This window comes from Streptomyces sp. RKAG293, assembly GCF_023701745.1.
GTDB lineage: Bacteria > Actinomycetota > Actinomycetes > Streptomycetales > Streptomycetaceae > Actinacidiphila.
This window is the reverse complement of the sequence record NZ_JAJOZB010000001.1, coordinates 518,127-633,469: the sequence shown is the minus strand read 5'-3', so window position 1 is coordinate 633,469 and position 115,343 is coordinate 518,127. Positions and strand designations below refer to the sequence as shown.

The 115,343-nt window shown below is 72.2% G+C and carries 89 protein-coding genes and 3 pseudogenes (2 of these 92 cut by a window edge); 49 read left to right on the top strand and 43 right to left on the bottom strand.

Annotated elements, in window-relative coordinates; genetic code table 11:
* Both LNW72_RS02695 and LNW72_RS02690 read right to left on the bottom strand, forming a co-directional pair.
* Positions 1-102: the beginning of an ATP-binding protein gene (locus LNW72_RS02695; RefSeq protein WP_308401872.1), read on the bottom strand. Its footprint begins 1,584 nt before the window's first position; the window shows 102 of its 1,686 coding nt (coding positions 1-102); the start codon lies at positions 100-102; the stop codon falls past the left edge of the window.
* Positions 99-1,397 (bottom strand): PP2C family protein-serine/threonine phosphatase, encoded by a 1,299-nt coding sequence (locus LNW72_RS02690; RefSeq protein WP_374117394.1) that lies wholly within the window; start codon positions 1,395-1,397, stop codon positions 99-101. The genes LNW72_RS02695 and LNW72_RS02690 overlap by 4 nt, the downstream gene beginning before the upstream one ends.
* 343 nt (positions 1,398-1,740) lie before the next feature.
* Between LNW72_RS02690 and LNW72_RS02685 the strand changes: the two genes are divergently transcribed.
* The 5 genes from LNW72_RS02685 to LNW72_RS02665 all read left to right on the top strand — a co-directional run bounded on the left by LNW72_RS02685 (position 1,741) and on the right by LNW72_RS02665 (position 6,049).
* Complete coding sequence (locus LNW72_RS02685; protein WP_250973822.1) at positions 1,741-2,091, top strand: PRC-barrel domain containing protein; 351 nt, start codon at positions 1,741-1,743, stop codon at positions 2,089-2,091.
* A 294-nt stretch (positions 2,092-2,385) separates the two neighbouring features.
* A complete protein-coding gene (locus LNW72_RS02680) occupies positions 2,386-3,075 on the top strand; it encodes a HemK2/MTQ2 family protein methyltransferase (protein WP_250973821.1) in 690 nt (229 codons plus the stop codon).
* Positions 3,059-3,316 carry a CDGSH iron-sulfur domain-containing protein gene (locus tag LNW72_RS02675; RefSeq protein ID WP_250973820.1) on the top strand — a complete coding sequence of 86 codons (258 nt, stop codon included), beginning with the start codon at positions 3,059-3,061 and terminating at the stop codon, positions 3,314-3,316. Before LNW72_RS02680 ends, LNW72_RS02675 begins: the two co-directional genes overlap by 17 nt.
* A complete protein-coding gene (locus tag LNW72_RS02670) occupies positions 3,313-4,347 on the top strand; it encodes an iron-containing redox enzyme family protein (protein ID WP_250973819.1) in 1,035 nt (344 codons plus the stop codon). Before LNW72_RS02675 ends, LNW72_RS02670 begins: the two co-directional genes overlap by 4 nt.
* A 238-nt stretch (positions 4,348-4,585) precedes the next feature.
* Positions 4,586-6,049, top strand: coding sequence for a cytochrome b N-terminal domain-containing protein (locus LNW72_RS02665; protein ID WP_250973818.1), 1,464 nt, complete (start codon positions 4,586-4,588; stop codon positions 6,047-6,049).
* On the opposite strand, the gene LNW72_RS02660 is transcribed toward LNW72_RS02665, so the two are convergent.
* The 6 genes from LNW72_RS02660 to LNW72_RS02630 form a co-directional block, all read right to left on the bottom strand.
* Positions 6,025-6,459 (bottom strand): hypothetical protein, encoded by a 435-nt coding sequence (locus tag LNW72_RS02660; protein ID WP_250973817.1) that lies wholly within the window; start codon positions 6,457-6,459, stop codon positions 6,025-6,027. The two genes, LNW72_RS02665 and LNW72_RS02660, sit on opposite strands and share 25 nt — an antisense overlap.
* A gap of 371 nt (positions 6,460-6,830) precedes the next feature.
* Entirely contained in the window at positions 6,831-7,673 is an 843-nt protein-coding gene (locus LNW72_RS02650; RefSeq protein WP_250973816.1) for an inositol monophosphatase family protein, read from the bottom strand.
* 182 nt (positions 7,674-7,855) lie between these two features.
* Positions 7,856-8,224, bottom strand: coding sequence for a metalloregulator ArsR/SmtB family transcription factor (locus tag LNW72_RS02645; RefSeq protein WP_250973815.1), 369 nt, complete (start codon positions 8,222-8,224; stop codon positions 7,856-7,858).
* The gene (locus LNW72_RS02640; RefSeq protein ID WP_250973814.1) at positions 8,221-8,667 is read right to left on the bottom strand and encodes an SRPBCC domain-containing protein; all 447 of its coding nucleotides are present in this window, start codon (positions 8,665-8,667) and stop codon (positions 8,221-8,223) included. Before LNW72_RS02640 ends, LNW72_RS02645 begins: the two co-directional genes overlap by 4 nt.
* A 157-nt stretch (positions 8,668-8,824) precedes the next feature.
* A complete protein-coding gene (locus LNW72_RS02635; protein ID WP_250973813.1) occupies positions 8,825-9,859 on the bottom strand; it encodes a hypothetical protein in 1,035 nt (344 codons plus the stop codon).
* A gap of 15 nt (positions 9,860-9,874) precedes the next feature.
* Positions 9,875-10,999: a M4 family metallopeptidase gene (locus tag LNW72_RS02630; RefSeq protein ID WP_250973812.1), complete on the bottom strand. Its 1,125-nt coding sequence runs from the start codon at positions 10,997-10,999 to the stop codon at positions 9,875-9,877.
* A gap of 321 nt (positions 11,000-11,320) precedes the next feature.
* Between LNW72_RS02630 and LNW72_RS02625 the strand changes: the two genes are divergently transcribed.
* Genes LNW72_RS02625 through LNW72_RS02615 form a run of 3 tightly spaced genes read left to right on the top strand, consistent with a single transcriptional unit; the run spans position 11,321 to position 15,803 of the window.
* Entirely contained in the window at positions 11,321-11,782 is a 462-nt protein-coding gene (locus LNW72_RS02625) for a hypothetical protein (RefSeq protein ID WP_250973811.1), read from the top strand.
* A gap of 5 nt (positions 11,783-11,787) precedes the next feature.
* Positions 11,788-14,412, top strand: coding sequence for a VWA domain-containing protein (locus LNW72_RS02620; RefSeq protein ID WP_250973810.1), 2,625 nt, complete (start codon positions 11,788-11,790; stop codon positions 14,410-14,412).
* Entirely contained in the window at positions 14,409-15,803 is a 1,395-nt protein-coding gene (locus tag LNW72_RS02615) for an extracellular solute-binding protein (RefSeq protein ID WP_250973809.1), read from the top strand. Before LNW72_RS02620 ends, LNW72_RS02615 begins: the two co-directional genes overlap by 4 nt.
* A 31-nt stretch (positions 15,804-15,834) precedes the next feature.
* Here LNW72_RS02615 and LNW72_RS02610 read toward each other — a convergent pair whose 3' ends face one another.
* Complete coding sequence (locus LNW72_RS02610; protein ID WP_250973808.1) at positions 15,835-16,806, bottom strand: chlorophyllase; 972 nt, start codon at positions 16,804-16,806, stop codon at positions 15,835-15,837.
* A 165-nt stretch (positions 16,807-16,971) separates the two neighbouring features.
* Here LNW72_RS02610 and LNW72_RS02605 point away from each other — a divergent pair, with 165 nt between their 5' ends.
* The 3 genes from LNW72_RS02605 to LNW72_RS02595 all read left to right on the top strand — a co-directional run bounded on the left by LNW72_RS02605 (position 16,972) and on the right by LNW72_RS02595 (position 19,327).
* Positions 16,972-17,592: a TetR/AcrR family transcriptional regulator gene (locus tag LNW72_RS02605; protein WP_250973807.1), complete on the top strand. Its 621-nt coding sequence runs from the start codon at positions 16,972-16,974 to the stop codon at positions 17,590-17,592.
* A gap of 242 nt (positions 17,593-17,834) precedes the next feature.
* Entirely contained in the window at positions 17,835-18,575 is a 741-nt protein-coding gene (locus tag LNW72_RS02600; RefSeq protein WP_250973806.1) for a GAF and ANTAR domain-containing protein, read from the top strand.
* A gap of 5 nt (positions 18,576-18,580) precedes the next feature.
* The gene (locus tag LNW72_RS02595; RefSeq protein ID WP_250973805.1) at positions 18,581-19,327 is read left to right on the top strand and encodes a GAF and ANTAR domain-containing protein; all 747 of its coding nucleotides are present in this window, start codon (positions 18,581-18,583) and stop codon (positions 19,325-19,327) included.
* Between the two features lie 45 nt (positions 19,328-19,372).
* Here the strand turns inward: LNW72_RS02595 and LNW72_RS02590 are convergent, their stop codons facing one another.
* The 3 genes from LNW72_RS02590 to LNW72_RS02580 all read right to left on the bottom strand — a co-directional run bounded on the left by LNW72_RS02590 (position 19,373) and on the right by LNW72_RS02580 (position 21,524).
* Positions 19,373-20,413, bottom strand: coding sequence for an acyl-CoA desaturase (locus LNW72_RS02590; protein WP_250973804.1), 1,041 nt, complete (start codon positions 20,411-20,413; stop codon positions 19,373-19,375).
* Between the two features lie 206 nt (positions 20,414-20,619).
* Positions 20,620-21,027 (bottom strand): hypothetical protein, encoded by a 408-nt coding sequence (locus tag LNW72_RS02585; protein ID WP_250973803.1) that lies wholly within the window; start codon positions 21,025-21,027, stop codon positions 20,620-20,622.
* A 203-nt stretch (positions 21,028-21,230) separates the two neighbouring features.
* The gene (locus LNW72_RS02580; protein WP_250973802.1) at positions 21,231-21,524 is read right to left on the bottom strand and encodes a chaplin; all 294 of its coding nucleotides are present in this window, start codon (positions 21,522-21,524) and stop codon (positions 21,231-21,233) included.
* 494 nt (positions 21,525-22,018) lie between these two features.
* Between LNW72_RS02580 and LNW72_RS02575 the strand changes: the two genes are divergently transcribed.
* On the top strand, positions 22,019-23,032 hold the full coding sequence (locus LNW72_RS02575) for a hypothetical protein (RefSeq protein ID WP_250973801.1): 1,014 nt from the start codon (positions 22,019-22,021) through the stop codon (positions 23,030-23,032).
* Positions 23,033-23,135: 103 nt separating this feature from the next.
* Here LNW72_RS02575 and LNW72_RS02570 read toward each other — a convergent pair whose 3' ends face one another.
* A complete protein-coding gene (locus tag LNW72_RS02570) occupies positions 23,136-23,546 on the bottom strand; it encodes a rodlin (RefSeq protein WP_250973800.1) in 411 nt (136 codons plus the stop codon).
* Positions 23,547-23,684: 138 nt separating this feature from the next.
* Entirely contained in the window at positions 23,685-24,632 is a 948-nt protein-coding gene (locus tag LNW72_RS02565) for a DMT family transporter (RefSeq protein ID WP_250973799.1), read from the bottom strand.
* A gap of 39 nt (positions 24,633-24,671) precedes the next feature.
* Between LNW72_RS02565 and LNW72_RS02560 the strand changes: the two genes are divergently transcribed.
* The 3 genes from LNW72_RS02560 (at position 24,672) to LNW72_RS02550 (ending at position 26,584) form a co-directional block, all read left to right on the top strand.
* The gene (locus LNW72_RS02560) at positions 24,672-25,181 is read left to right on the top strand and encodes a MarR family transcriptional regulator (RefSeq protein WP_250973798.1); all 510 of its coding nucleotides are present in this window, start codon (positions 24,672-24,674) and stop codon (positions 25,179-25,181) included.
* 228 nt (positions 25,182-25,409) lie between these two features.
* Positions 25,410-26,078, top strand: coding sequence for a metalloregulator ArsR/SmtB family transcription factor (locus tag LNW72_RS02555; RefSeq protein ID WP_250973797.1), 669 nt, complete (start codon positions 25,410-25,412; stop codon positions 26,076-26,078).
* A gap of 32 nt (positions 26,079-26,110) precedes the next feature.
* Positions 26,111-26,584 carry a DUF3291 domain-containing protein gene (locus tag LNW72_RS02550; RefSeq protein WP_250973796.1) on the top strand — a complete coding sequence of 158 codons (474 nt, stop codon included), beginning with the start codon at positions 26,111-26,113 and terminating at the stop codon, positions 26,582-26,584.
* Between the two features lie 280 nt (positions 26,585-26,864).
* On the opposite strand, the gene LNW72_RS02545 is transcribed toward LNW72_RS02550, so the two are convergent.
* Positions 26,865-27,431 carry a TetR/AcrR family transcriptional regulator gene (locus LNW72_RS02545; protein WP_250973795.1) on the bottom strand — a complete coding sequence of 189 codons (567 nt, stop codon included), beginning with the start codon at positions 27,429-27,431 and terminating at the stop codon, positions 26,865-26,867.
* A 140-nt stretch (positions 27,432-27,571) separates the two neighbouring features.
* On the opposite strand from LNW72_RS02545, the gene LNW72_RS02540 reads away from it, so the two are divergent.
* Complete coding sequence (locus LNW72_RS02540) at positions 27,572-28,507, top strand: SDR family oxidoreductase (RefSeq protein ID WP_250973794.1); 936 nt, start codon at positions 27,572-27,574, stop codon at positions 28,505-28,507.
* Positions 28,508-28,555: 48 nt separating this feature from the next.
* On the opposite strand, the gene LNW72_RS02535 is transcribed toward LNW72_RS02540, so the two are convergent.
* The gene (locus LNW72_RS02535) at positions 28,556-29,860 is read right to left on the bottom strand and encodes a lysine N(6)-hydroxylase/L-ornithine N(5)-oxygenase family protein (RefSeq protein WP_374117393.1); all 1,305 of its coding nucleotides are present in this window, start codon (positions 29,858-29,860) and stop codon (positions 28,556-28,558) included.
* Between the two features lie 101 nt (positions 29,861-29,961).
* Here LNW72_RS02535 and LNW72_RS02530 point away from each other — a divergent pair, with 101 nt between their 5' ends.
* A complete protein-coding gene (locus LNW72_RS02530; protein WP_250973793.1) occupies positions 29,962-30,909 on the top strand; it encodes a methionyl-tRNA formyltransferase in 948 nt (315 codons plus the stop codon).
* A 79-nt stretch (positions 30,910-30,988) separates the two neighbouring features.
* On the opposite strand, the pseudogene LNW72_RS02525 reads toward LNW72_RS02530, so the two are convergent.
* The 3 genes and pseudogenes from LNW72_RS02525 to LNW72_RS02515 form a co-directional block, all read right to left on the bottom strand.
* Positions 30,989-31,875, bottom strand: a pseudogene (locus LNW72_RS02525) (ABC transporter ATP-binding protein).
* Positions 31,876-31,879: 4 nt separating this feature from the next.
* Positions 31,880-32,950, bottom strand: coding sequence for an iron chelate uptake ABC transporter family permease subunit (locus LNW72_RS02520; protein ID WP_250973792.1), 1,071 nt, complete (start codon positions 32,948-32,950; stop codon positions 31,880-31,882).
* A gap of 3 nt (positions 32,951-32,953) precedes the next feature.
* Complete coding sequence (locus LNW72_RS02515) at positions 32,954-33,949, bottom strand: iron ABC transporter permease (RefSeq protein ID WP_250979994.1); 996 nt, start codon at positions 33,947-33,949, stop codon at positions 32,954-32,956.
* Positions 33,950-34,258: 309 nt separating this feature from the next.
* Between LNW72_RS02515 and LNW72_RS02510 the strand changes: the two genes are divergently transcribed.
* Entirely contained in the window at positions 34,259-56,188 is a 21,930-nt protein-coding gene (locus LNW72_RS02510; RefSeq protein WP_308401871.1) for a non-ribosomal peptide synthase/polyketide synthase, read from the top strand.
* 65 nt (positions 56,189-56,253) lie between these two features.
* Positions 56,254-56,451, top strand: a complete 198-nt coding sequence (locus LNW72_RS02505; protein WP_250973791.1) for an MbtH family protein — start codon at positions 56,254-56,256, stop codon at positions 56,449-56,451.
* A 66-nt stretch (positions 56,452-56,517) separates the two neighbouring features.
* Here LNW72_RS02505 and LNW72_RS02500 read toward each other — a convergent pair whose 3' ends face one another.
* The 4 genes from LNW72_RS02500 to LNW72_RS02485 all read right to left on the bottom strand — a co-directional run bounded on the left by LNW72_RS02500 (position 56,518) and on the right by LNW72_RS02485 (position 61,414).
* Positions 56,518-57,585 (bottom strand): iron-siderophore ABC transporter substrate-binding protein, encoded by a 1,068-nt coding sequence (locus LNW72_RS02500; RefSeq protein ID WP_250973790.1) that lies wholly within the window; start codon positions 57,583-57,585, stop codon positions 56,518-56,520.
* A gap of 88 nt (positions 57,586-57,673) precedes the next feature.
* Entirely contained in the window at positions 57,674-59,461 is a 1,788-nt protein-coding gene (locus LNW72_RS02495) for an ABC transporter ATP-binding protein (RefSeq protein WP_250973789.1), read from the bottom strand.
* Complete coding sequence (locus tag LNW72_RS02490; protein WP_250973788.1) at positions 59,458-61,140, bottom strand: ABC transporter ATP-binding protein; 1,683 nt, start codon at positions 61,138-61,140, stop codon at positions 59,458-59,460. Before LNW72_RS02490 ends, LNW72_RS02495 begins: the two co-directional genes overlap by 4 nt.
* A gap of 49 nt (positions 61,141-61,189) precedes the next feature.
* Positions 61,190-61,414: a hypothetical protein gene (locus LNW72_RS02485; protein ID WP_250973787.1), complete on the bottom strand. Its 225-nt coding sequence runs from the start codon at positions 61,412-61,414 to the stop codon at positions 61,190-61,192.
* Positions 61,415-62,027: 613 nt separating this feature from the next.
* On the opposite strand from LNW72_RS02485, the gene LNW72_RS02480 reads away from it, so the two are divergent.
* From LNW72_RS02480 to LNW72_RS02440, 9 genes are read left to right on the top strand one after another with little or no spacing between them, the layout of a single operon-like run.
* Entirely contained in the window at positions 62,028-63,509 is a 1,482-nt protein-coding gene (locus LNW72_RS02480) for a hypothetical protein (RefSeq protein WP_250973786.1), read from the top strand.
* A gap of 29 nt (positions 63,510-63,538) precedes the next feature.
* Positions 63,539-64,756 carry a hypothetical protein gene (locus tag LNW72_RS02475; protein ID WP_250973785.1) on the top strand — a complete coding sequence of 406 codons (1,218 nt, stop codon included), beginning with the start codon at positions 63,539-63,541 and terminating at the stop codon, positions 64,754-64,756.
* Complete coding sequence (locus LNW72_RS02470; RefSeq protein WP_250973784.1) at positions 64,753-67,386, top strand: hypothetical protein; 2,634 nt, start codon at positions 64,753-64,755, stop codon at positions 67,384-67,386. Before LNW72_RS02475 ends, LNW72_RS02470 begins: the two co-directional genes overlap by 4 nt.
* Positions 67,383-68,711, top strand: coding sequence for a hypothetical protein (locus LNW72_RS02465; protein ID WP_250973783.1), 1,329 nt, complete (start codon positions 67,383-67,385; stop codon positions 68,709-68,711). Before LNW72_RS02470 ends, LNW72_RS02465 begins: the two co-directional genes overlap by 4 nt.
* Positions 68,708-70,288, top strand: coding sequence for a vWA domain-containing protein (locus LNW72_RS02460; protein WP_250973782.1), 1,581 nt, complete (start codon positions 68,708-68,710; stop codon positions 70,286-70,288). The genes LNW72_RS02465 and LNW72_RS02460 overlap by 4 nt, the downstream gene beginning before the upstream one ends.
* Entirely contained in the window at positions 70,285-70,947 is a 663-nt protein-coding gene (locus LNW72_RS02455) for a 4Fe-4S single cluster domain-containing protein (RefSeq protein ID WP_250973781.1), read from the top strand. The genes LNW72_RS02460 and LNW72_RS02455 overlap by 4 nt, the downstream gene beginning before the upstream one ends.
* Complete coding sequence (locus LNW72_RS02450; RefSeq protein ID WP_250973780.1) at positions 70,937-72,361, top strand: hypothetical protein; 1,425 nt, start codon at positions 70,937-70,939, stop codon at positions 72,359-72,361. Before LNW72_RS02455 ends, LNW72_RS02450 begins: the two co-directional genes overlap by 11 nt.
* On the top strand, positions 72,358-72,852 hold the full coding sequence (locus LNW72_RS02445; RefSeq protein ID WP_250973779.1) for a hypothetical protein: 495 nt from the start codon (positions 72,358-72,360) through the stop codon (positions 72,850-72,852). The genes LNW72_RS02450 and LNW72_RS02445 overlap by 4 nt, the downstream gene beginning before the upstream one ends.
* Entirely contained in the window at positions 72,813-75,047 is a 2,235-nt protein-coding gene (locus LNW72_RS02440) for an AAA family ATPase (RefSeq protein ID WP_374117116.1), read from the top strand. The genes LNW72_RS02445 and LNW72_RS02440 overlap by 40 nt, the downstream gene beginning before the upstream one ends.
* Before the next feature lie 55 nt (positions 75,048-75,102).
* Here LNW72_RS02440 and LNW72_RS02435 read toward each other — a convergent pair whose 3' ends face one another.
* Positions 75,103-76,068: a hypothetical protein gene (locus LNW72_RS02435; RefSeq protein ID WP_250973778.1), complete on the bottom strand. Its 966-nt coding sequence runs from the start codon at positions 76,066-76,068 to the stop codon at positions 75,103-75,105.
* 167 nt (positions 76,069-76,235) lie between these two features.
* Between LNW72_RS02435 and LNW72_RS02430 the strand changes: the two genes are divergently transcribed.
* Positions 76,236-76,565 carry a CU044_2847 family protein gene (locus LNW72_RS02430; protein ID WP_250973777.1) on the top strand — a complete coding sequence of 110 codons (330 nt, stop codon included), beginning with the start codon at positions 76,236-76,238 and terminating at the stop codon, positions 76,563-76,565.
* 5 nt (positions 76,566-76,570) lie between these two features.
* The gene (locus LNW72_RS02425) at positions 76,571-81,049 is read left to right on the top strand and encodes a serine protease (RefSeq protein ID WP_250973776.1); all 4,479 of its coding nucleotides are present in this window, start codon (positions 76,571-76,573) and stop codon (positions 81,047-81,049) included.
* Between the two features lie 22 nt (positions 81,050-81,071).
* On the opposite strand, the gene LNW72_RS02420 is transcribed toward LNW72_RS02425, so the two are convergent.
* Positions 81,072-81,896 (bottom strand): ABC transporter permease, encoded by an 825-nt coding sequence (locus tag LNW72_RS02420; RefSeq protein ID WP_250973775.1) that lies wholly within the window; start codon positions 81,894-81,896, stop codon positions 81,072-81,074.
* Between the two features lie 170 nt (positions 81,897-82,066).
* On the bottom strand, positions 82,067-82,984 hold the full coding sequence (locus LNW72_RS02415; protein WP_250973774.1) for a LysR family transcriptional regulator: 918 nt from the start codon (positions 82,982-82,984) through the stop codon (positions 82,067-82,069).
* Between the two features lie 70 nt (positions 82,985-83,054).
* On the opposite strand from LNW72_RS02415, the gene LNW72_RS02410 reads away from it, so the two are divergent.
* Entirely contained in the window at positions 83,055-83,969 is a 915-nt protein-coding gene (locus LNW72_RS02410) for a cyclase family protein (RefSeq protein WP_250973773.1), read from the top strand.
* A 4-nt stretch (positions 83,970-83,973) separates the two neighbouring features.
* Positions 83,974-84,222, top strand: a complete 249-nt coding sequence (locus LNW72_RS02405) for a hypothetical protein (RefSeq protein ID WP_374117115.1) — start codon at positions 83,974-83,976, stop codon at positions 84,220-84,222.
* Here the strand turns inward: LNW72_RS02405 and LNW72_RS02400 are convergent.
* Complete coding sequence (locus tag LNW72_RS02400) at positions 84,191-85,342, bottom strand: helix-turn-helix domain-containing protein (protein ID WP_308402138.1); 1,152 nt, start codon at positions 85,340-85,342, stop codon at positions 84,191-84,193. The genes LNW72_RS02405 and LNW72_RS02400 overlap by 32 nt on opposite strands.
* Before the next feature lie 278 nt (positions 85,343-85,620).
* Between LNW72_RS02400 and LNW72_RS02395 the strand changes: the two genes are divergently transcribed.
* Both LNW72_RS02395 and LNW72_RS02390 read left to right on the top strand, forming a co-directional pair.
* Positions 85,621-85,983 carry a hypothetical protein gene (locus LNW72_RS02395; RefSeq protein ID WP_250973771.1) on the top strand — a complete coding sequence of 121 codons (363 nt, stop codon included), beginning with the start codon at positions 85,621-85,623 and terminating at the stop codon, positions 85,981-85,983.
* A gap of 310 nt (positions 85,984-86,293) precedes the next feature.
* A complete protein-coding gene (locus LNW72_RS02390; RefSeq protein WP_250973770.1) occupies positions 86,294-86,905 on the top strand; it encodes a hypothetical protein in 612 nt (203 codons plus the stop codon).
* 34 nt (positions 86,906-86,939) lie between these two features.
* Here LNW72_RS02390 and LNW72_RS02385 read toward each other — a convergent pair whose 3' ends face one another.
* The 4 genes from LNW72_RS02385 to LNW72_RS02370 all read right to left on the bottom strand — a co-directional run bounded on the left by LNW72_RS02385 (position 86,940) and on the right by LNW72_RS02370 (position 91,487).
* Positions 86,940-87,812, bottom strand: a complete 873-nt coding sequence (locus tag LNW72_RS02385) for an RNA polymerase sigma-70 factor (protein ID WP_250973769.1) — start codon at positions 87,810-87,812, stop codon at positions 86,940-86,942.
* Entirely contained in the window at positions 87,809-88,384 is a 576-nt protein-coding gene (locus tag LNW72_RS02380; RefSeq protein WP_250973768.1) for a carboxymuconolactone decarboxylase family protein, read from the bottom strand. The genes LNW72_RS02385 and LNW72_RS02380 overlap by 4 nt, the downstream gene beginning before the upstream one ends.
* Before the next feature lie 254 nt (positions 88,385-88,638).
* The gene (locus tag LNW72_RS02375; protein ID WP_250973767.1) at positions 88,639-90,627 is read right to left on the bottom strand and encodes a translation factor GTPase family protein; all 1,989 of its coding nucleotides are present in this window, start codon (positions 90,625-90,627) and stop codon (positions 88,639-88,641) included.
* Between the two features lie 266 nt (positions 90,628-90,893).
* Positions 90,894-91,487: an XRE family transcriptional regulator gene (locus tag LNW72_RS02370; protein ID WP_250973766.1), complete on the bottom strand. Its 594-nt coding sequence runs from the start codon at positions 91,485-91,487 to the stop codon at positions 90,894-90,896.
* Here LNW72_RS02370 and LNW72_RS02365 point away from each other — a divergent pair.
* Together LNW72_RS02365 and LNW72_RS02360 are read left to right on the top strand one after the other, a co-directional pair.
* On the top strand, positions 91,486-92,004 hold the full coding sequence (locus LNW72_RS02365) for a GNAT family N-acetyltransferase (protein ID WP_250973765.1): 519 nt from the start codon (positions 91,486-91,488) through the stop codon (positions 92,002-92,004). The genes LNW72_RS02370 and LNW72_RS02365 overlap by 2 nt on opposite strands.
* Before the next feature lie 273 nt (positions 92,005-92,277).
* Positions 92,278-92,844, top strand: coding sequence for an EF-hand domain-containing protein (locus LNW72_RS02360; RefSeq protein WP_250973764.1), 567 nt, complete (start codon positions 92,278-92,280; stop codon positions 92,842-92,844).
* Between the two features lie 31 nt (positions 92,845-92,875).
* Here the strand turns inward: LNW72_RS02360 and LNW72_RS02355 are convergent, their stop codons facing one another.
* Positions 92,876-93,703 (bottom strand): alpha/beta fold hydrolase, encoded by an 828-nt coding sequence (locus LNW72_RS02355; RefSeq protein WP_250973763.1) that lies wholly within the window; start codon positions 93,701-93,703, stop codon positions 92,876-92,878.
* Positions 93,704-93,757: 54 nt separating this feature from the next.
* Between LNW72_RS02355 and LNW72_RS02350 the strand changes: the two genes are divergently transcribed.
* Positions 93,758-94,393, top strand: a complete 636-nt coding sequence (locus tag LNW72_RS02350; RefSeq protein WP_250973762.1) for a sigma-70 family RNA polymerase sigma factor — start codon at positions 93,758-93,760, stop codon at positions 94,391-94,393.
* Between the two features lie 120 nt (positions 94,394-94,513).
* Here the strand turns inward: LNW72_RS02350 and LNW72_RS02345 are convergent, their stop codons facing one another.
* Both LNW72_RS02345 and LNW72_RS02340 read right to left on the bottom strand, forming a co-directional pair.
* Positions 94,514-95,155 (bottom strand): class I SAM-dependent methyltransferase, encoded by a 642-nt coding sequence (locus tag LNW72_RS02345; RefSeq protein ID WP_250973761.1) that lies wholly within the window; start codon positions 95,153-95,155, stop codon positions 94,514-94,516.
* A 110-nt stretch (positions 95,156-95,265) separates the two neighbouring features.
* Entirely contained in the window at positions 95,266-95,514 is a 249-nt protein-coding gene (locus LNW72_RS02340) for a hypothetical protein (RefSeq protein ID WP_250973760.1), read from the bottom strand.
* Positions 95,515-95,746: 232 nt separating this feature from the next.
* On the opposite strand from LNW72_RS02340, the gene LNW72_RS02335 reads away from it, so the two are divergent.
* Positions 95,747-96,727 (top strand): zinc-binding dehydrogenase, encoded by a 981-nt coding sequence (locus tag LNW72_RS02335; RefSeq protein ID WP_250979990.1) that lies wholly within the window; start codon positions 95,747-95,749, stop codon positions 96,725-96,727.
* 77 nt (positions 96,728-96,804) lie between these two features.
* Here LNW72_RS02335 and LNW72_RS02330 read toward each other — a convergent pair.
* Positions 96,805-96,975 (bottom strand): annotated as a pseudogene (locus LNW72_RS02330) (GNAT family N-acetyltransferase); the annotation flags it as partial.
* Positions 96,976-97,048: 73 nt separating this feature from the next.
* On the opposite strand from LNW72_RS02330, the gene LNW72_RS02325 reads away from it, so the two are divergent.
* Complete coding sequence (locus LNW72_RS02325) at positions 97,049-98,224, top strand: epoxide hydrolase family protein (RefSeq protein ID WP_250973759.1); 1,176 nt, start codon at positions 97,049-97,051, stop codon at positions 98,222-98,224.
* A 99-nt stretch (positions 98,225-98,323) separates the two neighbouring features.
* Here LNW72_RS02325 and LNW72_RS02320 read toward each other — a convergent pair whose 3' ends face one another.
* Positions 98,324-98,659 carry an SCO0607 family lipoprotein gene (locus LNW72_RS02320; protein WP_374117114.1) on the bottom strand — a complete coding sequence of 112 codons (336 nt, stop codon included), beginning with the start codon at positions 98,657-98,659 and terminating at the stop codon, positions 98,324-98,326.
* Between the two features lie 192 nt (positions 98,660-98,851).
* On the opposite strand from LNW72_RS02320, the gene LNW72_RS02315 reads away from it, so the two are divergent.
* Positions 98,852-99,043, top strand: a complete 192-nt coding sequence (locus LNW72_RS02315) for a hypothetical protein (protein ID WP_250973758.1) — start codon at positions 98,852-98,854, stop codon at positions 99,041-99,043.
* Positions 99,044-99,118: 75 nt separating this feature from the next.
* On the opposite strand, the gene LNW72_RS02310 is transcribed toward LNW72_RS02315, so the two are convergent.
* The 3 genes and pseudogenes from LNW72_RS02310 to LNW72_RS02300 all read right to left on the bottom strand — a co-directional run bounded on the left by LNW72_RS02310 (position 99,119) and on the right by LNW72_RS02300 (position 100,549).
* Complete coding sequence (locus tag LNW72_RS02310; protein WP_250973757.1) at positions 99,119-99,349, bottom strand: hypothetical protein; 231 nt, start codon at positions 99,347-99,349, stop codon at positions 99,119-99,121.
* A gap of 46 nt (positions 99,350-99,395) precedes the next feature.
* Positions 99,396-99,976 (bottom strand): annotated as a pseudogene (locus tag LNW72_RS02305) (anion permease); the annotation flags it as partial.
* Positions 99,977-100,171: 195 nt separating this feature from the next.
* Positions 100,172-100,549 (bottom strand): MerR family transcriptional regulator, encoded by a 378-nt coding sequence (locus LNW72_RS02300; protein WP_250973756.1) that lies wholly within the window; start codon positions 100,547-100,549, stop codon positions 100,172-100,174.
* Positions 100,550-100,640: 91 nt separating this feature from the next.
* On the opposite strand from LNW72_RS02300, the gene LNW72_RS02295 reads away from it, so the two are divergent.
* A complete protein-coding gene (locus LNW72_RS02295) occupies positions 100,641-101,120 on the top strand; it encodes a hypothetical protein (protein ID WP_250973755.1) in 480 nt (159 codons plus the stop codon).
* A 128-nt stretch (positions 101,121-101,248) separates the two neighbouring features.
* On the opposite strand, the gene LNW72_RS02290 is transcribed toward LNW72_RS02295, so the two are convergent.
* Positions 101,249-102,766, bottom strand: coding sequence for an MFS transporter (locus LNW72_RS02290; RefSeq protein WP_250973754.1), 1,518 nt, complete (start codon positions 102,764-102,766; stop codon positions 101,249-101,251).
* A gap of 90 nt (positions 102,767-102,856) precedes the next feature.
* On the opposite strand from LNW72_RS02290, the gene LNW72_RS02285 reads away from it, so the two are divergent.
* Positions 102,857-103,417 (top strand): TetR/AcrR family transcriptional regulator, encoded by a 561-nt coding sequence (locus LNW72_RS02285; RefSeq protein WP_250973753.1) that lies wholly within the window; start codon positions 102,857-102,859, stop codon positions 103,415-103,417.
* Between the two features lie 158 nt (positions 103,418-103,575).
* The gene (locus LNW72_RS02280; RefSeq protein ID WP_250973752.1) at positions 103,576-103,794 is read left to right on the top strand and encodes a hypothetical protein; all 219 of its coding nucleotides are present in this window, start codon (positions 103,576-103,578) and stop codon (positions 103,792-103,794) included.
* 227 nt (positions 103,795-104,021) lie between these two features.
* On the opposite strand, the gene LNW72_RS02275 is transcribed toward LNW72_RS02280, so the two are convergent.
* Positions 104,022-105,302: an MFS transporter gene (locus LNW72_RS02275; protein ID WP_250973751.1), complete on the bottom strand. Its 1,281-nt coding sequence runs from the start codon at positions 105,300-105,302 to the stop codon at positions 104,022-104,024.
* Positions 105,303-105,401: 99 nt separating this feature from the next.
* Here LNW72_RS02275 and LNW72_RS02270 point away from each other — a divergent pair, with 99 nt between their 5' ends.
* The 6 genes from LNW72_RS02270 to LNW72_RS02245 all read left to right on the top strand — a co-directional run bounded on the left by LNW72_RS02270 (position 105,402) and on the right by LNW72_RS02245 (position 112,766).
* Entirely contained in the window at positions 105,402-106,487 is a 1,086-nt protein-coding gene (locus tag LNW72_RS02270) for a helix-turn-helix domain-containing protein (RefSeq protein ID WP_250973750.1), read from the top strand.
* 248 nt (positions 106,488-106,735) lie between these two features.
* Positions 106,736-108,427: a putative adhesin gene (locus tag LNW72_RS02265; protein ID WP_250973749.1), complete on the top strand. Its 1,692-nt coding sequence runs from the start codon at positions 106,736-106,738 to the stop codon at positions 108,425-108,427.
* Between the two features lie 323 nt (positions 108,428-108,750).
* Positions 108,751-109,479, top strand: coding sequence for a YcnI family protein (locus LNW72_RS02260; protein WP_250973748.1), 729 nt, complete (start codon positions 108,751-108,753; stop codon positions 109,477-109,479).
* A 170-nt stretch (positions 109,480-109,649) separates the two neighbouring features.
* The gene (locus LNW72_RS02255) at positions 109,650-110,330 is read left to right on the top strand and encodes a class I SAM-dependent methyltransferase (protein WP_250973747.1); all 681 of its coding nucleotides are present in this window, start codon (positions 109,650-109,652) and stop codon (positions 110,328-110,330) included.
* Between the two features lie 189 nt (positions 110,331-110,519).
* A complete protein-coding gene (locus LNW72_RS02250; RefSeq protein WP_250973746.1) occupies positions 110,520-111,863 on the top strand; it encodes a phosphatase PAP2 family protein in 1,344 nt (447 codons plus the stop codon).
* A gap of 174 nt (positions 111,864-112,037) precedes the next feature.
* On the top strand, positions 112,038-112,766 hold the full coding sequence (locus tag LNW72_RS02245) for a VOC family protein (RefSeq protein WP_250973745.1): 729 nt from the start codon (positions 112,038-112,040) through the stop codon (positions 112,764-112,766).
* 45 nt (positions 112,767-112,811) lie between these two features.
* On the opposite strand, the gene LNW72_RS02240 is transcribed toward LNW72_RS02245, so the two are convergent.
* Together LNW72_RS02240 and LNW72_RS02235 are read right to left on the bottom strand one after the other, a co-directional pair.
* On the bottom strand, positions 112,812-114,803 hold the full coding sequence (locus LNW72_RS02240; RefSeq protein ID WP_250973744.1) for a HEAT repeat domain-containing protein: 1,992 nt from the start codon (positions 114,801-114,803) through the stop codon (positions 112,812-112,814).
* Between the two features lie 96 nt (positions 114,804-114,899).
* Positions 114,900-115,343, bottom strand: partial view of a TetR/AcrR family transcriptional regulator gene (locus LNW72_RS02235; RefSeq protein WP_250973743.1) — the 3' portion only. The gene runs 180 nt beyond the window's last position; only the last 444 of its 624 coding nucleotides appear in the window; its start codon lies beyond the right edge, outside the window; the stop codon is at positions 114,900-114,902.

Genomic DNA, 115,343 nt, shown 5'->3' with positions numbered 1-115,343 from the left:
GGGCCGGTGCGGGCGTCCAGGCCGCTCGGGCAGCAGGGGCGGTCCGGACGCCGAAGAAGCCCGCTCTGCCGTCGCGTTGAGGGAGGCCCGTTGCGATGTCACGTGATGCCGCTCCATTTCAGGTGGAGGACGGCGACGTCGTCGGCCAGTCCTCCGCTGTCGGCAGCCAGTTCCTCGGCTGCGGATATCAGGGTGTCGAGGAACGCGGGGGCCGGGAGGTGCAGGTGCTTGCGGGCCAGCGCGAGCAGACCGGCCTCGCCCAGCCGCTGTGACCCCCGCCCGATGCGCCCTTCGATCAGACCGTCGGTGAACGCCACCACCGCACCGTCACGAGGGGCCGCCAGGTTCGTCACCGGCCAGCTGCCGCCGGACACGATGCCCAGCGCCGGACCACCGTCGACCTCCTCCAGCCGGATGTCCGCGAGCGAATGCACCAGCACGCCAGGATGACCGGCCCGCACGATCCTCAGCGAGCCGTCCTCGGGCGAGCGCCTCAGCGAGGTGACGGTGGCGAAGATCTCCGGGCCCGACCGCTCGGCGACCAGGATCTGCTCCAGCATTCCCAGCAGGGCGCCGTCCTGCAGCCCCGCCAGCACAAAAGCCCGCCACGCCACGCGCAGACACACACCCAGGGCGGCCTCATCGGGCCCATGACCCGACACATCCCCCACCACAGCGTGAACGGTGCCGTCCGGAGTCTGCACCACGTCATAGAAGTCACCACCCAGCAAGGACTGGGCCCGGCCCGGACGGTAGCGCGCACTGACCTGCACCCGATCGTCGCGCAACAGGGGAATCGGCAGCAGGCCGCGCTCCAGGCGGGCGTTCTCCTGGGCGCGCAGCTCACTGGCCTGCACCTCGGTCGCGGCAAGCTCGGTGTGCTTGCGCTGAATCGCGTAGCGGATCGCGCGGGTCAGCAGGTCACCGTCCACCTGGCCCTTGACCAGGTAGTCCTGTGCTCCCGCCGCAACCGCCGCCAGACCGGTGCGCTCCTGTGCCAAGCCCGTCAGCACCACCACCGCCGCCCAGGGAGCCACCTGCAGAATCTGGCGCACGGCGTCCAGGCCGTCGGCGTCCGGGAGGTGCAGGTCCAGCAGGACGCACTGCGCCTGCGGGTTCGCGAGCTCCGCCCGACCCTGGGCGAGGGTGCGCACCCATGTCACCTGCGGGGTGATGTCACTGTCGGAAATCAGGTCCTGGACCAGAAAGGCGTCCCCGGGGTCGTCCTCGATCAACAGGATCCTCGGCTGCTCCTCGGCTCCCAGCGGCCGCGACGAGGGCGCGCCGACACGGGGGGATGTCTTCTCCCACACGGTGGTGACCTCGGGTTGCGGTGATCTCGCCACCGTGCCGAACGGCCCGTATGGAGGCAGGGAACGCGTACTCCCCACAGTTATCGTCTCCTTCGCACCACGAGCAACCAGCTCGCGGGCCGCGTGGTGCGTCCCGGCCGGACAGTAGAACAAACAGTTGCTTTACGGCAACATTTGCGACGTCCTCCTGCGGACCTTCCTGGCGGACGCCGGCGCCTCATCCGACGCTCCTGTGATCAACCGCCGCCCAGGCGCCTGCCCTTCCTCGGCGACCCCATGCCTGCGGATGCCGACGACCGGCCAAGTCCGCGGGCGCCGGTGTGAGTGGGGTTCGGGCGGGTAGCCGTCTGTTCAGGAAGCGCTGGACGCTTTCTGACGATTGGCCCACCTTTGGGTTTTCGTGACGGCGAAGGGAAGGACGCGCACGATGAGCGACAACATCTGGGGTTACGGGGCGACTTCCGGCTACCAGGCGGAAGCCGACGTGACGGGGTACAAGGTCGAGGCGACCGATGGGCACATCGGCAAGGTCGACAAGCACTCCGACGAGGTCGGCGCCGCGTACCTGGTGGTCGACACCGGTGTGTGGATCTTCGGAAAGTCCGTACTGCTCCCGGCCGGCACCGTCTCGCGCGTCGACCACGAGAACAGGACCGTGTTCGTCGCGCGCAGCAAGGGCGAGATCAAGGACGCACCGGAGTTCGACAAGGACAAGCATCCCGGCGACGCCGGTTACCACCAGCAGGTCGGCGGTTACTACGGCTCGCCCCTCGACTGACCCACCGCGCACGCCCGTCGGCGGCCCACCGGATCTCCCCTTTCCGGTGGGCCGCCGCCGCGCGTGCCGATGCCCCCTCGCATCATGGGCGGAACAGCGTTCTGCCATGTCAGGCGTGTGCATTGTGGCGCGTGGGGCAGCCGAGAAGCACGGTGGTCAAGAGCCCCGGCGTAGCACGATCGCCCTGCGTCGTCACGGAGCGTCATGGCTCCCGTGGCGGTTCTGGATCAGTGCGCGGAGAGTTGACCACGAGTTGGTTTTCGCTCTCGTGGTCGCCCTGAGCGGAGGATGTTCATGACCGTCGAAACGCCACTGCTGGCGCCGGGTCCCCCCGCGCGGATGGTGACACTGCCGGGCGTGTACGTCCCCCAGTACGACACGCAGTTCCTGATGGCGGCGCTGGACCAGGAGGAGATGCGTCCCGGCAGCGACGTCCTGGACCTGGGGACCGGCAGTGGGGCGCTCGCGGTGCGGGCCGCACAGTTGGGTGGCCGGGTCACGGCTGTCGACATCGCCTGGCGTGCGGTGCTGACCGCACGGCTGAACGCCTTTCTCTGCCGGCAGCGCGTCATGGTCCGGCGGGAGGACCTCACGGCGTCCGTGTCCCGTCGCTCCTACGACATCGTGCTCAGCAACCCCCCGTACGTGCCCGCTCCCGGCGGGCTCCCGCCCCGGCACGGACAGGCGCGCGCCTGGGACGCGGGGGGCGACGGCCGGGCCCTCGTGGACCGCATCTGTGACGCGGCACCCGCTGTCGTGCGGCCCCAGGGCGTGCTGCTCCTGGTCCATTCGGATCTGTGCGGCACCGAGGCCACCTTGCGGCGCTTGTCGCGGGTGGGCATGCGCGCGACGGTGAGCGAGCGCGCGCTCGTGCCTTTCGGGCCGGTGGTGCGTTCCCGGTTGCCGTGGCTGCGTGAACGGGGACTGATAGGCGACGGCCAGGACAGGGAAGAGCTGGTGATCATCCGTGCCGAACACGCCTGAACGGCCCCGCCGCATCACGGTCGACCCGGAAGGGCCGCTCCTGGTCGAGGGGCCGGTGGAGGTCGTCGCGGACGACGGCAGCGTCTCCACGTCACATCGTTTCGTCGCGGCGATCTGTACCTGCCGACGGAGCAGGACCTACCCCTGGTGCGACACCAGCCACCGGCGCCGCGCCAAGCCGGACGAGAAGGCCGACCGAGCGAGTGCGGCCGACCCCGCCGCCGACGGGGCCGAGCGATGACCGGCTATCAGGAGTCGCGGAGTGTGCGACCGGCTCTGCCGGCGGGACGAGGTGACCTGTCCGATGCGGTGATCGCGGCGTTGGGCGGGGGGCGACCCCTGCCGGTCGGTCCGGGGACCGTGTCGGCGGATCCGTATGGCGACGATCTCCAACTCGCCCTCTACGTTCTGTACGAACTCCACTACCAGGGGTTCGAGGGCGTGGACGATGAGCGGGAATGGGACCCGCGACTCCTGGAGTTCCGGCGCTCGCTCGAAGAGCGGTTCCTCGACTCCCTTCGCTCCCAGGTCCGTTCCGTGTCCAGTGCGGAGGAAGCGCTGGCCGCCCTCCTGGTCGAGCCGGTCGTCGCGGACGACGAGGATGCCGGGGTCAGCCACTATCTTCAGCGGGAGGGCTCGCTGGAGAACCTGCGGGAGTACGCGGCCCTGCGATCCCTGTACCACCTCAAGGAGGCCGACCCGCACGCCTGGGTGCTTCCCCGGTTGTACGGCCGTGCCAAGGCCGCGATGGCCGCCGTCGAGTTCGACGAGTTCGGCGCAGGCCGCGCGAGGAACCTCCATGCCCGGCTGTACGCCGATCTCATGGAGGATCTCGCACTGGACATCGGATACGGGCACTACCTCGACGCGGCCCCCGCCGAAGCCCTCGCGACGGTCAACCAGATGTCGCTGTTCGGCCTGCACCGAAGCCTGCGCGGAGCCCTGGTGGGGCACTTCGCCGCCGTCGAGGTGACCTCGTCACCGGGCTCCCGCCGCCTGGCACAGGCGCTGCGCCGAACGGGAGCGGGACCGGCCGCGGAACGGTTCTACGACGAGCACGTCGAAGCCGACGCCGTCCACGAACAGATCGTGCGCCGCGACGTGATCGGCGGTCTGCTGGCCGACGAACCCCGGCTCGAAGCCGACATCGCCTTCGGTGTCGAGAGCACGACCTTCCTGGAGGACCGCCTCGGCGCCCACCTCCTGCACGCCTGGCGCGGCAACCGCAGTGCCCTGCGAACGCCGTTGAACAGCGTCCTGCCCACGCCGTGACGTCCCGGGCCCAACAGACGGCACCAGGAACGGTGGCGGGCTTCTGCGGCGCCCTCGGCATCGGCCCGTGAGAACTCGAGGACTTCTCATGGGCCGTCGTGTCACATTTCTTCGTCCTCCGGTGTCTTAGGAGCGCAGGCATGAAACAGCCGACGCTGCCGACCAGGAGGCCGGCGCCCGGCTGACGGCCGAGGAGGGCGCTGGCATGGGCAAGCGGACACCTGCCGGGGGACGCACCGTGACGAGATGGCTCGCTGCGGTATCCCCGACCGGGGCGACGCGGCGGTGGTCGAGGCGGCGCACACCCGCGGACCCCTGGTCGGCACTGTTCGGCAAGATCGCCGCCTACACCTTCGTCGTGCTGATCGTCACCGGCATTCTGCTGGCCCTGTTCTACCGGCCGGACATGGCGCGCAGTCGCTATGAAGGTCCCTACCGCCCGCTGAACGGGGTGGTCGTGAGCCACGCCTACGCGTCGACCGTTCGCCTCAGTCTCGAAGTGCGCGGCGGCCTCCTGCTGCGGCAGGTGCACCACTGGGCCACGCTGATATTCGTCGCCGCGATCTGCCTCAAGCTGGTGCGGATGTTCTTCACCGGCGCTTTCCGCAGGCCACGCCTGCCGCTCTGGTCGATCTGGGTCATGCTGCTCGTGCTGGCCATGGCAACCGGGCTGACCGGCACGATCCTGCCGGACGACATGCTGTCCGGTGGCAGCCTCGGGCTCGTCCAGGGAATACTCCAGTCGATCCCGCTGATCGGGACCCGGCTGACCTTCTGGCTGTTCGGCGGTGAGTTCCCGGGCGAGGCGATCATCCCCCGCTTCTACTGGCTGCACGCGGTGGTGCTGCCGGTCGCGATCACCGGCCTGTTCGTGCTGCGGCACCGGCTCGTGCGGCGGCACGGCCACCCCCGGCTGCCGGCGGCGGCCACCCGCAGTCCCCGGTGGCTGGGGCCGCTCCCGGTGACCGCAGGACCGGCGCTGTTCTTCGGAACCTGCGGGGTGTTGGTGCTGATCGGCGCGTTCGCGCAGATCAACCCGATCTGGCTGCTCGGACCCTATCGTCCGGGAGAGATCACGGCAGGGGCGGTTCCGGACTGGTACATGGGCTTCCTGGACGGCGCGGTGCGGCTCATGCCGGGCTGGGAGTTCGAGGTGGCGGGCCGCACCCTGACCCTCGCGGTGCTGGTGCCCGCGCTGATCGTCCCCGGTGCGTTCTTCACCTTCCTGGCGGCGTACCCGCTGATCGAACGTCGCCTGACGGGTGACAGGGAGCTGCACGACGAGCTGGACCGCCCCCGCGACGCGGCGACCCGCACGGCGTTCGGAGCGGCGGCCCTCGCCTTCTACGGACTCCTGTGGGCTGCCGCTGCCAACGACCAGATCGCCGTCCACTTCCACCTGTCCCTCAACGACGTCACCCAGTTCTTCCGAGTGGCCGTTCTGATCGGACCGGTGCTCGCGTTCGTTCTCACCCGCTGGTTCTGCCTCGGACTGCTGGAGCGCGCGGGCGACGAGGCCGCACACGGCCGCGAGACCGGACGGATCGTCAGAACCCCGGAGGGCGGCTACATCGAGATCATGGAACCCGTCCAGGACCGGCGGAAGCCCGCATCCATCGACCCGCCCGGCTCAAGTGACCTACGGCCGGCGGGATCCCGTCCACGCGGCCGCACAGCTCAGTCGACGGTTTCGTTCGAGTAGACGAGCAGCGCCCACAGCACGAGGACGTCCAGTGCGATCGCGACCAGCGCCCATACCGGGTAGTACGGCAGGAAGATGAACTGCAGCGCCATGGTCGTGGCCGCGATGAGTACGCCGGCGCCCTTGGCCCACGACATCCCCATCAGCAGGCACAGCCCGACCACGACGAGAGCCGCGCCGAAGAGAAGGTGGATCCAGCCCCAGGCGGTGACATTGAACCCGTAGGCGTAGTTGACGACGGCTGTGTAGGGGTCGTTCTTCGCGATGGCGGCGGAGCCCTGCAGAATGCCGAGCACGCCGCTGATCGCCAGGACCACCCCGGCGAACGCCGCCCCTCGCGCTGCCGGCGCCCTGGCGCGGTCCGTTTGTCCGCTGGCGCGGGGTACTCCACCCGACGGCTGGGCTGTCATCAGAACCTCCGTTGTCCGACGTTCCGGGACTGCGAACCGGGGTCCTTCGCGTGCCGATCCAGTCGAATCGTCCAGCCGGCTCTTCTCCCATGGTCAACCGCTCGGTCCAACCGTGCCACCGGAGCTTCGTGCACCCTCCGGTTACGCCCCTGACCGCGTGGTTCTCGTGCCGGACTGCGCGAGGAGGCGATGGTGCCAGCGGGTGCGGGCGTTGCGAGCGTCCTGGCTGACGGCCGCTCGCGGTGCCAATCCGTCGAATCCGTGGTAGGCGCCGGGCCATACCTGCAGTTCGGTCTGGCCGCCGGCCTGCCCGATGAAAGGCGGAGCGGCGTTGGGGGCGCTGCCGGGCCCTGACGGCGTGCGGTGGACACTCATGACCCGGCCCCCGGCCGGACGGTGGGACGCTGCCCGGCATCCCCGGCTCGGCTTCGGATCATCGACATCAGCAGCCCGTGGGTCTCGGCGTCGGCGGCCACCACAAGTCCGCGGCCCGCACCGCCGATCGGGGCGCCGTCGATCCCGGTGACCACACAACCGGCGGCCCGGCACAGAGCGATGCCGGCGGCGAAGTGCACGCTCCCCGACAGGTCGCCGCCATCGGTGACGTACGCGGCACGCTTGCCGGCCGCGACCCAGGCCAGCGCCAGCGTCGTGGACACGACCCGCGGCCGGAACCGCTCGACGAACCCGGCGTGGGCCAGCAGGTCCACGGCCCGGAAGCCGGGCGCGCTCGGGAACGGCGGATCCAGGTTGACGTCCACCAATCGAGTGGCGGATGTGGGCGTCAGCCGCACATCGGCCCCGTCGTGCCGCACCCTGGCCGTCGCACCGCCGGTGAAGAAGACCTCGCCACTGAACGGATCGGCCACCGCCGCCGCACCGTCGCGCAGCGCCACGTTGACGGCCACCACCATGGTGCCGACGGCGTAGTTCAGCGTCCCGCACAAGGGATCCACCAACCACTGGCGCGCAGCGTCGGCGGCACCCTGCTGCCCGCCCTCCTCGCCCAGCACCGCGTCATCCGGTCGAGCGGACCGGATGACACCGAGAATCGTCTTCTCGGCCTCGATGTCGGCGGCGGTGGCGAAGTCCCCGCCGCCCTTGTCGACGCGGGAGAGCCGCCGGCCGTACAGGTCACGCACCACGTCCCCGCCGGCGCGCGCCGCGGCTATCGCGACTTCGGCGTCGTCAAGGCTCGCGTAGGAGTTGATCACGCCGTGCAGAATACCGGCGGCCCTGTCACCGGCGCGGTGGGAACGGGGCCTGGCCGCCGACCCAGGGCCGCGGAGTCTCGACGTCATCGGTCAGCCGGAACCACGACTCTCGGTCAGGTTCGTGAACAGGGCGTCGAGGGCGGCCGGGTAGGTGGGTGTTCGGACGGTGCGGCGAAGGGGATTCAGTCGGGTCGTGCCGGATCCGCATCCCGTTCCGCCGCCTCGGCGATGCGTTTGATGTTCGCCAGCCGGTGGTCCCAGTCGGCCGCGAGCGCGGACATCCACCGCGCCGTCGCGTTGAGCGCCGCGGGCCGCACCGCGTACCGCACCTCGCGTCCGACCCGGCCGCCGGAGACCAGCCCGGCGGCGTCCAGGACGGCGAGGTGCTTGACCACGGCCTGCCGCGAGACGGGAAGGCGCTCGGCGAGCGTCGTCGCGGTGGCCTCTCCCCGCGCGGCGAGCAGATCGAGCAGCTGCCGCCGTGTCGGGTCGGCCAGCGCGCCGAGGACGCTGTCGACGACCTCGGCGGCGCCGGGAGGTTCTTCCGTCATGCGGAGGGCTCTTCGGCGCGCTTCTTGAGCGCGTCGAGTTCCAGGGGCCAGCCCTGGCTGTGGTCCTTGTGGTTCGTGCTGCGCAGGTCCTCGGACCCGGCGAGCGTCGCGAACCCGCTCTCGACGACGCGCAGCCGCGTCCGGTCGCCTTCCGAGGTCAGGGTGAACTCCACCAGGGTGCTGTTCTCCTCGCGCAGTTCCTCGCCGGGGAACGCGCTGGTCCAGCGGTACGCCAGGTACGTCGGCGGCTGGACCTTCTCCACCCGTACCGGGAAGTCGCCGTGCTCGGAGTTCTTCGCCACCATCGACTCGCCTTCCTTGGCCACGGTGCCGGGCAGGCTCGCCTTGTCGGCCACCCAGAAACCGGGTTGCGCCACCAGCGACCAGACGCGCTCCAGTGGTGCCGAGATCAGGGTTTCGCGCTCGATCCGGTCCTCGCTCATGAGGTGACTCCGTTCATCGCTTCATCGCCGCCATTGACTTGCAACTCCAGGGTTGCACGACATCGCATGAGGTGCAACCCAGTGATTGCACGCCGGCTCGACGTCGTCGCGAACCGGGTGCACCCACGCACTCAACGGCCGGTCGGCGGGAGCCCGGTCATGAGCCGGGGCCACCGCCGCTCCGGTACGGGTCCAGGGCCGAGCGGCGTTCGTTGTACGGCAGCCGGGAGAGCTTGGTGACCAGCGCCCACATGGTGCGCTCCGCCTCCAGATCGGAGGGCAGCGCCAGCCCGAGCGACTCCGCGAGCGGTTTGCGGCCGACGTTGACCAGAGCGCGTACGGCCGCGGCCCATTCGTCGACGGCGACCACGGTGGAGCGGTACCACAGCGGGATCAGGCAGCCGAGCACGATGGCGGTGACCAGCAGCAGCGGAGTGTCGGCGCGGGCCGAACCGAGCGCCGCCGCCGCGGCGGCGGCGACCACGGCGTGGCCGGCCAGCAGCGCGATGAAGAAGTCGGCGTTGGTGCGGGCGAGGTCGGCCTGTCGGCGGACCTGTTCAGGGGCGGTGCCGGTGAGCTCGTTCCACAGCACCTGGGTGTCGAGCCGGAACCGGTCGTAGCCGTACTCCTCGAAACGGCGGATGGCGTTGCCGAGCCGGGTGGGGGCGATCTGTCCGTCGTCGATCGGATAGCGTGCCAGGCTCTCGCTCAGCAGCGCCCGCTGGACGCCACTGCGGCGGCGGTCCTTGCGCGCGGCTCGCGTGATGCGGGGGTTGGCGCGCAGCAGGGCGAGATCCGCGGTGGCGATGACGGGCAGCACACCGTCGTGCTGTTCCGCACGGCGTTCCAGCCGCATCAGCTTGAGCCGGTCCCGCAGATCCCATTTGTCCTGGCGGCGGCGGGCACAGCCGTAGTCGTAGGCGGCGCCCGGCCACAGCAGATAGCCCTCCAGAATGCGGTACAGCTGGTTCTGCAGAGCGCTGAGGACGAGTCCGAGCAGCACGGAGGTGGCGAGCAGCAGGAGCGTCGCGCCGGCCTGGGTGGTGGGCCACAGACGGGCGACGGGGCCGGCGCTGTGCAGGCTGGGCGCGACGGCGAAGAAGAAGACGCTCAGGTTGAGCGCGGTCGGCAGGATCCACCCCACCAGCAGCGTCCATGCCCCGCCGAGAACCCCTTTGGCGATGTCACCCACGGGCGATCGTTCGTCTCATTCGTCGTCTTCGTCCTCATCGTCGCCGACGGGTGGGCCGGGCGGCGTGTGCCCGACGGTTTCGGGGACGGTACCGCGATGATCGAGGGATCCGCCGGCCGGGACGAAGACGGCCCCGGCGAGGGCGGCCTCGATCACACCCACCTGGGCCCACGCCTTGATGACGGCGTCGCTCTCGCTGCCCCGGCCGTACCGGGCGAGAGCCGCTGACACCGTCAGGTCGGCGAACGCGGCGAAGTCCGCGTCGGACGAGAGCTCCCCACCGGTGAGCACGTCGTACCAGATCTGCCCGGCGCGCTCCCACGCGTACCCGCCGAGGGCCTCGGCGACCAGGTGGAAGGCGTGGTTGGGGATGCCGGAGTTGATGTGCACGCCGCCGTTGTCGCGGCCGGTCGTCACGAAGTCGTCCATGCTGCCCGGCTGCGGGTCCCTGCCGAGCCGCGGGTCGTCGTAAGCGGTGCCGGGCGCCTTCATCGAGCGCAGGGCGACACCTTGGACGGTGGGACCGAGCAGGCCGGCGCCGACCAGCCAGTCCGCCTGGTCCGCTGTCTGCCCCAGCGCGTACTGCTTGACGAGCGAGCCGAACACGTCGGACACCGACTCGTTGAGCGCACCCGGCTGGCCGAAGTAGGACAGATTCGCGCTGTACTGGGTCACGCCATGGGTCAGTTCATGGCCGATCACGTCCAGCGGCAGGGTGAAGTCCAGGAAGACGTCGCCGTCGCCGTCGCCGATCACCATCCGTTCGCCGTTCCAGAAGGCGTTGTTGTACCCCTGGCGGTAGTGGACGGTCGCATTCAGCGGCAGGCCCTGATCGTTGATCGAATGCCGCTGGTACGCCTGCAGATACAGCTCGAAGGTGGCGCCGAGACCGTCGTAAGCGCGGTTGGCGGTCATGTCCTTGCCGGGTTTCGCACCTTCGGCGCGGACCTCCCGCCCGGGCAGGTTCCCGCGGTGCCTGGCGTCGTACACCGTCCGCACCGGCCGGTCGGAGTCGGCCGCACCGGCGACGAACGGTGCGCCTCTGACCGTGGCTATGCGGCGGCGGGTGCGTTCGACCGCGTCCGCCTGCAGGGTGCGGCGGGCGAGGTCGCCGAGCGCGCGGTCCTCGGACCGGGCCATCGCATCGAGGATGTGCGGTGGGACGAACGAACAGAAGACTGGGGTGATGCGCGGTGTCCCGCCTGGCGGCGGCTCCTGCTCGCGGGCCAGGTCCGACGGGGCTTCCGCACTCGGTTCCGGTCCCTCGGACGACATCCCGCGACCCCCTCGCATCCCCGCTGCCACAGACGGTAGCGCTCCGTAGGGTGCGCGCACAGTCTCCCGCGGAATCCGGGGATCCCCGGCAATCCCCTCCGGGCGCCAACACCCGTGAAAGGATGGGAACTTCGGCAGGGAGCGGCACTGCGGTGATGGGCAACGGCGCCCGACGGAGGCACAGCAATGGCAGACGGTATCGCGGACGGTTCCCGTGACGCGGACGGTTCCGGCGGCGCGGAGCGGACGGAACTGCGCATCAGCGTCACCGGTACCCACAACCGGCACCTCGACCTCGAAGCGCTCCAGGAGTGGCTGGACACGTCGTCCTCCCTCAAGGAGGCCCGTGACCGGGGCGAGTTCACCGTCGTGCGAAGAGCCTCCCGTGATCAGCGCGACTCCATGGCGGGCGAGATCCTGCAGGACATCATCCTGGTCGTGGTCGGCGAGGCCGTGCGCCCGGTCACCGAGAGCGCCTGGCGCTCCGTGCTGACCTGGGTACGCAACCGCCGCCGGCTCGCGGACCGCCGGGAGGAGCCCCGCGTCACCCTGGACGGAGGCGACCTCGGCCCCGGCCGGGAGATCCGCCTGGACAGCGACCAGAATCCTGATACCTCCGGTGCGACCGACGAGGTGGAGGAGGCGTAGCCGCTGTGCCGCCGTACGATCCGCGCGGCCGGGGGAACGACGCTGGGGCCGGCGGAAAACGGCACCGCGCCGTACTGCTCGGCGTCGACACCTACGAGCACCTGCCTCCGCTGCTTCCCGTCGCGCGCAGTGTGCAGTTGATGCGGCAGGCGCTCACGGCCGGAGCCACCGGGGTACTGGCTCCGGATGATCTCATCGTGCCCGAGGGGCAGTTGGGCCACACCGCGTTCCGAGCCGCGCTCTCGGAGGCCAGGGATCAGGCCGAGGGGCTGCTGCTGGTCTACTTCGCGGGGCACGGCCTGGTCCGCAGCAACGGTACGGACCTGCACCTGATGGTCAGCGGCTCGCGCGTCACCCAGAACCGCGAGCACCCCTTCGTGGACGCCATCTCGTGGCAGCACGACGTCATGGGCTCCCTCATCCACGCCAAGGCCGACTGGGTCGTCGTCATCCTGGACTGCTGCTACGCGGGCAACGCCCTGCGGGACTTCACCCCGGACGGCGAACAGAACTTCGCGGTGCTCACCGCCGCCGAGGCCGGGGTGGAGATCCCCGAGGGCAGTCCGGCGGACGGCACACCCTTCACCCGTGAACTGCACCGGCTGCTGACCGACGGCATTCCCGGGCAGCCGAAGGTCACCTTCACCGGCCTGGTGGCCGCCGTCCGGGAGGCCATGGAACCGGTCCGCGCGGTGGACGAACACCGCTGGCTCCCGGACGAGCGCCGCCGCGGTGACGATGTGGTGCTCTCCCACGCCTCGCCCGCGAACGTCCCGGTGACGGTGCCCCCGGCCACGCCGCCGCCGATTCGGCAACCGCCGCCGGCCCCGGCGCCTGCCCGGTCCGGCGGTCGGTTACGGCACCGGCTGAAGAACCGTGCGTTCATCCGTACCGCGGCCGTCCTCCTCACCGCTCTCGCCCTGGCCGCCGCGGGTGGTGTCTACGCCCTCACCTCCGGTCAGGCCGCTGCCTGCGCGCCCCCGACGGAACTGCGACTGCTCGCCGACCCGGACGCGCTGCCCACCGTCCAGAAGGCCGTCGACGCGTACCTCCAGCGGCCCGGGGGCTGCCGGGCGGTCGGCATCACGGTGTACGCGGGGAAGGGCACGGACGCCGTCACGGCCTTCCGCAACTCCGCGGTCTGGCAGTCCCCGCCCGCCACGTGTCCGGCCACCGGCGATTGCCTGCGCCCGCAGCGTGACCTGGGGGCACAGCCCGACATCTGGATGCCGGGTGCGAGCAGCAGCTGGGAGCGGGCGAAGGAGACGGGCCAACAGGCTGCCACCCTCGACCGGCTCGGCCCGGTCGCCTACTCCCCGCTGGTGCTCGCCGTCCCCGGGACCGTCTCGCTGCCGGCCGCCGACCAGACCGGCACCCCGCTCAGCGTGATCATCGGACATCTGCGCGCGCCCCAGTCCCAGGCGGCGCTGCTGCGGCCCGACCCCGAGTACACCGACGCCGCACTGCTCGGCACGGTCGCGCTGTACACATCGCTCGGCGGCTCCGGACAGTCCCCGGCGGAGATCGAGCAGGGCATGGTGCAGGCGCTGAGCCCGTCCCCCTCAACCGCCCACGACCTGATGTGCGCCTTGGCGCGGGGGACGAACAACGCCCTGGAGGACCGGGCCGCCGTGCTGGTCCCCGAGCAGACCATGGCCCGGTTCAACCTCGGGCCGGCCGACCCCGGACACCCCACCTGCACCTCCGCCACGCTGTCGAAGCGGATCGCCACCTATCCCTCCGACCTGCCCATGGCCGATCTGCCGTTCATCCACGTCATGTGGAAGGGCGCCGACCGGCACGCCGACGAGCGGGCCCAGGCGGTACAGGACCTCTACACCTGGCTGACGGGTCCCGACGCCCAGAAACTCTTCACCGGCGACGGCTACCGCGGGGTGAGCGAGGGGCATCCCGCCACCCCCGGCCCCGGATCGCTGCTCACCGACCCCGCCAACTCCCGTGCCGTCCATACCGACCTCGTGCCGTCGACGGCGCCGGACGTCTCCAGCACCGCGCTCGACACGACCTTGCAGAGCTACCGCCAGGCGCTGGGCCCCGGCCGTGTCCTGTATCTGCTCGACAGCTCCTCGTCCATGGACGGTTTCTGGACCGGGCCGGGCCGTGCCAAGGATCTGCTCACACGATCGCTGCGCTCGCTGGGGACGAAGGACGAGTACGGGATCTGGTCCGTCGTGGAGGACGGCAGCGCGCACCATCGCGAACTGCTGGCGTTCGGCACCCACGACCGGAAGGCCGCCGAAGCGAAGGTGGCGGGAGCCACGACCGTCCGCCAGGACGCCAGACCGGACCTCGCGCTGCACGAGGCGCTGGCCGAACTGCGCGGCCGGGCGAAGAACGGCGACCGGCCCCAGCTGATCGTCTTCATCACGGACGACGAGGACTCGACGGGCATCCCGCCCGCCGCGTTGACCTCACTCGTCCAGGACGCGGCGGCCGGAGCGCGCAGCCGCGTCGTCACCGTCTCGCTGCACAGCGGCGGTTGCACCGCGGTCGCGCTCAACCAGCGGATCACGGCGGCCACCGGCGGCCGCTGCCTGGACCCTGCCGTCGAACTCGCGACGGAGCTGCCGGCCGAGGTCGCGAAGACCGGGACAGGAGACGCCGAATGAGCCGGACCGGGCGGCGCGTCCTCGCCGCGCTCCTTCCGCTGCTCGTCTGCGTGGCCGCCGCCTGTTCGTCCGGAGGACCGCCCGGACCGCCACCCGACGACGACGCGGTGGGATCGGGCGGTCCGATCGTCGTCGCCTCAGGTCTGGACGTGACCGGATCCGGCGGTGTGCGCCAGCACCTCATAGAGGAGTGGAACCGGCAGCACGCGGGATCCGCCGACCTCCAGGCCGAACTGGTCGAACTGCCGGGCGCCGCCGACCAGCAGCGCAGCCAGCTGCTCGGCGCGCTGCAGTCCGGCAGCGCCCACTACGACGTGGTGAACCTGGACATCACCTGGATACCGGAGTTCGCGGCGGCCGGTCTGATCCGCGCCGTCCCCGCGACCCAGGCCGAAGACCCGGACCTCATCGGGCAGGTCGCCAAGACCGCCGACTGGAAGGGCCGTACCTACGCCAAACCGTTCAACAGCGACGTCGGACTTCTCTTCTACCGGCCCGACTACCTGCGGCAGGCCGGGGTGGACCTGTCCCCGCCGGCCCTGTCGACGTGGCAGTGGTCCACCCTCGGCGCGATCATCGAGGAGCTCGACGGCGCTCCGCCCTCCGGTCCCCGCAAGAGCGGGTACCTCGGCGGCTGGACCACCCAGCTCGCCGCGTACGAGGGGCTGACCGTCAACGTCATCGAGGCGTTCGAGTCGGTGGGTGTCCACCTCACCGACGAGGAGGGTCACTACACGGCGGACCCGCGGCAGCTCAAGGCCGGTCTCGTCGAACTCGGCGCCCGCGCGGAGCATGTGCTTCCCGCGGCCAGGTCCTCGGACGAGAGCGCCAGCCTCACCCAGTTCGGCGCCGGCCAGACGGCCTTCCTGCGCTTCTGGCCGTACGGCTACGGCTCACTGGCCGCGCTGCTGCCGCCCACCGCGTACAGCGTGACGCGCCTGCCCGGCAGTGCGGTCCTGGGCGGCCAGAACCTTGCCGTCACAGCCGACTCGCCGCGCGCGGCACACGCCCGCGCGCTGATCGACTTCCTCACCTCCCCGGAAAGCGAACGCTGCCTGCTCGACGCCGGGTTCGCCGCCACCCGCGTCTCCGCCTACGACGGCAGCGCGCGCCCTTGCTGGCCGAAGGTCGCCGAGACGCTGCACCGCGCGGCGACGGCGGGCGAGGACCCGGCGCGCACCCCTTCGCCGCAGGACAGAGCCGCGTACCGGGTGACTCTGCTCCAGGCGCTGCAGGGCGCGGTCCAACGGCCCCGGACCCCGTACTACGGCGCGTTCACCCAGATCCTCCAGTCCTCCGTCCACGCCTGGCTCACCGCGGACCGCCCGGACGTCGATGCGACCGCCGCCCAGCTCGACGCCGCGCTGAGGGCCGCGCTGTCAGGCCACTGACGGCTTCGTGCCGTGGCGATTGCCCGCTGGCTTACTCGGCGGCCGACTTGGATTCGACGCGGCCGAGCGGGTCGGGGCCGGCCGTCAGTTCGTCGCAGGCCGCCTTCCAGGCGGAGTCCCCGGGGTAGAGCTCGGTGCGGAGGTAGGCCCAGGTGAGGAGTTGGACCACGGCCACCCGCTCGGGGTTCTCGTCCGTGGTCTCGGCGACGTCGTATCCGGAGATTCCGCCGAGCCCGTGTTCCGCGCCGAACAAGGTGAGCAGGGTCTTGGGGCCGGGGGAGAGGACGTACGGATCGGTGTGCCAGTCAGGGCCCCGGACCGTCAGGTGGGCAGAGGCGTCGTTGTCGCCGGCGACCACGAGCGTGGGTGTCGTCATCCCGGAGAAGTCCGTGGTCAGGAGGAAGGGGAGATTCTCGGCCATGGCCGCGACGAGGGCATCGCCGCCCCGGCCTGGCGCGGCAAGCAGTACACCGGCCTTGATCCGGGGGTCGGCCAGGTTCGCCTCCGTCCCGTCCTCCGGATCGGTGAGCCGGGCGCCCAGCAGCAGGCTCGCGGTGTGGCCGCCCATCGAGTGCCCGGCCACGGCGACCCTGCTGTGGTCCAGGCGCCCGCGGAGCTGCGGGACGGCGGCCTCGATCGCGTCGAGCCGGTCGAGGACGAGCCGCATGTCCTCGGCGCGCGATCGCCAGAACATCGGTGCGCCGGGGGTGGCGGGATCCAGGGTCAGCGCCCTGGAGCTCAGATGGGTGGGCTGGATCACGACGAAGCCGTGCGCCGCCCAGAAGTTGACGAGAGGGGCGTAGCCGTTCAGCGAGGAGAGGTGGTTCGAGTGGCCCTGACCGTGGGAGAGGAGGATGACCGGCAGGTCGCTCCCGGTCACGGGTGCGGAGACCCGCACTTCCAGGTCCACGGCACGGCCGGGAGCCGGCAGCACCACGGGGCTGACCGAGAGGACCGGAGTGGGTGAGCCGAGGGTGTCGGTGGGGTGAGCCGATGCATTCATGATGCGGAGGTCCCTTCGATGGCCTCTGCCGTCGATCGCTTCGGATGGCGGCGGGGGAGGCGGTCGGGAGCGTCCGGTTTCAGCTAGACTGAAAGCGGAGCGACGTTCCGATTAATATACGGAGCGCTGTTCCGCTTTGTCAACGGCGGCCGGAAGGAGAGCGTGATGCCCACGAAAAGCCCCTCCGAGGAGGTGCCCGCCGGCCCGTCCGGGGAGGTGCCGGCCCGAGGCAAGCGGGCCGACGCGCAGCGCAACCGGCAGACGCTGCTCACCGCCGCCGCCGCGGTGTTCGTCACCTCCGGCGTCGATGCGCCGATCCGTGAGATCGCCGCCAGGGCGGGCGTCGGGATGGGGACGATCTACCGCCACTTCCCGACCCGGGCGGATCTCGTCGTCGCCGTCTACCGCCACCAGGTCGAGGCATGCGCCGAGGCCGGCCCGAGCCTGCTGGCCGGTGCCGACTCCCCGCTCGTTGCACTCCGTCAGTGGGTCGACCTCTTCGTCGACTTCCTCGTCACCAAGCACGGACTCGCCAACGCCCTGCAGTCGGACAGCAGCGGCTTCGACGCGCTGCACAGCTACTTCCTCGACCGTCTGGTGCCCGTCTGCGCGCAGTTGCTCGACGCCGCGGCCGGCGCCGGCCAGATCAGGACCGGTACGCAGGCTTACGAGTTGATGCGCGGCATCGGCAACCTCTGCATCGGACGGGACAGCGACCCCCGCTACGACCCCCGCCGACTGGTGGAACTGCTCCTTGACGGACTGCAGCGACCGCAGTCGTCCTGAGGTGCCCCGCGCCAGGAGCGACCGGGCTGTTCGCACCGGCCGGCGGCAGCCGTCCGCCGGGTGGTCCGGCGGCAGCCGTCTGCCGTGTGGTCCGGCGGATCCGCCACGAGCGGGCTCCGCACCTCTAGAGTCGGTCCTGTGACCACATCGGCACCGTGGAACGCACACCGGCCCTCGGGCGGCCCGTCCCGCAGGCCCGCGGGCGACTCCGGCCTGGGTGGCACGACGCCAGGTGGCCCCGGGTGATCAGTGATCGCATGGGGAACGTGTTGCGCCGGCTGCGCGACGACGACGGGCCGGGCGGGATCGCGCATGCCATGACGGCGGGTGCGGTCGCGCTGGGTGTGGACGGCCTCGCGGTGTCCCTGCTGATGGAGGACTCCGGCATCGAACTGGTGGCCTGCTCGGACGAGAGCGCACAGGTCTTCGAGGATCTGCAGTTCACCCTCGGGGAAGGTCCCGGCCCCGATACCGTGCGCGGCGGCATCATGGTGTGGGTGCCGGATCTGGCCGGTGTGCGCCCCGACCGCTGGCCGGCCCTGGCCATGGAGACGGCAGGCCTGGCGGCACGGGCGGTGTTCTGCTTCCCCATCGGCCTGGGCGCCATCCGTGTCGGGGTGCTGACCGCGGTGCGCCGCACTCCGGGCCCCCTGAGCCCCGGGCAGGCCGACGACGCCCTGGTCCTGGCCCGCGCACTGACCGCCCGCTGTCTGGGCGGCGGCGAACCCCGCCGGCAGGACCCCGACGACCGGGCCTCCCAGGATTCCTCCCACGAACTGCAGCAGGCCGTCGTGCACCAGGCCACCGGCATGATCAGCGTCCAGCTCGGTCTGTCCCTGCCGCAAGCTCTGCTGCGACTGCGGGGTCATGCTTATGGCAGTGGCAGCACCATCACCGACATTTCCCGAGAGATCGTGGCCCGGCGGTTGCGCCTGGACCCCAACACCGACGGCACTGAGCCTGCCGTCGCAGACAAGGACTGATCGCCATGCCCCGCGAACAGCAACTTTCCCGGGTGTTCGTCGAGATCGCCGATTCCCTGATCGATGATTTCGACGTCATCGACTTCCTGCAGCAGCTGTCCGTGCGGTGCATGGAACTCCTCGACGTGGCCGCCGTCGGAATCCTTCTCGCGGACGAACACGGCATCCTGCGGGTCCTCGCCGCTTCCGACGAGCGCACCCGGCTGCTGGAGTTCTTCGCCACGCAGCACGACCAGGGCCCGTGCGTGGAGTGCTTCCAGAGCGGGCAGCCCCGCACCAACATCGACCTCACCGATTTCCGGAGCACCGACGACTGGCCGCAGTTCGCCACCCAGGCCCAGGAGATCGGCTTCGTCGCCACGAACGCGCTGCCGCTGAGGCTGCGCGGGCGCATCATCGGTGCCCTGAGCCTGTTCCAGACCGATCCGAGCCCTCTGGGCTACCAGGACGTCTCCCTTGCCCAGGCCATGGCGGACATCGCGACGATCGCGATCCTGCAGCAGCGCACCTTGGCCCAGAGCGAGACCGAACGCGGCCAACTCCAATACGCGCTGACCAGCCGTATCGTCCTGGAGCAGGTCAAGGGCATCCTTGCCGAGCGCTGGCAGCTGTCCGTCGACGACGCCTTCGCCGCGTTCCGCCACTACGCCCGCGACCACAATCTGAAGCTCGCCGCCCTGGCCCGCGACATCACCGACGGCACCTTCGACACCGACACCATCCCCCATGGCGCCGCCGGCACCACGGCGTGAAGCGCGATCACGCCGTGACGCCGGGGCCGGGGGCGAACGCGACCGTCACGTCGTGGTGACGGGGGCGCGCAGCGTCGCGTTCGCGACGGTCCGCAGGTGGCGCAGTGCCTGGCGGTACGAGTCCACGGCGCCGCACTGCAGGTAGTCGATGCCGTGCCGCACACAGAACTCCCGTACCAGCGGCTGCACCCGGGCGAGGTTGGGCCTGGGCATGCTGGGAAACAGGTGGTGCTCGATCTGGTAGTTCAGCCCGCCGAGGACCCAGTCGGTGACCCGTCCGCCGCGGATGTTGCGCGAGGTCAGGACCTGTCGGCGAAGGTAGTCCGAACTGCCCGACTCCGGCATCGGCATGCCTTTGTGGTTCGGAGCGAACGCGCACCCCAGATAGAGCCCGAACAGACCCTGCTGCACGACCACGAACACCAAGGCCTTGACGGGCGGCAGAACGAGCAGGACCACGGCCAGGAATCCCGCGGCGTGGAGGAGCAGCAACCCCAACTCGAGGTTGCTGTGCCTGGTCCGCCGCCGCAGCAGCGCTCCCACGCTCAGGGCGTGCAGATTGGCGCTCTCCAGCAGGAGCAGCGGGAAGAACAGCCACACCTGCCAGCGGGCCAGCAGCCTGGCCGGGCCCCGCAGTACGCGGGCCTCCTGCGGGGTGAACACGATGGCGCCCGCGGCGACGTCGGGGTCGCGGCCGGGCTCGTTCGGATGCGCGTGGTGGAGATTGTGCTTGCTCACCCACCAGCCGTAGCTGAATCCGATGAGCAGGTTGGCGTGCACGAGCCCGACGACCGCGTTCGCCGGTCGGCGGCGAAAGATCTGCTGGTGCCCGGCATCGTGGGCGACAAAGCCGAGCTGGGCGAAGACCGCGGCCAGGTACGCCGCGGTGCCCAGCTGCCACCACGAGTCGCCGATGAGCACGAACGCGGCGATCCCGGCGGCGAGCAGCGCCGCCGTCACAGCGATTTTGACGTAGTAGTACGCGGCCCGGCGCTCCAGCAGTCCGGCGCCTCGTACTTGCCTCATGAGTTCCGCGTAGTCGCTTCCCTGGGATCGGATCGCGGGCGCGACCCCGAGCTCGGTCATGACTCTCTCCTCGCCACGGACGACATCAGCGAGACGGATCGCAAGACCGGCAGGGTCTGGACTGACCGAGCATTCAGGCAGGCTGACTGACAGGTCCTCCCAGTATGCGCGCCCGCCCGGTCGGTGAACCGGGCGACTCTGTCACAACGCCGCGGATTTCCCGGCGGGAGGCTTCCCGCCTTCACGCCCGCCGCGGCACCGGAAAGTCACTCCTCATGCGGGCGGCCGCGCACCGCACCATTGACGATCATGAGGTGATGGGCGGACCACGGGCCGTGGCAGGTGTCGCACACGGCCTTGCGCCACCCTCGCGGTGCGTCTTCACGGGTCCGGACGCGGCCGGGAGCGCCGCAGAACTCACAGGTGCACATCGACTCGGCTTCCGCGGCAGCGATCAGAGCGCGCAGGGCGTCGCTGTCATCGCCCACCGACTCCACATGAACGTGCAGGCCGCCGAGCTTCTCCCCGAGGTCCACGAGACGGTATCCGGGGGCCAGCGCGCGGAGTTGCCGGTGCAGACGGCCCAGCGACTCCTGCCAGCCGGGCCCCACCGTGTCGGCCCGTTCAGGGATCTGTGCCGGCCGCGGAACGGGCGCCGTGCTGTGGTCGGGCATCGCACCATCGTCGCGCACTCGGCCCCCTCGCGGAACGGTGCGCGCAGTGCGCCGGCGTCGACAGGGACCGGCTCCGGGTGGCGGGTGGAAGGCGAAGCCCGGGCCGCCGGGAGGACGCGTCACGGGATCAGGGCGTTCGACGTGCCTGATCCCGTGCGGGCTGGCGTCCTGGTCGCGGCGGCCCGGGGGTCGTGGGGGAGCGGTCAGTTGTTGTCGCCGGACCCGTAGCCCTTGTTGTCATCGGTGTCGTGGTGGCCGCTGATGTTCGCGCAGGTGTTGCCGAACACCGGGTTGAGGACCCCGATGACGTCGACGGTGTTGCCGCACACGTTGACCGGCACGTGGACGGGCACCTGGAGGAGGTTGCCGGACAGGACGCCGGGCGAGCCGACCGCTGCGCCGTGGGCTCCGGCGTCGGCGGCGGCCATACCGGCACCGGCGGCCAGGACGGCGCCTGCGGCGGCGGTGATGGCGGCTGCCTGGGCAATACGGGACATCGAAGTCTCCTTGGAAGGGTTGAGTCCGCCGTAGGGATCACGGCGTTGACCCCACCAACGGGACTGCTCCGCGGCAGGTCACGGGTGTTCCACCAAACGGACGCGCCGACGGCCGACCGGCAGTCCGTACCGCGCGCCGGGGACGCCGGCCGGAGGGGCCGTCCGGGTGAATACGGTTCCGCGGTGGGGGTGCCGTCCGTGTCCCGGGGCCGTACGCCGTCGTTGCCCGGGTGCGACATCGAGGTCCGGCCGGGCCTGGCGGTTCGCCTTTCTTCTGCCAGGTCCGACCGCATCGACTCGCGGCACGGGCCGTGTCTTCACGCTCCGGCGGTGCCGGCCTTCGACCTGCGGCCATGATCCGGCCGGGTGCGGGGCTCCGAATGGCGGAATGTGCACCTATCGGCTGAGATGGGACCAACAGTGTGTCGTCTGTGACACACGGTGACCTTCGGGAAAGAGCCCGGCCTCGAAGGTTCGGCAAAGAAAGTCGCGTCATGACATCTGATCTCAGCTCCATTCAGCACGACCACAGCCACATAGGTCCGGGGGATGAGCCCAGGCTCACCCTTCTCCGGGCGGTCGCCACCGCCCGCCCCCTGGACGAGGTCGCCTCCCTGGTGGCCCTGCTCAACCAGACCGGTGAGTCGCCGCGCCCGGGGGACGAGGCCTTGCGCATGGCCGCCGTGTCCCGCCCCGTGGACGAGGTCCTCCAACTGGTCACCCTGCTGAAGAAACCTCCTCACACGATCGCCGACGCCGATACGGCGTTGCTCGCGGCGGCGATGGGCCGGCCCATCGAGGAAGTCGCCGAACTGGTGGCCGTCTTCGGACCGGACAAGGACAACAGACCCGGCGAGGAGAACGTCCCGGGGGAGGAGAACGTCCCGGGGGAGCACGGCGGCCCCGCCAGGGACGACGGCCCGGGTGAGGGCGAGCCGCCGCGGACGGGGACCGCCGTCGGCGCATCGGAGACCGCCAACCTGGGTGCCGCAAGTGCCGCAAGTGCCGAAAGCTCCGCCGTCCCGCGCGGCGTGCAGGCCGGCAGCCGGCGAGCCCCGGTGGCCACCGCCGGGTCCTCCGGCGACGTGTCGCCGGAGCGTTCGGTGTCGTCGTCCCTGCGATCCCCGCTGCGCTGGCCCGCCGCCGTGGCGCTGCTGATGATCGGCGCGGTCCACCTGCCGGCCGACATGGCGGGCCTCCGCTCGGGCGGACCGGCAGCGGTCGCGTCCACGGTCATCGCGGTCCTCTGCCTGGCGCTGGCGTACCTGCTGGCCGTGCGGGACACGGTGTGGATCTGGGCGGCCGGCGCGGCGGCCGCCGTCGGCACCGTGGCGGTGCACTCCGTCGCCGCGGGAAGCAACTCCGTGCATCTGCTCAGGGACAGCCTGGGCAACCTGTTCGGCGGCGCGGCCGCCCTCGCGGTGGCCTGTGGGGTCATCGCGGCCGTTCTCGCGGGAGCGGTGCTGATGCGCAGGCAGAAGCCGCGAACGGTCGCCGACGATTCCTGACGGTGGTCCGGCTCCAGCCGGCCGGCTCCGTGCCCCAGCAAGGCCCCAGGGCCCCGAAACCTGTGCGGTTTCGGGGCCCTGGGGGTACTGCCTGACGTGAGGGTCAGTCGTTGGCGACGCCGTTGCCGGACAGCACCGGGATCTGGTCCAGGACGTGCGACACCGGCTCGTCGCCCTTGATCTGCGAGGAGTTCTCGGCGCACTGCTGGTTCTGCGGGGAGGACAGGACGTTGATGTCCTGCACCGTGATCGGGACGGCGCCGACGAGGGAACCGACGTTCGCCTTGAGGGGCAGACCGACGCACGGCTTGTTCAGCGTTCCCTGGACGAGGCCGACCTGCGGGCTCAGGGTGCCACCGGTGTGGGTGTTGCCGTACGACTGCTCGGCACCGTTGCCGTTGGTGGTGGAGGCGCCGCCGTCGTTGCCGATGGCCATGGCCGGGGAGACGAACGCAGCGGAGACGCCGACGACGGAGACGGCCACCGCGGCCGTGCCGAGAAACTTCTTGAGCATTTGCGATCCTTTGGAGGTGGTGCGGGCGGCACAGGGAAGAACATGCTGCTCAACTACTGATCGCGGGTGTGGTTCCGTCGTTTCACCCGAACGGTGGCGCCGCCATGTGGTGGCCAGGTCGCCCAAGTCCTGACGAGATCACGCGGGGGGCACCTTGCAGGCGGATTCCGAGGCGCGTACGCCCGGCCGGCCGCCCTGGTCCCGGGCCGCGGATGTCGTGCCGTGCGAGCGCCCCCATCGTCTGAGCACCGGCCGGCCGAGGAGAATCCCGATGGTCACCAGAGCAAGTCCGCAGAGCTGCTTGACGGTGAGTGCCTCCCCGGCGATCACGGTGCCAAGCAGTACGCCCGTCACCGGGTTCAGGAGGCCCACCAGGCCCACCGTGGCGGCGGGCAGGTGGCGCAGGCCGGCGAACCAGGCGGCGAAGGCCAGTGCGGTCGCCACGACGGTGACGTAGCCGAAGCCGAGGACGGCCGCCCCGTCGAGGTGCGGCGGCGCTCCCTCGACGGCTGCGGCGAGCGGGAACAGCAGCAGGCCGCCGGCGATCAGCTGCCAGGACGTCGAGGCGAGCACCTCGACCTCGGCGCTCCAGCGCTTGGCGAGGATGTAGCCGCAGGAAGACATGAGCATGGCGGCAATGGAGGCGCCGACGCCGAGAAGATCGATCGAGGTGGCTCCGGTGAACAGCATGAGGTAGACGCCGCCGATTCCGACCCCCGCGCCGATCAGGTGTGCGGGACGTGGCCGCTCGGCGATCAGTCCCCAGGCGATGAGCATCATGACCATCGGCGAGGTCGCCATGACGGAGGAGGCGACGCTGGTGGGGAGTCGCTGCGCCGCGATGTAGATCAGGGCGAAGAACCCGCCCATGTTGAGGGTGCCGAGGACCAGGGACTTCCACCACCACGACCCGTGCGGTCGTGCCCGGCAGGCCGCCAGGAGGAGCAGTCCGGCCGGCAGCGCCCGGAAGGCCGCGCCGTACAGGGGCTCGCCGGCGGGCAGGAACGCGCGGGTGACGTAGTAGTTCGTACCCCACGCGACCGGCGCTATCGCCGTGATCAGGGTCCACCGCAGATTACCTTCCATGGAAGCGATGATATCTTCCTTGGAAGGTATAATCGAGTCATGTCACCACCGCTCGACCACGTCGCCCGCATCCAGGCCGAGTGGGCCCGCGAACGTCCCGACGTCGACGTGGCCCCCCAGGCGGTGATCGGGCGACTGCACCGACTCGCCGGGCTGCTCACCGAGGAGCTGTGCACCGTCTACCGGCGCTACGGGCTGAGCGAGGGGGAGTTCGACGTCCTCGCCGCATTGCGCCGCGCGGGAGGTCCGTGCGAACGGGCCCCTGGGGAACTGGCCGCGCACACCATGGTGACCACGGGCGCGATGACCAAGCGGATCGACCGCCTCGAACGTGAAGGGCTGGTCACCCGCCGCCGCGCCGCGAGTGACGGCCGTGGGCGCGTGGTCGCTCTCACTCCCGCGGGACGGGAGCTGATCGACGCCGCGTTCACCGAGCACATGGGCAATGAGCGACGCCTCATGGACCGCCTCACCCCGCAGGAGGCGGCAGGCCTGGAGGGGCTCCTCGCCGCGTGGCTCTCCCGCGTCGAGCCACCGCTCAGCTCGTGAAGATCCCAGCGAGCTCCGGGCGGCGTCTGCCCGGGTGTTGCCCCTCCGTCTACGGTATTGATCATGTTCAAGTCGGGGGTTTGAAAGCCCCGTCGGTGAGGATGGGAACGGTGGCGCAGGCGTCCCGTTCGGTCGCGATGCGCACGTCGTCGGCGAAGCCGCCCTTCCTTCGCCGGATGGACGCGGAGCCACACTAGTGACAGCGGTCATTGGTTATAGAATCGCCTCGTGAACAGTGAGGATGAAGTGTTCGAGGCGGTGGGCGTCCTGGCGGACCCGGTGCGCCGTGGTCTGTATCGGCACGTGGCGGCGACGCCGGGCGCGGTCGGCCGCGAGGCGGCGGCCGCGGCGGCCGGCATCTCCCGCTCGCTCGCCGCGTTCCATCTGGACAAACTGGTCGAGGCGGGTCTTTTGGCTGTGACCTATCAGCGCCTGTCGGGGCGCAGCGGACCGGGGGCGGGGCGGCCGGCGAAGTTGTACCTGCGGGCGCCGGGCGAGCGGGCGGTGTCGCTGCCGCCCCGCTCGTACGATGCCGTCGGGCGGCTGCTCGCGAACGTCGTCGACAGTGCGGGACTCGACCGGGAACTGCAGTCGGCGGCCCGGGCGGCCGGCGCTGCCGAGGGTGCGGAACTGGGTGGCGAAGCCGATCCGGTCGATCCGGTCGCGGCACTGCGGGCGCGTGGCTATGAGCCGTACGGGGACGGGGCGACGGTCCGGCTGAACAACTGCCCGTTCCACTCGCTGGCCGACGAGTTCCCGGCGCTCGTCTGTGGGATGAACCTGGCCTTCATCGAGGGCCTGCTTCTCGGATGTGCCGGGGGCGGGGACTGGACGGCGGCCATGGACCCGCCCCCTGAGGGGTGTTGTGTCACTCTTTCTAAAACTAATGATGCTTGACGATAGAAGCTTGGTCCGGTCATGCTGACACCATGACCACCTTTCACCTGGCCCAGGTCAACATCGGACGCATCCTCGGCCCGCTCGACGGCCCCGTACTGGCCGACTTCGTCGCTCGGTTGCCCGAGATCAACGCCCTGGCGGACGGGGCTCCCGGCTTTGTCTGGCGCATGGTCGACGACGACGGCGAGGACTCGACGAGCCTGCGGCCCGACGGGGAGGACGGCCCGCTCCTGATCAACTGCTCGGTCTGGGAATCGGTCCGAGCGCTGAGGGAGTTCACGTACCGCAGTGAGCATCTGAAGGTGCTCAGCCGCCGGCGGGAGTGGTTCGAGAGGATGTCGGAGCATCATCAGGCGCTGTGGTGGGTGCCTGTCGGTCATCGCCCGACGACCGCCGAGGCCATGGAGCGCATCGCCCTGCTGCGTGAACACGGCGACGGGCCTCTCGCGTTCACGTTCCGCAACCCCCAACCCGCTCCGGCCTCAGCGGTCCTGCCCGCTTAGGCATGCGAACGGCGGGCCCCAGCACGCCCGCGCCGCGGGACCGTACGACCCGAACCATCCATCCGATGCGGGGTTTCCCCGGCGCTCGGGTTCCGGGCCGACACGGAGCACGGCGGCCATCGGTCAGCGACACGGGGCCCGGGGCCCGGAGCCCGTTGTGCCCGCCGCGATTCGTGTACGGGTCACTTCGGGTGGGCACGATGTCGATGGCTCGCAGCCCTGGCGGTCACCCATCCCGGGGACGGCGGCGCGCGTCCTGGACCGGCGGCCGGGCCCACGGTCACTCGCCCGAGGTCACGGCCTTGAGTTCGTCGAGCGACTCCCGTAGGTAGTGCGCCAGGGTGCGTTGTCCGCTGTCGGCCACCCAGCGCTCGAAGCCGACCTTGAAGACGGCGATGCCCGCCTCCGCGGTGAGGCTCGCGGCCGGGTCCTTGACGCCGCGTCGGCGCAGGGTGTCGGCGAGCGCGGCGGACAGCGAGGCGAGCTTGATCAGCTCGCGCTCGCGCAGCTCCGCGTTGGCCATGATGACGGCTTGGCGCTGCCGGGCGAACTCATGGCGCTCCAGGAAGAAGGCGGCGACGGTCTCCAGCGTCGAAGCCATCGCGTCGATCGGCGCGGCCGCTGCCGGGGTGTCGGCCAGGGTGTCGACGAAGGCCTGCTCCAGTGTGTGCGCACCCCCGAACAGCACCTCGCGCTTGTCGGCGTAGTGCCGGAAGAACGTCCGCTCGGTGAGCCCGGCGCGTTCGGCGATCTGCGCGGCGGTGGTCTGCTCGAACCCGTGCTCGCTGTAGAGGTCCAGCGCCGCCTGTTCCAGTCGTCCGCGTGCGTTCGGTTCCCATCGGCCCATATCGGAGATCTTACGTGATGACAGTGACTGACATCGAGTGCTACGGTTGATGTCAGTCACTGACATCGGCTCGATCGCCGCACATTCCGTGTCCCGGTACCGCGCGGCGAGGACGGTCGACCTACCCGGAGGTTCTCCTCATGCGTGTGTTCATCACCGGCGCGTCCGGCTGGATCGGTTCAGCCGTGGTTCCGGAACTCCTCGGCGCGGGCCACCAGGTCGTCGGGCTCGCCCGCTCGGACGCCTCGGCCGCCGCCCTCACCACGGCCGGCGCCGAGGTGCGGCGCGGCACGCTCGACGATCTCGACATCCTGCGCAGTGCGGCCGCCGACTCCGACGGCGTGATCCACCTGGCCTTCAAGCACGACATCGCGTTCAGCGGCGGCTTCGAGGCCGCCGCCGACGCGGACCGGCGGGCCATCGACACCGTCGGCGAGGCGCTCGCCGGATCCGACCGCCCGTTCCTCATCGCCTCCGGGACGCTCGGGCTGGCGCCGGGTCAGGTGGCCACCGAGCAGGACGGGCAGCCGTCCGCCCCGCTCGGCGCCCACTGGACCGGCGGCCTGGCCAAGCGGCTGGCCAACGCGCACGCGACGGCCGCCCTCGCGGAGCGCGGCGTCCGCTCGTCGATCGTCCGGCTTCCCCCGACCGTGCACGGCGACGGGGACCACGGCTTCCTCGCCACCGTGGTCGCCATCGCCCGTGAGAAGGGCGTCTCCGGCTACATCGGCGACGGCGCCAACCGCTGGCCCGCCGTGCACCGATCCGACGCCGCCCACCTCTTCCGTCTGGCGCTGGAGAGCGCTCCGGCCGGCTCCACGCTGCACGCGGTCGCGGACGAGGGCGTGCCGATCCGTTCCGTCGCCGAGGTCATCGGACGGCACCTCGCCGTGCCCGTGGCATCGATCAATCCCGATGACGCGGCAGGGCACTTCACCTGGCTGGCCCCTTTCCTCGGCATGGACAGCCCCACCTCCAGCGCGCACACCCGCGAACTGCTGGGGTGGCAGCCGACGCAGCCCGGGCTCATGGACGACCTCGACAAGGGCCACTACTTCGCCACTCCGTCCTCCTGACCATCCCCGCCCCGACCTCAGGCCGTCGTCGGGAGCGGTTCGGGCCGGTCAGCCGGCGGCCAGACGTGCCAGGAGGGAGCCGCGGATCTCGCCGGCGCGGATGGCGGTGGTGGACAGCAGGGTCGATGCCAGGCCGTGGGTGTGTTCCGTTCCGCCTTGGAGGTAGATGCCCGCGGTGACTTCCGGTGCGACCTCGACGCGGTGGTCGCGCCCGACCCGGACCGCGTCCCCGTCGTCGCGCAGACAGATCTTCGCCGAGTCGCCGAGCAGAGTGCCGATGTCCTGGGAGCGGTAGCCGGTGGCGTGGACGAGGATGTCCGATTCGAGGATCTGGTGTTCGCCGGTGGGCAGGAACTCCACCGAGATGTCGAGTCGGTCGTCCTGGACGCTCACGTCCCGGATGCGGGAGACGTTCAGGAAGCGCAGTCGCTCGCGGCCCTGCACCTTCTCGCGGTACGAGGTCGCGTACAGGGCCTCGATGAGATCCATGTCGACGACGGAGTAGTTGGTGGAGCGGTGGTAGTCGAAGAGGGACTGCTTCACCTCGGACGGGGAGTCGAAGTAGACGTCCACCGCCTCGGGGTCGAAGATCCGGTTGGCGAACGGGCTGTCGTCGGCGGGTGTGTACCCGTATTTGGCGAAGACCGCGCAGACCTCGGCCTCGGGGAAGGTGCGGTGCAGGTAGTCGACCGCCTCGGCGGCGCTCTGTCCCGCGCCGAGCACGACGACCCGGCGCACGGGAGCGCCGGAGGCGTTGAGTTCGGCGACCCGTGGGATGAGCTGGCTGTTGTGCCAGACGCGGTCCGACAGGTCGGTGCCGGGCGGCAGATGGGGTTCCAGTCCCACCGCGACACTGATGTTGCGCGCCCGGTGGGTCACCGTGGACGACGGGCCGGCGGCCGGGTCCCGGCAGGTCACGTCCAGGTAGGCGACCTCGCCGCTCTCGTCGCGCACCGGTTCGACCGACACCACCTCGGAGGAGTAGTCGACCAGGTGGGCCACCCGGGCCGCGGCCCATTCGAAGTAGTCGTGGAACTCGACGCGGAGCGGGAAGAGCGTCTTCTGGTTCAGGAAGTCCACCAGTCTGCCCTGCTCGCGCAGATAGCAGAGGAAGCTGAAGTCGCTGGTGGGGTTGCGCATCGTGACCAGGTCCTTCAGGAAGGACACCTGCATGGTCGCATCGTCGATGAGCATGCCCCGATGCCACCCGAAGCGTGGCTGCCGTTCCAGGAAGAGGGCATTCAGCCTCTGGTCCTCAGGGAGTTGTGTGTTGTGCTCCTCAACGGCTATGGCGAGTGCCAGATTTGACGGGCCGAAGCCGATCCCCAGGACATCGTGGATGATGTCCGGCATACTGCGCGGTGCTGTCACCGATGCATCGCCTCCCTCAACGGCGCTCATATTAGATAAGGTAAGGCTTACCTTGCAATAACGTCGTCGGAGGGAAGACCGCCATGCGGGTCGTCATGTTCGGCTATCAGACCTGGGGCCATCGCACGCTGCAGGCTCTGCTGGACTCCGACCACGAGGTCGTCCTCGTCGTCACCCACCCCAAGAGCGAGCACGCGTACGAGAAGATCTGGGACGATTCGGTCGCGGAGCTGGCCCAGAAGCACGACGTCCCGGCGCTGCTGCGCAACCGGCCGGACGACCCCGAACTGCTGGACGCCATCAGGGACGCGGCGCCCGACATCATCGTGGCGAACAACTGGCGCACCTGGCTGCCGCCGGAGATCTACGACCTGCCGCCGCACGGCACGCTCAACGTCCACGACTCGCTGCTGCCCTCCTACGCGGGTTTCTCCCCGATCATCTGGGCGCTGATCAACGGCGAGGAGCGGGTCGGCGTCACCGCGCACCGGATGAGCGCCGAACTGGACGCGGGCGACATCCTCACGCAGCACGCGGTGCCGGTCGGCCCCGCCGACACCGCGACCGACCTGTTCCACCGCACCGTCGACCTGATCGGCCCGATCGTGCGCGAATCGCTGGACCTGATCGCCTCGGGGGAGGCCCGCTGGCAGCCGCAGGACCGTGCGCGGGCCAGCTTCTTCCACAAGCGGTCGGTCGAGGACGGCCGCATCGACTGGACCTGGCCCGCCGAGGACCTGGAGCGGTTGGTCCGCGCGCAGTCCGACCCGTATCCCAGCGCTTTCGCCTACCACCGCGGTGAGCGGATCAGCATCGTGTCCGCGTCGGTCTCGCAGGCGCGGTACGGGGGTACGCCCGGACGGATCTTCATCAAGGAGGGCGACGGGGTCGTCATCGTGGCCGGGGCGGACGCCCGGAGCGGGCGCCGGCACGGGCTCGCGGTGCGGCGGGTGCGCACGGAGGACGGCACCGAGCACGCGGCGCACGACTACTTCCGGACGATGGGCGGCTACCTCACCTCCCGGCCCTGAACTCCCGGTTCTGACGCGGCCCGCCCGGCGTATCCCTGCCGGGCGGGCCCGTCACCTCCAGGCCGTCACCTCCTGGCCGTCAGCTCCCGGCCGGCCGGTCCGCGCCGGCCGGGGCCGCGTAGTGGTGCCGGCCCATCGGGATGACCAGCGGGGTGCCGCTGACCGGGTCGGTGGTGACCTGGCAGCGCAGGTCGAAGACGTCCTCGACCGTCGCGGCCGTGATCACGTCGGCGGGCGGGCCCTCGGCGACGATGCGGCCGGACTTCATGGCGATGACATGGTCGGCGTACCGGCAGGCGTGGTTGAGGTCGTGCAGCACCATGACCACCGTGCGCCCCTCGCGCCGGTTCAGGTCGGTGATCAGGTCGAGGACGTCGATCTGGTGCGCCACGTCGAGATACGTGGTGGGTTCGTCCAGCAGCAGCACGGGGGTGCCCTGGGCAACGGCCATGGCGATCCAGGCACGTTGCCGCTGCCCTCCGGACAGCTCGTCCACCGCGCGGTCCGCGAGGTCGGTGAGGTCGGTGGCGGCCAGCGCCTCGTGCACGGCCAGTTCGTCGGCCTTGGACCACTGCCGCCACCAGGTCTGGTGCGGTGAACGGCCCCGGCCGACCAGGTCGATGACGGTCAGCCCCTCCGGGGCCACCGGGGTCTGCGGCAGGATCCCGAGCCGCTGGGCCAGTTCCCGGGTGGAGATGGACGCGAGGGCCCGGCCGTCGAGCTGTACGGTGCCCTGCCGGGGGTCAGCAGCCGGGCGAGGGCGCGCAGCAGGGTGGACTTGCCGCAGGCGTTGGCGCCGACGATGGCGGTGATCAGGCCGGGCGGGACGGCCAGGTTCAGGTCCTCGACCACCAGCCGGTTGTCGTACGCCAGGTGCAGGCCGTCGGCCCGCAGGTCCGGTCCCGCGGCCGAGGTGCCGGGATCCGAGGCCGTGTCGGTGCGGGTGCCGGGGTCGGTGGTCGTCATGCGTTCAGCCTCCTGAGCCCGCGCGGTTGGCACGGATGAGCAGCCAGAGCAGTACCGGCGCGCCGATGACGCCGGTGACGATCCCCACCGGCAGTTCGGTGCCGGGGATCGCTTCACGCGCGATGAGGTCGGAGCCGAGAACGACCAGCGCGCCGGTCAGCGCGGAGGTGACCGGCGGTGGGTACGCGCGGCCGGCCAGCCGTTGGGCGATCTGCGGGGCCGCCAGTGCGACGAAGGCGACGGGGCCGGCCGCCGCCGTGCCGAAGGCGATCAGGCCGACGCCGATGAGCATCAGTGCCAGCCGGACCGGTCCCACGGGCGTGCCCAGGCCGGCGGCCACGTCGTCGCCGAGTTGGAGGGTGCCCAGCCAGCGGCTCATGCCGAGGGCGAGCGGCACCAGCACCGCCATGGCGGTGGCGAGCATCGTGACCTGGCTCCATGTACGGCCGTTGAGGTTGCCCACCAGCCAGCCGAGCGCGGCCTGCGCCTCGAAGCGCTGGCCCCGTGCGAGGAGGTAGTCGGTGGCGCTGGTGCACATCCAGGACACCCCGATGCCGACCAGGATGATGCGGTAGCCGGTGGCGCCGTTCTTCCAGGCCAGCGCGTAGACGGTCAGGGCGGTGGCCAGGGCGCCGAGCAGGCCGAGCGCCTGGGTGCCCAGGCCGCCGTCCCAGCCGAGCACGATGCCGGCCACCACGGCGGTGCCGGCGCCTTCGGTGAGGCCGATCATGTCCGGGCTGGCCAGCGGGTTGCGGGTCATGGTCTGGTACAGCGCGCCGGAGAGGCCGAAGGCGATACCGACGAGGAGTCCGGTCAGCGCGCGCGGCAGCCGCAACTCCTGTACGACCAGGACCGTTCCGGGATCGCCCGACCCGGCCAGGGCCTTGACCACGCCGGTGAAGCTGACGGGGTAGTCGCCGATCGCGATGTCCCAGCAGAACAGCAGGAACACCACGACCGTCAGCCCGGCGCAGACCGCCAGCAGCCGGGGTCGCAGGATCCCGGAAATGGGCGGTGTCGTGAGCCGGAAGGTGCGCCGGTCGCGTACGGCAGGGGCAGCGGGCAGGACGGTCATCGCTCACACCTCCGCGAGCTTGCGCCGGCGCACCAGCGCGATGAAGAACGGGCCGCCGATGAAGGCGACCAGGACGCCGGCCTGGATCTCGACGGGCCGCGCCACCACCCGCCCGATGATGTCGGCGCCGAGCAGCAGGCAGGGCGCGAGGGCCGCCGACAGCGGCAGCAGCCAGCGGTGGTCCGGCCCGAGTCCCGCGTACTGGGCGAGGATCCGGGCCACGTGCGGTACGACCAGTCCCAGGAAGACGACCGGACCGACGACGGCGACGGACGCGCCGGTCAGCAGCATCACGGCGATCACGCCCTGGAGCCGGACGAGGCCCAGTCGCCGTCCCAGCGAGGCCGCCACGTCGTCCCCGAGGGCCAGGCTGTTGAGCGCGGGCGCGGTGGCCAGCGCGAGCAGCGCGCCGACGGCGAGGAACGGCAGGATGCTCAACACCACCCCGCTGTCCCGGTCGGCGAGGGAGCCGGCGGACCAGAAGCGGTAGCGGTCCAGGGCGTCGGGGTCGGTCAGGACGATGGCGTTGGTCAGCGAGAAGAGCAGGAACGTCACGGCGACGCCCGCCAGCGCCAGCTTGACCGGTGTGGCGCCCGACCGTCCCGATCTGCCCAGCAGGAAGACCAGCACACTGGTGGCGAGCGCACCCGCGAAGGCGAACCACACGTAGCCGTAGAGCGATCCGACGCCGAAGACCGCGACCGACACGACGATGCCGAACGAGGCGCCGGCGCTGACGCCCAGCACCCCGGGGTCGGCGAGCGGGTTGCGGGTCAGCGCCTGCATGAGCGCGCCGGACAGACCGAGGGCGGCGCCGACCGACAGGCCCAGGACGGTGCGGGGGACGCGGACCGTCCAGACGACGTTGTCGATGAGACGGCTGGAGGGATGCCCCAACAGCGCCCGGACGACCTGGTCCAGCGGGATGCTCAGCGCGCCCAGCGCGATCGACAGCAGGCTCAACAGGATGAGCGCGGCGGCGAGCAGGGCGACGAGCAGGGCGGGGCGCAGTCCTCTGCGCCGGGTCACCGGCCCGGTGTCCACGGTCAACGTCCTTAGGTTAGGCACGCCTTAACAGTAGCGTCCCGGTTTCCGGAGGATGCCGGGAGGGAGGGCTATCTAGTTAGGTAATCCTTACCTTAATATGGCGACCGGTCACGGCTCGCTCGAGTCGTTTCCGCACATCATGGGGAGGCACGGGCACCGGTGTCGGGTACATGGGGCAACGCAAGCGCGGATCATGGAGAACTGTCGGCGACGGCAGCGGAGTACTGGCGCGGGCGGCTCGTCCCGCTTCCCCAGGAGACCGTGCTACCGGTCGATCTCCCCTATCCGGTGCGTCCCGCCGACGGACCCGTCCTGACCCGAACCCGTCCGCTCGCCACCGCCGTGCCCGGCGTCACGGCGCTCGCCGCGTACGTCGCGCTGCTGCACCACTACGCGGGCGGCGCCGGTGACATCACGGTCGGCCACAACGGGCTGCCGCTGCGGATCGCCGTCCACGGCGACCTGCCGTTCGGCGAGCTGTGCAGCCGGGTCGCGGACGCCTGCGAGGCGGCGGACGCCCACCGGGTGCCGCTGGCCGCACTGGTCGCGGAACTGGCTCCCGAACCCACCCGCGGTGGCGGCCGGTTCTGCAACACCACCTTCGGCGCCGGCGCCTGGGAGAGCTGCGGCGGCCCGCTGGACCTCGCGCTGGAGGTGACGGCGGACGACCTGCGTGTCACGTACCGGCCCGCGCTCTTCGACGCAGCGACGGTCGACCGCATGCTCGGCCACTACGCGACGCTTCTGGCGGACGCGATGGCGCGGCCCGGTGCGCCGGTGGGCGCGCTGACCCTGCTGGACGACGAGGAGCGGCACCGCGTCCTGGTGGAGTGGAACGCCACCGGGCACGACGTGCCCGCCGCGACCTGGCCGCGGATGTTCGCCGCGCGGGTCCGCGAACGGCCCGACGCCGTCGCCCTGGTCTTCGAGGACGTGGGGCTGACGTACGCAGAACTCGACGAGCGCGCCAACCGGCTGGCCCACGCGCTGATCGCGCGCGGTGCGGGCCCCGAGCGGGTGGTGGCCCTCGCCGTGCCGCGCTCGGCCGACCTGATCGTCGCCGAGGTCGCCGTACTCAAGGCGGGCGCGGCCTATCTGCCCGTCGACACCGACTACCCGGCCGACCGCATCGCCTACATGCTCGCCGACGCCGACCCGGTGTGCCTCGTCACGACCGCCGGTGCCGCCGCCGATCTCCCGCCGGACACGGCCGGGTTGCTCGTACTGGACGAGCCCGCGACCGCGGCCGAGCTGGCGGGCCGCCCGGCCGGGGACCCGGACCTGCGGGGCCGGCTGTCGACGGGTAACGCCGCCTATGTGATCTACACCTCCGGTTCGACCGGCCGCCCCAAGGGCGTGGTGCTGTCCCACGCCGGCGTCGCGGGGCTCGTCGCCACCCAGGTCGAACGGTTCGGCATCGGGCCGCACAGCCGGGTGCTGCAGTTCGCCTCGCCCAGCTTCGACGTCGCGTTCTGGGACCTGTGCCTGGGCCTGCTGTCCGGCGGCCGGCTCGTGGTCGTGCCCGCCGAGCGCCGGGTGCCCGGCGCACCGCTGGCCGACTACGCCAACGACAACGGGATCACCTTCATGATCCTGCCGCCGGCCCTGCTCGCCGCCCTGCCCGACGATGTCCTGCTGCCGCCCACCGCGACCCTGCTGGCCGGTACCGAGCGCGTCTCGCCCGAACTCGTCGGGCGGTTCGCGCGCGGTCGCATGATGTTCAACGCGTACGGGCCGACCGAGGCCACCACCAACTCCACGCTCGGCCGCTGCGACCCCGACACCCCGGCCGGCAGCATCGTGCCCATCGGCGTCCCCGACCCCGGCACCCGCGCCTACGTCCTGGACGGCCGGCTGCGCCCGGTGCCCGCCGGGGTCCCGGGCGAGCTGTACCTCGGCGGCGCCGGGCTCGCCCGCGGCTACCTCGGCCGGCCCGCGCTGACCGCCGAGCGGTTCGTCGCGGACCCCTTCGGGGCGCCCGGCGAACGGCTCTACCGCACGGGTGACCTCGTGCGCTGGAAGGCGGACGGACGCCTGGAGTTCCTCGGTCGGGCCGACGACCAGGTCAAGATCCGCGGCTTCCGCATCGAGCCCGGTGAGATCGAGTCCGTCCTGCGCTCCCACCCGGCCGTCGACCAGGCCGCCGTCGTCGTCCGCGAGGACCGCCCGGGCGACCGGCGGCTGGCCGCGTACGTCGTCCCGGCGCTGGACCGCGAGGCCGAGGTCGCGGAGTGGAAGGACCTGCACGAACTGCTGTACTCCGCCGCCGGCTCCGAGGGGTTCACGGAGAACTTCGCGGGCTGGAACAGCATGTACGACGGGCTGCCGATCCCGCTCGCCGACATGCGCGAATGGCGCCGCGCCACCGTGGACCGCATCGCCGGTCTGCGCCCGCGCCGCGTCCTGGAGATCGGCGTCGGCAGCGGGCTGCTGCTCTCCCGCCTCGCGCCGGACTGCGAAAGCTACTGGGGCACCGACGTCTCCGAAGAGGCGATCCGCGCCCTGCGGACCCAGCTCGCCGCCGAGCCCTCCCTCGACGGCCGTGTCGAACTGCTGGCCCGGCCGGCCCACGACACCACCGGACTGCCCGAGGGATTCTTCGACACCGTCGTCATCAACTCCGTCGCCCAGTACTTCCCCGGTGCCGGCTATCTGACGGACGTACTGCGCCGGGCCGAGGCCCTGCTGGCGCCCGGCGGCGTGCTGTTCCTGGGCGACGTACGCAATCTGCGGCTGCTGCGCACGCTCCGAGCGGCGGTCGAGAGCGGCCGTACGGCCGCCGAGAGCGACGACAAGGACGCACTGCGCGCTGCGGTGGACCGCTCCGTCGCGTGGGAGGGCGAGCTGCTGCTCGACCCCGACTACTTCGCCGCGCTGGCCGGTTTTACCGCCGAGGTCCACGTCAAGCGCGGCACGCACCACAACGAGCTGACGCGCTACCGGTACGACGTGCTGTTGCGGCCGGCAGGCGACGGTACTCCCATGGCCGCCGGGGACGGGCCGGCCACCACAGAGCTGACCTGGTCCGAGCTGACCTGGTCCGAGCTGGGCACGCTCGACGCGCTCGGGGAGCGGCTCGCCGCGGCCGGCCGGCCCGCCCGGCTGCGGGTCACCGCGCTGCCCAACGCCCGGCTGGCGGAGGACCTGTCCGCGCTGGGCGCGCTCGGCGACAGCAGCCGCCACAGCGTGAGCACCATGGCGACCGGGGTGGATCCCGAGGAACTGCACGAACTGGCCGCGCGCAACGGTTACCGCTGCGCCGTGACCTGGAACGGCTCCGCCTCCGACGGCGGCCTGGACGCGGTGTTCGCGCTGGGCGACGTCCCCTTCGGGACGCTGTACCGGCCCGGCACGGGCCGGCCGCACGCGAACCGTCCGGCGCCGTTCCGCGATGTCGCCGCGCTGATGCGGACGCTGCGCGCGCACGCAGCGGATTCGCTGCCCGAGTACATGGTGCCCGCCGCGCTCGTGCCGGTGGACCGGCTGCCGGTCACGCCCAGCGGCAAGCTCGACGCCGCCGCGCTGCCCGTGCCCGACTACACCGCCCTCAGCTCCGGCCGGGCTCCGCGCGACGCCCGCGAGGAACTGCTCTGCGGGCTCTACGCACAGGCGCTGGGCCTGCGGTCGCTCTCCGCGGACGACGACTTCTTCGCCCTCGGCGGCGACAGCATCAGCGCCATCCAGTTCCTCGTCCTCGCCCGCCGGGCGGGCCTGGCTCTCACCCCCCGCGACGTGTTCCGGCACCGTACCGTCGCGGCGCTGGCGCAGCTCGTGGACACCGGCCTGGACAGCGCCCCGGCGGTGGACGGCGCCGATGACGGGCCGCTGGTGCGGCTGACCGACGCCGAAAGCGCCGACCTCGCGGACCTGTCGGGCGGGCACCCGGTCACCGTCGAGGACCTGCTGCCGCTCAGCCCGTTGCAGGAGGGGTTCCTCTTCCACGCGCTGGTGGACGGCTCCGGCCATGACGCCTACGTCGTCCAGCAGGTCATCGAGCTGGCCGGGCCGGTCGACGCGGACGCCCTGCGCCGCGCCGCCCAGCGGCTGCTGGAACGCCATGCCCCGCTGCGCGCCTGCTTCCGGCAGCTCGCCGGCGGCCGGCCGGTACAGATCATCGCCGGGGGGCTGGAGCTGCCCTGGCGCGAGGTGGACCTGTCCGCCCAGAACACCGGCGAGCGGCCGGCGCTGGCCGATGCCGTCGCCGCCGACGAACGCTCCCGCCGTTTCGACCTGGCCCGGCCGCCGCTGATGCGCTGCACGCTGGTGCGGCTGGGGGAGGAGCGCAGCCGGCTCCTGCTGACGTTCCATCACATCATCGCGGACGGCTGGTCGTTGCCGGTGCTGCACCGTGAGCTGATGGCGGGCTACGGCGACGCGCCGACACCGCTTCCCGAGGTCGCGCCGTACCGCGGCCATCTGCGCCGGCTCGCCGCCGCCGACCGGGACGCCGCCCGCGAGGCCTGGCGCGGGGCGCTCGCCGGACTCGACGAGCCGACCCGGCTGGTCGAGGTCCCGGCCGACGGCGGCCCGGTCGAACCGGCGCAGATCCGCGTCGAGCTGTCCGAGCGGGCGACGGCCCGGCTGGCGGCCCGCGCGCGGGAGCACGGGGTGACGCTCGGTACCGTCGTCCAGGGTGCGTGGGGTCTGCTGCTGGGTAAGTTGCTGAACCGTCAGGACATCGTGTTCGGGACGACGGTCTCCGGGCGCGACGCCGCCGTGGACGGCATCGAGTCGATGGTCGGCCTGTTCATCAACACGCTCCCCACCCGCTTCCGCTGGGCGCCGGCCGACACTCTGGCGCAGCTGCTGCAGCGCCTGCAGGACGAGCAGAGCGCCCTGCTGGACCACCAGCACCTGGGCCTCGCCGAGTTGCAGCGCCTGGCGGGACTCTCCGGCGCGGGTGAACTCTTCGACACTCTCGTCGTCTTCGAGAACTACCCGGCCGAACCGGGGCTGACCGACCCGTCCGGCACCGTCCGGATCACCGGGCACTCCTTCCACGACGCCGTGCACTATCCGCTGGCCCTGATCGTCAAGCCCGGCCGCCGGCTCGACCTGCGGCTCAAGCACCATGCCCGGCGCCTGGACGCGGCCGCCGTCCAGACGGTCGCCGACCGGCTCACCCTCCTGCTGACCGCCTTCGCCGACGAGCCCGGCCGCACGGTGGCCGCCCTCGACCTGCTGTCCCCGCAGGAGTCGGCCGCCGCGCACCTGGACGGTGCGGCGCGCCCGGTGCCGGAGACCACCCTGAGCGCCCTCTTCGAGGAACGGGCGGCCCGAACTCCGGACACCACCGCTGTCGTGGACGGCGCGCGGACCCTGTCCTACGCCGAGCTCGACGCCCGCGCGGACGCCCTCGCCCGCCGGCTCCGGGCCCGCGGCGCGGGCCCGGAGCGCTTCGTGGCCGTCGCCGTGCCGCGCTCGGCGGAGCTGATGGTCGCTCTGCTCGGCGTCCTCAAGTCCGGTGCGGCCTACCTGCCGGTCGACCTGGACTACCCGGCCGACCGGGTGGCCGCCATGCTCGCCGACTCGGGCGCGGCCACCGTCGTCAGCACCACCGCGGACGCGTCGCGCCTGCCCGTCGCGGCGGGGCTCGACGTCCTGTTGCTGGACGCGCCGTCCGAGGAGGCCGCCGAGGAGGCCGCCACCACCGTCGGGCCGCGGTCCGCAGGACCGGACGACCCGGCGTATCTGATCTACACCTCCGGCTCCACCGGCCGTCCCAAGGGCGTTGTGGTCACCCACCGGGCCATCGTCAACCGTCTCGCCTGGATGCAGGGCGAGTACGGGCTGACGCCGGGCGACCGGGTGCTGCAGAAGACGCCGTCCAGCTTCGACGTGAGCGTCTGGGAGTTCTTCTGGCCACTGTGCGAGGGCGCGGCCGTCGTCCTGGCGAAGCCGGACGGACATCGCGACCCGGCGTATCTGGCGGGCCTGATCCGCGAACAGGCCGTCACCACGATGCACTTCGTGCCGTCGATGCTGGAGGCGTTCCTGCGGGCCGGCGAGGTGACCGCCGACCCGGCCTGGGCCGCGAGCCTGCGCCGGGTGTTCAGCAGCGGTGAGGCGCTGCCGGGGGCGGCCGCCGCCCGCTGGCGGGCGCTGACCGGTGTGCCGCTGCACAACCTGTACGGCCCGACCGAGGCGGCCGTGGACGTCACCCACCACGTGTACGACGGTGAGCCCGGCGCCACTGTTCCCATCGGCCGTCCGGTGTGGAACACCGGGCTGCGGGTGCTGGACGGCTGTCTGCGTGCGGTGCCGGCCGGGGTGCCCGGCGAGCTGTATCTGACGGGTGTTCAACTGGCCCGTGGGTATCACGCCCGGGCGGCGCTGACCGCCGAACGTTTCGTGGCCGACCCCTACGGCGCCCCCGGCACGCGGATGTACCGCACCGGTGACCTGGTGCGGTACCGCACGGACGGGGCGGTGGAGTACCTGGGCCGCACCGACCGGCAGGTCAAGCTGCGCGGCAACCGCATCGAGCCGGGCGAGGTCGAGGCCGCGCTGGTGGCGGAACCGTCCGTCGCCCAGGCGGCGGTGACCGTCCGCGAGCAACGGCTGGTCGCGTACGTCGTGCCCGCCGCGGGCGGCGAGCGGCCGGAGCCGGCCGCGCTGCGCGCGGCGCTGGCGGACGTACTGCCCGCACCGCTGGTACCGGACGCCTTCGTCGTCCTGGACGCACTGCCGCTGACGCCGAGCGGCAAGCTGGACCGGGCCGCGCTGCCCGCGCCCGAGGTGGAGCGGGCCGCCGCGCGTGCGCCGGGCACCGGGCCGGAACAGCAGCTCACCGAGATCTTCGCCGCCGTGCTGGGCCTCGACGAGGCGGGCCCCGACGACGACTTCTTCCTGCTCGGCGGCGACAGCATCAGCTCGATCAGCGTCTCCAGCCGGGCGCGCAAGGCGGGTCTGGAGCTGGACCCGCGCGATGTGTTCGAGCACCGGACTCCCGCGGCTCTCGCCGCGGCCGCCGCCGCTGCCGTCCCGGCCGGGCCGCGGACCGGGCCCGCCGCCCCCTCCTTCGTGCTCAGCGACGAGGAGACGGCGCACGTCCGGCGGCTCGCCGGAACCGGCGCCGTGGCGGACGTCTGGCCGCTGGCCCCGCTCCAGGAAGGCCTGTTCTTCCACTCCACGTACGACGACGGCGCACTGGACGTCTACACCGTCCACGAGTCCTTCGACCTCGCCGAACCGGTGGACGCCGACCGGCTGCGCCGCGCCGCCCGGGTGCTGCTGGCCCGCAACCCCAGCCTGCGGGCCGGGTTCACCAGCGACGGGCTGCGCCAGCCGGTCCAGTTCATCGTCCAGGACCCGCCGATCCCGCTGGAGGAGGCGGACCTGTCGGGGCTGCCGGCCGCCGAACAGGACGTGCGGCTGACGGAGTTGATGGAGGCCGAGCGGACCCGCCGGTTCGACCTGGCGGCGCCTCCGCTGCTGCGGATGCTGCTGGTGCGCCGGGGTGCCGGGCGCGGCGACCGGCTGGTCATCGGCCGCCACCTGATCCTATGGGACGGCTGGTCCGCGTGGCTGTTCCTCGACGAGCTCTTCGCGCTGTACGCGTCCGACGGCGACGCCGCCGGGCTGCCCCGTCCCGGCTCCTACCGTGACTACCTGAGCTGGCTGGACGCCCAGGACGACACCGCCGCCACCGCCGCCTGGCGGGGCGCCCTGGCCGGGCTCGACGAGCCCACCCTGCTCGTCCCGGCCGCCGCCGACCGCGCCCTGGAGCCGGTCGTGCCGCAGCACCTGGACACCCGGCTGTCCGAGGAGCTGACCGGCCGGCTGCGCGCCACCGCGCGCGGCCACGGCCTGACCCTGAACACACTGCTCAATGCTGCCTGGGGCCTGACCCTGGCCGCCGCGACCGGCCGCACCGACGTGGTGTTCGGCACCACCGTGGCCGGCCGGCCCAGCCAGGTGCCGGACGTCGAGAACGTCATCGGCATGTTCCTCAACACCGTGCCCGCCCGCATCGCCTACGACCCGGCGGAACCGGTGCTGGGCCTGCTGCGCCGCATCCAGGGCGAGCGGCTCGCTCTCATGCCGTACGAGTACCTGGGCCTGGGCGTGCTCCAGGCCGAGACCGGCCACCGGCGACTGTTCGACACGCTGTTCGTGCTGCGCAACAACGACACCGAGGAACGTCTCGAACGGCTACGGGAGCGGCACGGCGCCACCGCCGTCGCCAACGTCGACGCCACCCACTACCCGGTGAACCTGATCGTCACCCCGGGCCGGCGGATCACCGTCACCCTCGCCCACCGGCCCGACGTCGTCGACGGTGCCACGGCCCGCACGCTGCTCGACCGGTTCACGCTGCTGCTGGAGCGGCTGGCCGGGGACCTGACCGCGCCGGTCGGCGGGCTGGATCCGCTGCTGCCCGGCGAGCGGGCCGCGCTGGAGAGAGAGTGGGCCGGCAGCCGGGTGCCCGACCCGCAGGAGACCGTCGCCGACCTGCTCGCCGCCCAGGCCGCCCGCACCCCGGACACGACCGCCCTGGTCTTCGGCGACCGCAGCATGACGTACGCCGAACTCGACGCCGCGGTGAACCGGACGGCCCGGCTGCTGCTCGACCGCGGTGCGGGCCCCGAGCGGATCGTGGCCCTCGGGCTGCCGCGCTCCATCGACATGGTGGTCGCGCTGTTCGCCGTGCTCCGCACCGGCGCCGCCTACCTGCCACTGGAACTGGACCACCCCGCCGACCGCCTCGCGCTGATGCTCGCGGACGCCGGCCCGCTGCTGCTGCTCACCACCCGCGCGGTCTCCGCGACCCTGCCGGGCGACCTGCCGCGCGTCCTGCTGGACGACCCGGCCACCGCCGACGCGCTGGCCGGAGCGAGCGTCACCGAGCGCTTCAGCCTGGAACACCCGGCCTACGTCATCTACACCTCGGGCTCCACCGGCCGCCCCAAGGGCGTCGTCACCCCCTACCGCGGCCTGACCAACATGCAGCTCAACCACCAGAAGGAGATCTTCGAACCGGCCATCGCCGCGGCCGGCGGACGCCGGCTGCGGATCGCGCACACGGTCTCCTTCGCCTTCGACATGTCCTGGGAGGAGCTGCTCTGGCTCGTCGAAGGCCATGAAGTGCACGTGTGCGACGAGGAGTTGCGGCGGGACGCGCAGGCGCTGGTGGCGTACTGCGAGGACCACCGGATCGACGTCGTCAACGTCACCCCGACCTACGCCCGGCTGCTCATCGAGGAAGGGCTGCTGGAGGGCCATGTCCCGCCGCTGGTGCTGCTCGGCGGCGAGGCCGTCCCGCAGACCGTCTGGTCGCGGCTGCGCGACACCGAAGGCACCTACGGCTACAACCTGTACGGCCCCACCGAATACACCATCAACACTCTCGGCGGCGGCACCCACGACAGCGCCACCCCGACCGTCGGACGCCCCATCCGCGGCACCCGCGCCCACATCCTCGACGCCTGGCTGCGCCCGGTGCCCGACGGCGTGCCCGGTGAACTGTACATCGCGGGCATCGGGCTGGCCCGCGGCTACCTGGAGCGGCCGGGCCTGACCGCGGAGCGGTTCGTGGCCGACCCCTTCGGACTGCCCGGCGAACGGATGTACCGCACCGGGGACCTGGTGCGCCACCGCTCGGGGTCCCGGCAGGAGTCCGGGGGAGGGAACCTGGACTTCCTCGGCCGGACCGACGACCAGGTCAAGATCCGCGGCTACCGCGTCGAGCTGGGCGAGATCGAGACCGAGCTCAGCCGTCACCCCCAGGTAGCCCAGGCGGCGGTGACCGTACGGGACGACCGGCTGGTCGGCTATGTCGTACCCGCGCGGCTCAGCGACGAGGAACGGGAGGTGGCGGAGCGCGCGCAGGTCGGCGAGTGGCAGGAGATCTACTCCGACGAGTACGAGGAGATCAGCACCGCGGTCTTCACGGAGGAGTACGCCGGCTGGGACAGCTCCTACGACGGACAGCCGCTGCCCTTCGACCACATGCACGAGTGGCGCGAGGCCACCGTCGCGCGGATCCGCGAACTGCGACCGCGCCGCATCCTGGAGATCGGCGTCGGCTCCGGGCTGCTGCTCTCGCGGCTGGCCCCGGACGCCGAGGCGTACTGGGCCACCGACTTCGCCGCGCCCGTCATCCGCAAGATCGGCGAGGAACTGCGCCGTGACCCGGAACTGGCCGCGAAGGTGGAACTGCGCCGCCGCCCCGCCGACGACCTGCGGGACCTGCCCGCCGGATTCTTCGACACGATCGTCGTCAACTCCGTCGTCCAGTACTTCCCCAGCGCCGACTACCTCACGGCCGTCATCCACGGCGCCATGGACCTGCTGGCACCCGGCGGCGCGCTGTTCGTCGGAGACGTACGCAACCTGCGGCGCGCCCGCGTGTTCCACACCGAGATCCAGCACGCCCGCGGCACCGGCGCGGCCGGGCTCGACCGTGCCGTCGAGCGCGGGCTGCGGCTGGAGAAGGAACTCCTGCTGGACCCGGACTACTTCACGACGCTCGGCTACGGGGTGGACCTCCGCACCAAACGCGGCCGGCACCACAACGAGCTGACCCGGCACCGCTACGACGCCGTGCTGTACCGGGACGCCGCGGACGTGTCCTTCGGTGACGAGCCCGCCGCCCGCTGGGAGCCGGCCCTCGACCTGGCCGCCCTGCTGCGCTCCGGCCGCCCCGAGCGGCTGCGGGTGACCGGTGTGCCCGACGGCCGGCTCGGCCCGGACGCCGTGGACCCTGAGACGCTGCACGACCTGGCCGCCGAACTGGGCTACCGCGTCCTGACCACCTGGTCCGGTGACGCGGGCGGCTACGACGCCGTCTTCCTCGCCCCGGGGGAGATCCGGGTGACCGCCGGGCTCTACGTCCCCGGCGGCGGCACCGCGCCGTACGCCAACAACCCCACCGCCGCGCGGGACGCGAGCGGCCTGGTCCGGCGGCTGCGGGAGCACCTGAAGCGGCAGCTGCCCGACTACATGGTCCCGGCCGCGTTCGTCACCCTCGACCACCTGCCGATGAACGACAACGGCAAGCTGGACGTCCGGGCGCTGCCCGACGCGGAGCCGGCCGTCGCGCTGGGCGGCGGTCGTGGTCCGCGCACCCCGCAGGAGCAGGTGCTGTGCCGGCTGTTCGCCGAGGTGCTCGCGCTGCCCGGGGTCGGCGCCGAGGACAACTTCTTCGACCTGGGCGGCCACTCGCTGCTCGCCACCCGGCTGGTCAGCCGGGCCAGGACCGAACTGGGTGCGGAACTGGCCATCCGGGACCTCTTCGAGGCCCCGACGCCCGCGCAGCTCGCGGGCCGCGCGGACACGGGCCGGCCGGCCCGCCCGGCGGTCACCGCGGTCGCGGAGCGACCCGAGCGGATTCCGCTGTCGGCCGCACAGCGGCGGCTGTGGCTGGTCGAGCGGCTCACCGGCGGCGGCGTCGCCTACAACTTCCCGCTGGTCTTCCGGCTGCGCGGGGAACTGGACACCGCAGCACTGCGGGCGGCGCTGCGCGACGTGGCCGGGCGGCACGAGGCGCTGCGGACCGTCTTCGCGGAGCACGAGGGCGAGCCCTATCAGCGGGTGTTGCCGGCCGGCGAAGCCGCGCCGGCGTTCGCCGAGACCGACTGCCGGCCGGACGAACTGCCCGCGCTGATCGAGACGGCACAGCGCCGCCCCTTCGACCTGTCACGGGAACTGCCGCTGCGGGCCGAGGTGTTCCGTGTCGCGCCCCAGGACCATGTAGTGGCCGTCGTGCTGCACCACATCACCACCGACGAGTGGTCCGACCGGCCGTTCCTGGCCGACCTGAACACCGCCTACCGGGCGCGGGCGGCGGGCGGGGCGCCCGGGTGGACGCCGCTGCCGGTGCAGTACGCCGACTACACGCTGTGGCAGGAGCGCCTGCTCGACCGGACCGGTGAGGCCCAACTCGCCTACTGGACCGAGGCGCTGCGCGACCTGCCGGAGGAGCTGACGCTGCCGCTCGACCGACCGCGCCCCGCCGGACCGACCGGGCGCGGCGGCACCGTCCGCCGTGAGGTGCCGGCCGGTACCGGACGGGCGCTGCGCGAGCTGTCCGGGCAGAGCGGCACCAGCATGTTCATGCTGCTGCAGGCGGCCACCGCCGCGCTGCTGCACCGGATGGGCGCCGGCGACGACATCCCGCTGGGCGCGCCGATCGCGGGCCGCACCGACAGCGGTCTCGACGACATGGTCGGCTTCTTCGTCAACACGCTGGTGCTGCGCACCGACCTGTCCGGCGACGGTCTGACGTTCCGGGACCTGCTGGGCCGGGTCAGGGAGTCGGCGCTGGCCGCCTTCGAGCACCAGGACCTGCCCTTCGACCGGGTCGTGGAAGCGGTCAACCCGGCCCGCGTGGCGGGCCGCAACCCGCTGTTCCAGGTGATGCTCGGCTACCACTACCGCCCGGACGGCGACGCGGACCTGCTGGGCCTGCCGACCGAGTGGTACGAGATGGACACCGGGACGGCGAAGTTCGATCTCGACTTCACCTTCGTCGACGCGGGCGAGGTGGACGGCCGGCTCACGCTGCTGCTGGAGTACGCCGCCGAGCGGGCCGACCCGGGCACCGCCGACCTGCTGGCGGAGCGGCTGGTGCTGCTGCTCCGGCAGGCGGCCGCCAACCCCGACCGGCCGCTCGCCGACCTCGACGTGCTGACGCCCGCCGAGCGTGAGGCCGCCGCCGGGGTCTGGAACGACACCGCCCACCCCGTCGAGACCCGGGCCGTGCCCCAGCTGTTCGCGGACGTCGTCCGGGCACATCCCGGCCGGACCGCGCTGGTCACCGCCGCCGGCTCGCTGACCTTCACCGAACTGGCCGCCCGGGTCGGGGCCGTCGCAGCGCTGCTGCGCCGGCACGGCGCCACGGACGGCACCGTGGTGGGACTGGCGCTGCCCCGGCACGAGATGGTGCCCGCCATCCTCGGCGTGCTCGCCGCCGGGGCCGCCTACCTGCCGCTGGACCCGGACCAGCCCGCCCACCGGCTGGAGTTCCTGCTCGGTGACGCGCGACCCCGGTGCGTGCTGACCACCGCCGCACCGGCGGAGCGGCTGCCCGTCGTCCCCGGCGTGCCGACGCTGCTGCTGGACGGCCCGCTGCCCGCCGCCCCGGACACCGCGTCGCGCACGTACGCTCCGGACGCGGCCGCGTACACGATCTACACGTCGGGCTCCACCGGCACCCCCAAGGGCGTCGTCGGCACCCACCGCGGGCTGGGCAACCTGTTCGCCGCGCATCTGCGCGACCTGATCGAACCGGCCGTGCGGGACACCGGACGGGACGTGCTGCGGGCGGTGCACGCGGCCTCGTTCAACTTCGACGGCTCCTGGGAACCGCTGCTGTGGCTGCTGGCCGGCCACGAGGTGCACGTGCTCGACGAGGCCACCGTCCTGGACCCGGCCGCCCTGCTGGCCCAACTGGCCGAACGGCGGATCGACTTCGTCGACCTCACCCCGACCTATCTGCGCGAACTGCTGCACCACGGCTTCCTCGCCCCGGGCAGCGTCATACCCGCGGTGCTCGCCGTCGGTGGCGAGGCCACCCCGGACGCCCTGTGGCGGCAGCTGACCGCGCTGCCCGGCACGGCCGTCCACGACCTGTACGGGCCCACCGAGTGCGCGGTCGACGCGTACGGCTGGCACAGCGCCGGCGCCGGGTCCGAGCAGTGGGCCGCCCCCCTCGACAACATCCGCGCCCATGTACTGGACGACCGGCTGCGGCCGGTCCCCGTCAACGTGCCCGGCGAGCTGTATCTCGCGGGCGCGGGGCTGGCCCGCGGTTACCTCAACCGCCCGGCCCTGACGGCCGGCCGCTTCGTGGCCGGCCCGTACGACGGGCCCGGCGAGCGGATGTACCGCACCGGCGACCTGGTGCGCCGCGCCCCGGACGGCGCCCTCACCTTCCTGGGCCGGGCCGACGACCAGGTCAAGCTGCGCGGCTTCCGGATCGAGCCGGGCGAGATCGAGTCCGTCGTCAGCGCGCACCCGGACGTCTCCGCGGCGGCCGTCGTCGTTCGCGAGGACGTGCCCGGCGTGCGGCGGCTCGTCGCGTACGTGGTGTCCGCGCCCGGCCGCGAGCCCAGCCGGTCGGCGCTGCGCGCCCACGTCGAGGCGTCGCTTCCCGAGCACATGGTGCCCGCCGCCTTCGTCACCCTGGACACGCTGCCGCGCACGATCAACGGCAAGCTCGACCACGCAGCGCTGCCCGCCCCCGACCTGTCGGCCGCGGCCGGCGGGCGGCTGCCGCGCAACCCCCGTGAGGAACTGCTCTGCGAGCAGTTCGCGGCCGTGCTGGGCGTCGACCGGGTCGGCGTCGACGACGACTTCTTCGCGCTGGGCGGCCACTCGCTGCTGGCGATGCGCCTGGTCAGCCGGATCCGCCGGGTGCTGGACGCCGAGGTGTCGCTGCGCGCGGTCTTCGACGCGCCCACCGTGGCCCGGCTCGCCGCCCGCCTCGACACGTCCCGCGGCACCGCCCGCCCGGCGCTGACCGCGGGCCGGGCCCGCCCAACGCGGCTGCCGCTGTCCTTCGCCCAGCAGCGGCTGTGGCTGCTGCACCAGGTGGACGGCCCGGACCCGGCCTACAACATCCCGGCCGCCTGGCGGCTGACCGGCCCGCTCGACCGGGCCGCACTGGAGGCGGCCGTCAACGACGTCGTCGCCCGGCACGCCCCGCTGCGTACGGTCTTCCCCGCCGAGGACGGTGTGCCCTACCAGCGGGTCCTGGATCCCGCGCAGGCCCGGGTCGTCATCGCGAACGAGCCGTACGAGCAGCTGGCGCGGGCCGCCGCGCACCACTTCGACCTGGAGCACGAACTCCCCGTGCGGGTCACGCTGTTCGAGACCGGACCTGACGAGCACGTGCTGCTGCTCCTGCTGCACCACATCGCCACGGACGAATGGTCCGACCGGCCGCTGCTCGCCGACCTGAGCGCCGCCTACGCCGCGCGCACCGAGGGCCGCGCCCCCGACCGGGCACCACTGCCGGTCGGCTACGGCGACTACACGACCTGGCAGCGCGAGCTGCTGGACGACACCGGCGAGAGCCTGCTCGGGTACTGGACCGAGGCACTGCGCTCGCTGCCCGCGGAACTCGCGCTGCCCACCGACCGGCCACGGCCGGCGGAGTCCAGCCACCGCGGCGGTACCGTCGGCTTCACCGTGCCGCCCGAGCTGGAGCGCGGACTGCGGGAACTGGCCCGACTCGAGGGCGCCAGCATGTTCATGGTCGCCCAGGCGGCCGTGGCGGCACTGCTGCACCGGCTCGGCGCGGGCGACGACATCCCGCTCGGCGCACCGGTCTCCGGGCGCGGCGACGAGGCGCTCGAGGAGCTCGTCGGCTTCTTCGTCAACTCCCTCGTCCTGCGCACCGACCTCTCGGGCGACCCGGAGTTCACCGCCCTGCTGCGCCGGGTCCGGGAGACCGACCTGGCCGCGTACGAACACCAGGACCTGCCCTTCGAGCGGCTGGTCGAGGCGCTCAACCCGGAGCGGTCGCTGGCCCGGCACCCGCTGTTCCAGGTCATGGTGGTCCATCTCGCCGGGCGCGGCGGCGTCCCCGAGCTGCCGGGGCTGTCCGTCCGGGCGGAGCCGGTCGGCGGGCCGACCGCCAAGTTCGACCTCAGCTTCGACTTCATCGAGCGCGGCGAGGGCCAGGGCATCCAGGGCTGGATCGAGTACAGCGCCGACCTGTTCGACCAGGAGACCGCCGAACTGCTGGCACGGCGGCTGGAGAGCCTGCTGGAGCAGGTGGCGGCCGAGCCGGAGCGCCGGGTGTCGCTGCTGGACGTGCTCGGCGAGGAGGAGCGCGCCCGCGTCGTCACCAGCTGGAACGACACCGACCACGAGGTGCCCGCCCTGACCCTGCCGGAGCTGTTCCGTGCCCAGGTCGCGCGCACACCGTCGGCGACCGCGCTGGTCCTGGACGACACCGCCCTGACGTACGCCGAACTCGACGCCCGGGTCGAGCGGTTGGCGCACACCCTGGCCGGGGCGGGGGTCGGGCCGGAGAGCACGGTCGCCGTCGCCCTGCCCCGGTCGGCGGCCCTGGTGGTCACGCTGCTGGCGGTCCACCGGGCCGGTGGTGCGTACCTGCCGCTGGACACCGACTACCCGGCGGCGCGGCTGGCGCTCATGCTGGCGGACGCCCACCCGGTGTGCGTCGTCACCGCGCCGGGCGTCGAACTGCCCGACTCCGCAGCGCCGTTCCTGCTCGTCGGCGACGACGGAACGACGCTGCCCGCCGGCCCCGAGGGCCCGTTGCCCACGGCGTACGATCCGCGCCACCCGGCGTACGTGATCTACACCTCCGGTTCCACCGGCCGACCCAAGGGCGTCGTCGTGCCGCACGCGGGGATCGCGAACCGGCTGGCGTGGATGCAGGCGCGGTACGCGCTGACGCCCGCCGACCGGGTGCTGCAGAAGACCCCGTCGAGCTTCGACGTGTCGGTGTGGGAGTTCTTCTGGCCGCTGATCACCGGCGCGACGCTGGTCCTCGCCCGGCCCGGCGGCCACCAGGACCCGGCCTACCTCGCGGATCTCGTCCAGCGGCGCGCGATCACCACAGCGCACTTCGTACCGTCGATGCTCCAGGCGTTCCTGGACGAACCGTCGGCGGCCGGCTGCACGACCCTGCGACGGGTGCTGTGCAGCGGCGAGGCACTGCCCGCGCCGCTGGCCGCCCGGTGCCACCACGTCCTGGCAGGGGCGGAGTTGCACAACCTGTACGGCCCCACCGAGGCGTCCGTCGACGTCACCGCCCACCAGGTGGCCCCCGGAGCGGAGGTCGTGCCGATCGGCCGCCCGGTGTGGAACACCAGGACCTACCTGCTGGACGCCGGGCTGCGCCCGGTGCCGCCGGGTGTGCCGGGTGAGCTGTACCTGGCCGGTGTCCAGCTGGCCCGGGGCTACCTCGGCCGGCCCGCACCGACCGCCGAGCGCTTCACCGCAGACCCCTACGGCCCGGCGGGCGGCCGCATGTACCGCACCGGCGACCTGGCACGCTGGACGAGGGACGGGGAGCTGGAGTACCTGGGCCGGGTGGACGACCAGGTCAAACTGCGCGGCTTCCGCGTCGAACCCGGCGAGATCGAGACCGTCCTGTCCCGGCATCCGGTCGTCGGCCACGCGACCGTCGTGCTGCGGGACCAGCAGCTGGTGGCGTACGTGATCGCGGCCCCCGGCCGCACGGTGGAGCCCGCCGAGCTGCGCGCCCACACCGCGGCCGCGCTGCCCGCGCACCTGGTCCCGGCGGCCTTCGTCACCCTGGACGCCCTGCCGCTCACCCCGAACGGCAAGCTGGACCGCCGGGCGCTGCCTGCACCCGACTTCGCCGGCCAGGTGACGGCGGCCGAGCCGCGCACACCGCGCGAGAAGGTGCTGTGCGACCTGATCGCCGCTGTCCTCGGGCTCGACCGCGTCGGTCCCGACGACGACTTCTTCACCCTCGGCGGCGACAGCATCGTCGCCATGCAACTGGTCGGCAGGGTTCGCGCGGCGGGCCTGAGGATCACTCCCCGTGACGTGTTCCGGCACAAGACGGCCGCCGGGCTGTCCGCCGCGGCCGTGGACACCGTGCGGCACGACGCCCACGGCGCTCGGAACGAGCTGCTGGACCTCACGGCGGAGGAACGCGCCGAACTGGGCTCCACCGGCGCCGCCGAAATCCTGCCGCTGTCACCGCTGCAGGCCGGGCTGCTCTTCCACGCGACCTTCGACGCCGGATCGGAAGGGCCGGACGTCTACACCGTCCAGGTGTCGTACGACATCGAAGGAGTGGTCGACGCCGAACGACTGCGGGCCGCCGGGCAGCAGGTGCTCGACCGGCACGACAGCCTGCGCTCCGGCTTCCGCTACCTGTCCAGCGGACGCCCGGTGGCGGTGGTGCCGCGGACGGTGCCGCTGCCCTGGCGGCAGCTGGATCTGACGGACGTCGGTACCGGGACCGCAACCGAGGCCGCCTGGGAGCGGCTGCTGCTCCAGGAGCGGCGCCGGTTCGACCCGGCCGAGCCGCCGCTGCTGCGGCTGCTGTTGGTGCGGCTGGGCGCCGACCGGCACCGGCTGGTGCTCTCCCACCAGCATCTGCTGCTGGACGGCTGGTCGGTGCCGCGCCTGATGGCCGAGCTGACCCAGCTCTACGACGGCCGGACCCCGCTGCCCGCTCCCGTTCCCTACGGCGAGCACCTGCGCTGGCTGTCCCGGCAGGACACCACTGCGTCCGCCGCCGCATGGGCCGCCGCGCTGGACGGGCTGGACGCGCCGACCCACCTCGTCCCGTCCGACCCCAACCGGGTCCCGGTCGTGCCGCGCACCCACACCGTCGCATTGGATGCCGGCCTGACCACCGCGCTCACCGCGCTCGCCCGGCGCCACGGCCTGACCGTCAACACCCTGGTGCAGGGCGCCTGGGGCATCCTGCTGTCGCGGCTGACCGGGCGTGACGACGTGGTGTTCGGCGCGACGGTGGCCGGGCGGCCGCCGGAGCTCGACGGGGTCGAGTCGATGATCGGCCTGTTCATCAACACCGTTCCGGTCCGGGTCCGGCTGCGCGACGACGAGCCGGTGGCCACGTTCCTGGACCGGCTCCAGGAGGAGCAGTCCCGGCTCCTCGACCACCAGTACCTGGGCCTGTCCGACATCCAGCGGGGCGCCGGACTCGGTGAACTCTTCGACACCCTGGTGGTGTTCGAGTCGTACCCGGTCGAGGACGACGAGGACACGAGCGGGCTGCGGACGACCGTCCGGGACCACGAGGACTCCACCCACTACCCCTTCGCCTGGGCCGTGGAGCCCGCCGAACGGCTGCGACTGACCGCCGAGTTCCGGTCCGACCTGATCCCCGCCGCGACCGCCCGACGCATGGCGGCGTCGATGGTCACCCTGTTCGAGGCGATGACGGCCGCCCCCGAACGACCCGTCGGGCGGCTCGACATCCTCTCCGCCGCCGACCGGCACACCATCCTGGACACCTGGAACGACCGGGTCCTGCCCGCTCCTCCGGGCGGCCCCGCGACCGTGCCGGCGCTGTTCGAGGCCCAGGCCGCGGCCACCCCTGAAGCCGTCGCCGTCACCGACGCGACCGTCAGCCGGACCTTCGCCCAGCTGAACGAGCGGGCCGACCGGCTGGCCGGAGTGCTGGCCGCGCACGGCGCCGGCCCCGAGCGGATCGTGGCGCTCGCCCTGCCGCGTACCGCCGACCACATCACCGCGATCCTGGCGGTGCTGAAATCGGGCGCGGCCTATCTGCCGCTCGACGCGGCGCTGCCCGCCGAGCGGCTGCTCGACATGCTCACGGACGCCCGCCCGTGCCTGATCCTCACCACCGCGGACCTGGCCGCGGCCCTCCCGGCGTCCGACGTCCCGCGGCTGCTGATGGACGACGCGTACGACCTGCCGCAGGCCGCACCGCAAGCACCCTCCCCTGACCACCCGGCGTACGTCATCTACACCTCAGGCTCGACCGGGCGGCCCAAGGGCGTGGTCGTCACCCACCGCGGCATCGCCAACCTCTTCCACAGCCACCGCCGCGACCTGCACGACCGTGCAAGGGAACTCACCGGCCGCCGGCACCTGCGGGTCGGCCACGCCTGGTCGTTCTCCTTCGACGCCTCCTGGCAGCCGCAACTGTGGCTGCTCGACGGCCACGCCCTGCACGTCGTGGACGACGAGACGCGCCGGGACCCCGAGCTGCTCGCGGCCCTCATCCACGACCAGGAGCTGGACTTCATCGAGGTCACCCCCTCGTTCCTGGCGCAGATGGCCGCCAGCGGCCTGATCCGGGACGGCTCCTGCCCGCTGGCGGTGGTCGGGGTCGGCGGCGAGGCCGTGCCGGATTCGCTCTGGTCCGAGCTGCGCGCCCTGGGATCCACCGAGGCGTTCAACCTGTACGGGCCCACCGAGACCACCGTCGACGCCCTCGTCGGGCGGGTCCGGGACAGCGAGCGCCCGGTCGTCGGCCGGCCGGTGCACAACACCCGGGCCTATGTCCTGGACGCGGCGCTGCGCCCGGTCCCGCCCGGCGTCACCGGCGAGCTGTACCTGTCGGGCGCGGGCCTGGCGCGCGGGTACCTCGGCCGTCCGGATCTGACGGCGGAGCGCTTCGTGGCCGATCCGTACGGCCCCCCGGGCGCCCGCATGTACCGCACCGGCGACCTGGCCCGGTGGACCGAGGACGGTCAGCTGGAGTTCGCGGGACGCTCCGACGACCAGGTCAAGATCCGCGGCTACCGGGTCGAACTGGCCGAGATCGAGGCGGCGCTGGACTCCCATGAAGCCGTCGCCCAGGTCGTGGTCACCGCCCGTGAGGACCGGCCGAGGATCAAGCAGCTGGTCGGCTACGTCGTCCTCAGCGAGGGCGCGGTCGCCGATCCGGCCGCCCTGCGCGCCCATGTGGCGGGTCTGCTGCCGGAGTACATGGTGCCGGCCGCCGTGGTCGTCCTGGACCGGCTGCCGCTGCTGTCCAACGGCAAGCTGAACCGCACGGCGCTGCCCGTCCCGGACTTCACCGCCACGACCGGCGGCCGCCGCCCCGCGACCGGCGCCGAGCGGGTGCTGTGCGCGGTCTACGCGGAGGTACTGGGCCTGCCCGTTGAAGCCGTCGGCACCGAGGACGACTTCTTCGCCCTCGGCGGCGACAGCATCGTCGCCATGCAGTTGGTCGGCCGGGCCCGCGCGGCGGGCCTGCGGATCACCCCGCGGCAGGTCTTCCAGCACCGCGAGGCCGGCGCCCTGGCCGCCGTCGCCGTCCCGCTGGACCCGGCCGGGTCGGCCCCCGCGCACGACGACGGCACCGGCAGCGTCCCGCTCACCCCGATCATGCACGCGCTGCGCGAACGCGGCGGCCCCATCTGGGGATACCACCAGGCCGCCCTGCTGCAGACCCCGGCGGCGCTGGACGAAGCCGGGCTGCTGGCCGTGCTGCGGGCGCTCGCCGACCGGCACGACATGCTGCGCGCCCGCCTCGAACGCACCCAGACCGAGCCCTGCTCGGCCGGGTCGGGCGGTGAGGAGTGGGCCCTGCGGGTGCCGGCACCGGGTTCGGTCGACGTGGCCTCGTGGCTGGTCCGGGCCGACGTGACCGGCGCGGACGACGCGGCGCTGCGCGCGGCGATCGCCGAGCACGCCGAGGCTGCCCGGTCCTGGCTGGACCCGGACAGCGGCGCCATGGTGCGGGCGGTGTGGTTCGACGCGGGCCCCGGCCGGCCCGGCCGGCTGCTGCTGATCGTTCACCACCTGGTGATCGACGGCGTGTCGTGGCGCATCCTGCTGCCGGACCTGGCCGCCGCCTGGCAGGCGGTCGCGGTGGGGGAGACCCCGCGGCCGGCCCCGGTCGACGTGTCGTTCCGCCGCTGGTCGACGCTGCTGGCGGCGCGGTCCACCGACCCCGCCACCGAGGACGAACTCCCGCTGTGGACCTCGGTGCTGGCCGACGGCGCCACCCTGCCACTGGCCCGGCCACTGGACGCCGGCCGGGACACCGTCGAGACGACCCGCTATCTGTCCCTGACGCTGCCCGCCGAGGTCACGGCCCCGCTGCTGAGCCGGGTCCCCGCGGCCTTCGGCGCGACCGTCAACGACGTGCTGCTGACCGCCTTCGCGCTGGCCGTCGCCGACTGGCGGGTCAGGGTGCTGGGGGCGGCGACGGGCAACGCGGTGCTGGTGGACCTGGAGGGCCACGGCCGGGAGGAGGAACTGGCGGGCAACGCCGATCTGTCCCGTACGGTCGGCTGGTTCACCAGCGTCGTCCCGGTCCGCCTCGACCCGGGCACGATCGACCTGGCCGACGCCTTCGCGGGCGGCCCGGCCCTGGACACCGCGCTGGCCCGGATCGGACGGCAGCTGGCGGCACTGCCCACGGCGGGCATCGGCCACGGGCTGCTGCGCCACCTGAACCCGCTGACCGGCCCGGAGCTGGCCCGACTGGACGAGCCGCAGATCGAGTTCAACTACATGGGCCGCTTCGATCACCCCGAGGCCGCGGACTGGTCCTACGCGGAGGAGTCCGACGCGGCGGACCTCGACGCCGACCCGGGCATGCCGATGTCGCACGCCCTGACCCTCAACGCCCTGACCGAGGACCGCACCGGCGGCCCGGAACTGGGCGCCCACTGGGCCTTCGCCGCCGAGCTGCTGACGGAGGAAGCGGTCCAGGACCTGGCGCGGACCTGGTTCCGGGCGCTGGAGTCCCTGGTGGCCCGCGCCGGCCGGCCGCGGTCCTGACACCCCCGACCCCCGACCCCCGACCCCCGAACCACCCAACCGCCCCACCGAGAGGAACTGAGAAGATGGCCAACCCGTTCGAGAACCCCGAGGGCGTCTACTCGGTCCTGGTCAACGACGAGGGCCAGCACAGCCTGTGGCCCGACTTCGTCGACGTGCCGGCCGGCTGGACCGTCGCGTACGGCCCGGCCGGGCGGCAGGAATGCCAGGAGTACACCGAGGCCAGCTGGACGGACATGCGCCCCATCAGCCTCGTGGAGTAGCCCAGGACACGGCGGAGGGGGACGGCCCGACCGGGCCGTCCCCCTCCGCCATGTCCGGCGTGCCGCTCAGGACGCGGGCTGCGCGACCTTCGTGTCGGGCTTGCCGTCCACCGCCGCGGCGAGCTGCGGCACCAGGCGCTCCAGGACGTACGGAATGCTGAGCACCGTCGACAGCGACACCGCGTTGCCGTAGTCGCTGGTCTCCTTGATGAAGACCTCGCGGCCCTGCTTCACGACGTTCAGGTCCCCGTAGAGCCTGTCGCTGTGCAGCTTGGTGACGGCCCCGGTGGTGTCCGGGACGATCCACACCGCGACACCCTGGTCGAGCAGATCGGTGCGCTCCTTGCTGATGTTGGCGCCGAAGGAGTCACCGATCACCTTGTCCAGGCCCGCCGGCAGCGTGAGGCCGAGGCCCGCCAGCAGCCGGGAGCGCGCGTCCTGGCTGCCGTAGACGAAGGTGCCCTCGTACGGGGTGGCCATGACCGCGGTGGCCTTGGCGAACTCCGGGTGCTGTTTCCCGGCGGCGCTGAACGCGCTCTTGACGCCGTCGACCAGCGTCTTGGCCTCGGCCTGCTTGCCGAGCGCCTTGCCGATGGTCTCGGTCTGCTGCTGCCAGGGGATGCCGAAGTCGTTGAACTCCTTGGGCTGGGCCACGACCGGGGCGAACTTCGACAGCGTGTCGTACTGGGCCTTCGTCAGGCCGGAGTACAGGGCGAGGATCAGGTCCGGCCGCAGGGCCGCGATCTTCTCCGTCTGGGGGCCGGTCCCGGTGTCCTTGAGCACGGTCGGCGCGGCCGCGCCGCCCAGCTTGCTCTGCGCCCAGGGGCCGATGGCCCCCTGGTAGCCGCCGATCCATTCCGTCGTTCCCACCGGTACCTTGCCCAGCGCCAGCACGGCGTCCTGGTCGGTCAGACCGACCGTGACGATGCGCTTCGGCTCGGACTTGACGGTCGTACTGCCGTACTTGTGCGCGATCGTGACGGGGAAGGCGGTGGCGGCGGCGTTCTTGCCGGTGCCGGCGGACGGGGAGTCGGTGCCGGAGTCGGACGAGCCGCAGGCGGCCACCCCACCGACGAGGAGCAGTACGGAGGCGAGCAGTCCGGTGAACCGGGTGGCTCTCTGGGCGCGGGACATCACATGATCCTTCGGGTCGGTACGGTTCGTTTCGTTCGGCCTCCGACCGGCGATCGGTGCGATCGGAGGGACGGCTGGTCGTTCGGGGCTACAGCTGGAGGCCCGGGTCGGGGTCAGGGCTCGGTACCGTGCCGCCGCGGTGCTGCGACCAGGCCTGCCACAGGGCGGCGTACGGCCCCCCGGCGGCGCGCAGCTCGTCGTGGCTGCCGCTCTCGACGACCCGGCCGTCCTCCATGACGACGATCCGGTCGGCGGCCGCGGCCTGACTCAGCCGGTGGGCGACGACCAGCGCGGTGCGGCCGTCCAGGGCCCGGTCGGCGGCCCGCTCCAGCAGCTGTGCGCCGGAGCTGCCCGCCTCGGCGGTGGCCTCGTCGAGGACCGCGACCGGCGGATCGGCCAGCACCAGCCGGGCCAGCGCGAGTTGCTGCGCCCGGTCGGCGGTCAGCCGGTGGCCGCCGTCACCGACGACGGTCTCGAGCCCGTCGGGCAGCGCGTCGACCCAGCCCAGCGCGCCGACCCGGTCCAGCGCCTCGCGCAGTTCCCCGGTGTCGGCGGCCGGCCGGGCCAGCCGCAGGTCGTCGGCGAGCGGACCGGCGAAGACGTGCACCTCCTGGGTGACCAGCCCGACCGTACGACCGGCCTCGCCCGGCTCGGTGCCCGCGATGTCGATCCGGCCGGTGGTGGGGTGGTGGATGCCGACGATGAGCTTGGCGAGGGTGGTCTTGCCCGCCCCGCTGGCGCCGACCAGGGCGACCTTCTCCTTCGGCCGCAGGATCAGGTCCACGTCGTGCAGCACGGGCCGGCCGGGTACGTAGCTGTGGCCGACACCGGTGAGGGTGACGGTCGGAACGCTCCGCGGTGTCTCCGGCGCCGTCCCGGCCGTCTCCTGCCGCACCGGCTCGTCGACCACTCCGACCAGCCGGGCCAGCCCGGCCGAAGCGGACTGGGCGTCGTCGAGCAGCACCAGCGCGGTGTTGACCGGGCCGAACAGGCTGTGGAAGTACAGCGCGGCGGCCGTCGCGGTGCCGATCGTCGCGGAGCCGCTGCGCACGAGCAGGAAGCCGGCCACCAGAACGGCGGCCAGACCGGTGTATTCGGCCACATGCAGCCGGCTGTAGAAGCGCAGCACCAGCCGCACCCCCCGCAGCGTCAGGTCGACGGCGGCCCGGGAGCGTTCGGTGACCCGTTCGGTGTGTTCGGCCTCCAGCCGCAGGGCCCGCACCGTGCCCGCCCCGCCGATGGTGTCGAGCAGCTGCTGCTGCTGCGCGCCGGTCGCGATCCGCTCCTTGGCGTACAGCGGTGTGGCGTTGGCCAGGTACCAGCGGGCGGTGTACGCCTGGACGGGCAGCGCGAGCAGTGCGGCGAGCAGGAACCGCCAGTCGAGCACGGCGAGTGCGCCGAGCGTCAGCACGATGGTCAGTCCGGAGCGGGCCAGCTCGGGCAGCGCGGTGCGGACCGCGTCGGCGACCCGCGAGACGTCCCGGGTGACGCGGGCGGTGAGGTCGCCGGAGCCGGCCTTCTCCAGCCGGTCCAGCGGCAGCAGCAGGGCCCGTTCGACGAACTTCTCGCGCAGCTCGGCCAGTACGGTCTCACCGAGCCGCGAGACCAGCGACAGGCCGAGCGCGGTGGTGATCCCCTGGACCACGGCGACGAGTGCCAGCAGTACCACGGGCCGGGTGAGGTCGCCGGCCGGGTGGCGTTCGGTGACCAGGTCGATGAGGTGACCCAGCAGCGGCTGGGTGAGCAGCCCCACGACGGTGGCCACCACCAGGACGCCGAACCCGGCGCAGGCCAGCGCCCGGTGCGGGCGCAGCAGTTCCCGTGCCGCGGCGCGGGTGCGCGCGGGGGTCGCGGTGGGCAGCAGCTCCCGGGTCATGCCAGCACCGCCGTACGGTAGGCCGCGTCGTCCCGCAGGAGACCGGTGTGCGGGCCGTCGGCGGCGATCCGGCCGGCGTCCAGGAGGACCACCCGGTCGGTGACGGCGAGCAGCGAAGGGCTGTTGGTGACCAGGACCGTGGTGCGGCCGCTGCGGAACTCCCGTACGCCGTCCGCGATCCGGGCCTCGGTGACCGCGTCGACCGCGGTGGTCGGGTCGTGGACGACGAGGACGGTCCGGTCGGCGTGCAGCGCGCGGGCCAGCGCCACGCGCTGGCGCTGGCCGCCGGAGAGCGAGCGGCCGCCCTCACCGACCTCCGCCGCGTCGCCCAGCGGCAGCGTCCGGGCCACCTCGTCGGCGGCCGCTGCCGCCATGGCCCGCCCCGGGTCTCCGCCGGAACCGACGTTCTCCCGCAGCGTGCCGTCGAACAGGTCGGCGTCGTGCGCGGCGACCAGGACGGCCGTGCGCAGCTCCGCCGGGTCGAGGTCGGTGAGCGGCACGCCGTCCAGCTCGACGCTCCCGGACTCGGGGTCCTCGGTCCTGCCGAGACACCGCAACAGGGCCTCCGCGGCCGCCGGGTCGGTACTGGCCACGCCGAGCAGCTCGCCGGGCGCCACGGTCAGATCGACGTCCCGCAGCCCGCCCAGGCTGACTCCGCGCAGCCGCAGACCGCCCCGTACGGGGTCGGCCAGCCGCCGCCCGCCGGGGGCGACGTCGAGGGGCGCGGCGAGCACCTCCGCGATCCTCGCGGCCGAGGCGCGGCCCTGTGCGAGCTCGGCGTTCACCCAGGCCAGCACCTCCAGCGGGCCGATCAGGAACAGTGCGAGGCCGACAGCCGACACCAGTTGGCCCAGGGTGATGTCGCCCTCGACGGCGAGCCGTCCGCCGACCAGCGCCACCAGGGCGATGAAGCCACCGGTCAGCGCGAGGACGACGCCGCTCTGCCATGCCTGGGCGGCGGCGGCGCGCAACGTGGCGGCCAACGAGTCGCGGCTGGTGCGCCGGTAACGCTGCACGGCCGCGGCCTGCGCTCCGATGCCCTTGAGTACCCGCAGGCCCGCCACCAGGTCGGCGGCGATGCCGGAGGCGTGCGCGGCCCGCTCCTGCTCGGCCTCGCTGCGGCGCTCCAGCGGCTTGCTCAGCAGATGTCCCAGCAACAGGAGTACGGGTGTGCCCAGCAGGACCATCAGGCCCAGCGGCACGGAGATCACCAGCAGCGCCACCGCACTGACCGCCAGCCCGGCGAGGGCCGAGATCCCGGCCATCACCGCCATGTTGACCGCGCCGACCCGCTTGGCGTCCTCGGTGGCGATGCTCGCCAGCGCACCCGGCAACCGGCCGCTCCCGGCCCCGCCTCCGGGAGCGAGCACCCGGCGTACGACGGCCACCCGCAGCAGGTGCGCGGCCTGCTCCGCGGCCCGTTCGCCGGCCCGCGCCCCGTACCGGAAGCTGAACGACAGCCCCACGTACACGACGCCCAGCACGGCCAGCCAGCGCACCAGCGCACCGGTGTCGCTCTTGGCGACCGCCTGGTCGATCACGACGCCGATCAGCACCGGTACCAGGGCTTCGCCCAGTTGGTGCCCGGCACCCAGAACGGCCCCGGCACACACATCGCGCCGTTGCCCCCCGACCGCCTGCCCCAGCACGTCGCGCGTTCGTGGTCCCTCTGCTCCCACCGGCACACCTTCCGGAACCAGCCCAACCCGAATGTTAGGTAAGGCTAGTCTAAGTAGGGGTTCCCCGGTCAAGGCGCCGGGACCGCCGGACCCGGCGCGGAAGCGCCATCAGGTCGAGCGCGCGCAGCGCCGCCGACGACTGCGGCCACTGGTCCGGTGGCACCGGATCGGTGTCGCCGATGTCCGCGAGCCGGATCGCTCGTTCCGTCGCGGGCGAGCCGGTGAGGGGCCGCGACCGGAGCAGGGCGTCGGCCAGGACGGCCGCACCGTGCACGCGCCGCCCATGGGCCCTTGGGGGCCGGTCCGAAAAGAAAGGGAGGATCGTGCACTCTGCTGTGACCAAAGCCCGTCGCATTCCACCCGCACTGTGCAACCATGAACTATCCGGGGCCCAGTCGTTCCGGTTAGCGGCCGTTCGCCGGGGGGCGAACAGGACGAGCGGGGCCGTACGCGGCTCATGTGTATCCGGGGGGTAGGGATCATTGGCCGGGGGGAATGATCAAGCATGTCCGGTGTGCGGAATTCCGGATGAGGACAAGGACCTGTGCGGCGGCTGTCAATGGCCCATGCGGGCCGATCCGGTACTGGGGGAACTGACCGAGACCGATCGGCAGCGGGACCTCGCGGCCGTTGACGCGGCCGGACACGCCTGGGACACCAGGGCGGCGGCGCTTTCGAACGCGGGTGCGGGCGACGGTGGACAGCTCGCCGAGGTGATTCGCGGCGGACCCGCGCGACCGGGGGCGAAAAGCCCGGTGGCCGGTTCCCGCGTACCGAATGGTTTGTCGATGCAGGACTCCGCGCGATGGCCCGAGATCCTCGCCGATTTGATCAACGGGCGTATCAAGGAGTTAGTGTTCATCGAATTCGGCCCTGATTGCGTCAGCATGATCAGAGCCTCCGCCGACGTGAACGGGATACCCCGGCAGACCGACGCCGGAAGTACCGAGTGGCGCTCCGTCGCCCCGCTTCTCGACCAGCGGCCGGAAATTCGCCGATTCCAGCTCGCCGGCGGGATCGGCACCCTTCCCCTGGTCGGCCGGGCGGATTTCGACACGGCGGTGGCGAACTGGCTGAAGGCGTACGTGCCTCCCTCCTACGCCCACTCGATGGTGCTGCTGAGCCGCCGGTCCGGCTGGGTGCTGCTGGACCGGGCCGCGGACCTGCTGCGCGCCGCCTATCCGCTGCGGGCCGAGGCGGGGCCGGGCCCCGAACCGTCGAGCGGTCCCGGCGTGCCGGGCGCCGAGAGCGCGGTGGACGAACTGCTTCGCACAGCACCCCTGTTGCTCGACCACACGCTGCTGCTGGCCCGGTTCGACGACCGCACCGGCGCCGTGCACCCGTACACCGAGGTGCTCTTCCCGGCCGGATCCCGGCTGCCCGCCGGCGGGACGGCGACCGCGGCGGTCACCGTGCACGGCGGGATCGAGGACGGTACGCCGGTGCTGCTGCCGGTACTCGCCGGCAGGCCGGCGGCCGACGGGACGGGGGCGGCGGTGCTGTCCGCCCCGGGCACGGAACTCCACGCGCTCGGCACCGCCCGGCTGACCTTCGAGTTACGGGGCCCGGGCGATGTGCGTCTGACGGGCCGGGCGGCGCCGGCCGAGAACGGCCGTCCCGCCCTCGACATCCCGGCTCTGATCAGCGGCCTTCCCCGCCGGATCATCCGCCCGCCCGGGCTGGAGGTCTGGTTCACCGTCGAGATGAGCGGCGCCGATACGGCCGAGACCGCCGAACGGCTGGACTTCGTCGGGGAGGTCGTCACCGAACTCGCGCGACGGAACGGCGGGGCCGGGCTGCGCGTCGGTGTGGTGGGCCACTACGACCACGTGATCCACGAGAACAGCCACACGCAGCGGCCGACCCTGCTGCTGCCGCGTCCGGCCGGCCCGGCCGGGGACGTCCTGGCGGAACTGGCGGGCTGGAAACCGGCCCTGCGCCGCCAGGACACGACGTCGTCGCTGGAGGACGCGCTCAAAGCGGTCGTCCGGCTGGCGGTGGTGCCCGCCCGGGCCGCGGCTGCCACCCGGCGCACCGTGCTGATCGTCGCCCGCCGCCCGCCCGCGATGCCCGTGCTGCGCGGCCCGGTGCCGTCCTGTCCGCTCGGCGCCGACTGGAAGCACGAACTGCACGCGCTGCGCGGGCACGGCGTGCGGGTGCTGACCCGGGCGGATCAGACCCCGCCAGGTCCGCCCGGCAGCCCTGATCCCGTCGGGGACTACGCCCGCGGTACGTGGGCCGCCCTGTCGGCGGAGGGCTCCTTCCAGCCCGGCAGGAACGCCCCGGCCGACGTGGCGGCGGAACTGACCCCGGCATGGCGGTCGGACGGCCCACCCTGCCCGCTCGCCTTCGCCACCGCCTTGCGGTGACCCCCAGCTCCGGTACGAGGAGAGACACGATGGCCCAGTTCGACCGAGACGAGACGCAAGCGACCCCCCTCGGCACTCCGCCGATCATCCCCGCCCCTCCCGCGTCCCCGCCCGGCGGGACCCCGGAGAGCGGTTCCCGGCCGCCGGCCGGGCCGGGCTCGTTGGCCTACATCCGGCCGCCGGCACACCCGCCGGAGACTCCGCCGGCACCGGCCCACGGGTACGAGTCGGCGCCGCAGCAGACGTATGCCGTACCGGACGGCAACCTCGCGCCGCTGCGGATCCCGACCGCGCCGGCGGGCGTCGCCTCCGCCACGGACCATGTGCGGATCGGACTGTGGGGTGCGCCCCGGTCGGGCAAGACGACCTTCCTGGGCGCCCTGCCGATCGCGGCGATGCAGCACCACCGGCACAGCCCGGACAACTGGGTGATCGGCGGGATGACTCCGCAGGCCACCGAATTCCTCAACGACAGCGTCGAACGGCTGACCATGAGCCGCGTCTTCCCGGACGCCACCGTGGGACTGGAGGGTCTGAGCTGGTCCTTCCAAGGGCAGGAGGGCCCGGCCAGGAGGTTCGGGAAGACCCGTGAACTGGGCTTCGTGCTGGACGTCCAGGACGTGATGGGTGAGGCGTTCAACCGCAACAACCCCCATCACGCCCAGATCCTCGACCAGTTGGCCGCGGCCAAGGGGCTGATCTACCTCTTCGACCCGCTGCTGGACGGCAAGAGCGGGACGGAGAGCCTGAACTACTTCTACGCGACGCTCAACGCGCTGAACGCGCGGGTCCGTGACGCGGGCGGACACCACCGGGGCAGGCTGCCGCACTATGTGTCGGTCTGTGTCGCGAAGTTCGACGATCCCGCCATCTTCGAACCCGCCGTACGGGCCGGCTGGGTCACCCAGGACTCGGTCGGGTCCCAGATTCCGCGGGTGCCCGCGGAGCAGAGCGCCGGCTTCTTCTCCTGGCTCTGCGACGAGTTCCGCGGCTCCACCGCCCGCCTGGTGCGCGACGGGCTGAACAACTTCTTCCACCCCGAGCGCATCTCGTACTACGCCACGTCGGCCATCGGGTTCCGGCTCAACCCGCAGCACACGTTCGACTACCGCAGTTACCTCAACGTGGAGTCCGTCGACGGCAAACCGCGGATCTGCACCTCGCCCGAGCCGATCAACGTCCTGGAACCGCTGATCGACCTGGAGCGCCGGATCCGCGTCGACGGTCGTAAGGGGCGCCTGCGGTGAGCGGCGGCTCCGACAGCACGCTGCCCGCCGACTGGGCGGTGCTCGGCAAGCACCAGGGCCACAGCATGGGGTACGAGATGCTGGGCGGCAGCCTGCCGAAGGTCCGGGCCGAGCGGTATCTGTTCGGAGCCACGACCGGAACGCCGGACGACCGCGATCCGGTGGGCGCGCTGCCGTGGCGGGTGTTCCTCGGCACCGTGCCGGACGAGCCGGTTCCCGTGTGCGCGGTGGCGGAGATGACATGGGACGGCACCCGGGACGCCACCGGTGCGGCCAGCTACTCCTGGAGCCTGATGCTGCTGCAGTGGCAGCAGGCCGGCACGGCCGGACTGACCTGGACCGGGCTCGACCGGGGCGCGGCCCGCGTGCGGTCGCCCGAACGGTCCGACGACCGTGTCCCGTTCGAGGCGGCCCGCGCCGACGCCGCCCAGCTCGCCGCGACGGTGGAGGAGCTGGACTTCGGCTGGGCCGCTGGGGTCGCGGCGCTGCTGCTGGACGGCCGCCGGGTGGTGATCACGGTGCCGCCGGGCGGCCCCGTCCCGGACACCGACCGGCGGGTACAGATCCTGGACGCCGTGTGCGCGCTGCTGCCGTACGGCTGCCGTGCCTGGCTGAGCGGGGCGACCTGGACCGGCAGGTCCGAGCACCAGCTGCGGCTGGTCTTCGCACCCGGCGCGCGGGCCGGGCAGATGGAGGTGGCGTTGGGCAGCGGTCTGCCGCCGGAGCCCCAGGGCGAAACGGCGCGTGCGTACCTCACCGAACTGTGGCGCATGCGGCAGAAGCAGGAGCCGACCGTCGCGATGGTCGAGCACCTGCTGGCCGCCACCGCGGTCGTCCCGGTTCAGGAGGCCGCTCAGGCACTGCACCTGCTGCGGGAGATGGACCTGCTCAGCTCCGTGGTGAGCGACATCAAACAGGGCCGCGGCAACCTGCGCGACGTCGTCCGGCTGCTGCACCTGCACCGGATGGAGTCGCTGGCCGAGCACCATCAGGCCGTGCTGGTGTCCTTCCTCTTCCGGCTCGTCCCGGGCCCGGACGGCGGCCAGGCCCGGGAACTGCTGGAACAGCACTGGCTCCGGTCGACACCGCGGTTGCTGGCCGCCGACGTCATCGCGCTCGGTGCGACGAGCGACAGCTTCGCCCGGGCCAAGAGCCACCTCGGTGTGCTGCGGGAGTTCGAGGTCCGGCACCCGGGCCTGTTCGACGAGCTGTTCACGGCCCTCGTGACCGCGCCGGGCCAGGATCCGGTCTGGGTCGGCGAACTGGCCTACTTCGTCGAGCGCAAGCACGCGCACACGTCCGCCGTGGCCGACCGGATCGTGCTCGACCGGAGCGACGTCGGGCACGCCTGGCTGGCCTCCCTCATGGAGCCGGGCCGGGACCGGTCGCCGTTGGCCCGCATCGTCGCATCGGCCATCGCCGCCGACCTCGACCGGTGGCCGGGCTGGCTGCGCTTCGCCGCCGTGATCACCGGCCGGCTCGCCCCTGACCAGGCCATCGAGGCCGACGCGGCCGACTTCACTTCGGCGCACGCGAAGGGCACCGGGTGGCGGGTGGCACTGGAGATCGCCGCCGAGAACCGGCAGCCGGCCACGGTCGGCCTGCTGTGGCCGGCGCTGCGGGAGGTCCCGCGGAGCGACCACCGGCGGGAGCTGTCGGCGCTGTTGAACGCCGTGGCGTCGCCGGACGCGACGGAATCGATGCCGAGGGCGGCCGCGGACGCCGATCTGCTGGACGTGCTGGTCCGCGCGCACGACTCCTCCCGCACCATCGCACCCCTGCCGAGGCTGGCCCGGCTCACCGGCCAGGAGGTACTCGACGGGTACGCGGACGCCGTCGTGCGACGCATCGACGCCGACCCCGTCCTGAAGGACCTGGCGATCGAGACGCTGCTCGGGGACGCGCCGGGCGACGCCCGGTGGACGGTGCTGCAACGGCTGATGAGGCGGCTCCGCTCCACCGAGTCGACCGTGCTGGACGGACTGGTCACCCGGCTCACCCGGGACACCTACGAGCCCTGGCTCGACCTCGACCTGACCGACGGGACGCTGCGGTCGCTGGAGCGCCGGCCCGGTCTTGACTGGCTGCGCCCGGCGCGCGACGTGCGGCTCGCCATCAGGAACGGGCAGTCGTACCCGCACTGGTGCGGGATCGTCACCGCGGCGTACGGCGAGCGGGGCTTCTCCCGGCAGTTGCTGCACGAGGTGGCCTCGGCCGTCGAACGGTACGGACCGCTCTTCGCCTTCTACGCCTCGGTGGAACTGGAAAAACAGCGGACCGCGCTGGGGATCGAGCTGTACAGGGCGCTGCACCGCAGCGGTCGGTACACGGCACTGGTCCGGCAGATGCACGGTTTCAGTACCGGGCAGGTGCACCGGCACCAGCAACTCCTCGCCGCTCTGGGCACCCCGCCGCCACCCTCCGCCCAGCCACCGGGCGGCAGTTCGCAGGACCGCCCACCGGTCGCCGGTGCTCCCCAGCCGCCGTACCAACAGCCGTTCGCGCCCACGCCGGTACCCGTTCCCGAGGGCGGGCCCGCGGTGAGCGACGACCAGGACCACCAGGGCAGGTCCGGCTGGCATCTGCCCTCCCTGCCCTCCATGCCGTTCCGGAAGCGAGGGCCCCAGTGAGCGCCATCGCCGTGGACGTCGGCGCCCGTTACGTCCGCATCGCGCACATCGGCCCGCACGGAACCGCCGAACTGGTCGGGCTGCCCGGGGCGGTGCCGGGGGAGGGCCTGCCGGCGCCGGCCGAGCCGGGCGGCACGCACCGCACCACCGCGCTGCGCGCGGCGTACACCGCGTACCGCGACGCGCACGGCGTCCCCGACCAGGTGGTGCTGGTCGTCCCGCAGCGGGACCGGGCCGAGCACGCCCGCCGGGGCGCGGACACGCTGACCGCGCTGCACGGCACCGGCCGGGCGCCGCGGTTCCGGGCATTGGGCACCCCGCACGCGGTGCTGGCGCTGCTGCGGCACACCGGCACGGTGACGGCCGGCCGGTACGCGGTGTGCGACCTGGGCGCGACCGAGGCGCGGGTCGCGGTGTGCGCCGTCACGCCCGGAACGGTGGCGGTGACCGGCGACGCGCGGCAGGCGCCCGCCGACGGCTACGCCGCCGGATTCGACGCGGCCCTGCTGCTGTCGGCGGGACTGCCTGCCGAGGAGGCACAGCGCCAGGCACTCGCGGCCGTACGGGAGGCGGACGGTGCCGCGCTGCGGCTGGACGTGATGCTGACCCAGGCGCAGTCGCATCCGGACCGCTACCACGACCTCGCCGTGCACCAGGTGGCCGGTCGGGAGATCACCGCGGGTGCGGTGCTCCGGGCCCTGGCGCGGCTCACCACCTGCCTGGACCAGGTGCTGGACGAGGCGTCCGACGATCAGCCGCGCGGCGCGGCGGTCGTGGTGGGTGGCGCCGCCCGCTTCCTGCCGCTGGTCCGGCATCTGACGGAGCGCCAGGGGGAGTCCGTCGCGCTGCCGGCCGGGGTGGACCCCGCGCTGGCCGCCGTCTACGGGGCCGCCCTGGTCGCCGCAGGACGGATCGATCCCGCGGACCGCTACCCGTACGCCGTGTGCGTCGGTACCCACCGCACGGTGGCGGGCCGGCCGCGGGACGAAGAGCTGCTGCTGAGCGCGGCCGGGGCGCTGGAGCCGGGCGGCGCCACCGTCTTCGCGGAGGCCGACGGGCAGCGGGTCCGGCTGCGGACCGGGCCGGAGGGCACCGCCGCCGGGCGACCGGTGCGGGTGCGGGTGCGCGACACAGCGGGGCGCCGCACCGCGCCGGTACAGACCCTGCTGCTGCCTGACGGCGGCGAGGGCGACCGCTTCCATGTGGGCGTGCGCGTCGCCGTCGACGGGACGGCGCGCCTGGTGCTGCAACCGCTGGGCACGGGGGCGCCCAGCGAATACCCGCTCGGCAGTCTGCCGACCGACCTGAAGGAAGTGCGTTCGTGAAGTACACCGTCCGACCGCGGGCGCTCCGTACCGTCCGCAGGTGCGCCGCCGTACTCAGCATCGCGTTACTGGCCGCCCCGGCACTGGCGGCGGCGCCGGCCCAGGCCGTGCCGGCCGACGCGGCCCACCCGACCCGGGCGGAGGTCTACCAGGCGCTGCAGCTGGGCCAGGAGCCCGCCGACTACGCGATCCTGGTGGACACGTCGGGGTCGATGACCCAGGACGGCCGCTACGACACGGTCCGTGCCACGCTCCGCCCCTTCCTGGACGGCCTCACGCCCAAGGACCACGTCGAGCTCATCACCTTCGACTCCCGCCCGCAGATCCAGTACATCGGCTCCGCGGGCGACACCGCGGCGATCATGTCCCATCTGCCCGCCGGGCCCAATCCGCAGGGGGCCACCGACATCGGTGCCGCTCTGGACAAGGCGCTCGCCGAGCTGGAACGGGGCAACGCCTCTCCGGTGGCATCCGTCGTCCTGCTCACCGACGGGCAGCAGGACCCGGCCCCGGGCTCGCGCTACCCGAAGTCCACCGGACCGGCCTGGACGGCGCTGGCACAGCGCGCGGCCGCGATCGGCAAACGGGCCGAACTGGCGGGCTACGCACTGCCGCTGGGCACCGGGGCGTCCGGCGCGGACCTGCTCGGGACCGTCGTTCCCGACACCACGGAGCTGCGGCCGGAGAACATCCAGGACCTAGGCGGCTATCTGGCCCGGGCCGGTGACCGGACCCGGGCCCGGCAGGCGGCGCTGCTGCTCGCCGGGGACAAGGGCAAAGGGATGACGGCCGGTTGGGCGGGCGACGGCCGGGCCGACCTCACCGACGGCTCGGCCACCGAGCACCTGACGCTGCGGTCCACCACCAGCCGGGTGCCGCTGACCGTCACCGGGCTGCGGGCGTCCGTCGCGGACGCGTCGATCACGGTCAGCGGGCTGCCGGACGAGGTGACGCTGCAACCGGGCACGTCCCGGACCTTCGACGTGCAACTGCGGGGCAAGCTGTCCGCGGGACCGGTGCCGTTCCGGCGGACCGAGGACGCGAACGCCGTGCTGCGGCTGACCGGGCGGGTCGGTTCGCCCTGGGAGCAGCCGCTCGCCCCCGACATCTCGCTGGGCGTCCCGCGGGAGGTGCGGGTCACCGGGGCGGCGGTGCCGCTGCGGGCCACGGTGGGCTCCGCGGTCCTGCTGCCCGCCCTGCTGGGCGGTCTGGCACTGGCGCTGCTGATCGGCTGGCTGGTGTGGCGGCGGTCGCACCGGCCCCGGCTGACCGGCACGCTGCTGCTGGTCCGGGCGTTGGACCCGCAGATCCCGGAGCGGATAGCGCTGGCCGGGCGCGGCCGGCGGCTGCGGCCGACGACGGTCGGCGGCGACGGCCGGGTGCGGGGCCGGCGGCGGATGACGGACCGGGGCGCGCGGGTCGACCTGCTGATCCGGTACACCCCGGACGGCTCGATCGCCCGGGAGAGCAGGGCCACCTGCGTGCCCGGCGGGCACGTGGTGATCAACGGGGTGCGGTTCACCCACGAGCCGGCGCCGGTGACGGGCAAGGTCCCGGTCGGCGGACGGGCCCGGTGAACGGCGCCGGCGCGGCGCTGAACGTGGCGGCCATCCGGGTCGGCACCGAGGCGCTGGGACCCGGGGTGCGGTCGGTGCTGTGGGTGCAGGGCTGCCCGTTCGACTGCGCCGGCTGCATGTCGCCGGACTGGATCCCGTTCCACGAGGCCCGCCGGGCCACCCCGCGGGAGCTGGCGGCGGAGCTGCTGGCAGACCCCCGGGTGACCGGGCTGACGTTCTCCGGCGGCGAGCCGATGGAGCAGGCAGCCGGCCTCGCCGAAGTGGTCCGGCTGGCACGGGAGGTCAGGGACGTGTCGCTGATCTGCTTCACCGGGCACCGGCTGCCGGCCCTGCGCGCCCGCCCGCCGACACCGGGTGTGCCGGACCTGCTGGCGGCGGTGGACGTGCTGATCGACGGCCGGTACGTCGCCGCGCTCGACGACGGCCGTGGCCTGCGCGGCAGTTCCAACCAGCGGGTCCACCACCTGACCGGGCGGCTGGCCGGCCAGGGCTACGACTTCGGCGACCGACCGCGGACCGCCGAGATCGCGGTCACCGGCCGGGAGGCCCTGCTCATCGGCGTACCGCCGCCCGGGCTGCTGGCCGCCTTCGACACCGCGGTCGACTCCGTCCGCGGCCGCACGTCCCCCGGAAGGGAGCTGGAGAACGATGAGCGGTAGGAAGCGCATCTCGGTCGACGAGGCGGAGTGGTACCGCGTCCAACGCAAGGCGCAGCAGCTGAAGGAGGTACTGAGCACCCTTCCGGGCCTGGTCGAGGACATACGGTCGCAGACGCGTGCCGACCTCGACCGGACCTTCGCCCGGGTGTCGGAGCGCCAGCAGCGGCACGAAGCGGCGATGGGCGAACTCAGCCAGCAGACCCGGCGGTTGGAGGCCGACACCACCCGGCGGCTGCAGGAACAGGCGAAGGACCTGCACCGGGAACTGGCCGCGACGGCAGGCCGGTTGCGGGAGGAGACCCGACAGGCGCTCGCCGAGCAGCAGGCACAGGTCCGGCAGGCACTCGCCGCCGAACGGGCCGAGCGGCGCGCGGAGACGGCCCGGCTGGCCGCGGACATCGACATCATGAAGGAGGACCGGGCGCGGGCCGAGGAGACGGTACGGGCCTGGCTGGCGGACGCGAACGTGATGGCCGGGCTGATCGCGGAGGCCGGGCTGCACGAGCGGTACGCGCCGCAGGAGCTGGAACGGCTCCAGGCCCGGCTGGCCACCGCCGGGCAGAACCTGGCACAGGGCCGGTTCGACGCCGCGCTGGCGCTCGCGCAGGAGACGTACCACTCGCTGAGCGAGCTGCGGGTGGACACCGAGCAGCGCGAACTGGAGCGGTGCTCGGCCCAGACCGCGGCGGTCGAGTCGCTGGTGCGGGTGGAGCGGCTGATCGAGGGCAACCTGGAGCGGCCGGTGCTGGGGGCCGACGGAACCGCGATGGAGGGCTTCACGCTCGACGTCGAGTTCTGGTCCAGGGACGAACTGGACGGTCTGCGGCAGGAGACGGCCGACGGACTGTCCCAGGCCCGGGACGACGGGACGGACGTCGAGGCGCTGCACGGCCTGCGCGAGCGGGAGGCGCCCCGGCTGGAGCGCACCCTCGGCGACACGGTCGCACAGGCGGGCATGCGGCACCTGGCCTCGCAGATCCGGGTCAACCTGGCGGACGCGGTGGCCCAGACCCTCGGCGAGCTGGCCTTCTACGATTTCGTGGACGGCGAGTACCAGGACGCCGACCCCCGGGGCGCCTACTACGCCAAGCTCCAGCACGACAACGGCAACGAGATCGTGCTGGACATCTCGCAGGCGGCCCGGGACTCCGGCGAGTGCGTGGTGCGGGTGCTGTCCTACGACCATGACGTCACCTCGGAGGCGGAGCTGCGGGGCCGGGCCGAGGCGATCCAGGAGGCGCTCAAGGGCGAGGGCCACAACGCGTCCCGGCCGGTGTCCGAGCCGGGAGCACCCGACCCGGAGCTGCTGGACATCGAGCGGCACCGCGCGGAGGCGGAGCGGCGCACCCGGGCCACGGAACAGAACCAGACACTGCGGAAGGGGCAGTCGCGCCCCGGGGCGGGCGGCGTATGACGCAGGCGCCGCCCGTCGTGCCCGGGCCGACGGTGGAGCGGTTCGCCGGCGCCGCACTGCGCAGCGGCGAGCCGTTCACCGTGCTGTACGGCCCGGGGGTCAGCGACGTCTTCGTCAACAGCGCCTACCTCGTGTGCGACCTGGAACAGACCCTGTGGCAACTGCTGCGGGCCGAAGGGTACGAGCGGATCGCCTTCTGCTCCCTGCAGCACCCGGTGTACTTCCTGGACACCAGGTCCCGCGACCTGTCGGTCCGGGGCGGCGGCACGGGACGGCGGCCGGCCGCCGGCGGTCCCGGGGCCATGCGCACGCCGGGGATGCGGGGTCCGATGGGCAATCTGGTGGTGCCGGGCTTCCGCGCCCCGCACCAAAACGCGAGCCCGGGCACCGCTCCCGGCTCGGGCGCCGCCCCGCCACCGGCCCCCGGCGGCCCGGCGCGGACGGGACGCCGGTGGCACCGGCGCCGGGCTGGAGCGACCCGTTCGGGGTGATGACACTGCTCGGCTATCTCCAGCGGGCACGGCCCCGGACCGCGGTGGTGTTCTCCTTCGCCGAGGAACTTCTGGAACACACCGAGGCGGCCCGCCCGCTGGCGAGCGCGATGGCCCAGTGGGCCCAGCACGGCGACGACGGGAACCTGTGGGTGATGGTCTTCCGGAAACCGTCGCTGGAGGACGTGGCGCAGTACGTGGAGGCACGCCGGCACTTCCCCCTGCTGGAGACGTTCGTCCGCGGCCAGGCCGCGCTGTCGGGCCGGCCCGGCACGGTGCGGATCGATCACCCGCAGGGGGCGGAGCTGGAACGGCTGATCCATGTGGCCCGGCTGCGGTGGGGGCTGCGGATCGAGGACTGGCGGGAGCTGGACTCGATCGTCAAGGCGCTGGCGACCCACCCGCGCAGCACCCGCACCTGGCGGGGGTCGCTGCGGCAGCTGACCAACCCGCCGGAGCGCGCGCTGAACGGCGCCGTGGTGCGCGACATCCTCGGTGGCGGCGCCGTCACCGACCACCGGGACCCGTGGGAACGCCTGGACGCACTCCAGGGCATGGACGTGATCCGCAACCACTTCGAGCAGCTGCGCGGAGTGGTCGAGGCGATGGAGGAGCTGGGGGCCGGCCGCCCGGCCGGCTTCGAACCGCCCTCCCTGCACCTGGTGTTCACCGGCAACCCGGGTACCGGAAAGACGACGGTGGCCAAGCTGGTCGGCGAGATATACCGCGATCTCGGGCTGCTGAGCCGGGGCCATGTCGTGGAGGCCAAGCTCCCGGACCTGGTGGCCGGCTTCGTCGGCCAGACGGCCGGGCTGACCGATGCGACCGTCGACCGGGCACTGGACGGGGTGCTGTTCATCGACGAGGCGTACGGGCTCAGCGATCAGCAGGACGGTTTCGGGAGCGAGGCCATCCAGGTGCTGCTGCGGCGGATGGAGGACGACCGGGCACGGCTGGTCGTGGTGGTGGCCGGCTATCCGGACAAGATGGCCGAGTTCCTCGCCGCGAACCCCGGGCTGGCCAGCCGGTTCCCCGAGGACAACGTGCTCAGGTTCCCCGACTACCCGGCGGAGGTCCTGGCGGACATCGCGCTGCGGCGGCTGGCCGGTCACGGCGCCCGCGCGGCCGAGGAGACCGAGGCGCAACTACGGCAGATCGTCGACCGGTTGCACGAGACGCGCGACGAGGCCTTCGGCAACGCACGGGACATGCGCACCCTCGCCGACGCCGTCTTCACGCGGTGGGCGGCCCGGGTCCGCCGGCGGGTCACGGAGCCGGTGCTGCCCGAGGACATCCCCGAGCGCTACGCCGAGTACCTGGACCGCCCGGCACCCGACCCGGCGGCGCTGCTGGCCGGACTCGACGCCTACGTCGGCCTCGGCCCGGTCCGCGAGGTGCTGACCAGCCTCACCAACCGGCTGCGGCTGCGGCAGGCCAGGGGGCAGAGCGGGTTCGCGGCCCCGCACCTGCTGTTCACCGGGCCCCCGGGGACCGGCAAGACGACGGTGGCCCGGATGGTCGGGACGCTCTTCCGCGACCTGGGCCTGCTGCGCAAGGGCCATGTGGTGGAGGCCGGCCGGGCGACCCTGGTCGGCTCGTACCTCGGGCAGACCGCACCGATGGTGCAACAGGCCGTACAGGACGCGCTCGACGGCGTGCTGTTCATCGATGAGGCGTACAGCCTGGTCCAGGACAGCCAGTACGGGGGGTACGGGGCCGAGGCGCTCGACACGCTGACCCTGGAGATGGAGAAGTGGCGGGGCCGGCTGGTGGTGATCGCGGCCGGCTACCCACGGGAGATGGACGCCTTCCTGGCCGGCAACCCCGGGCTGCCGTCGCGGTTCGCCGAACGGGTGCCGTTCCCGCACTACGCGATCAAGGACCTGGTGGAGATCCTGAGCCGGATGGCCGCCGCCGACGGCTGCACCCTGGGAACCGGTGTGCCCGAGCGGGCCGCCGCCTGGCTGGAGGACTCCCAGCGGACCGATCCCAGGGGCTTCGGCAACGCGCGGACGGTCCGGAAGTTGCTGGAGACCATGGAGGGGCGGATGGCCGACCGCTTCGTGCGCGGCGGCGGAGAGTTCGCGAAGCCCGACGATCCCGCACGGCACGCACCCGGCCCGGCCGCCCCCTCCGAATTCCTCCCGGCCGACGTCCCGGACCCGCCCGGCCGCACGCACCCGGGCAGACGATGAGCGGGCGGCCCGGCCGCCCGGCCGACGGCGTCCGTGCAGCCGGCGGTCCGGCGCCTCAGCCGGTGCGCTGCACCATGAACCGCCCGTCCCGGTCCTGGAGCTCCCGCTCCGCCAGCACCCGGGTCAGCGCGTCGTCCGCCGCACGCAGCCGCCGCTCGATGTCGGCGGCGGCGGTCTCCACCTCCGCCAGTGAGATCTGCTGCTCCTCGGTGGCGGTCCCGGCGGGCGCGCCCTGCGGCGTCTGCAACGCGCGCGCCAGATCCCGGTCGGCGGCGGCGTACCGCCGCAAGGACGCGAGCTGCCCGCCGCGTTCGCTGCGGATACGCTCCGACCGGTCCTGGTACGCGGCGAGTTCCGCGGCGCTCGCGGCGTGCTCACGCTCCTGGGCGGCCAGCGCCCGCTGGGCGTCGGCGGCCCGCTCCAGCACCTGCCGGGTCTGCGGGGCGAGCGCGGCCAGCTGGTCGTCGGAGAGCCGGACGAGCGCGTCGCTGCTGGTCCACAGCGCCTCGTCGACGCCGCTGTCCCGGCCCCGCAGCTCCGCCAGCCGCCGGGCGATGACCTCCTGCTGCTCCTGGAGCGCGTCCAGGGCGAGCACCAGCCGTTCCAGCCGCCGCAGTTCGTCGACCTGGCGGCGCAGCCCCTCGTGGGCGGCCAGCCGGTCCCGCAACGCCTCTTCGGTGGCGGCGAGCTTCTCCAGGGCGGCGCGTTCGCCTTCGACCCGTTCGCTGAGATCGGTGAGCTGCCGCATCAGCTCCTCGGTGCGGCTGCCGGGCCCCTGGCCGGGTGCGGCCACGGCCAGCAGCCCGGCCATGGCCTCGGCCAGCCCGCGGCTCTCCTCCAGCGCGTCGTCGAGCGCGAACAGCGCGACGAGGGCGCGGCTGCCCGCGGCGCCGCCGTCCACATCGCCCAGTGCCGCGGCGGACCAGCGCAGTGCCCGGCCGAGGACCCGCAGCGCGGCCTCCGGCTCGCCCACCGCGGTGTCCGCCAGCGCGGCGGCGATCTCCTGCCTGGCGTCGCCCACGTCGGCCACCGTCCCCCCAGTCGACCGCTCGGCGGGCCGTCTTCTGGGCCGCGCCGCAAGACGGTCATCGTATCGCCGCAAACCCGCGCCGATCCGGCGTTCGGGCTATTACGATCACCGGCAGGGGAGTTCCAACATCCTTGATTCACAAGGCACTTGGGGGGCCAATGAGTGAGATCGTGCGTTTCGAGGGTCCGGACGGCACGTCGTTGCAGGTCGAGGTGGCCGATGACGCGCCGGGACTGGAGCGGATCTCCCGGGAGCCGGGCGGAGTGGTGCGGGCCGGGCAGCGGCTGGAGGACGCCCTCGACCATGCCCGGCCGGCACTCCGGTCGGTGATCGACTCGGTACGGGCGCTGGGACCGGACTCGTACGAGATCGAGTTCGGGATGAAGTTCAACGCGGAGTCCGGCATGGTGATCGCGAAGAGCGCGATCGAGGGCCACTTCACGGTGAAGGTGCACTGGAGCCGGCCCGCCGCCGGCGGCACGGCCTGAGTCCGGTGGCCCCGGACCGGGAGCGGCCGCCCTGGCTGGTCAGCGTGCGCCGGTCGGCGACCGGGGACCCGGTCGGCGCCGGCCTGCTGGTGACGCCGCGGCATGTGCTGACCTGCGCCCATGTGGTGCGGTCGGGCCGGGCCCCGGGCGTTCCGGCGGAGCCGGTGTTCGTCCGCTTCCAGTTCGCGTCCGCGCACGACCCCTTGCCCGCGACCGTGGTGGCCGACGGCTGGCACCCGGACGCCGGCGACGAGACCGGCGACGTGGCGGTGCTCGAACTCGGCGCGCCGGCGCCCCCGGAGGCGCTGCCGGCCCCGCTGCGGACCACCGGCACCGGCACCTGGGACCACCGTTTCCGGGCGTACGGCTACCCGGCGGAACACCGCCGCCAGGGCGTGCCGGTGCGTGGCGAGATCATCGGGCACGCCGGCGACGAGTGGCTCCAGGTCGAAGCCGGACCGCACGCCGGCTGGGGGCTCGAGCAGGGCTTCTCCGGCTCGCCCGTGTGGGACGTCAACCTCCAGGGCGTGGTCGGGATGCTGGTCGCCCGCGACAAGGTGGTCGCGGTGGACCGGCGCACCGCGTACGCCGTCCGGGTCGAGACGGTGGCCCGGTACTGGCCCGGCCTCGCCCCGTACATCAGGGACACCACCACCACCGAGCTGCGCGACCGGCTGGAGGGCCTGCTGTGGCTGCCGCTGACCGGGGACGGCGCGATCCCCCGGGTGGACGAGGTGGATCCGCACGACATCGGGGTCTCCCGTTCCAAGTACAGCGACCTGCGGGACGGCGCGCCCTACGTGTCCCGCCGCCCCCAGGACGACCAGCTGGACGCGTACCTCGCCGAGGAGCGGTTCGTGGTGCTGGCCGGCCGGTCCAAGGCGGGCAAGTCCCGCACCCTGTACGAGGCGTTGCTGCGGACGATGCCCGGCGCCCGGCTGATCGTGCCGCGCCCGGACGGCCAGGACCGGCGGGTGCTGGACGATCTCAGCCGGCTGCTGCCGCTGCCCACCGGCTCCGACCCGGTGGTGGTCTGGCTGGACGACCTGCACCGCTTCCTGCGGCCCGGGGGCCTGGACCTGCAGATCCTCGAACGGTTCACCCGCCAGCCGGGGTTCACGGTGGTGGCGACCATCCCGGCCAAGCACCGGGCCGCCCTCACCGGCATGGAGAACGATGTCGGCCGCACCACCCGAACCGTCCTGGCCAAGGCGCGGACCGTGGAACTGCCGTCGCTGCTGAGCACGGAGGACACGGAGCGGGCCCGGGAGCTGTACCCCCGGGAGGACTTCGACGTCCGCGGCATCGGTGAACTCATGGTCGCCGCACCCGGGTTGGAGCAGCGCTTCAACGACGGCGCGGACAGCGACCCGGCAGGCTGGGCACTGGCGCGGGCGGCCACCGACTGGCTGCGGATGGGCCTGGCCGAGGGCGTCCCCGAGGAGGCACTGCGGGAACTGTTCGACGCCTACCTCTTCGCCTACCACCCGGAACTCGACGCCGACGACGCCGGGTACCGGACCGCGCTGGCCTGGGCCCGGCAGCCGGTGGCCGGCAGCATCGCACTGGTCCAGCAGGTGCCGGGGCCGGACGGCGCCCCGGGCTACGCCGCGACCCCGTACATGGCGGAGTACCTGGACACCCGCGACGACGACCCGGCGGCCGCGGTGCCGCGGTTCGCCTGGCAGTACCTCACCGACAGCCGGCCGCCCGGCGAGCTGCTGGCGACCGCGTACACCGCGCTGATCCGCGACGAGACGGAGATCGCCGAGCAGACGCTGCTGCGGATCGTCGGGACGGCGTCCGAGGACCGGGACAACCCGGCCTGGGCGGCGCTGATGCTGGGCGAGATGTATCTGTACCTGGCCCGGTTCGGTCCCGCGGTGGAGCAGTTGGGCAGCGCGGTGGCCTCCGATGTGGAGAGCGTGGTGCCGCTGGCGCAGGTCGTGCTGGCCGGGGCGCTGATGGTGACCGGCGACCGGGCCAGGGCCCGGGAGCTGTTGGAGGCCGCGGTGGGATCGCGCGATCCGCAGGTCTCCCAGATGGCGCAGGTGGGTCTGGCCGGAGTGCTGGTCAGACAAGGGGAGAGCAACCGGGCGGAGCGGCTGCTGGAGGCGGTGCTCGCCGCCGGGGACACCGAGGTGACGCCGTTGGCGCAGGCCCAGTTGGTCAAGGCTCTCACGCTCAGCGACGGTGAACCGGCGGGCGTACGGGCCGGCCGCAGGCCGGGCGCGGTGCGCGGCAAGTCCCGGGCGGGCGCCGCCCCGGGCATCGTCCGGGGCGGTCCGGCGGAGCCGGCCGAGCAGCCGTGGACCCTGTCCCGGGCGGTCGGTGAGTCGATCGCCGGCCAGATCACCGCGATGGCCCGCGCCAACCTCGGCGGTCTGCTGGTGAACCAGGGCAAGCTGGACCGTGCCGAGGAGCTGCTCCGTTCGGTGCTGGACAGCGGGCAGTTCCACGCGGTGCCGTTGGCCCAGGCCTGCCTGGGTGAACTCCTGATCGTGCGGGGGCGGTACGAGGAGGCCGAGACGCTGCTGCGGGCGCTGATCCGCTCCGGGCACCCGCTGCTGACCCCGCTCGCCAAGGTCTTCCTGGCGATCACGCTGCTGCACCAGGAGCGCATCGACGAGGCGATGGAACTCCTGCTGGAGGTGGCCGGCTCCGACAACCCCGACCAGTCGCCGAGGGCGGCCTGCGCGCTCGGTGAGTGCTATTCCGCGCAGGGCGACGGTCCCGCGGCCGTCGAGTGGCTGGAGCGGGCGATCGCCACCGGACACCCGGACTGGTCGGTGGCCGCTCTCGTCGACCTCGCCGACGTCGTCATCGGCCTGGCGCGGCGCGGTGACGGAAACGGTGACGGAAGCGGGGACGGCGCCCAGGAGGGTGCCGGTGACAGCGCTGCGGACGAACCGGATGGTGCGGAGCGGGCGGTGACCCTCCTGACCACCGCCATCGCCGCCGGCCACCCGGACCTGTCGCCGGGCGCCGCCGACATGCTCGGCGACTTCCTGTCCCAGGAGGGCCGGTACGAGGAGGCGGAGGCCGCGTACCGGACCGCCATCGGCTCCGGGCACCAGCACTGGTCACCCATCGCCCGGATCGACCTCGGCCTGATGCTCAGGGCGCCGGGCAACGAGCCGGACCGGGTGGTGGAGGAGCTGACCGGTGCGGTGGACGCCGGCCACCCGGTCCAGTCGCCGCGCGCCGCCGACCTGCTCGGCGACTTCCTCGCCGGGGAGGGCCGGTACGAGGAGGCGGAGGCCGCGTACCGGACCGCCATCGACTCGGGGCACGAGCAGTGGTCGCAGATCGGCCGGATGGACCTCGCCCTGATGCTCGCCGACCAGGGCGACCTGGCGCGCGCCGAGAGCCTGCTGCGGGTCGTCGCGGACTCCGACGACCCCACCGTCGCGACCTGGGCGGTCACCGTACTCGGCATGGTCCTGATCCAGAACGCGCAGCGGCCCGAGGGACTGGGCCACCTGCGGTCCGCGAGCGACGCGAACGTCGCCCCGGCCTCGCAGATGGCCCGGTTCCAGCTGGCGAAGTGCCTCGTCGAGGACGGCGACGCCGAGAGCGCGGAGGAACTGCTGCGGTCCGTGGTGGACGACGAGCCCACCGACGTCACCGAGGTGGCCCGCGCCTACCTCGCGGTCCAGTTGCTGCGGGGCGGCGACGAGGAGGCGGCGGAGGAGCTGCTGGCCGGGGTGGAGAACTCCGGTGACCAGGAGGCCATCGCGCTCGCCTACCTCGGCACCGGCGAGTACCTGCTGGACACGGGCGAGGTGCAGGCGGCCGGTGAACTGTTGGCCGCCGCCATGGAGATCGCCGATGAGGAGACCGCCCCCCGGGCCGCCGTACTGCTCGGTGTCGTACGCCGCTCGACCAACGACCTGGAGGAGGCCCGGCGGCTGCTCTCCGAAGCTCTCGCCTCCGGCGACCCTTCGGTGGAGCCGATGGCCCGCCGCTACCTCGGCAGCACGTTGTTCCGGCTGCTCCAGTACGCCGAGGCGGAGCGGACGTTGCTGCCGCTGGGCACGTCGGACGACACCGAGCACCGGCCGCAGGCGCTGCTGCTGCTCGGCCAGGTGCTCACGGCGGCCGGCCGGCCGGAGGACGCCTACCCGTGGTTCGAGCAGGCCATCGAGTGCGGCGACCCCGACACGGAGGCCGTGGCCCGCTACGACTACGCCGAGCTGCTGCTGAGCGCGGGGCACCGTGACCGGGCCGAGGAGGTCTACACCCCGCAGGTGGCCGAGGACCAGGAGGCGCCGGCCGACCTCACCGACCCCGCCGGCCTCGCCGCGCCGGCTGACACCCCGCGTCTCGCACCGGCGGCCCCCGGCGAGCCCGCCGCCGAGGCACCGCACCCGCTGCCGGCCGTCGTGCTCGCGCTCCTCGGTGATGTGGCGGACGCCGAGGGTGCCCCGGAGGAGGCCCGCTTCTGGTACCGGCTGGCTGGTCGGCCGGTACCGGAACGCTGAGCGGGGGCCGGTGGGCGGGAACTCACTGTGCCGCCGTCGCGGCGGCGATGTCGACGTTCGCGGCTCTGCGGGCCGGCCAGAGCGAGGCGAGCAACGCCCCGGCCAGGGCGATGAGCACGCCGAGCGCGAGGCGTCCCCAGGGGAGGACCAACGTGTAGCCCGCGACGGTCTCCTGGAGGGTGCGCCCGAGCGCCCAGCCCAGGAAGACGCCCATGACCGTGCCGAGGGTCGCGCCGAGTCCGCCGATGAGCAGGGCCTCCAGGCGGATCATCCGGGTCACCCCGGCGCGGTCCAGGCCGAGGGCACGCAACGTGCCGATCTCCTTGCGGCGTTCGAGGACCGACATCGCGAGGGTGTTGGCGATGCCCAGTGCGGCGATCACCAGGGCCATGCTGAGCAGGGCGTGGAAGACGTTGAGTTGGTCGCCGATGGGGCCGCTGTCCTCGGCCCGGACGGCTGCTTGGCCGAGGACGGCCAGGGCCGGGTTGTCGCCGAGGGCGTGGGTGATGGTGCCGAGTGCGGCCCGGCCGGGTCCGCCGTCCGTGGCGACGGGGATCGCGGCGGTGTTCGGGGTGGAGTCGTAGCGGGCGACGAGGGAGTCCGGTGCGGTGATGCTGGGCAGCAGGTCGCTCTGCTCGTCCGCGTGGTAGACGGCGCCGATGGTGACGCTGCCGCGCTGGTCGTCCTGACGCTGCAGGGGGAGGGTCTGGCCCACGTGCCAGCCGGCCTGCGCGGCCTTGAAGTCGGCCACCGCGATCTGGCCCTTGACGAGGCAGTCGAGAGAGCCCTCGAGCACGTCGTACCGCAGCAGCCGGCCGATGGTGGCGGGGTCGACGCCGGTCAGCACGGAGGAGGTGCCGTCCAGTGCACATCGAAGGCCGCTGGCCTGACGAGGCGTGAGCCCTGGACCTCAACGACGCGCGTGGCGCCAAGGTCTGTAGCGAACAGGGCATCGTCGCGGACCTCATCCCGGACGTTGTCGCGGAATTCATCGTCCAACCCGCCGGACCTGTGCGGTCACAGCACCCGCACCGGCATCAGTCCGGCCTCATCGGCGGATTCCCGCAACGCCTGGACGACGGCGGACGCGACGGGATCCGGTCCCGAGCGGCGGAACAGCGCGGTGATCCTGCGGTGGCCGACGACCGGCACGGCGGGCACCGCGACCGGTGCCGGCGGTGTCGGGCCGAGCGCCAGCGTCGGCACGACGGCCGCCCCCGCACCGGCTGCCACCATCGCCAGGACGGTGGGGAACTCCCTGCACAGGTGGTCGCGGCGCGCGGTGAAGCCGTTGTCGGCGCAGATCCGCAGGAGCGCCCGGCCGCAGGCGGTGTCGTCGGGGCTGGCGACCCAGGGGCGGCCGGCCAGGTCCCGGATCGAGGCCGGCCGCGGCCAGCTCGCGGGCGTGACCACGCGGTACTCGTCGTCGGCCACGGGGGAGGAGGCCAGGTCGCGCCCGTCGGAGGCTTCGGCACTCTCGCCGTCGTGTTCGGTGATGACCATGTCGCAACCGCCGGTGCGCAGTTCGCGGAGGGCCGCGGGGCCCTCCAGCTCGACCACCCGCGGTTCCAGCTCGGGATACGCCTCCACGATCGCGCTCAGTGCCGGCGCCACCAGGTGGCAGATCGCCGTGGAGAACGCGGCGATCGTGACCGGTCCGGCCACCCGGCCGCTGAGTTCCGTCAGTTCACGTCGCGCCTCGGTCAGCTCCTGCTCGATGCGTTCCGCGCGGGCGGCGAGCAGGTGTCCGGCGGGAGTGAGTCCGATTCTGCGCCGGGAGCGGTCCACCAGCGGCAGGCCCACCTCCCGCTCCAGCTGCGCGAGCTGTTGGGACACGGCGGACGGTGAGAGGTGCAGTAGCTGGGCCGCGTCCATGACACCCCCGCGCAGAGCGACCGCACGCAGGACGCGAAGCCGCCGGGGGTCGAGTTCCATAAGCAGAACTGTAGTGGCACTTCAGAAAATCGTGATTGAAATACAGCAGGGCTTCACTGATCATCGGAGCATGGAAACCAGTGAGGAATGGCGCGTCCAGTTCGACGCCGATGTCGTCTTCGCCAACGGCGGAGCCCTGCAGACCCAGGGGTTCCGGCTGGACGTGCCGGGTCCTGACATCAGTGACCAGGAGGTCGGGGAGCTGCTCGTACGCCACCTCGGTCTGCTGATGGTCGGCGAGGTACGCATCAGCGAGCGGCAGCTGCTGCGCGAGCCCCACAAGGGATCGCGCGGCACCGCGGGGACCGCTCGTGCCGGGGGACGGACTGTGGACCTGAGCCATCCGATCCGCCAGGGCATGGTGACCCTTCCGGGAGTGCCCGGACCCGAGATCGGCGAGCACCTCTCCCGCGAGGCCTCTCGCGGCACCTATGCGCCGGGTACCGAGTTCTCCATCGGACACATCGCGATGGTGGCCAACACGGGTACGTACCTCGACGCCCCCTTCCACCGCTTCGCCGACGGGGACGACCTCGCCGCGCTGGCGCTGGAGCGGCTGACCGACCTGGACGGCGTGGTGGTCCGGGTGACGGGCACCGGGGGGCCCGGAGTCGACCGGTCGCTCCTGCTGCCGCACGACGTGACCGGCAAGGCCGTGCTGATCCACACCGGCTGGGACCGGCATTGGGGCACCGAGCAGTACGGCGACGGTCACCCCTTCCTGACCGCCGAGGCGGCGGCCTGGCTCGCCGAGCAGAGGCCGGCCCTGGTGGGGATCGACTCACTCAACATCGACAGCACGACTGATGGGACGCGCCCCGCCCACACCCTGCTGCTCGCCGCGGGCATCCCCGTGGTCGAGCACCTGCGGGGGCTGGAGCAGCTGCCGCCCCACGGGTTCCGCTTCACCGCCGCACCGCCGGCGGTCGAGGGCCTGGGCACCTTCCCCGTACGGGCCTACGCGCTCATGGACCAGGACCGGTAGTTCGGTGGAGATGTTCCTGGCGGCCGTCGGCTGGGCGGGAGCGGCCTTCCTGTTGGCGGCCTACGCCCTGGTCTCGGCCGAACGGATCCGTGCCGGCGGCGTCGCCTTCCAGGTGCTCAACCTGTTCGGCGCCGCCGCCCTGACCGCCAACTCCGCGTATCACCGGGCGTGGCCCTCAGCGGTGCTCAACATGGTCTGGATCATCATCGGCACGGCCGCGATCACGACCCACGCCCGCACCCCATTGCGGTAGGAGAACGCCCGGTTGGCGCGCTTCCCTCCTTCACCGGCTGCTCGTAGTGGACGACCGCATCATCACGGCGAAGCACGCGGGAACGCGGTTTCCGCGCACGATCACACTGCGCCGGCCCCTGCCGCCGCACCACGGCGTCCGGGGATCCCTCAGGCGTCCGCACGGCGCTGGTGACCTGGCCCTCCAAGCGGTCGACGGCCGGTGGGCCGGAGCCGCCGAGGGTGCGGATGGCCATGAAACGTGACGGCGCATGCCCGGTCATCGCTTTGAACTCGCGGTTGAAGTGCGCCTGGTCGTAGAAGCGGCATCCCATCGCGACATCGGCGGAGCTCTTCCCCTCGGCCATCATCGTCAGGGCCTGCCGCAGACGCAGCACCCGGCCCGCGCCTTTGGGGGAGAGCCCGATCTGCTCCAGGAAACGGCGTTCCAGATGGCGCTCGCTCCATCCGGTCGAGGTCGCCAACTCCCGGACGGGCACCGTGCCCCCACTGGCCCGTAACTGATCCCAGGCATGGATCGTGCGCGGGCAGGGCGTCGCACCCGTCTCGGTCCAGAGGCGCAGTGCCGTGTCCAGCAGCGCGAAGCGCTCCGGCCATCCCGGCGCCTCGGCCAGAGCATCCGACAGGATCTGGCACCGTGCGCCGATCACCGGGTCGGCCGGCGCCATGGCGTCGGCCAGCTCGCGCATGGGCGTGTCGAACAGGCGGAACGCGGCCCAGGGCTGGAGCGCGACCTCCATGCCGTGCAGCCGGCCGGAGTGTTCACCGATCGAGGGACGGGTGAGCATGCCGGCCACCACCGGTGCCGACGAGGACGCCAGGACGCGCCCGCTGGAGGCACAGGTCACCCGCAGCGGCCGGCCGAAGTTGAAGACGACGGTGACGGACCCGGAGGGAAGCTCCAGCCGGCGTCTGGATCCGCCGAGATCCATGCGGAAGCCGCGGTATTGCAGAACCCCTGGTCGCAGTGCGGGATGCGGTAGCTGCCGAGCCACCTCCCACGTTCCGGCCGGACATTTTCGATGCCACACCCTGATTCCCCCATTCGTCGTCGACGGATCCCGTCGACCCCTCCCGGCGGTCAAGGGTCCCGCGTCGGGGGCCTGATGAACAGACCGCATCGGCCGGGAGTATTCGGTTATCCGACAACTCCTCATCTGCATACCCCTATCCGACCCCAGCGAATAAGTAAAGAGAATCGACGCCAGGTCGGATTTTTACAAGAAGCGCGCCGCCGACTGCGAGAGATTGATCGGGCACCGCCGAGCAGAGAGACGAAGCAACGCCCTCGATTCTTCTCCTGGGAATTGCGAATTGTTGTCGCACGGACTGTTGGTCGCAGTCCATCGGCAATGGATCTCACGCTGGGAAACCGTCGTATTCAAAGAGAGGCACCATCATGAGCAACGTCAAGTCCTGGACTGTCCGCACCCTGGTCGGCGGCGCCTTCGCCGGCGCTCTGGCGCTGGCCACCGTCGCCCCGGCGAGCGCGACGGTCTACGAGTACTCGGGACACTCGGGCTCCCACACCTACGGCTCGACGAGCGTGGTGTGGACGTCCAGCAACAGCAACAAGAAGATCAACATGGTGGTCAACGGCAGCGGGTCCGGGATGGTGCGTGCCCAGTGCACGCGGGCCAACGGCGGAACCAAGTGGTACCAGTCCACGATCGAGGCCTCCCACGGCGGCAACTCGCACTACGACTGCGGCAACAACAGCACCTACGACCACGCGCTCGCCGGCTACGGCATCGACCTGTAGCAGCCGCTTTCCCGGGGTCCGCACCCAGGACTCCAGGTCAGCACGACAACCGATCACGGCGTGAGGGAGAACAGAAATGCAGCGCAGAGTCCTGGTCCTCCCGGTCGCCCTGGCGGTTGCCGCGGCCGTCGGGGTTGTGTCCTCGTGTACGAGTTCCGCAGGACACAACCCCGCCTCCGCACTCACCGCAGCTCAACACGCACGTGCGGACCGCCTCGTCCTCATACTGGCCGGCCTCCTCCCGAATGCGGAAGACAATGCATTCGATCTGGAAAAGGCCGCGGACTCAGAACGCAGAGTGGCCTCATGCATGACCGGGGCCGGCTTCTCCTACACGGCGAAGAACCCGCACAGCCTCGTCGACACGGACGACAACACCGATTTCGCCAGCGCGTCGTACGCAAGGACGCACGGGTTCGGCATATCGGCATGGCCGGCCTTCACACCGGACAGGACCAACGCACAATACGCGAGCAGTCTGTCGACTGCCGATCAGAAGAAATTCGGCGACACCCTCTCGTCCTGCTCCGAGCACGCGGAGGAGCAGTCCCGGCAGGAGTTCGGCGTGGAGTTCGCCAACAGCCGCTTCGACAGGATCGACGGCTCGGTTCGATCCAGCGCCGCATACAAACAAGCCGCCGGCGAATGGCGCACGTGTGCCGGTCGTGCCGGGTACGTGAGCCAGGACAGAACCTCCCTGATCGCCGCTCTGCACTCCCGGTACGACACGCTCATCACCCGCATCACGGGCGCCGCCGAACTCACCCCGGCACAGACGGAACAACGCGCGCAGTCGGACCCGCTCTACCGGGGTTTCCAGCAGGAGGAGATCCGCGCCGCCGTGGCGACGTTCCCCTGCTCGCAGAAACTGGACGCGACCTACCGCGACGCCTTCCGGACGGCAATGAAGAACATCCCGTAGCCCGGCCGCTCACGACGACCGAGCGGCAGCCGGCTCACCTGGAGAGTTCGGCCGGTTCCTCCAGCCGTGTCAACTTCCGTGGGTTTCTCACCAGGTAGACCCGTGTGACCCGCCCGTTCTCCACCACGACACTCAATGCCGTGGCCAACTCGCCGTCGATCTCGATCCGGCCCGCAGGCGCGCCGTTGAGCCATACGGCGGTCGTCTCGAGCGAGGCCACGGCCACCCGGTTCACGCGCGCGAGGACCTGCGCCACCAGGTCGACCCCATGGATCGGAGCCAGAGCGGCGGCCGCGAACCCGCCACCATCGGCGATCAGGACCACGTCCGGGGCCATGACCTCCACCAGTTCCTGCAACTGCCCGGTCCGCAACGCTTCCAGGAACCGCTTCACCACGGCCTGCTGCTCCGACCGGCTCACCTGCACCCGCGGCCGCCGGGCCGCCACATGTTCGCGGGCCCGCCGCGCGATCTGCCGCACGGTGGCCGCGGACTTCCCGACGGCTTCGGCGATCTCGCCGTACGGGATGTCGAAGACCTCGCGGAGCACGAACACCGCCCGCTCCGTCGGTCCGAGCGTTTCCAGCACGGTCAGCATCGCGATCGAGACACTCTCCGCGAGTTCGACGTCCTCGGCGACATCGGGGGAGGTCAGTAGCGGTTCAGGTAGCCACTCGCCGACGTACTCCTCGCGGCTGCGCGACAACGCTCGCAGGCGGTTGAGCGCTTGCCGTGTGACGACCCGGACGAGGTAGGCTCGCGGGTCGCGCACCTGCGACCGGTCGACGTCGGCCCACCGCAGCCAGGACTCCTGCACGACGTCCTCCGCGTCGGCCGCCGACCCGAGCATTTCGTAGGCGACCGTGAACAGGAGGCTGCGATGGGCCACGAACGGGTTCCCGGTCATGCCGGCGACGCCAGGTCGGACTGAGGACGCGCGGCCAGAGGAATCTCGCAGGCGTCGGAGAAGCCCTGCGACGCGACCCCGTTCGCATTGTTGTTCCGGGTCGCCATGTTGGAGAAGGCGATGAACGCGGTGAGCTCGACCATCGCCGCCGGGCCGAGCCGTTCGAGCAGACTCGCGTACAGCTCGTCGGTGACGGTCAGCGGCGTGTCCGTCATGGCCTCGGCGTACTCCAGCACATCCCGCTCCAGCGGCGTGAACACCTCCGACTCCCGCCAGCGGGGCACTTGGCTCGCCTTGGTCAGGTCCAGGTTCTCGTTCTGCGCCTGGAAGTAGCCGATGTCGAGGCACCAACTGCAGCCGACCTTCGCCGCTACGGCCATGTGCGCGAACGACTTGAGGCTCGCGTCGGCCGCGTCCCACGTGCCCACCTTGGCCCCGAACTCGATGTTGGACGTCGCGACCTCGGGGCTGTGCCACACCACTTCGACGGGCTCGGGCACAGCACCGAGCTGCTTGATCATGCTTTCGCTGAGCTCGGTGGGGAGCTCCGCTTTGGGAACGCGTAGCGCCATGGTTTCCTCCTTGGATGTCCGCCTGTTCGACATGAAGACACCGCCGGGTTCGCGAATGTGACATCCCGCATCGCGATCGCGCAGGGATCTCCAGCGCTCGGTCGACGGGGCCGTCTCGAGAGCCGGCATCGTCAGCCACCGGAGATCCGGCCGGCCGCTGGGAGGTCAGGTCTCCCGGGTCCAGCGCTGCGAAGCGCTCCCGGCGCAGGTCTTCGTCACCAGGCCGCTGGAAAGCGCACCGCATGGTGGACCGTTCACCGCGCCAGGGAAGGGTCCGCGAGGAACCGCAGGTACTCCTCAGGATCGAGCGGATTGCCGTCGGTCCGGGGGCGGCGAGGAGGAACACCGCGTACGGGGCGGTCCGTGCCGGGGCGGGACCACAAGGAGCCCTCTCCACGGGTGAGGCCGGGAAGGGCGTCGCCGAGCTCCTGCATCCTCGCGGTGGGCAGTTCGGCGCCGAGGGTCCACCGGTCGCCGCTCTCCTCCGTGGCACCGATGGTCCCGCCGAGTTCGGCGATCCTGGCGGCGACCGGCCCCAGGGTGTCCTCGGGGATCTCGGCCTCCACCTCCCTGCACGGCTCGTGGACCCGCGTTCCCGCGCTGCTCAGCGCGCGCATCAGCACCAGCGGCGTGAGCTTGCGGAAGTCGGCCGCGGTACTCATCGGGGAGGCCCAGCCCGTGCGGATCACGGTGACGGTGCAGTCGGTGACCTCCCAGCCGAGGAGCCCCTGCCGCAGGCCGAGGCGCACCGTCTCCTCGATGGCGCGGTGGAACGCGCGGGGCAGCGCGCCCCATTCGGTCTCCCGCGCGTACCGGACGCCGGAACCGTAGGGGGCGGGCTCGACGCGCAGACCGACCGTGGCGAAGAACTCACTCGGTCCGGAGCCGAGTTCCTGCACGGCGACGCCGGTGCCGACTGGCCGCTCCCGGTAGACGGGCGTGACCGCGGCGAACTCCGCCGCGATCCCGAACTCCCGCTGGAGGCGGTCCGCGAGGACCTCACGTTGGACCGCCCCGTGCAACAGGAGCGAGAGCGTCCCGTCGGAGGCGGTTCGCGTCCTGATGAACGGGTCTTCGTCGGCAAGGGCGCTCAGCGCGGCGTGCAGGGCGCCCTGCTGGCCGGGGCGGCTCGCGCGCACGACGGCCTCCAGCCCGGGCGGGGCGAGCCGGGCCGCCGGCCGGCCAGCGCGGGCCGCACCGACGCGGTCGCCGACCCGGACGCCCGGAAGGCCGCGCAGGACAGCGATCCCACCGGGGGTGAGCACCCCCCGGCTCGGCGCGCCGTGGCCGCTCTGCGCGGTCACGACGTCGAGCCGGGAGATCCGCCCGGCGACCGTCGTCGTTCCCTCCGCCTCGTCCCGGTGCAGGGCGAGACGCTGCCGTTCGCGCAGCAGGCCGGAGAAGAGCCGGATGTACGCCCTCTTCTCCCCGCCTTCCGCGCGGTCGACGGCGAACACCGTGCCCCGCGCGGGGGCGAGTTCGTCCGCGGGCGGTGCGGGCAGCAGGGTCGCGATGCCCTCGGCGAGTTCGGCGATGCCCGCTCCGCTGAGGGCCGAGCCGAAGAAGACGGGCTGCACCAGCGCGGCGGCCGTCTGCCGGCGCAACTGCTCGCGGATCTCGTCCTCGGCGGGTGGCGGGCCGTCGACGAGCCGGGCCAGCAGGTCGGTGTCGTGCTCGGCGAGTACGTCGGCCGCCCCGGGCTCTCCCCGCTCGCCGGTGAGCGGAACCGGGAGCGTGCGGGCGGCCGGGGTGCCGGCGCCGACCGTCGACACGAGCGGAATGAGACGGGGCGCCAGCGCGCGGCGCAGTTCCGCCAGCAGCGCGGCATCACGGGCGCCCCTGCGGTCGATCTTGTTCACGAAGATCAGGGTGGGCAGGCGCAGCCGGCGAAGTGACTTCATCAGGACCCGGGTCTGGGCCTGGATCCCCTCGACCGCTGACACGACGAGGACGGCCGCGTCGAGGACGGAGAGGGCGCGTTCGACCTCCGCGATGAAGTCGGGGTGGCCGGGGGTGTCGACGAGGTTGACGTGGCGCCCCGCCATGATGAGCGGTGCCACGGCTGTGCGGATGGTGATCCCGCGCTCACGTTCGAGCTCGCCCGCGTCGGTGGTGGTACTGCCCTTGTCGACGCTGCCGAGGGCGGCGAGGGCTCCGTGTTCGAACAGCAGCCGCTCGGTGAGGCTGGTCTTACCGGCGTCGACGTGGGCGAGGATGCCCAGGTTCAGGGGTGTGGTGGTCAAGGTGGTCCTCGGGAGACAGAGAGAGGGCGTGGGGCGACGCGACTGCTCCGTGATGACGGCGCATGTCTCTCTCCTTGCTGCGAGGACGTTCGTACGGGGCACGGTGGACGTGCCGGCCGCACACTACTGCACTCCGCCCGTACGGCGCCGCTCCTTTTCCGCGCGGCGGCCGGCGGCCGGGGCCGGCGTGGTCGACGGCCACCGGGCCGGCGCCGGTCCTCCAGGACCACCGCCACACCGGCGGGCCGCGCGTTCCCGGGGGAGGGTCACGGCGTGTCGCCCCGGGTGAGGACGATGGCGTAACGGCATTCGGCCGGGCTGTTGTTGGCGACGACGCACGGGGCGGGCTCGCCCAGTTCGATCGTGTCGCCCGCGGCGAGTTCGTGCACCGTGTCGCCCTCGTGGAACGTCAGCCGGCCCTCCAGCACCCAGACGACCTGCCGGATGAAGACGAAGGCCGCGGCCGGATACGGCACGCGGGCACCGGTGGGCAGCCGGACGTCGGCGATCTCCGCAGGGAAGTGCGGACCGGTGATCTGGCGTCGGCGGTACCCGGTGGCGGGATCGCGCCATTCCACGGCGTCCGCCGAGCGGCGCACGCCCGTGGTCGCCTCCCCGCTCCCGTCGGTCGCGCCTTCGGCGAGCGCCAGCAGGGAGGAGACACTGAGCTGGAAGGCGGCGGAGAGTTTGCCGAGGACGGCGGCGGTGGGGCTGCTCTCGCCGCGCTCGATCCGGTTGATCATGGCGCGGGACACACCGGATGCGTCGGCGAGTTGCGCCAGCGTCCACTGCCGCCGGGTCCGTTCGGTGTGGATGCGAGCTGCGATCTGCCTCACCAGGGGGTCTACTATATTAGACATGAATCCACTATACGAGAACTCGGGGGCGGTGACGGTCCGTCCGGCACAGCTCAAGGACGCGGAGGCCGTTCTCGCCATTCGCAACCATGCGATCGAGCACTCGACGGCCCTGTGGACCACGACGCTGCAGTCCCCGGCCGAGGGGGCCGCCTGGCTCGCCGTTCACCTGGACCGGGGCACGGCGTTCGTGGCCGAGAAGGCGGGCGAGGTCGCGGGCTTCGCGGTCTACGGCCCGTGGCGGCCGAAGGACGGATATCGCCACACGGTGGGGAACTCCGTCTATGTGCGCGAGGGCGCCCACGGGCTCGGCATCGGCTCCGCCCTGATGACCGCTCTCGTCGCCTCGGCGCGGCAAGCCGGCCATCACGTGATGATCGCCGACATCGAGGCGCGCAACACCGCATCGATTCGGCTGCACGAGCGCTTCGGCTTCCGCCACGTGGGCACCGTGCCGGAGGTCGGCACCAAGTTCGGCAGGTGGCTCGACCTGACGATCATGCGCCTTCCCCTGGCCTGAGCGGCATCGCCTCCGACCTGTCGCTGTCCTCTGATGCCTCGCGCGGCTCAGCCCTGTCGAGGAGCGCATGGCTGAGGGCTGGGAGGAGCTCGTCCTGCGCAGCTGCCGTCCCTGACCGGCGGGCCGGCCGTACGTCCCGCCGACGTCAGCTCCGTTGCGGCCGTCTCCGTTGCAGCCGTCGTTTCCTCCGGCAAGATCGTTCGTTGAACCCGGTATGACGGATCGCCCTGTGCGATGGCGTTCTTGTGGTTCGGCGTGAGGGAGGGGCTGTTCATGGCCAGCGTGTTCCAGCGGAACAAGATCAAGGGAATGTTCGCGGCATTCGATGCGGACGGTGACGGCTATCTGCGGAGGGACGACTTCGAGGCCCTCGCGGTCCGTTGGGGCCGACTGCCGGGAGTGGGGCCGGGGACGGAGCTGCGCGCCCGGGTGGAGGCGGTCGTCATGGGCTGGTGGGAGGGGCTGCTGGCGGTCGGCGACGCCAACAACGACGGCAGTGTCGACTTCGACGAGCTCGTCGTGCTCGTGGACCGGCTGCCGTCCATGCGCGAGTCCGTCACGGCGACCGCCGACGCGATCTTCGACGCCGTCGACGAGAACGGGGACGGCCGGATCTCCCGCAGCGAACACCGCCGCCTCATCGAAACCTGGCACGGGCAGAGCATCGACACCGACGAGGTCTTCGACCTTCTCGACCTGGACGGTGACGGCCACCTGAGCCGCCCGGAGTTCGCCGTGCTGTGGGCCCAGTTCTGGATCAGTGACGACCCGACCGAGCCGGGCAACCTGGTCTGCGGGCGGATCCCGCACCAGGGGCACGCGAGCACCGTCGAGGCGTGATCCGGCAGTACTCCCGGCCTCCTTCCGCTCTTCAGCCCAGGAACGCCACAGTGGTTGCCACGAACCGGTCGGCGTCGTCGAGCCAGGGATAGTGGCCCGCCCCCGGCTGCACCACGAGCGTGGCATCGGGGAACAGCGCCGCGAATTCGGCCACCGGCCGAGGGGGACTGTTCAGGTCGAACTCTCCACCGAGCAACAGGACGGGGGCCTCGCAGGCGGCGAGCGCCGCACGCGTGGCCTCCGGGCTGAAGGCGCCCTCGGCCGCGAAGCCCGCGACAGCGTCCTGGTTGCCCGGCCGGGCGGCGGCATAGTGCTGCTGCGCCGCGGCATCCCACCGGCCGCAGAAGAATGGAGCGATGGTCTCCCAGTCGCTGCCGGTACCTTCGGTGATCGCCTCCAACGCGGCGAAGGCCACCGGGAACCACGGTTCGTTCTTCCGCAGCTGCGCGAGCTCGCGGCGCGTCTCCCCGCTGATCTCCACCCCGACAGCTCGGGTACCAGGGCCGATCAGGGCGAGTCTGCCGACGTTCTCCGGGTACCGGGCCACGTATTGCGTCGCGATGTTCGCGCCGGCGGAGTGACCGAGCAGATCCGTCCTGGCGAGACCGAGGTGCTCGCGCAGCGCCTCGACGTCGTCGACGAGACGGTCACAGCGGTAGGAGGAGGGGTCCTGCGGAACGGCCGACCCGCCGGTGCCGCGCAGGTCCAGGACGATCAGCTTGCGGTGCCCGGACAGGCCGCCGAGATCGCCGAGGTAGCGGGAGTCGGTGGGACCGCCCGGGATGCAGACGACCGGGTCGCCGTCTCCGTGTACGCGGTAGGAGAGCTGGGTTCCGTCAGGTGCGGAGAAAGTAGGCATGCCGTGGATCCTGACACTCATAACCGGGTTGTACAACCCGGTTATGATGGTGGGATGCGCAGGGTATATAACCGCTTCATGGCGGGCGAAGAGAACACGCACCAGATCCTCGGGGGACTGACCGAGGGGCTGACCGAGGCGCAGGCCGAGCGGATGCTCGCCGACATGAACGAGGTCATCCGCGCGGGCGAGGAGATGCGGAAGCTCCGCGCCGAGATGATCAAGATCTTTGTGGACCTCGGCTGGACCCAGGACAGGATTGCCCAGCTCGCCGACATGAGTCAGCCCGCCGTGTCCAAGCAGGTGGCGAAGTACCGGTTGGGCCAACCGCTGCCCCCGACGACGTTGTCCCTCGACCAGCGCGACGTGCCGTGGCTCGAAGGACGTCTGTGGGGCCTCGCCGAGGAGATCGCCGAGACCGTCGACTCCGCTCGCTGCGCGCGCTACGTCAACGCCGTCGCCAGGGGGAAGAAGCGCTTCACGCCCCGGAACGTCGACGAGCTGCGCCGTCTCGTCGAGGAGGACCTGCGGCTGCACCGGGCGGAGCTGGCCGGCAGTCACCGGAACGCGTACGACGAGATCAGCCGCGGCCTCGACGTCCCCGCGAAGGTCACCGCCGCCGGATCGGCCTCCGTGCGTCGCGCCCTCGCCTGCCAGGTCCAGCGCGACCGGCTCAGGAACGACGCCTGAGTGCCTGCGGCCGGCAGCGGCACCCCCACTGCCGACCACCACTGCCGGACCCGCCTGGCGGCGAACACCGACCCCGGCTGGAACCGGGCACGTTGACGTCCGGGGGCGGCGACGGCCGTGTCAGGTCCGGCGGGCCAGAAGGTAGGCCCGGCGCGTGTCGACTTCGGTGGCGTAGGAGGCGCGTTCCATCCGCATCGTCACGTCGAATCCGGCCTCCTCCAGCAGCCCGGCGATGTGGGAGGGGGCGAGGAAGCGGAAGTCGACGTCCACGTCATGCCCCCACCATTCGTCCAGGTGCCGGACCTCCTCCCCGATGTGGAACGAGAGCAGGAGCAGCCCGGAAGGGCGCAGCACCCGCCGTATCTCCTCGAAGGCGCGGAGCAGTTCTCGGGGGTCGAGGTGGATGATCACGTAGAAGGCGATGGCCGAGGCGAATTCGCCGTCTTCGGCCGGCAGTGCCAGCAGGTCGCCCTGTCGGAACTCCACCTTCGGATAGCGGCGTCGGGCGGTGGCGACCATCCCCGCTGACAGATCGATGCCGACCGTACCGGCACCTTGTTCGGCGAGCCAGGCCGCCACGTGTCCGGGGCCGCAGCCGAGGTCGGCGATCGTGGCGTCCGGTCCCGTCTCCTCCAGGAGGCTGGTGAGCAGCGCCCGGTCGAGCGGCTTCCCGGCGAGCTCGTCGTGCAGCCGCGCCGCGTACTCCTCGGCCACGGTGTCGTAACTTCGCCGGACGGAGTCGCGGCTTCCCTCGTCTTCCATGACAGCCGTCTTACCACGGGTCTGCCGCCGTCGACGGGCTGTTGCAGCGTTCCCTCGGCTGCCGACGGGAGGGGGCGGCTCTGGCCGCTGTTGCCGCGGGGAGGGCTGCCTCAGTGTGCGGCGGACTCTTCGAGCATCCAGCGGCGGACGGCCAGGACCCGTGGCAGGGCGATGACCCGTTGCGGCGAGCCGTCCTCGCGCTCGACGACGAACACCCCGTCGGCTATCAGCTTGTCGAGGGTATAAGTCGATATCCCCAGCAGCGACGCGGCCACCCGCAGCGGCACCGTCAGGCCCGCGAAGGCGTCTGCTTCGCTGCCGTGCTCCAGCGCCCGCAACGGCCGATTCCGTGGCCCCATTTGCGAACCCCCCTCTGACCAGCCCCGTTTGATTCTTCCTTCTTACCTCAAAGCACCGACATCGCGGCAGTACGCCCCTCGGGCCGGCTCGCAGGGGGTGACACCGGGCGGGCGGATGTCCCTTCCGGCGCGTCGGTCGGGAATGAAGCCGCAGCGGCCGCATGTTGATGACCGCTGATCGACTCTCCACGCCAGGGAAGAAGGCAGCCTCATGACATCCTCACCGGACACTATGCGCGCCGTTCGACTCTCCGCCCCCGGTCCCGTCGACAACCTGCGGCTGACCACGCTCCCTCTCCCACCTGAGAGGGAGGGCTGGGTGCGCATCCGAGTCGAGGCGTTCGGCCTCAACCGCTCGGAGTTGAAGCTGCGGCTGGGTGTGAGCGAGGGTGTCAGTTTCCCCCGGGTGCCGGGCATCGAGGCCGCCGGCACCATCGACGCGGCCCCGGCCGGCAGCGGGCTGGCTCCTGGGCAGAAGGTCGTCGCCATGATGGGGGACATGGGGCGCACCTTCGACGGCGGCTATGCCGAATACACCTCGGTGCCGCTGTCGCAGGTCATCCCCGTCGACACCGACCTGCCATGGGAGGTGCTGGGCGCCCTGCCGGAGATGGTGCAGACAGCGAACGGATCACTCACCATCGGCCTGGACCTGAAGCCCGGTCAGTCCGTGTTGATCCGCGGCGGCACCTCCTCGGTGGGCCTGGCCGCCGCCGCTCTGGCCAAATGGCGCGGCGCCACCGTGCTGTCCACCACCCGGCGGGCCGACCGCCTCACTTCGCTGAAGGAGCACGGTGTCGACCACCCGCTGCTCGACACCGGCGAGGTCGCGCCCGCCGTTCGCGAGCTGTACCCGGACGGCGTCGACGCCGCCCTTGACCTTGTCGGCACGCCGACCCTGCCCGACACTTTGCGCGCGGTGCGCGTGCACGGCACGGCCTGCTTCGGCGGCAGCCTGTCCAACCAGTGGACGGTGCGGGACTTCTCCCCGAACGAGTACCTGCCCAGAGGTGTGCGCCTGGCCGGCTACTTCGGCGACGCCGCCGACCTGCCCCGGGAGACCTTCCAGGAGATCCTCGACGCCGTCGCGGCCGGCCGGCTCGCCTTCCCCGTGGACCGCGTCTACGACGGCCTGGAGCAGGTGCCGCAGGCCCATGACGACATGGAGCACGACCGCGCCACCGGAAAACTCGTCGTCCGGGTCCGGCATTAGGGCCTGTTCGACGCGTTGACCAAGGGCGCGCAACCATCTCGGAGCCGATGCCGAGCGCTCCGTCGGTGCCGTCGGCCGACCCGGCGGGCCAGTACCTGTCCGGGCCACTCCTTGACCAGGAACCGGTCGGTGGGTTCGAAGTTGTTGCGCTCGTAGAACGCGACCAGTTCGCCCCCGCCGCCCGCCCAGCAGCCGACGCGCAGCAGCTCCGCACCGGCCCGCCGGGTTTCGTCGGCGGCATGGGCCAGGGGAGTGGGCTACACCCCTTCGCCGTCGGCCCGCCCGCCGTCCCGGCCGGCTCCGCCGCGTTAGCATGTTGTCATGCCGGACGCCGCGCGCCGCCCCGAGCCGTTCATTCAACAGACCGCCCCCGAGGCGCTCGAGGACCTCCGGGCCCGGCTGCGTGCGACGCGCTGGCCCGATGCACCCGAGGACGCCGGGTGGTCGCTCGGCTCCGACCTCGGTTACCTCCGCGAGCTCGTCGCCCACTGGGCGGACGGGTTCGACTGGACGGCGCAGGAGGCGGCGCTCGCCCGGCTCGCCCGCTATCGCGTCCCGCTCGGCGGCCTCGGGATCCACTTCGTCCACGTCCGGGCCGTCGCGCCGGCCGGGCCCGTTCTGCCGCTGGTCCTCAGCCACGGCTGGCCGGACTCGTTCTGGCGCTACGCGAAGGTCGTCCCGCTCCTGACGGATCCCGGTGCGCACGGCGCCGATCCCGCTGACGCGTTCGACGTCGTCGTGCCCGACATGCCGGGCTACGGGTATTCCGACCGCCCCACCGGTCCGCCCCTCGACTCCATCGCCGTCGCCGGGCTGTGGGCCGAACTCATGAGTGTCCTCGGCTACGCGCGATTCGGCGCGGCGGGTGGGGACGTCGGCAGTCATGTGAGCCGCTACCTTGCGCTCGACCACCCCGACCGGGTCGTGGCCGTCCACCGGACGGATGCGGGCGTCCCCGTCTTCGCCGGGGACCCGGCGGAGCTCGCCCCGGAGGAGCGCGCCTGGCTCGACGGTGCTGCGGCCTGGGGAGGGGCCGAGGGAGCCTATGCCGCCATGCACCGCACGAAGCCCCAGACCGCCGCCTTCGGGCTCAACGATTCGCCGGCCGGTCTCGCCGCATGGATTGTCGAGAAGCTCCGGGCATGGAGCGACTGCGACGGCGACATCGAGCGGTCCTTCACGAAGGACGAGATCCTCACCAATCTCACGATCTACTGGCTGACGGGGACGATCGGCTCGTCGATGCGCATGTACCGCGCGAACGCCGCGATCCCACCCGCGCAGCTCGCCCGCCGGGTCGAGGTGCCGTCGGGCTTCTCGCTCTTCCCCGGCGACATCGTCCGCCCGCCGCGGGCGTGGCTGGAGCGCACGGCGAACGTCGTGCGGGTGACCGAGCCCGCGCGCGGGGGCCACTTCGCCGCCTTCGAGGAGCCCGAGCTCTACGCGGAGGAGCTGCGCGCGTTCTTCCGCCCCTACAGGGCTGCCGCGCAGGGCTGAGGCGTCTTTCCCCGGCCCACCCCGCCACGGTCGTCCGATCCGCCTTCGCGGTCCATGGCTCCGGTCCATGGCACCGGTGACCTGGGCACCCGGTCCCCGTCACCCGGCTGCGGGAGCCTCAACGATGGTGCCGTTCTTGTCGATCGTGTGGGTGTTCCAATAGCTGTCCCAGGTGTCGCCGACGTGCTGGGGGATCTTGCCCTCCGGGTAGCGGACATACCCCTTCGGCGGCTCCTGGCCCTTGGGCGCGCAGGCCTTGCCGGTGGTGCCCACCGCCAGGACCGGGTACTCGCCGCCACCGCAGATCGCGTCCTCGGTGGAACAGCCGGTCAGGGCCACGGCCGCCACACAGGCCACTGCGAGGCCGAGTACGAACCTCAGGGGGCGGTTGCCGCCCGCAGACACGGTGTCATGGGATCCGCTGGTCGTAGGCACGTGATCTCCCTTGTGATGGGTTGGTCCGACCAGCCTGCACGAAAACGAGAACGAGATCATGAGTACAGCTACTCACGTGCGCCCGCGCCGCCGACCGACCGACTGATCGGACGGGCTGGTGCCGGTCCCGGTGGAATGATTCCGTCGGGTACGGTCCGTTAGATCATCGGATCGCGGGCAGGAGTCAGCACTATGAGCAACGCAGAAGTGACGGAGCACCCGCCGATCTACGGCCGGCTGATAGAAGAACGCGGCGACGTGCCCGCCGAGACGCGGGAGGCCGCCCAGCAGGTACAGCGTCAGGCGGTGACGGCTCTGGACTGGAGCGATGTGCGGCGTGCCCAACAGGGCAGGGAGGCACGCGGTTTCCCCGCCCTCGGCTGAGACCCCGTCGGCCGGCGGTGGGGGCGGGCGCACCACACGCTCTGTTCCCCGCGTCACCGCGCGGCTCGTCCCGAGTCAGTGGAACTGCGGCACGATGAGATAAAGCCCGTAGCCGATGACCGCGGCACAGGCGGCGAAGCAGAGCCCGGTGAGGGCGAGAGCGCCCTGGCCGTCGCTCGTCCCGTCCGGGCCCGGTTCCCGGGTGGCCAGGGCGCGCACGCCCAGGGCGAAGACGACGACGATGCCGACCGTGGCACCCACGCTCACCACCGCGACCCGCCCCAGGGCACTCCAGTCCATACTCATCTTCCGGCCTCCCTGGCCTTGTCGGGACTCGTGGTCGTCGCAGGGTTCAGGCAGCGGCCGCGACGGGACGAACCGCCACGGAGGTGCCGTCGTTGACGTTCTCGGAGTGCACCGGGTTGCGCCGTGAGAGCAGCACGATGACGGCGGCGGCCGACGCCGCCACCACGCCGACCAGCACGGTCCCCAGGGTGCCGCCGTGCACGACGACGCCGGCCGCGACCGCGCCCACGGCCGCGGCGGTCTCGGCCGCGAACCCCTGCGGTGACTGGATGTCGGTCAGTCCCTTGCACATCGTCCTGATGATCCGCCAGCCGCCCAGGTACGTGCCCAGACCGATCGCCGGACCCGCCGAGCCGATCACCCACACCGGGGGACCGGCGTCGTGCTACAGCGCACCGGCCGAGATGAGCGTCAGGGTGATGACGCCCATGGTCTTCTGCGCGTCGTTCGTCCCGTGAGCGAGGGACACCAGCGACGCGGAGGCGATCTGACCGAGGCGGAACCCCTTGGTCCACCGAACAGGGCGTGCGACGAACTGGACGGCAGCCCGACGAGCCACGTCATCAAATTCCACACGATGGCGCCGATCAGCCCCGCGAAGATCATTCCCGGGGTGACCAGGTTGTCGTATGCCGTGAAACCACGTTGTTGATCACTGCGGGCGCGGTGTCCGGCTCTCCATCCGACACTGACCGGTAGCGCTCTCTCGGATCGGACGTCACCGTGATCCGCTGGCAGCGTGGGCAGTTGAGGGAGCGTCAATTGCGAAGTCAGCGTCTTCGGGATTCCGGTGGTGCTTTGCCCGCCAGGTTTGCGCCGTTCTCAGCCTCGTGCCGAGGCCGACGAGCCGGCTGCCCGCAACGGGCACCCGGTGCCCACCCGCGCGGCCAATTCGGCCCGCAGGGTGACGAGTTCGGCCATGCGGGCGTCGAGGACGTGGATCTTCTCCTCGAACAGCGCGGACAGCGCTTCCGCGGTATCCGGGCGCTCGCGTAGTTCCTCGCCGGTCCGTGCGATCTCCGCGAGGGAGAACCCGAGCGTCTGCGCGGTGCGGACATAGTGCAGCCAGGCCACCGTCTCGGGCGGGAAGTCGCGGTAGCCGTTGGCCAGCCGCCCGCCCTGGACGAGGCCGACCTTCTCGTAGAACCGGATGGTGTCCCTGGTCATGCCCGCCTGCGCGGCCAGCTCTCCGATACGCATGGTCCTCCGTCGCACGATGGGCTTGACCTTGGACCGTACTCCACTGTTTAGCGTGAGGTGTCGCTGACCCAAGAACACCAGGAGCCTCACCGTGATCCCTCTCCTCACCCCCGCACGTCCCGCCTACCTGCACGTCGTACGGGCGAGCGCCTGGTACGACCTCGTCGTCACGGCAGGTTTCGCGACACCGTGGACGTATGCGCTGGTGCACCAGGCGCTGTCCTCACTGGGTGACACACTGGGGATGGGCCACCTGCCCGAACTCGACCCGGTACAGACCCTGTACGCGAATCTGATGGGTTCGGTCGTGGTCGTCTGGGCCGTCCTGCGCATCGTCCGGCCGTTGCCGGAGCACGGACTGTTCGACGGCGTCGCGCGCACGCTGTTCGCGACGTGGCAGGCGTACGCGCTGACCCACGGCGCCATGCGGTTGCTCTGGCTGTTCTTCGTCGTCGAAGTGGTATTCGGCGTCGTACAGCTGGCGCCGTGGTGGCGGTACCGGCGCACCGACCGGGTGGACGCCTCCGCCGGCCCGGCTGACGGCCGCCCGCACCTGGCCGGGAGTCAGTGACGTCCAGGGGTGGGGTTCCGGTGCCCCTGGCTCACCGATCCGCTGGGCCGTGGCGCGCCGGAACGTGCCTCACGGATCGATGAGCGGCCAGGACGCGGCAGTCGGTCCGCGCCGGCTCGCCCCATGCGTCATGCCGTGGTCTTCTCGCTGATCGCGTCGTCGACGGACGCGGCCGCCTTGTCGTTCGTCACGCGTCGTCGTGTACGGACGATTCCCCACCCGACGAGTGCCGCGGCCATGACGCTGAGCGTGAGGCCCGCGATCGTGACCGCCTCCTGGAATTCGGCGGTCTGTCGCGGGCTCCAGTCGGAGGTGGCGATGTCGCCGGTGAACAGCGCCGCGAGGATGGTGCCGGTGACGGCGATGGCGACGCCTGAGGTGACTTCGGTGGCGGTGTCGACGAGGGCCGCGCCGACCGTGGTCCGGTTCTTCGGCAGGCCACGGAGCACGTTCACCCCGGCGACAACGCCGACCACGCGCATGCCGGCCGCCACGAGCACGAGGGCGATCGCGACCCACACGTATCCGAACCTGCCCAGCAGACCGTAGAAGGCGAGCCCGAACACGACCGCCGCGGCGCTGAGCCACGCGGCCCGTTCGAGGCCGACCCGCTGTACGAAGGGTTGGACGAACGCGCCGCCCGCGACGAGGACGACGACCTGCGGCAGCATCCCGAGGGCGGCGAGTGCGGGCGTCCACCCCCAGTCGAGCTGCAGCTGCAGCGTCACCAGGTAACCGAGGCCGGCGGTCGCCAGCCCGGCCGCGGCCTTGAACGCCAGGCCGCTGGAGACCAGAGGGTGAGCGACGAGTTCGAGGTCGAGGAGCGGGTAGCGTGCCGAACGCTCGCGGAGGAGGAAGAGAAGCGCCGCCACGACGGCCGCCGCCGCGGTCGCCCACGGGGTCCACGATCCGGCGCCCTCATTGACGAACAGCGTCGGTGCGACGAGCGCCAGCACGATCGTCGCCGTGCCCAGCACCGCACCCGCGATGTCCACCGGATCGCGGTGCAGGTCGGCCGTGACGTCCGGACCGATGCCGGACCGCACACCGATGATCGCGAGGGCGGCGATCGGCACGTTCACCAGCAGCAGGACCTGCCATGGCGCGATGGCGAGCACGAAGCCACCCACGGTCGGGCCGATCGCGAGCCCCACCAGACCCACGGTCGAGATGAGGGTGGTCGCACGGACGCGCAGACCGTCCTCGTCGAACAGCCTGAAGGCGAGCGCCATCGATCCTGGAGTCGTCATCGCGGCCGCGACGCCCATCGCCACCCGGACGGCGATCAGTTGCTCCACGCTGGAGACGAGAGCGGTCGCCAGGCTCGCCATGCCGAGCAGAACCAGCCCGATGAGCATGATCCGCCGTCGGCCGAACCGGTCGGCGATCGCGCCGAACGCCAGCATCAACCCGCCGAACACGACCGCGTACGCGCCCGTCACCCACTGCAGCGCGATCGTCGAAGCGTGCAGATCGCGTCCGATCGTGGGCAACGCGACGTTCAGGATCGAGTTGTCCAGCATCTCGAAGAGAAACACTGCCGACAGCCCGGCCAGGGCCACCCAGGCCTCGCGCAACGACCGGGGGGAATCAGAAGAGGGGTCCGCCGCCGCGGGTGCGGGTCCGGTCCCGTGGGGAGCGCTCATGAACAGCCACCTAAGATATAGAGGTCTATCTTACGGCTCTCAGAGTAGGGCGCTAGAATAAGATAGGCAAGTCTATCCAAGGAGGTACGGATGCCCGAGCGACGCCGTGGAGCGGCACTGGAGAAGGCGCTCCTCGATGCGGCCTGGGAGGAACTCGTGGCCAACGGCTACGCCAGGTTCACCATGGACGCCGTCGTGCAGCGCGCGGGCACCAGCCCGCCCGTTCTCTACCGCCGCTGGTCCGACCGCGACGAACTGGTCCGGGCCACCATCGCCCGGAGCCTGGAGGAGAACCGCCTCGACGTTCCCGACACCGGAAGCCTGCGGGAGGACGTCCTCACCCTCATGCGGGAGATCAACGCCACCCGTGTCCAGTTCATCACCGTCATGAGCGTGCACCTGGCCGGCTACTACCAGGAGACGGGAACCAGCCCCCGGGACCTCCTCGCGACAGGGCGCGAGAACTCCGTCGACGTGCTCTTCGACCGCGCCGTCGACCGCGGCGAGATCAAACCGGAACTCCTCACCGAACGCATCAAGTCCCTCCCCTTCGATCTGCTGCGCCACGAGGTCCTCACGACCTTCGCCCCCGTCTCCGACGACGTCCTCGAGGAGATCGTCGACACGGTCTTCCTCCCCCTGGTGCGCTGACCGCAGCGGCAGCCTTGTGCCTCGCGCGCGGCGTCGAGGGGCAGGGCGCACCACCGCGCGAGGACGTGCGGACCGGCCCGCCGTTCGGCGTCCCGCTGCATCACTGGGACGGCGCACCGTGGGGCGTTTGAACGGGAAAAAGCGGGAACACGTCATTCATGGCGAATCCAGACGACGAAAAGAAGACACCCCACGCGCCCGGTTCGCAGCCGAGCACGCGCCCGGGCTCCGATGAACCGCAGACGATCACGGCGCCGACGCCGCCCGTCGGGCGGAACAGTGATCCTCCGGATGAGGAGGATCTGGTGGACGAAGGGGACGCGTCGAAACGGTCCCGCGACGACGAGGCGCCGGAGCAGAGGTCCGAGGACGACTGAGAAGACGTCCGAAGGCGACTGAAGGGGCCGCATCCCGGTGGTAGCCGGCGTGGCCGGGTCCCAGGTCGGAGGCCGTACTGCTCGAGCGGCGGCTCGCCGCAGCCGTGGCCGTCCCCGAGGCGACGCGGGTCGTCGCTCGTGCGGTGGGGCCGCTCGCGATCCAGGACGGCGCTCGTCAGGGACACCGGCTTCGCACCGGCCTTCGACGTCGCCACGGCGGTCGCGGACTACGTCGCGTGGCGTGCCGACAACCCCCGCTGAAGGAGACGGCGGACCAACACGCAGTTGGTGCTGCCGTTGTCCTCGGTGACGTCCCGGACCTGCTCGAAAGCGACGGCGCTAGCCGAGAGGAGCGTCGCAGCGGCGAGGCTGCCCCAGAGGGCGGCCGAGCCGTGGGGTGCGAGAGTGGTGATGACCGCCGGGGAGACGGCGAGGCCGAAGCCCGTGGAGAGCTGGAAGCGGGCGAGGGCGCGTCCCAGGAGATGGGCCGGGGCGAGCACCGTGACGAGCGCGGTGGCGCTGCCGGCATAGATGATCTCGCCGAGAGTGCAGAGCACGGACACCAGGGCGACGGCCGGGGCGGCCCAGCCGTGCCCAAGGGAGGTGGCGGCGAGGAAGCCGAGGTAGGACGCGGTGAGCACCACGCCCGCGAGAGCCAGCACGGTCCGGCGGGAGTAGCGGGACATCAGGACGGTGGCCGGAACCTGCAGGGTGACCACCAGGACCGTGTTGGCCACGAAGATGGCCGCCGACCACACCGGGGACGCGTGCAGTTGCGTCACCAGGACCAGGGGGAGCGCGATCTCGGGGACGTTGAGGCAGAAGGCGTAGACCACGTTGGCGGCCAGCAGCGCGCGCAGCCGGGGTGCGGGCTCCTCGCCGCTGCCCTTGGCCGGGGGAGCGGCCGGTCGCGCGTGCAGGTGGACCGACCACGCCAACGCCGCCGCAGTGAGATACGCGAGTCCGGTGACGGCCGCCAGCGCCTGCAATGCGGTGGTGCCGCCCGCCAGGCATGCGGTGGCGAGGAGCGCGCCCACACCCAGGCCGGCGTTGCGCAGGGCGCGGCTTGCCGCGAGAGCGGTGTCGCGTTCCCGGCCGTGGGCGACCGTGGCCACGAGAGCCGCGTGGGCGGCCGGCCATGCCTGGTTGCCGATGCCGAGGAAGAGGGCGGCCGTCGCGAACGGCCAGACGTGCCCCGCCGGGGCGGCCAGCAGCAGTGCCACGCCCACCACCCGCACCAGCATCGACGCCGCCACGACCGTGCTGCGCGCACCCCGGTCCAGCCATCGGCCCACGGCGGGCATGCACCCCAGACCCACGACGATTCCGACCGTCATGGCGATACCGGTGGCCGGCGCGGACAGCCGCAGCACCGTCACCCCGTAGAGCAGCAGAAAGGGCCGCAGCAGACCGGTGCCGAGCGCGTCCACGGCCAGAGCGACGGCGTAGCGGGGGCCTCCGGAGGCCCGGACGAGTGCACGGGGCTGGATCTTGGTGGTGGTTGCCATGGCGTCAACGGTGCGTTCGGCCGCCGGGCTGGGAACGCCGGTTGACGGACACCGTCAACCGACGGCGTCGTCGGCCATGCGGTCAGTGATGATGAGGGGGTGACCTTGAGGATCGACATCAGCGGCCTGCCGTCCGAGCGACTGCGGTTCGCCGCCTCCCCGCTGGCCGAACTGACGGCGATGCTGCACGTGCTGGCCGAACCCGGGCACCACCCGCAGCTCGCCAACTGGGCCGGGGACGTCTGGGCCGGGCTGCGGCCTGAACTGGCCGAGCGGTTGCGGGAGGCGGAGTTCCTCTGGCGCTCCTCCCAGGCCGACTTCATGATCCCAGCCCGACCTCGACCGACCCTCGCCGAGGAGTTGGACGACGTGGACCGGATCGACGACGAAACGTATGTGACCGCGGCGCTCGTCACCACCTGCGGCAGCAACCGGGTCCACTTCGGCGCGCCGTCGCCGCTGACCGACGCGGCTGCGCGCGAACGGGCCCTGGACATCGCCCAGGCCCGCGGCGGGCTGCAAGAGGCCTTCGCGGAACGGCTGCTCGCGGACCCCGCCGCCGTGCGGGCGCGGGTGCGGCACACCCTCGAACAGTGCGCCGAGGCCTTCTTCGACGCCGCCTGGACGGGCGTCGCCGTGCAGCTCGCCACCGACCTGCGCATCAAGAACGACCTGCTGAAGCGCCAGGGCATCGAGGCGGCCCTCGCCTCGGTCTCCGGCGCGGTCACCCTCGCCCCGGACGGCGACTGCATCATCGTGGACAAGCTGCAGGACAAGGCGACCGCCGCCCGCGGCACCGGGATCACCTTCATCCCCAGCGTCTTCGGCCGCCCGCACCTGGTGGCGGTCCACGCGCCCGGGTGGCAGCCGGTGGTGCAGTACCCCGTGGCCGAGCAGAGCCCGTCGGAGCCGGTTTCGCTGGAGACGGTGACGCTACGGCTGGCGGCCCTCGCACATCCGGTACGGCTGCGGCTGCTGCGCACGCTGGCCCGCGGCCCGCACACCACCGGCGAGCTGGCCCACGCCTGGGAACTCACGCCCCCGGAGGTCTCCCGCCACCTCGCCGTCCTGCGCCGCGCGGGCCTGCTCACGGCCCGCCGGCACGGCCGTTACGTCCGCTACACCCTCAATCTGTCCGATGTGACGGCGCTGGGCACCGACCTGCTGGCAGCCGTACTGCGCTGAGCGGTTCCGCTCCGCCCGGAACGCGGGCGTCCGCCGCCTCAGCCGCATCGCCCGCCTTCGCCGTATCGCCCGCCTCAGCCGCATCGCCCGACTCGGCGGGCTGCCGAGCGCTACCCACGCGACTGCCCGCAGCCGCGGGCACGCATGGCAATCGGCCCCAACTCCCTTACGTTGTGCGCCGGTTCGCGTACATTGCTCCATGGGGGCCCGCTCGGCGGGCCGGTAGTCACAGACCGGGGGGGCACCAGTTGACCACCTTCATCATGGGCCACGGGAATTACAGCGAGCCCGACACCTTCGTCCCGACCGGCAGCAGAATCGGCATCTACGCAGAGGTCAACACCCTGCTGGCCATCACGATCGGCATGGCGGTCCTGTCCGCGCAGGGCGGCTTCGAGCCACCGACCACCTTCGACGCGACGGCCGGGAAGACCTCGAACGTCCACAACTATCGGATCGGTCCGCTCACCCATCCCGAGTACCAGCGGATGCGCACCGTCGACTCCGCCAAGAACACGATCATCTACATCGGCTTCACCGAGGGGTTCGGGACCGAGACCCAGCTCTGCACGGACCTCAAGCGCTGCACGGGCGGCCGGCATCAGTGTGACGGCATCCTGGGCCGGGTCCACGACACCGACATCCGGCTCGCCTTCTGCCTGGGCAAGGCGAGCGAGTCCGGGCAGAGCAAGATGACGACCACGTTCCCGGCGACCGGCACCTACGCGGAGGCGAACGCCCACCTGGCGCGCTACATCGACGAGGCCAAGGTCTGGTTCGAGCGGATGACGCAGAGCCCGGACGTGGCGATCCCCGCGTTCCACAAACTGGCCTCGACCGCCCCGGGCGCCCGCGAGGCGTCGTTCATCCTGGCCTCGTCCAAGAAGCTGGAATCCCTGCTGGTCCTGCACGACGCCCGCCAGTTCCGCGGCTCGCTGAGCGCCTGGGACTTCCTCAACTACCTGTACGGCCTGCCGGAGAAGTCGCGCGCGAAGGTGACCAAGCGGCTGCGGCCGGAACCCGCACCGGCCGCCGTCCCCGCGCCCGCGACCGCGCTGGACCGCTTCGTCGCCTCCTACTTCACCGCCGGCACCGCTGAGCGCCGCGCCGGCTGGTCCGCCCTCACCCCACAGGAGCAGGTGCAGGGTACCGGGAACCACCTGCTCAAGTTCTGGGCGACCCACATCGTCCCCGTCATCGACGTGTACCAGCAGGGCTGGGACTCCCACGACCAGCCCGTCGGCTGGTTCACGGGCGCCTCCTTCCGGTCCCCGCTCACCGAGTTCGGCGAGGCGGAGGCCCAGCTCTCCCCGAGCTACGTGGACTCCTTCAACGCCTGTATGGCCTTCGGTCACACCGCCGGCCCGGCGGCCTGCCTGGCGCTGTGGAAGCGCCTCGACGGCAACCCGGACGCCCAGCGGCTGCTGAGCATCGTGACCAATACGAAGGACCCTGCCACCTGGAAGGCGCAAGTCACACCCGGTGCCGGGCCGGAACCGCTGGCCGCCTGGCTGGCCGAGTACCGTGCCGCCGAGCTGGCCGCCGTGCGCCGGGCGCAGCAGAGCGGGGCGAAGCCGGTGGCGAAGGCCGCCGTCGTGGTGAGTTCGTCGTCCTCGGAGAGCGAGGACATCTTCGCGACCGATCCCTTCGCGGATTTCTGGGACGACCCGGACGCGGACAACTGGCGTGCGTGCAGGAACTGGAGCAAGGACAAACCCGTCCAGGTCATCGAGCTCGCCGGCCAGTTCAGGTTCGCCGAGCGGACCACGGCCCTGGCGGGCGCGTTCCCCGCCGCGGCGTGGAGCACCTTCACGGTGGAGGAACTGGGCTTCTCGGGCGGCACCATCCAGCTGGACGTCGGTGCCGTCAACCTCGGTGCGTTCAGGGCCTATCTCGCGCGGCCCGAGATGACGCGCCTGACCACCATCACGGTGCGGTAGCCGCCTCGGCGGCGCGCCCCTCGCCGGGCCGGGCCGTACGCCGGGGTGCGGTCCCGGCGGGCCGCACCCTGGCCGGATCCTCGCCGAGCTGTCCGGATCATCCGGGTGGTCCAGGGGCCCATGCAGGTCGCGGGGGGTGGTGGCGCCGCTGTGCCACCCGCTGCCGCCCCCCTTGTCAGAATGGTGCGAATCGCATCCCCGGGGCATCAGCCGGTGATAGACCCGTCGCCATGAGCGCCTCTCCAGTGGTTCGGATCCTGCGGCCCGGGCGCTCTCATCCCGGCCTCGCGCATTATTGAACTTCCTCCGGACGGAGCCCACCCATGTCCCCGACCCCCACTCGTGTTCCGCGGACCCCGCGCCGTGCCGCAGTAGTCGCCACGCTCGCGGCAGCGGGTGTGCTGGCCGCCTCCGGCGTGGCATCCGCCCACGTGACGGTCCACCCCGAGACCTACGCCAAGGGCGCCGTCGACGGCACCTTGACCTTCCGGGTCCCCAACGAGGAGGGCGCCGCCAGCACCACCCAGGTGCAGATCGTCTTTCCCGCAGATCACCCCATTCCCGGCGTGATGGTCACCGCCGAGCCCGGTTGGACCGCCAAGGTGACCACCGCTCATCTCAAGACGCCGATCAAGACCGACGACGGCACCATCACCGATGCCGTTTCGGAGATCACCTGGACCGGGGGGAAGATCCAGCCGGGCCAGTACCAGGACTTCAACGCCTCATTCGGCCAACTCCCCGACGACACCGACCAGCTGGTGTTCAAGGCACTGCAGACGTACTCCGACGGGAAAGTCGCGCGCTGGATCGAGGAGCCCAAGGCCGGCGGCGAAGAACCGGAGAATCCGGCCCCGGTGCTGCGCCTCACCCAGGCGGCCGCTCCGGCGACGGCCACGCCCCGGCCCACCACGTCGGCCGCGGCCACGTCGACCGCGTCGGGCAGCGACTCCACCGCCCGGGCCCTGGGGATCGCCGGGTTGGTGGTCGGCGTTCTGGGGCTGGGTGCGGCCGGCTTCTCCCTGAGCCGCGGCCGGAGGTCGCGCCAGTAGCCCGGACCGGTGTGAGGTGAACGATGGCCCGGGCCGCCGGTCCGGGCCATCGTTGTGCCACGGAGCCCACCGTCACCCTGTGCCTTCTGGGACCGGCCCGCGTCGCTCGCCTTTTGCCAGGGCGGCAACAGGATTGGCGTGGGCGGGACGCGAGGGGCGACGGTGGGCGCATGACCGACAACATCGCAACAGGTTCGCCCGCGTCCGACGCTCCCACTCCTGCCGACGGCTACGTCGGGGACCCCGCCGTACGGGAGGAGTGGGACAGCCGGTACGCCGACCGGCAGCAGCTGTGGAGCGGCCAACCCAACGGTGCGCTCGTGGCCGAGGCCGCCGGTCTCACACCCGGACGGGTCCTCGACGTCGGCTGCGGTGAGGGCGCCGACGCGCTCTGGCTCGCGCGCGGCGGCTGGGACGTGACCGCGCTCGAAGTCTCGAGCGTGGCACTGGAGCGGGCGGCCGGCCACGCCCGGGACGCCGGCCTCGGCGTCCGCTGGGTGCACGCCGAACTGGCGCACGCGGCCCTCCCGCAGGCCTCCTTCGACCTGGTCTCCGCGCAGTACCCGGCCCTGCTGCGCACCCCCGACGCCGCGGCCGAGCGAGCGCTGCTCGCGGCCGTCGCGCCCGGCGGCGTGCTGCTGCTCGTGCACCATGCGGGCATGGACACCCGTCAGCCCGACGACAGCGGCTTCGACCCGGCCGACTACGTCTGGCCCCGGATGGTCGCGGCCCTGCTCGACGACGACTGGCAGGTGGAGGTGGATGAGCAGCGGCCGCGCCTCGCGCCCGACGGCGGTGCCGGCGCCCACCACACCGACGACCTGGTGCTGCGCGCACGCCGATTGCGCTGAGACCACTTGGCCGGCCTTCATGCGCGACCGGTGAAACCCGCCCGCACCCACTCCGATAGGATGATCGACCGCGCGACGATCGCCCTGATCGCCCGTTCATTCACCAGAAAGCCATGTCAACCAGCACAAAGAGCGTCTTTATTTACATCTAACAAATCGGCCAAACAATTGATATCTATAGCATCGCGCATGTTTTCACGAATTAACTCCAGAATTGCGTTCACCGCATGGCGCCAACCGCGGGTGATGCTGTGGGCCGCGGTGAGTGTGGCGGCCCTCGCGTTCCTCATCGCGCTGGAGATCACCGCGCGCCGCTACGGCCTGCGGGGGCCGATCACCAACCAGGTGCAAGAGCTGATATTCGGCCCCAAATCGGGGCCGCTGCTGTACGCCGGTATGGCGTTGATGATGCTGGTGCTCACCTGGCGGCAACGGCTCATTGCGCTGGGTGCCGCGCTCGGCATCGACGTCGTCTTCTTCCTGGTGCGGTGGACGGCCGACACCAGGCTGACCTTCGGTAACGGCGCGTTGTGGGTGCTTTTGAGCTATGGGGTCATCGCTGTCACGCGTCGCACCGGCCGGGAACGTGTCCTGCTGCTGAAGGGCGTCGGGCTGGGTCTGCTGCTGGTCACCGGCCGCAAGACCGGCGATGCCTGGCTGCTCATCACGTCGAAGACCCGCCCGATGGTGCTCGATCAGTACGTGGCGACCGCCGATCGCGCGCTGGGCAATCCGTCGTGGCTGATGGGCCGGATCGTCAGGGCCAGCGGACCGATCGGCAGCCATGTCCTCGACGCCGTCTACATTCAGCTCGCGGTGGCCGCTGTCCTCGTCGCGCTGTACCAGCTGCGCAACGTGGCGACCGAGCGCCGCTTCCCGCGCCATCATCTGGTGCGCACCTTCCTGGTCATCGGCCTGCTCGGGCCGGCCATCTACATGCTCTTCCCGGTCGTCGGACCGATCTACGCCTACGGCGTCGGCATCGGCGCCGGCGGCGGCGAGCACTGGGCACTGGCCAACCTGTGGCCGAACACGCTGCCGCCGCTCGGCGCCCCGCACCCGATGCCCTTCGATGCGGTCACCCCCCGCAACTGCATGCCCAGCCTGCACACAGCGTGGGCCACCGCGATCTTCATTCATTCCCGCAAGGGCCCACGCTCGCTGCGATACGCGGGCACGTTCTGGCTGATCGCCACGCTCTGCGCGACGCTGGGATTCGGTTATCACTACGGTGCGGATCTCATTGCCGGCGTGGTGTTCGCCTTCACGATCGAGGCAGGGCTGCGCGCGCACGACCGTGGCTGGGAGCCGTCGGGAATACGGCTGGTCGCTCACGGCGCAACGGTCTTCGCCGCGCTCCTGGCGGCGTATCGCTATCTGCCGATGGAAATGGCCGAACACCCGTGGGTGTTCGGACCGCTTCTTCTTCTCGCGATGGCGTCCGTGGTGCACGGCTACCTGCGGACCACCAAGCTGTGGGATCTGAAGACCGCACCGGTGCAGCAACCGGAACCGCAACCCGTCCTGGTTTGAGCCGTTTCGCACCAGGGTGTGGGCTGAGCGCTTCCCTGGTGCGGCCGGGATGCTGAACGCGTGCGGGCGAAAACCTGGATGCGGGTGACACAGGGTCGCTCGTAGGCTTCGTTCGACGGGCTGACGAGGCGCCCTGTCGACAGCGGTCGGTCAGTGATCGGAGATGCGCAGCGAATGACGTGCCAACTGTTCGCGGTCTGTTTCGATGCGAGCGAGCCGCTGCGGCTCGCGCGGTTCTGGTCCGGGGTCCTGGGCTGGGAGGTGATCGACGATCCGGACGACGGCATCATGCTCCTGCCCAGCGATGACACCGGGTTTCGCATCCGCTTCGTGCCGAGCCGGGATCGGAAGGCCGGCCAGAACCGGATGCACTTCGATCTGACGAGTACCTCCTTGGAGGACCAGCAGCGGACGGTGACCCGGTCGCTGGAACTCGGCGCACGGCACATCGACATCGGCCAGACCCCGGAGGAGGGTCACGTCGTGCTCGCCGACCCCGAGGGCAACGAGTTCTGCGTCATCGAGCCGGGCAACAAGTTCCTCGCCGACTGCGGATTCATCGGGGCCCTGGCCTGCGACGGTTCGCAGGAAGTCGGCTACTTCTGGAGCGAGGCGCTGGGATGGCCGCTGGTCTGGGACCAGGACCAGGAGACCGCGATCCGCTCACCGCACGGTGGTCCGAAGATCACGTGGGGTGGCCCACCGCTGGCCCAGAAAACAGGCAGGAACCGGCTGCATTTCGACCTCGCTCCCACCGCGGACGGCGATCGGCAGGCAGAGATCGACCAACTGCTCTCCCTGGGGGCCGAACGAACCGACACCGGCCAGGGCGAGGGCGGCGCGGTGGCGGTGGCGATGACCGATCCCGACGGCAACGAGTTCTGCGTACTGACGCCGCGCTAGCGGTGCCAGGTCCGGGGGAGCGCTTTGCTGCTGCCGCCGGCGGGACTACCGGCCGTCGGGTGCGGACATGGCATGGAGCGCGGCGCGCGCGGCGGCGCACAGTTCGTCGTCCTCCGGGACGGAGCGCCACGTCCCGTGCCTGACCGGGCGCTCGTCCGCGTCGAGGAACGCCCTCAGGACGGGCTCCGCCGGGGCGGCGCCCGGGCCGATCTCGGCCAGCAGCTCCACCGTCTCGACGACCGCCCGGTAGGCGCCGCCCCGTTCGGCGAACGGCGCGATCGCCCGGACCAGTACGGGGACCACCTCGTCGGCCTGTCCGGTGATCCGCCACAGTGCCTCGCCGACACGCAGCGGCAGCCAGCCCTCCTGGTGCACGGTGAGGAGTTCGCGCAGCCGCCCGGCGTACGCGGCGCCCGGCGGCCCCAGTTCCGCCAGCAGCACGGCGGCGTTCTGCTGGTCGTACGGCTCGCCCAGCTGCGGGATCAGCAGCGCCAGCGCGGGCTCCCGGTCGCCGGTCAGCCGGCCGTACGCGAGTGCCAGGCTGCGCGGCGCGAACGGCTGGTCCGCGGGCGGGGCGTCGAGCAGGGCGCGCAGCCGCTCACGCGGCACCGCCTGGGCCGCGGCCGGACCGATCGCGGCGAGGGCGTCCAGCGCCCACACGGCGGCGTGGGTGTCCAGGAGGCCCAGCAGGTCAGGGATGGCGGGGGCGGCTGCGGCCCCCCATGCCTCCAGCACCTGGCAGAGCACGCGGCGTTCGTCGAGGGCGGAGGCGGCGGCGAGCCGGGCCCGCAACGGGGGCAGCAGTACGTCGGCGTGGGCGCTGAGCCCCGCGGCGACCTCGGTCAGGCTCAGCTCGTACGTCCACCAGCCGTCGGCGTGGGACGCGTGGTACGCGAACCCGAGCCGCGCCTGGGCCAGTCCCCGCACCAGCGGTGGTACGCACCGCACGTCACCGATCCGGGACAGCGCCCAGATCGCGTGGGACCGGGCGGGCAGGTACGGCTCTCCGTCGTCCGTCACCATGGCCGCCAGCGCGTCCGCCCAGGGACGGGCGGCGTGCCCGCACATGCCGAGGACCCGGGCGGCGAAGAGCCGGTTGTCGGGCTCGGGGTCGGACAGCGAACGGGCCACGGCCGGAAGCAGCTCCGGGACGGCGGAGCGCCGGCGGCTGAGCGCCTGCGCGGCCGCCCGCAGCGCGCCCGCGCGCACCGAGGGGTCGGGGTGGCCGAGCAGCCGGTGGGTCGCGGCTGCCACTCCCGCCCGGTCCTCTCCCAGCAGGCCGACGGCCCAGACGACCGTCGCCTCGGCCGTACCGCGGCCCGGCCGCCACATCGCCGGTTCGCTGCCGGACAGCACGTCGGCCACCGTCCGTGCGTACGCGGGGTCGTCCCGTCCCGGCAGTGCGCGGCGCAGGGCCTGCACCGCGGCGAGGCGTACGGAGGGCTCGGCGCCGTCCATGAGCTCCCGCAGCCAGCCGACCGAGAAGCCCCGCTGTTCAGCGGCGTGGACGATCAAGGAGCCGACCGCGTCGATGAGCCGGAGTCTCGTCCGTGGTGTGGACTCCAGGGCCCACCGTGTCCGCAGCGCCGCGATCACCTCGTCGGCCCGTTGGTGGGCCTGCGCGAGGGCGTCAGCGACGGCGGCACGGTGCACCGCCACCGGATCGTCGAGCAGCCGCAGCAGGTCCGTCACCGCCCGGTCCCACGCGGCGGGCCAGGCCGCGGAGACGAAGCGGGGTGCCGCGGTGTTCGCCGCGTCGGCCAGCGACTCGACGAGGTCCAGGAGCTCCAGGCGGACCTCCCCGGCGATGGCCGGGTCCGCCGCGGCCGCGACGACGTACGCGAGAGCGGCCGGAGCCGAGGAACAGACCGCGCCGCCCTGGTGGTGCACGTGCGTCAGCAGATCGTCGGCAGCGGCCGCGGCCCGGCCCGGCCGGTAGAGATCCCGCAACATGCCCGGCACGTCGTCGGCCGCGCCGTAGGCGTGCCGCAGCGCCGCCCAGTCGACGTCGCCGAGCCGCGCGAGAGCGTCGCTCATCGGTAGCCCCCCTCGACCTGCGCCGCGACCACGGGTTTCACGCTCATGCCACCGGATTCTCCCGGTTTCCGGGTCGCAGCACCGCGTACTTGGTGGCTATCCCCGGGGGGCTGCTCTGGTGGTTGCCGTGGTGCGCGTCCTCGGGGTCAGGGCCGCGCGCAGTGCCGGGGTGAGGACGTGGCGGGTCTCGGAGGGGGTGAGGGCGGCGGGGGTGGGGAGGGGGTTGAGGTAGCGGGTGTAGATGAGGCCGCCGAGGATCGTCACCACGGCCGTGGCGCGGGCGGTCGCGTCCCGGCCGCCGAGAAATTCAACAAGCCGGGCCAGCAGCTCCTGTTCCAGATATTCGCGGATCACCTCGGCGGACTCGTCGCCCTGAGCGGTGAGCTGGCGGAAGTCGGCGTCCTCCCACAGATCCGTCACGGCGTCGATCAGGCGGTCGGGGAGGGTGGCCGGGTCGCCGACGAGGACGTCGTCCACTGCCAGTGCGTTGGCGCACTGGAACTGCATCACGTCCGCGAACAGGCCTTTCTTCGAACCGAA

Bases quoted from the DNA above. Each gene is read 5' to 3' on its own strand.
- LNW72_RS02450 (WP_250973780.1), top strand. From the start codon at position 70,937: ATGAGCGGTAGGAAGCGCATCTCGGTCGACGAGGCGGAGTGGTACCGC.
- LNW72_RS02590 (WP_250973804.1), bottom strand. From the start codon at position 20,413: ATGACCGAGCTCGGGGTCGCGCCCGCGATCCGATCCCAGGGAAGCGAC.
- LNW72_RS02345 (WP_250973761.1), bottom strand. From the start codon at position 95,155: ATGGAAGACGAGGGAAGCCGCGACTCCGTCCGGCGAAGTTACGACACC.
- LNW72_RS02480 (WP_250973786.1), top strand. From the start codon at position 62,028: ATGATCAGAGCCTCCGCCGACGTGAACGGGATACCCCGGCAGACCGAC.
- LNW72_RS02540 (WP_250973794.1), top strand. From the start codon at position 27,572: ATGCGTGTGTTCATCACCGGCGCGTCCGGCTGGATCGGTTCAGCCGTG.
- LNW72_RS02615 (WP_250973809.1), top strand. From the start codon at position 14,409: ATGAGCCGGACCGGGCGGCGCGTCCTCGCCGCGCTCCTTCCGCTGCTC.
- LNW72_RS02530 (WP_250973793.1), top strand. From the start codon at position 29,962: ATGCGGGTCGTCATGTTCGGCTATCAGACCTGGGGCCATCGCACGCTG.
- LNW72_RS02495 (WP_250973789.1), bottom strand. From the start codon at position 59,461: ATGACCCGGGAGCTGCTGCCCACCGCGACCCCCGCGCGCACCCGCGCC.
- LNW72_RS02380 (WP_250973768.1), bottom strand. From the start codon at position 88,384: ATGGCGCTACGCGTTCCCAAAGCGGAGCTCCCCACCGAGCTCAGCGAA.
- LNW72_RS02640 (WP_250973814.1), bottom strand. From the start codon at position 8,667: ATGAGCGAGGACCGGATCGAGCGCGAAACCCTGATCTCGGCACCACTG.
- LNW72_RS02645 (WP_250973815.1), bottom strand. From the start codon at position 8,224: ATGACGGAAGAACCTCCCGGCGCCGCCGAGGTCGTCGACAGCGTCCTC.
- LNW72_RS02585 (WP_250973803.1), bottom strand. From the start codon at position 21,027: ATGCCCGACCACAGCACGGCGCCCGTTCCGCGGCCGGCACAGATCCCT.
- LNW72_RS02670 (WP_250973819.1), top strand. From the start codon at position 3,313: ATGACCGGCTATCAGGAGTCGCGGAGTGTGCGACCGGCTCTGCCGGCG.
- LNW72_RS02335 (WP_250979990.1), top strand. From the start codon at position 95,747: ATGCGCGCCGTTCGACTCTCCGCCCCCGGTCCCGTCGACAACCTGCGG.
- LNW72_RS02260 (WP_250973748.1), top strand. From the start codon at position 108,751: ATGTCCCCGACCCCCACTCGTGTTCCGCGGACCCCGCGCCGTGCCGCA.
- LNW72_RS02550 (WP_250973796.1), top strand. From the start codon at position 26,111: ATGACCACCTTTCACCTGGCCCAGGTCAACATCGGACGCATCCTCGGC.
- LNW72_RS02660 (WP_250973817.1), bottom strand. From the start codon at position 6,459: ATGACAGCCCAGCCGTCGGGTGGAGTACCCCGCGCCAGCGGACAAACG.
- LNW72_RS02400 (WP_308402138.1), bottom strand. From the start codon at position 85,342: ATGCGGTCTGTTCATCAGGCCCCCGACGCGGGACCCTTGACCGCCGGG.
- LNW72_RS02300 (WP_250973756.1), bottom strand. From the start codon at position 100,549: ATGCGTATCGGAGAGCTGGCCGCGCAGGCGGGCATGACCAGGGACACC.
- LNW72_RS02575 (WP_250973801.1), top strand. From the start codon at position 22,019: ATGACATCTGATCTCAGCTCCATTCAGCACGACCACAGCCACATAGGT.
- LNW72_RS02360 (WP_250973764.1), top strand. From the start codon at position 92,278: ATGGCCAGCGTGTTCCAGCGGAACAAGATCAAGGGAATGTTCGCGGCA.
- LNW72_RS02545 (WP_250973795.1), bottom strand. From the start codon at position 27,431: ATGGGCCGATGGGAACCGAACGCACGCGGACGACTGGAACAGGCGGCG.
- LNW72_RS02520 (WP_250973792.1), bottom strand. From the start codon at position 32,950: ATGACCGTCCTGCCCGCTGCCCCTGCCGTACGCGACCGGCGCACCTTC.
- LNW72_RS02240 (WP_250973744.1), bottom strand. From the start codon at position 114,803: ATGAGCGACGCTCTCGCGCGGCTCGGCGACGTCGACTGGGCGGCGCTG.
- LNW72_RS02570 (WP_250973800.1), bottom strand. From the start codon at position 23,546: ATGCTCAAGAAGTTTCTCGGCACGGCCGCGGTGGCCGTCTCCGTCGTC.
- LNW72_RS02685 (WP_250973822.1), top strand. From the start codon at position 1,741: ATGAGCGACAACATCTGGGGTTACGGGGCGACTTCCGGCTACCAGGCG.
- LNW72_RS02340 (WP_250973760.1), bottom strand. From the start codon at position 95,514: ATGGGGCCACGGAATCGGCCGTTGCGGGCGCTGGAGCACGGCAGCGAA.
- LNW72_RS02535 (WP_374117393.1), bottom strand. From the start codon at position 29,860: ATGCCGGACATCATCCACGATGTCCTGGGGATCGGCTTCGGCCCGTCA.
- LNW72_RS02475 (WP_250973785.1), top strand. From the start codon at position 63,539: ATGGCCCAGTTCGACCGAGACGAGACGCAAGCGACCCCCCTCGGCACT.
- LNW72_RS02630 (WP_250973812.1), bottom strand. From the start codon at position 10,999: ATGGCCCGGTCCGAGGACCGCGCGCTCGGCGACCTCGCCCGCCGCACC.
- LNW72_RS02255 (WP_250973747.1), top strand. From the start codon at position 109,650: ATGACCGACAACATCGCAACAGGTTCGCCCGCGTCCGACGCTCCCACT.
- LNW72_RS02355 (WP_250973763.1), bottom strand. From the start codon at position 93,703: ATGCCTACTTTCTCCGCACCTGACGGAACCCAGCTCTCCTACCGCGTA.
- LNW72_RS02445 (WP_250973779.1), top strand. From the start codon at position 72,358: ATGACGCAGGCGCCGCCCGTCGTGCCCGGGCCGACGGTGGAGCGGTTC.
- LNW72_RS02365 (WP_250973765.1), top strand. From the start codon at position 91,486: ATGAATCCACTATACGAGAACTCGGGGGCGGTGACGGTCCGTCCGGCA.
- LNW72_RS02285 (WP_250973753.1), top strand. From the start codon at position 102,857: ATGCCCGAGCGACGCCGTGGAGCGGCACTGGAGAAGGCGCTCCTCGAT.
- LNW72_RS02350 (WP_250973762.1), top strand. From the start codon at position 93,758: ATGCGCAGGGTATATAACCGCTTCATGGCGGGCGAAGAGAACACGCAC.
- LNW72_RS02610 (WP_250973808.1), bottom strand. From the start codon at position 16,806: ATGAATGCATCGGCTCACCCCACCGACACCCTCGGCTCACCCACTCCG.
- LNW72_RS02505 (WP_250973791.1), top strand. From the start codon at position 56,254: ATGGCCAACCCGTTCGAGAACCCCGAGGGCGTCTACTCGGTCCTGGTC.
- LNW72_RS02560 (WP_250973798.1), top strand. From the start codon at position 24,672: ATGTCACCACCGCTCGACCACGTCGCCCGCATCCAGGCCGAGTGGGCC.
- LNW72_RS02595 (WP_250973805.1), top strand. From the start codon at position 18,581: ATGCCCCGCGAACAGCAACTTTCCCGGGTGTTCGTCGAGATCGCCGAT.
- LNW72_RS02500 (WP_250973790.1), bottom strand. From the start codon at position 57,585: ATGTCCCGCGCCCAGAGAGCCACCCGGTTCACCGGACTGCTCGCCTCC.
- LNW72_RS02580 (WP_250973802.1), bottom strand. From the start codon at position 21,524: ATGTCCCGTATTGCCCAGGCAGCCGCCATCACCGCCGCCGCAGGCGCC.
- LNW72_RS02250 (WP_250973746.1), top strand. From the start codon at position 110,520: ATGTTTTCACGAATTAACTCCAGAATTGCGTTCACCGCATGGCGCCAA.
- LNW72_RS02390 (WP_250973770.1), top strand. From the start codon at position 86,294: ATGACCGGGGCCGGCTTCTCCTACACGGCGAAGAACCCGCACAGCCTC.
- LNW72_RS02370 (WP_250973766.1), bottom strand. From the start codon at position 91,487: ATGTCTAATATAGTAGACCCCCTGGTGAGGCAGATCGCAGCTCGCATC.
- LNW72_RS02680 (WP_250973821.1), top strand. From the start codon at position 2,386: ATGACCGTCGAAACGCCACTGCTGGCGCCGGGTCCCCCCGCGCGGATG.
- LNW72_RS02310 (WP_250973757.1), bottom strand. From the start codon at position 99,349: ATGAGTATGGACTGGAGTGCCCTGGGGCGGGTCGCGGTGGTGAGCGTG.
- LNW72_RS02410 (WP_250973773.1), top strand. From the start codon at position 83,055: ATGGAAACCAGTGAGGAATGGCGCGTCCAGTTCGACGCCGATGTCGTC.
- LNW72_RS02385 (WP_250973769.1), bottom strand. From the start codon at position 87,812: ATGACCGGGAACCCGTTCGTGGCCCATCGCAGCCTCCTGTTCACGGTC.
- LNW72_RS02290 (WP_250973754.1), bottom strand. From the start codon at position 102,766: ATGAGCGCTCCCCACGGGACCGGACCCGCACCCGCGGCGGCGGACCCC.
- LNW72_RS02395 (WP_250973771.1), top strand. From the start codon at position 85,621: ATGAGCAACGTCAAGTCCTGGACTGTCCGCACCCTGGTCGGCGGCGCC.
- LNW72_RS02605 (WP_250973807.1), top strand. From the start codon at position 16,972: ATGCCCACGAAAAGCCCCTCCGAGGAGGTGCCCGCCGGCCCGTCCGGG.
- LNW72_RS02625 (WP_250973811.1), top strand. From the start codon at position 11,321: ATGGCAGACGGTATCGCGGACGGTTCCCGTGACGCGGACGGTTCCGGC.
- LNW72_RS02325 (WP_250973759.1), top strand. From the start codon at position 97,049: ATGCCGGACGCCGCGCGCCGCCCCGAGCCGTTCATTCAACAGACCGCC.
- LNW72_RS02315 (WP_250973758.1), top strand. From the start codon at position 98,852: ATGAGCAACGCAGAAGTGACGGAGCACCCGCCGATCTACGGCCGGCTG.
- LNW72_RS02275 (WP_250973751.1), bottom strand. From the start codon at position 105,302: ATGGCAACCACCACCAAGATCCAGCCCCGTGCACTCGTCCGGGCCTCC.
- LNW72_RS02415 (WP_250973774.1), bottom strand. From the start codon at position 82,984: ATGGAACTCGACCCCCGGCGGCTTCGCGTCCTGCGTGCGGTCGCTCTG.
- LNW72_RS02565 (WP_250973799.1), bottom strand. From the start codon at position 24,632: ATGGAAGGTAATCTGCGGTGGACCCTGATCACGGCGATAGCGCCGGTC.
- LNW72_RS02280 (WP_250973752.1), top strand. From the start codon at position 103,576: ATGGCGAATCCAGACGACGAAAAGAAGACACCCCACGCGCCCGGTTCG.
- LNW72_RS02245 (WP_250973745.1), top strand. From the start codon at position 112,038: ATGACGTGCCAACTGTTCGCGGTCTGTTTCGATGCGAGCGAGCCGCTG.
- LNW72_RS02430 (WP_250973777.1), top strand. From the start codon at position 76,236: ATGAGTGAGATCGTGCGTTTCGAGGGTCCGGACGGCACGTCGTTGCAG.